Source organism: Paenibacillus thalictri (assembly GCF_004307995.1).
Taxonomy (GTDB): Bacteria; Bacillota; Bacilli; order Paenibacillales; family NBRC-103111; genus Paenibacillus_AF; species Paenibacillus_AF thalictri.
Map to the genome: position 1 here is coordinate 288,357 of NZ_SIRE01000007.1, position 84,788 is coordinate 373,144.

50 protein-coding genes and 1 pseudogene (1 of these 51 only partly in view) are annotated in these 84,788 nt (G+C 52.9%); 46 read left to right on the forward strand and 5 right to left on the reverse strand.

The features are described 5' to 3' along the window. Together EYB31_RS11615 and EYB31_RS11620 are read left to right on the forward strand one after the other, a co-directional pair. Positions 1-169: the 3' portion of a helix-turn-helix domain-containing protein gene (locus EYB31_RS11615; protein WP_131013486.1), read on the forward strand. Its footprint begins 2,150 nt before the window's first position; only the last 169 of its 2,319 coding nucleotides appear in the window; the start codon falls outside the window, past its left edge; its stop codon occupies positions 167-169. Between the two features lie 45 nt (positions 170-214). Continuing rightward, entirely contained in the window at positions 215-2,329 is a 2,115-nt protein-coding gene (locus EYB31_RS11620; RefSeq protein WP_131013487.1) for a hypothetical protein, read from the forward strand. 593 nt (positions 2,330-2,922) lie between these two features. On the opposite strand, the gene EYB31_RS11625 is transcribed toward EYB31_RS11620, so the two are convergent. Next, the gene (locus EYB31_RS11625; protein ID WP_131013488.1) at positions 2,923-3,804 is read right to left on the reverse strand and encodes a cation diffusion facilitator family transporter; all 882 of its coding nucleotides are present in this window, start codon (positions 3,802-3,804) and stop codon (positions 2,923-2,925) included. A gap of 373 nt (positions 3,805-4,177) precedes the next feature. On the opposite strand from EYB31_RS11625, the gene EYB31_RS11630 reads away from it, so the two are divergent. From EYB31_RS11630 to EYB31_RS11650, 5 genes are all read left to right on the forward strand, one after another. Then, a complete protein-coding gene (locus tag EYB31_RS11630; RefSeq protein ID WP_131013489.1) occupies positions 4,178-4,525 on the forward strand; it encodes a VOC family protein in 348 nt (115 codons plus the stop codon). A 228-nt stretch (positions 4,526-4,753) separates the two neighbouring features. Beyond that, positions 4,754-5,437, forward strand: coding sequence for a S1 family peptidase (locus tag EYB31_RS11635; protein ID WP_131013490.1), 684 nt, complete (start codon positions 4,754-4,756; stop codon positions 5,435-5,437). 44 nt (positions 5,438-5,481) lie between these two features. Then, positions 5,482-10,860: a hypothetical protein gene (locus EYB31_RS11640; protein WP_131013491.1), complete on the forward strand. Its 5,379-nt coding sequence runs from the start codon at positions 5,482-5,484 to the stop codon at positions 10,858-10,860. Positions 10,861-10,941: 81 nt separating this feature from the next. Continuing rightward, on the forward strand, positions 10,942-18,507 hold the full coding sequence (locus EYB31_RS11645; RefSeq protein WP_165452357.1) for an S-layer homology domain-containing protein: 7,566 nt from the start codon (positions 10,942-10,944) through the stop codon (positions 18,505-18,507). Positions 18,508-18,597: 90 nt separating this feature from the next. Next, positions 18,598-28,470, forward strand: a complete 9,873-nt coding sequence (locus tag EYB31_RS11650; RefSeq protein ID WP_131013493.1) for an S-layer homology domain-containing protein — start codon at positions 18,598-18,600, stop codon at positions 28,468-28,470. A 79-nt stretch (positions 28,471-28,549) separates the two neighbouring features. On the opposite strand, the gene EYB31_RS11655 is transcribed toward EYB31_RS11650, so the two are convergent. Next, the gene (locus EYB31_RS11655) at positions 28,550-31,672 is read right to left on the reverse strand and encodes a cadherin-like beta sandwich domain-containing protein (RefSeq protein ID WP_131013494.1); all 3,123 of its coding nucleotides are present in this window, start codon (positions 31,670-31,672) and stop codon (positions 28,550-28,552) included. A 30-nt stretch (positions 31,673-31,702) separates the two neighbouring features. Further along, positions 31,703-31,984, reverse strand: a complete 282-nt coding sequence (locus tag EYB31_RS11660) for a DUF2277 domain-containing protein (protein ID WP_131013495.1) — start codon at positions 31,982-31,984, stop codon at positions 31,703-31,705. A 141-nt stretch (positions 31,985-32,125) separates the two neighbouring features. Here EYB31_RS11660 and EYB31_RS41505 point away from each other — a divergent pair, with 141 nt between their 5' ends. The 23 genes from EYB31_RS41505 to EYB31_RS11770 all read left to right on the forward strand — a co-directional run bounded on the left by EYB31_RS41505 (position 32,126) and on the right by EYB31_RS11770 (position 63,697). Continuing rightward, positions 32,126-32,365, forward strand: a complete 240-nt coding sequence (locus EYB31_RS41505) for a glycosyltransferase family protein (protein WP_131013496.1) — start codon at positions 32,126-32,128, stop codon at positions 32,363-32,365. A 156-nt stretch (positions 32,366-32,521) separates the two neighbouring features. Further along, entirely contained in the window at positions 32,522-33,877 is a 1,356-nt protein-coding gene (locus tag EYB31_RS11670) for an FAD-binding oxidoreductase (RefSeq protein ID WP_165452359.1), read from the forward strand. Between the two features lie 2 nt (positions 33,878-33,879). Then, positions 33,880-35,262, forward strand: a complete 1,383-nt coding sequence (locus tag EYB31_RS11675) for a (Fe-S)-binding protein (RefSeq protein WP_131013498.1) — start codon at positions 33,880-33,882, stop codon at positions 35,260-35,262. Continuing rightward, the gene (locus EYB31_RS11680; RefSeq protein ID WP_131013499.1) at positions 35,259-36,707 is read left to right on the forward strand and encodes an FAD-linked oxidase C-terminal domain-containing protein; all 1,449 of its coding nucleotides are present in this window, start codon (positions 35,259-35,261) and stop codon (positions 36,705-36,707) included. The genes EYB31_RS11675 and EYB31_RS11680 overlap by 4 nt, the downstream gene beginning before the upstream one ends. A gap of 934 nt (positions 36,708-37,641) precedes the next feature. Then, positions 37,642-37,779, forward strand: a complete 138-nt coding sequence (locus EYB31_RS40190; RefSeq protein WP_165452360.1) for a hypothetical protein — start codon at positions 37,642-37,644, stop codon at positions 37,777-37,779. A gap of 690 nt (positions 37,780-38,469) precedes the next feature. After that, the gene (locus EYB31_RS11685) at positions 38,470-40,290 is read left to right on the forward strand and encodes a sensor histidine kinase (RefSeq protein WP_240762328.1); all 1,821 of its coding nucleotides are present in this window, start codon (positions 38,470-38,472) and stop codon (positions 40,288-40,290) included. After that, positions 40,268-41,053, forward strand: coding sequence for a response regulator transcription factor (locus tag EYB31_RS11690; protein ID WP_131013500.1), 786 nt, complete (start codon positions 40,268-40,270; stop codon positions 41,051-41,053). Before EYB31_RS11685 ends, EYB31_RS11690 begins: the two co-directional genes overlap by 23 nt. Before the next feature lie 449 nt (positions 41,054-41,502). Then, positions 41,503-43,509, forward strand: a complete 2,007-nt coding sequence (locus tag EYB31_RS11695; protein WP_240762330.1) for an ABC transporter substrate-binding protein — start codon at positions 41,503-41,505, stop codon at positions 43,507-43,509. A gap of 106 nt (positions 43,510-43,615) precedes the next feature. Continuing rightward, on the forward strand, positions 43,616-44,614 hold the full coding sequence (locus EYB31_RS11700; RefSeq protein ID WP_131013501.1) for an ABC transporter permease: 999 nt from the start codon (positions 43,616-43,618) through the stop codon (positions 44,612-44,614). 36 nt (positions 44,615-44,650) lie between these two features. Beyond that, positions 44,651-45,763 (forward strand): ABC transporter permease, encoded by a 1,113-nt coding sequence (locus tag EYB31_RS11705; protein ID WP_131013502.1) that lies wholly within the window; start codon positions 44,651-44,653, stop codon positions 45,761-45,763. 47 nt (positions 45,764-45,810) lie between these two features. Then, positions 45,811-46,839: an ABC transporter ATP-binding protein gene (locus EYB31_RS11710; protein ID WP_131013503.1), complete on the forward strand. Its 1,029-nt coding sequence runs from the start codon at positions 45,811-45,813 to the stop codon at positions 46,837-46,839. A gap of 17 nt (positions 46,840-46,856) precedes the next feature. Beyond that, positions 46,857-47,873 carry an ABC transporter ATP-binding protein gene (locus EYB31_RS11715; RefSeq protein WP_131013504.1) on the forward strand — a complete coding sequence of 339 codons (1,017 nt, stop codon included), beginning with the start codon at positions 46,857-46,859 and terminating at the stop codon, positions 47,871-47,873. Then, positions 47,866-48,420, forward strand: coding sequence for an HAD family hydrolase (locus EYB31_RS11720; protein WP_131013505.1), 555 nt, complete (start codon positions 47,866-47,868; stop codon positions 48,418-48,420). The genes EYB31_RS11715 and EYB31_RS11720 overlap by 8 nt, the downstream gene beginning before the upstream one ends. A 74-nt stretch (positions 48,421-48,494) precedes the next feature. Then, a complete protein-coding gene (locus EYB31_RS11725; RefSeq protein ID WP_131013506.1) occupies positions 48,495-49,532 on the forward strand; it encodes a LacI family DNA-binding transcriptional regulator in 1,038 nt (345 codons plus the stop codon). 198 nt (positions 49,533-49,730) lie between these two features. Next, positions 49,731-50,789 (forward strand): Gfo/Idh/MocA family protein, encoded by a 1,059-nt coding sequence (locus EYB31_RS11730; RefSeq protein WP_131013507.1) that lies wholly within the window; start codon positions 49,731-49,733, stop codon positions 50,787-50,789. Between the two features lie 83 nt (positions 50,790-50,872). Next, on the forward strand, positions 50,873-51,592 hold the full coding sequence (locus tag EYB31_RS11735) for a ThuA domain-containing protein (protein WP_131013508.1): 720 nt from the start codon (positions 50,873-50,875) through the stop codon (positions 51,590-51,592). A 1,469-nt stretch (positions 51,593-53,061) separates the two neighbouring features. Then, entirely contained in the window at positions 53,062-54,126 is a 1,065-nt protein-coding gene (locus EYB31_RS11740) for an ABC transporter substrate-binding protein (RefSeq protein WP_131013547.1), read from the forward strand. Between the two features lie 32 nt (positions 54,127-54,158). Continuing rightward, complete coding sequence (locus EYB31_RS11745) at positions 54,159-54,992, forward strand: creatininase family protein (protein ID WP_131013509.1); 834 nt, start codon at positions 54,159-54,161, stop codon at positions 54,990-54,992. A gap of 405 nt (positions 54,993-55,397) precedes the next feature. Further along, on the forward strand, positions 55,398-56,327 hold the full coding sequence (locus EYB31_RS11750) for an ABC transporter permease (RefSeq protein ID WP_240762332.1): 930 nt from the start codon (positions 55,398-55,400) through the stop codon (positions 56,325-56,327). A 15-nt stretch (positions 56,328-56,342) separates the two neighbouring features. Then, positions 56,343-57,215: a carbohydrate ABC transporter permease gene (locus EYB31_RS11755; protein WP_131013510.1), complete on the forward strand. Its 873-nt coding sequence runs from the start codon at positions 56,343-56,345 to the stop codon at positions 57,213-57,215. A gap of 36 nt (positions 57,216-57,251) precedes the next feature. Further along, a complete protein-coding gene (locus tag EYB31_RS11760; RefSeq protein ID WP_131013511.1) occupies positions 57,252-58,817 on the forward strand; it encodes an extracellular solute-binding protein in 1,566 nt (521 codons plus the stop codon). 51 nt (positions 58,818-58,868) lie between these two features. Further along, complete coding sequence (locus EYB31_RS11765; RefSeq protein WP_165452361.1) at positions 58,869-59,990, forward strand: exo-alpha-sialidase; 1,122 nt, start codon at positions 58,869-58,871, stop codon at positions 59,988-59,990. Positions 59,991-61,318: 1,328 nt separating this feature from the next. After that, a complete protein-coding gene (locus tag EYB31_RS11770) occupies positions 61,319-63,697 on the forward strand; it encodes a helix-turn-helix domain-containing protein (RefSeq protein ID WP_165452362.1) in 2,379 nt (792 codons plus the stop codon). A 55-nt stretch (positions 63,698-63,752) separates the two neighbouring features. On the opposite strand, the gene EYB31_RS11775 is transcribed toward EYB31_RS11770, so the two are convergent. Together EYB31_RS11775 and EYB31_RS11780 are read right to left on the reverse strand one after the other, a co-directional pair. After that, positions 63,753-64,475 carry a FadR/GntR family transcriptional regulator gene (locus EYB31_RS11775; protein ID WP_131013514.1) on the reverse strand — a complete coding sequence of 241 codons (723 nt, stop codon included), beginning with the start codon at positions 64,473-64,475 and terminating at the stop codon, positions 63,753-63,755. Between the two features lie 70 nt (positions 64,476-64,545). Beyond that, the gene (locus EYB31_RS11780) at positions 64,546-65,328 is read right to left on the reverse strand and encodes an HpcH/HpaI aldolase family protein (protein ID WP_131013515.1); all 783 of its coding nucleotides are present in this window, start codon (positions 65,326-65,328) and stop codon (positions 64,546-64,548) included. Between the two features lie 308 nt (positions 65,329-65,636). Between EYB31_RS11780 and EYB31_RS11785 the strand changes: the two genes are divergently transcribed. From EYB31_RS11785 to EYB31_RS11855, 16 genes and pseudogenes are all read left to right on the forward strand, one after another. Then, a complete protein-coding gene (locus tag EYB31_RS11785; RefSeq protein ID WP_240762334.1) occupies positions 65,637-67,361 on the forward strand; it encodes a cache domain-containing sensor histidine kinase in 1,725 nt (574 codons plus the stop codon). A 27-nt stretch (positions 67,362-67,388) separates the two neighbouring features. Then, the gene (locus tag EYB31_RS11790; RefSeq protein ID WP_131013517.1) at positions 67,389-68,141 is read left to right on the forward strand and encodes a response regulator transcription factor; all 753 of its coding nucleotides are present in this window, start codon (positions 67,389-67,391) and stop codon (positions 68,139-68,141) included. Between the two features lie 138 nt (positions 68,142-68,279). Continuing rightward, complete coding sequence (locus EYB31_RS11795; RefSeq protein ID WP_240762336.1) at positions 68,280-69,404, forward strand: zinc-binding dehydrogenase; 1,125 nt, start codon at positions 68,280-68,282, stop codon at positions 69,402-69,404. Positions 69,405-69,446: 42 nt separating this feature from the next. Beyond that, on the forward strand, positions 69,447-70,769 hold the full coding sequence (locus tag EYB31_RS11800; RefSeq protein WP_131013518.1) for an ABC transporter substrate-binding protein: 1,323 nt from the start codon (positions 69,447-69,449) through the stop codon (positions 70,767-70,769). Between the two features lie 23 nt (positions 70,770-70,792). Beyond that, complete coding sequence (locus tag EYB31_RS11805) at positions 70,793-71,668, forward strand: carbohydrate ABC transporter permease (RefSeq protein WP_131013519.1); 876 nt, start codon at positions 70,793-70,795, stop codon at positions 71,666-71,668. 13 nt (positions 71,669-71,681) lie between these two features. Beyond that, positions 71,682-72,527, forward strand: coding sequence for a carbohydrate ABC transporter permease (locus EYB31_RS11810; protein ID WP_131013520.1), 846 nt, complete (start codon positions 71,682-71,684; stop codon positions 72,525-72,527). Positions 72,528-72,558: 31 nt separating this feature from the next. Further along, positions 72,559-74,811, forward strand: a complete 2,253-nt coding sequence (locus EYB31_RS11815; RefSeq protein ID WP_131013521.1) for an FAD-dependent oxidoreductase — start codon at positions 72,559-72,561, stop codon at positions 74,809-74,811. Between the two features lie 111 nt (positions 74,812-74,922). Continuing rightward, positions 74,923-76,649: pseudogene (locus EYB31_RS11820) on the forward strand (ribulokinase). Positions 76,650-76,729: 80 nt separating this feature from the next. Beyond that, positions 76,730-78,055: an ABC transporter substrate-binding protein gene (locus EYB31_RS11825; protein ID WP_131013522.1), complete on the forward strand. Its 1,326-nt coding sequence runs from the start codon at positions 76,730-76,732 to the stop codon at positions 78,053-78,055. A 72-nt stretch (positions 78,056-78,127) separates the two neighbouring features. Next, on the forward strand, positions 78,128-78,826 hold the full coding sequence (locus tag EYB31_RS11830; protein WP_131013523.1) for a hypothetical protein: 699 nt from the start codon (positions 78,128-78,130) through the stop codon (positions 78,824-78,826). Continuing rightward, complete coding sequence (locus EYB31_RS11835; protein WP_131013524.1) at positions 78,827-79,771, forward strand: carbohydrate ABC transporter permease; 945 nt, start codon at positions 78,827-78,829, stop codon at positions 79,769-79,771. Further along, the gene (locus EYB31_RS11840) at positions 79,761-80,618 is read left to right on the forward strand and encodes a carbohydrate ABC transporter permease (protein WP_131013525.1); all 858 of its coding nucleotides are present in this window, start codon (positions 79,761-79,763) and stop codon (positions 80,616-80,618) included. Before EYB31_RS11835 ends, EYB31_RS11840 begins: the two co-directional genes overlap by 11 nt. 27 nt (positions 80,619-80,645) lie before the next feature. Further along, on the forward strand, positions 80,646-81,995 hold the full coding sequence (locus tag EYB31_RS11845) for an FAD-dependent oxidoreductase (RefSeq protein WP_240762338.1): 1,350 nt from the start codon (positions 80,646-80,648) through the stop codon (positions 81,993-81,995). A gap of 156 nt (positions 81,996-82,151) precedes the next feature. After that, positions 82,152-82,301, forward strand: coding sequence for a hypothetical protein (locus EYB31_RS40195; protein WP_165452363.1), 150 nt, complete (start codon positions 82,152-82,154; stop codon positions 82,299-82,301). A 159-nt stretch (positions 82,302-82,460) separates the two neighbouring features. Beyond that, positions 82,461-84,017: a stage V sporulation protein B gene (gene spoVB, locus EYB31_RS11850; RefSeq protein WP_131013526.1), complete on the forward strand. Its 1,557-nt coding sequence runs from the start codon at positions 82,461-82,463 to the stop codon at positions 84,015-84,017. 88 nt (positions 84,018-84,105) lie between these two features. Next, on the forward strand, positions 84,106-84,540 hold the full coding sequence (locus tag EYB31_RS11855; RefSeq protein ID WP_131013527.1) for a GNAT family N-acetyltransferase: 435 nt from the start codon (positions 84,106-84,108) through the stop codon (positions 84,538-84,540). Positions 84,541-84,788: the final 248 nt, after the last annotated feature.

The following is an 84,788-nucleotide window of genomic DNA, read 5'->3' on the forward strand; positions in this document are numbered from 1 at the left end:
ATATGTGATGGAATACAAGGTCGATATGGCCAAGCGGCTGCTGCAGGATACGGACCGCAGTGTGATGGAAATCGCCGAAATTGTCGGTTACTCCGAGCGCAACTTAAACCGGACGTTTCAACGGCATGTAAGCATGACGCCCAAGCAATACCGGGTATCGCTGAGGTAATCGTTTACAAGCGGATAACAACTTAATCATATGGGAGGACCGAAAATGAAGCTGATATACGACCATAAAGATGCCATGATCCGGTTTGGCGTGGAGCAGATCAAAAAAAGTTTGGCACAAAACGGCGTGTTTTTCGTTGAGCAGTTTTCTTCATTTACGGCGGGCGGGCTGCTTCCGGCTCGCGGGATCGTTGCAACAAGGCGGGTTCCACGCAGAGGAGAAGCTCCGGCTTACGCCAAAGAAGCTTTCCGCATATACCGCACGGGGGAGCGTATCCATATTGAGGGTTCGGATTCCCGCGGCGTCATGTACGGCTGCATGGAATGGGCCGAACGCCTGGCGCGGGGAGAAGGGCTGCAGGACGGTGAGGACATCAGCCGCCAGCCTGCGCTGGGCATGCGCGGCATCAAGTACAATTTGCCGTACGCCCCGTTTGATTCGGGCGATCCGTTTGTGCTGAACGAAGAGACGTGCCTGAACATCGGTTTTTGGAAGGCGTACATCGATATGCTGGCCTTAAACCGCTACAACTGCTTGAGTCTCTGGTCGGAGCATCCGTACCATCTGATGGTTGTATCGCCGAAATACCGGGCAGCCAACCCTTACAGCGACGTGCAAATCGACCGCAATATCCGGTTTTTCCGCGAGTTGTTCCGTTATGCAGCAAACAGAGGCATCGACGTCTACTTATTTACGTGGAACATCCGGATCACCCCCGAAGTGGCCAAAGGGCTGGGGCTGCCGGAAGCCGTAGGGGATTTTGGCAATATGTACGACGACCTCATTCATCGGGGCGGCATCACGTTGAACCGTTTCCGCGGACAATCGGACATCATTCGCGACTACATTCGCGAAATGGTGCTGCAGCTGCTGCTTACATATCCTGAGCTGAAGGGGCTGGGCACATCGGCCAGCGAATGGATGGACGGCACCGGTTATGAACGGGAGCAGTGGATCGTGGAAACGTATGTGGAAGCGATCAAGCAATCCGGACGCGACATGCCGTTTATTCACCGTACCAATATGCAAAATGCCGGCAAAGAAATTAAAGACATGGTGCAAAACAAGTTTGATCCGCAAAAGTTTTATATCAGCTGGAAATATTCGAATGCCCATTGTTATTCGCATCCGCTGCCGCAGTTCGAGAAGCTGTGGAACGCCTGGGAGGGCATCGACCTGGAGACAACCCAGGTGCTGTATACCGTGCGCAACGACGATGTGTTCACCCACCGCTGGGGAGATCCCGATTATGTGCGGGCTTATGTAAAAGGCATGCGCAAGTCTTACGTGAAAGGTTTCTATTGGGGTGCGGACGGCTACTTGTGGGGCCGGGATTTTCAGCATGCCGATCATGGGCACAAAACGTGGAAGTACGATTTTGAACGCCATCTGTTCCAGTTCCAGCTGTGGGGCCGGCTTTCCTACGATCCGGCAACGGGCGACGACGTGTGGACGCATCTGCTGCGGGAGCATTACGGGCCGGACCACGCACCGATGTTTCTGGAAGGCTTACGTCAGGCCTCCAAAATCATTCCGGCCGTCAACCGCCTGTTCTGGATCGACTACGATTTTCAGTGGCACGCCGAAAGCTGCTTGTCGCAGGTCAGCGGCTTCAAGACGATACTGGATTTTGTGAACGGCGAGTCCATGCCAGGCGTCGGCGTGATGAGTGTCGCTGATTTTGCCAAAGCGGAACGCGAGGGAGCGGCTGATGCCGCATCGTTAGCGGGCGAGGCGTCGGAGGCAGCGGCTTCGTCATACGAGACGCCGCTGGACATCATCCGCATCTTGCGGGATGCTTCGGCGCAGACGGAGCTCGCCTGCGAAACGTTGACCAAGAGCCTAGGCGAGCTGTGCGGCGGGCATGCGGATTGTACGCTTCACGATTTGCAAGGTTACGTGGAAATGGGGCGGTATTACGAGTGCAAGTTCGCCGCCGCTCTGGAATTGAACCGCTACCGGCTGAGCGGAGATGAGTCGCGTAAAGCGGCTGCCGTGACGCTGCTGGAAAAGGCTTATACGCATTGGGAACGGCTTGGACATATATGGAGCAAACATAACAAACCGTATTTCATGGCGCGGGTCAAGATGACGTTTGGTTATCCGTATTATCTTGACGATGTGCGCAAAGATATCGAATTGGCGCGGACGTTCGAATAATCTTTTTGCCAAGCGGTGAAGGCGTTAAAACGGCGGGAGGAGCATCTGTAACGGACATCTTCGTCACTATAGTTGGCCTTATGCATGCGAACGTCATGCTCCAACGCTAACGGACAGGCGCGCCGTTATGTGGCCCAAAAATCGAGGTTATCATTTTTAACGGACAGGCGCGACTTTATTTGCCCAAAAAAGCCGGGGAAACCACGATGGTAGGTCAAATAAGAGCGCTGGTGTCCGTCCCTATTGAGCAAACCACAGATTTGGTTTATGTAGCTGTGCTGATGTCCGTTAAAAAGGGGGCTCCTCCAACGTTGGAGGTTACACAATGGTTGGATGATGCTCAACGTTTGGATGATGCACAATGAATCGACAGTCTCTCTCAGTCCGTGATCCTTCCGGATGGTTTTATGTCCAGAACGGGTCGCCGCGCATAAAAGAAGCTTGATCGTTCCTGTGACGATACTTTGGTTCATTGACTTCTTATTCTCACAACATTGCATGCTTATCCCCAGCCTACGCACGATAAGTAACTCCACGCACATAAAAAGGACCTGGCAGTTCAATCGAACTCCCAGGTTTTTTCTTTTTTTGCACTACCGATTCGCAGCCATATACGGTTCGATGTGAATGTGCACATGGGAAATGCGGTGCGACTTAAAGATTTGCTTTTCGATTTGCTCCGTAATTTCATGGCTCTCCGCCACATTAAGCTGATGATCGACCCCGATCGTCACATCGACCAGCTTGTTGTTGCCGTGGATCCGCGCTTTGATATCGACGATTTTTTTAACCCCAGGCACGTTTCGGATCGTCTGTTTAATAGTTTGCAGCTCCGAATCGTCAAAACCGTCTGTCAGCGCATGTGTCGCATCGCGAAAAATATCCCAGGCCGTCTTGCATATAATGATGCCAACAACGATGGCGGTTAACGGGTCAAGCCAAGGCAGTCCGAATTGTGCGCCGAGGATCCCGATAAACGCGCCGATACTGACAAAGGCGTCGGACCGGTTATCCTGCGCGGCAGCCATCATGGCGTGGCTGTTGATTTTTTTCGCCAAACGCACATTATACAAATAAACGAGATAGATCATGCCCGCACAGAACAGCGCTGTCCAAGCGGCAATCATATCGGGAGATTCGATCGTTGGGACGGCAAACTTCGAAACCGATTGATACAATACCTGCAAGCCGACCAAAAACATAATAAAAGACGCGATAAGCGCGGCTACGGTTTCCGCCCGGTAATGGCCGTAGCGGTGATCTTTATCCGGCGGTTTGCGGGATATTTTTAAACCTATCAAAACCGCAAGCGATGCGATAATATCCGTCGAGTTGTTTAACCCGTCCGCCGACAGCGCCTCCGAATTAAAGAAGTAACCTACAGCCAATTTTGTTATCGCTAGAATAATATAGGCGGCTATGCTCAGCCATGCGCCTTTCTCGCCTTGTCTGATCTCATCATATGCGCTTTCCATCTGAAGCCTCCGTTGATTTAGAATTACAAATGATATGATAACTGACAACATCCGTGTGGGTCTAGAGAAACAGTTTTGTTATAATACCCAAAAATAAGCGCGGTCAAACAGTGTTGTACTTGCCCAAAATATATGTAAGCGCTGCCGAAGTTGGTTTGGCAGGGAGGCGCTGACCGTTGCCGGGTTGAAATCTGTCGTGAATTCACTTCACGAGTATTGCTTCACGGGAAATATCTGCATAAGAGAAGCCGGCGCGACGCCTTGAGTCCACTGAAAAGGCGAATGCCGGCGCTTTTGAAATTTAGAGATGAGAAAGAGGAAATATGGAGCATCCGGAGAATAATTGTGGTAAAAATGCTCTGGAGGTCATGTTATGCAGCCTGTGTTTAATCGGATCGGCGGGGTTTTTATTCCGGTCAGCAGTATCGAAGCTGCACGGGATTGGTATTGCGATCTATTGGGTTTACCGTCAGCCGGGGAGATCTTTTTCGGCCATATTTACGTGCTCCCGATGGAAGGGCCGGATATCGTGCTGGATAGCAAAATTTACAGCCCGGACAATGTGTATAAGGTGCCAGCGCTTCAACTGCGGACGGATAATATCCAAGAAGCTTACGAATACATGCAGAGCAAGCAGGTCGAATTCATAACCGGGATTGAAAATAACCATTGGTTTAATTTCAAGGATCCTGACGGCAATGTGTTGATGATATGTAAATAATTGTCCGTCCCAAAAAGTTAAATATTGTATTTTTTTACGAGAGCAGCCTGCTTAACGCAGCTGCTTTTTTTGTTTTGTTACACAATGAGCAATTAAATCCTTATTTTAACTTTTCTTCTTCCTGATTCCATGTTCCAGGTCTTGTGAGATTTTTGAGAGAACGCCTTTTTATAATAGGTTAGGTATCATCATCAGACCTGCGACGAAAGTCACAAAGGAGATGTCGAAATGAGACGAACAATTTGGACGATGATGCTGGTTGTCTTGGCATTGTTCCTGTTTCTCGGCGAATCCGCTGCTCAAGATGACCGTCGGGACAAATATGACGGGGAAAGCTTATATGCCGCAGTAGAGCAAGCGGTATTCTATGTCAGAGCATTTCGCTCCGACGGTACGCTGAAAGATGTGGGCAGCGGTTTTGTGATTCGGCCCGACGGTACGGCATTGACCGCTTATCATGTAGTGGAGGAAGCGGACAAAGTCGAATGTGTGCTGAGCGACGCTTCCGTTGTATCTTGCCACACGATAACGGAGAATAGCACGGCGGATACAGCGGTACTTAAGCTGTCCCCCTCAATAGACGCTTCGGGAACCGAGAGCCCATTCCCGTTCATACGACTGCGGACAAACGCGCTGAAACATGGAGAGAACATTTTCGCCGTCGGTTATCCCATGAAGGACACTCCAATCATTACGGAAGGCATTGTAAACGCACCTCGCGCTCCGATCAACGGAAGGGATCGTATATTGGTGTCTTCACAGCTCGTGAGCGGCATGTCCGGCGGACCTTTGTTGGATTCGTTTGGGTATGCTGCCGGGATCCTGTCGGGTTCTCTTCGCGCGATGAACGGCATTCATCTGGCTGTAGACTCGCAAGCGGTGCAGCAGGTGCTAGAACAAGACGGACATTAGCCTATTGCTAGATTTTTTGCAGCAGACAGGGAGGAGATTACAGAATGAAATTGGGTAAAGGTTTGGGGAAAATAGCGGGGCTGATGGCTGCCGTTCTCCTGCTGGCTCCGATACTATCGGCGATTTCTCCGCAGGAAGCAAAGGCGGCTGGCGAATACGAGGACAGATATGTTTACGTAGGGGCCAAAATCATGAACAACAGCTCTACCGGCGTCTCATGGGGCGGTGAATCGGACTATGCGTCCAATCTGGGAAGCTACAACATGTGGTCCGTATTTTACAATCAAGCCAAGGAGCCGTCGAAATATCCAGGCATATGGGGGAAATCCGAGGACGGTGATTGGGAGCCTGGTGAATACGATGATGACTATGCCAACGGCGCCGGAGTTTATACCGTTGACGGGCATTTTTGGGCGGTTATCGACGTTAAGCAGATCCCGGCTCTTAAAGCTTTGGCCGACGGTAAAAGCGCCAAATACAGGGTAAAGGCCCGCTTGAATTCAACAACAAGCAACGGGGCCTATATTTGGGCCTATGCCAGCAAAAATTATGACTATACGGGATTTGAACTAGATGAGAAATACAGCGCCAATTACCAGAATGCCACCTCCAAATTCGAGGGATATTCCAGATCTACCGATCCGGATAGAACCGTGGATTCCGGTTGGTTGTCTTTTAACGCCGATGATTACATCGTAATTCAGACGGAAACAAATGACGGCGGAACTCAAGTCGAGGATATCGTATTGAGCTTTGGCGACTTTGTCGCTCCGGTGCTTTCGGATTATACGTTTACGTCCGACGGCACGGAGAGAGTCAATAATGCCGGACAGCAAGAGTTGTTTTTGAAAAATAACGAGTCTCTGCAGCTGCAATATAACTTCAGCAAACCTGTAAGAGCAACCAACCTCGCAGCTCAAGTGTTCGACAAGCACTTTCTGTACACGGTGCCGGACGGCCAAGGTTTGCCTACAGATAACCAGACCCAGGGCATGAGTATGCCTGACGGCTTTTATGACAATTCCATCAGTTACAATCGGAGCGATGCCGACACGTTCAAATATATCAAGCAGTTTCCTTACGCATATAAGGCTTCGGTTTATCACCATACCGGCAATAATCCGATCGGCAACGGCGGAGAACTGGAGACCAAATTCCAGAATGCGTTGCACAGCATGAAGGACAGGCTGGCGGCAGCCGATTTTCATGACGCGGCGGGGAATCCGCTTACGGATATGTCGAGCTTCTTGAAAGCGAACCCGAGCAGTCAAGGCTTTTTAAGCAACCGGACGGTTAATCCGTTTGATTATAATCACGGAGGCTATAGGATCATCGTGGACGCTGTGCCTCCCCAATATAATTTGACAGGCAACGGCATCACGCCGGAAATTCCTTCGGGACTTGTATTAAATGAAGGGAAAGAGATCGAATTTACCGTTCAGCTTACCGAAGATACGGTAGTGAAAGACGGGCTTTCGACGGAGGGGCTGTATCTTTTATTCAATAACGGAATGAAGGCCAAATACGCCGCTCAGGAAAATACGGGACCAAACACGAAGCTATGGAAATTTAAAATGACAATTCCCGTCGGGTTGAATGTGGAAACCCCGCTGTTAAAAGCGATTGCCCTGACCCACGAGGCAAAAGGGACGGATACGGGAGTTATCCAGGATTACGCCGGCAATCTGCTTATGGATGAAGCCAACAAGGACAGAGCTCCTTCCCAGGATCCCTCCCAAGCGGTGCCTTATACCAAGATCGACTGGGCTAATCTGTCCATTGATAATACGCCGCCCGAGATCGGCTTCCGTTATTCTCCGGCCGGAGTGAGTGGCACCGTATACGGAAAATCCGGAAAAATCACAATCGATGCCACAGACCCGGATATTAAAGTGCCTGCCCTTGATCCGGATCGAAGCGTCGATAAACGGCCGAGCAAAGGCATCTACCGTCCAGGCAACATGACTGGGGTACAACCCGGGCAATCGCCGGAGGTGGGGCTGGTGTATTATACGTGGAGCCAGAGCCCTGCCGATCCGTTCGCAGGGAAGGAAGAGGACCGCTTTGCGGCAATCAAGCGTTATTCCTTGACGGCCAAGCAGCCAGGTGAAGATTTGTACCCCGGCAACACGGTAACGTTGAAGGTAGTCAACAATAAAACCAATACGATCGAGCCGCCGGCAGCCGCCTTAACGGAAGAGAACAGCGGAGCCTGGTATCTTCACACCTGGACGGCGGACATGACCTGGGATTCGGCAAGAGAGCTTATGCAATACGGTAAAATGAAGGCTTTTAAGGCGGCAAACGCTGCGAACTTTAATGGCTGGATTGCCGAATACAAGATGAACAATCCGGGGGCTTCCGATGCGGACGCCGAAAAATATGCCCAAGACAAGGCAATGGTGCAGGTAGGAAATTATTCGGAATGGCCGCTTGACGACTTCAAGCAAGACGATTCCAACTGGACGTATGAAAAAGGGACGTTACTGTTGGACAACAAAAAGCCGAAAATCGACTTTGGAGCGCTCAGCGGGAATAACACGCCGGAGGTCAAGGTGCAGGTAACCGTTACCGATGAGCACAGCGGCGTAGGAACCAAGCAATTCCAATGGGTTAAGCAGGGAGCGGAGCCGCAAGAGATAGACTGGTCGGATGTTCCGGCGAGCGGCGAAATCACGACCTTCAACCATGTGCCGGAGGACGGGGCCTATCAATTGGCCGTGAAGGCGGTGGATAAGGCGGGCAATCAGATCATTGAAAAGATGAGCGCCTCTGTAACCGTAGATTCCTCGGTGAGAGTCAACGCCGCCTTCGATCCGGAAATGAACGGCAGCTATACGAAAAGTCCGGAGGTCCGCTTCGCGATGAACGGAATTAACGTAGAAAACGTCAGATACGCCGTGACGGGATCTTCGGCCCCTCCTGCCGATTATCCGTCCGTCGCACAGTCTGTTTACGGTACGGTGAGCGGCTCCGTTTACGGCACTGTGAGCAATTCCGTCTATGGGGGCGGGAACGGCTTGGTGTATGTGATTCCCGCAGATCCCCAAATCAATGGGACTTATGGGGTTTATGTGAAGGTCAAGGAAGCGGGTACAGAAAGATACTACACGTATTCCAAGCAATATTTGGCGGACAACGAGGCTCCGCAAATCACATTTAGCAAAAATGGCGTCTCTTATCCCTCCGAGCAGCAGCGTGTTGTCGTGACCGTAACCGATCGGCTAAGCGGCGTGGCATTAAAGAAATACCAATGGTTAAGAGCTGACGCCGAGGCGCCTGCTAAGGAATCCGGCGGATGGGTGGAGCTTCCGGGAGATGGGGCGGTGACGATTGATTCTACGCGTTTGTCTCCGGGTGAAACAGCCGACTTTATGCTTTACGTGCTCGGCGAGGATGCCGCAGGCAACAGCGCCGTAGCTCATACGGGAGCGTTCAAGGTGTCTCGAAAACCGGCAGCGGAGGTTCCTGCTGCCGCGAATTCGGACTTGCTCTATATATACGAGGAGGTCGGTAACGGGTATACGGCGGTCGTGAGGCTGAACCTGGAAAATCCTATGAAGGAAGGCTACAAATACGCCATTTCTACGGACGGAGGAGTTTCCTGGAGCAGGTGGCTTCCCTACACCAATTTTATCGAAGTAGGGGGACTTAAGGATCGCAATTCCGGACATTTCCTGCTTAAGGCCAAATTCAGAAGCCCGGGAGGCGCGGAAAGCGCGGCTGTAAGCTTGAATGCGAGCTCCGTTTCCATCGACGAACCGGTATATGCAATTGCAACACACAGCACGTTACGTCCTGTGAAGCCGGAAAACTTTGTTCTGGAGTTGAAGGTTCCGGCTGGCATTCGGGCCGTGCCATCGGCGGGACGCAATCCGTCTGAGCCTACCCGGAAGGGCAACAAATTCAGCATCGCCCAGAACGGTGTTTATTCCTTTGACCTGACTGATCTGTCGGACAGCTCAAGAACGGATACGCTTTTGGTTGTAGTTGACAATTTAGACTCCGTGCTTCCTGTAGGAAGCATTGAATATTCTATGACAGCGAGTACCAACAGCCATGTCATTGCACGGCTGGAAACTTCCAAGCATGTAAAGGTGTTAAACAATGAAGGAAGATTCGTTTACACCTTTAACGAGAACGGAAACTTTACATTTATGTTTGAGGATGAGGCAGGCAACGCGGGATCCGTCACGGCAGCGGTTTACAACATAGATAAAACTCCGCCGGAAGCGAGAGTCGTACGTTCATATGCCTACGGGGAAAACGGAGGCAACACGTTCAAAACGATTCAAGACGGAAGCGGCCAAGTTCTGTTGTCCCAGGGGGTTGTGCTGAATGTGGAGAAACCGAATGCCGAGGCGAAAAATTTCCAAATTGTAAGGGGCACAAACGGCACGGTTCTTTACCAGAACGGAGAAGGGAAATTTACGATAGTCGACGATGCGGGCAATTCGTCAGTCGTCAGCGACGAAATTTCCACCATCGTTCCTTATTTGCCCGACCCTGCCAGCATTAAATATGAGTTTGTCGATGATGACGGAAATGTGCTGCAAAACGATCGCATCGTAGTTATCGACGGCGTTAAAGTTGCCAAAGGCAAGATGAAGATCACCTTATCCGGTCGCGTGCAAGCTCCTAACCAGGTGTTCTTGGGAACCGCTCCGGCAAAGGACGGTTACGGGGATTACACCAACCTGCTTAGCGATGCAAACGGAAACTACAGCTATTCCAAAATTTACGCGGCGAATGGTGAGACTGCCCTGGCGATCAGCGATGTTCTGGGCAACGTCAACAAGCTGCCTATCGTTGTGCAAGGACTTGACAACAAGCCTCCTGTCATTACTTTGAACAAGCCGATTGCTTTTGTCGAGCGGAACAAACCCAATTTCAACGCTTTAACCGACCTTGGAGGTTTCACTGTGACCGATGACCGGTCCAAGCCGGGCAACATTGCTGTAGAGGCCAGCTATTTGGATTCATCAAAGATCGGCGGACAAACCGTGACTTATACGGCCAGGGACGAAGCAGGCAACATATCCACGGCCGAGCAGAAAGTATACGTGCTGCCTGGCGACGGCCTCATGATTCTGGGCAATGATCTTCTGATTTCCGCAAGCCAATCGGAGAAAGTGCTGTTTGACACGAATGTCGTGAACTTCAAAATATCCAGATACAATCTGATGGACGTAGCGGGAGAAACCTTGGTGAACGAACGTGGAACCTACGATGTGTTCTACCAAAGCGGGCTTTACCGCGAAGGTCAGATGAAATATGTCGCACAGGGTCTATCCCTGGAGGAGCTTCTAAAGAAATCCTTCACCGTCGAGTTTCCTAAGACGGGCTGGTATACCCTCATTGTCAGAACGCAGGAAAGAGAGCGGGAGTATACCACATTCTTTATAGGAAACATGGGCCGATAAATCCTAAGACAGGCTAAGGAGGAAGTAACAACAATTATGAAAAGCTTGAGAAAAAGGCTCTTTGCATGTATGGTTTACACCTTGCTTATATCACTGCTTATGAGCGTGGTTCCTGTGGCTGCGCTGGCCGAGGAAATTCAGAAGATCGGGGTCACGACGATTTCCAACGACTTCATCAAAGTCACCGTTGACAATCAATCGGGACGCTTCGGGATCCGTACGGTCGGAGGGCAGCCTGTAAGGAAAAAAGACAAGGGCGTCAATATGCTATTCGGCGGAGATGATCCGCAGACGTCCTTCACCACCTTTCGGATTGACGGAACGGATTATATTTTCGGGAATCCATATAAATTTGCTGTCGATTTCTTTTCCGAGGTGACTCAGCCCCAGATTGTAACCAACACCGACGGAACCAAGCAGATTGAAACGGTGTGGACGATCAAGGGAATCCAAATCAAGCAGATTCTGATGCTGTACACAAATTCGTCGGACAAACAAAATGCCGGCAACGTCAATGTAAGATACGAGGTTGCGAACAGCACGGGAGCCGAAGTTCAGATCGGCAGCAGAATGCTGCTGGATACGATGGTTGGGGGAAATGACGGCCCGGCTTTCCAGATTGGCACCTCCTATAAATCGCCTCTTACTGTGGAGAGAAAGCTGGTTCATAATCCCGAAGATGACCCGGCCATATCGGAGAGGGAGCGGCCGCTGTACAAGCTCCCCCCTTACTGGGTGATGAGGGATAACCTGGATTTGACCAATCCATTGGCTACCAATGTGATTGCATACGGGTTCAACAATTTCTCCGAGAAAAATGTCAACATTGTAGACGAGATGATCGTCGGACATTGGAACGGCCTTGCCAATACGAAATGGGATTACACAGTCAATCCGAATCTGGATTTTACCCGGGATACCAATGACTACGGAACTGCCGATGCTGCAGTGGCTCTCTATTGGAATCCGAAAAAAATCGCCTCGGGCGGCGTCAAGAGCTTTGAAACCGTGTATGGCCTGGGGGAAATTATCCAGCCGGACAAGGTGTTCTCCATCCGCTATATGGACCCTGTGGACCAGCTTGCTACCCTTGATGACGCAAGCGCCTATCAGGATGAGGGCATCTTTAACATCACAGCCGAGGTGGAAAATCTCCAGGCATTTCAGATGGAGCATTCCTACATCGATCTGGAGCTCACGCTTGACGGCGGTCTTGATTTTGTACAGCTGGATGAACGTGGAAATATCGTCAGAGACGCTAAAGGAAACGCCATGACGACTCCTTATAGGTCCTCCGCTTTGACCCTTCGGAAAGAAGCCACGCCGGAGGAAGCAAGCCAAGGGATCCAGCCCAAATACAAACCCGGCGATACCGTCTCCGTATCCTTCAAGGTGAAAGCGAAGGGCAGGGCCTGGCCAACGGTGAAGCAGTACCTGCTTACGGCCAAAAGTCCCGAGACAAGCCAAAAGGTGGAAACGATTCAGGATGAAGGAATCAAGGCGGAATACACGTCCTCCAAAGGAGGGTTCGTCTTCTTGCCCCCGGTAGGAACGGCAACGCCTACTTACGTGTACGCCATGTCCCCGGAGGAGGCGTACAGCAAGGATGACAAATATATCACGCTCAATATGTCCAATATCGAGGCGTATAACACGGGAAACCAAAACGTAGCTCCCAACTTTGACCTGTTCTTCAGAGAAGTGCTGACGGGAAAACGATACAAGGTTCCGGTCAAGGATTCGGTCATCATCCAACCTACGGACGAAGGTCTTACGGGTGATATGCGGATTACGTACCGTACCGGCGATTTGGTGGATGACTATGGCAAGGTGCTCTCCGCGGGCCTGGGACCGGAGCTTCCGCTTGGCGAGTATCGGGTGGAAATTGATTTTAAGGGCGGAGCGGACGAGGAAATGTCCGCCATGTACAGCGTCAAAACGCCGAAATCGTTCCGGGTTACAGATAACGATAAAGCGAGAATCCGCGAGGCGAAAATTTTGACGGTCACCAAAACGACCGTCGATCTGAGAGTGAACGCTTTGGGCGATGTGGTGAATCCGAGCGCCAAGCTGACCGAAGTAAACCGGGCATACCCCGGCTACAACGTGGCCAATATCGGCCAGCTAACTGCGGATGCAACGAAATTTGCCGCTTTTAAAACCGCGCTGGTAGGAGCCAGTAAGGCGATAGACCCTACTTACGACGAGGCGGGGCTGGTCGATTTTCAAAATGTGGCCGCTTATCGGGTCGAAACCTTCCAAAGCGAAGACGAATTAAAGCGCAGCAAAAGCGGCGGCGACGAGATGCTGGTCGAAATTCGCGGCATGATCAAGCAGATCGGCAGCGGGGACAAAGCGGAATACGTGGTCGATACGAAAACGGAACCGGCCATTATCAACAAAACGGTAGCTTATAAGGGCAAGGACATCGTGTTTGTCAAAGGAAAACTTGAGGCGCTTGGCATGAGCAGCGATCTCCCGTTCCTAAGCACATTGTTTGTCAAAGGGGACGGCGACCTCACCATCTACAACAGCGGTTTCCTCTTCTACCGCGGAGAGTGGACGCTGGACTTCTACAACAGCTTCAAAAAGACGTTCAGACTGAGCCAGGAGGAGCAGGACGCAAAGGACGAGCGGGCCCGGCAGAAGCTGGCCGAAGAGAAAGCCAAGAAAGCCAAGGATAACCCTGAAGACAGCACCTTGAACGGTGCGCTGGAGTGGGCGAAAGGCGCGGCGAGAGAGAGAATGAATCCGCTGCGGCAAATCGCGATTGATAAGGTTTATTTTAATAAATACAGCATGTATGCAACACCTGGGTTTTCAATTAGCGGCCTTTCTTTGGCCTTGAGCGAATTTTTGCTTCGCGAGGATGGGGTTTCCTTTGCCGGCAAGCTGAACCTGAAGGTGTTGGAGCCTGAGGTAAAAGATGTGCTCTTTAACCAGAAGGGTTTTGTAGGCGTGGATGCTGCCTTGAAATTCAATTTGGAGAAGGATATGGGCCTGCTGGCGTCTCAGAATAAGAAAACAGGGGAAAAAGACGCTAAAGGCAAAGATATCGTCGTCAAAGGCGAAGGAACGACAGGGGACGTGTCGGGAGAGTTTAATGTCACCCACTATGTTCAGAAGATGCCGGGCATATCCAACAAGTATGGCATGAAATTTCAGGCGGAGCTCAAAAACATCGCCACGATCAGCGCGGAACTCGGGTTCAAGCAGGTGGCCGACGGCAGAGTGCTGCCCGACGTCATTGCGTTTGGCGCCGAAGATATGGATCCGGGCGTTCTGATCACCGGAGCAACGTATTTAACGGGCGTAAGAGGTTCCGTTCGTGAACTGGCAGATACGATTGCCGGAGGCAGCGGCGGAGTGCCTCTGACCATTGGAGCCGGAGTGGATATTAAATTCGGACTGCCTCCTGCGACATTCTACGGCTCCATCGATCTGCTGCTGAGGATGTCGGGAATCAAGCTTGAAGGAAAGCTTGACTACTCTCCGAGCCCTTCGTCCAAAAGAGTCGAGATGCTGACGATGGCGCTGATCGAGGCGCAATGGATGACCCCGTGGTTTGTGCGGGCCGAGGCCGAGCTGGATGTATTCGGCTGGGATGTCATTATCGGCAACGCCAGAATCTTCGTCGGTCAGAATCTGGAGAAGAACCGGGTCGATTTTGACGGTTTTGTCGGGGCGAAGGTGCAAATCCCGTCGAGTGTTCCTATCGTTGGCGGTATTAAATTAGGCAGCGTGTTCATGGGACTTAACAACGATAAAATATGGGGCGGCATCGGCATCGGCATTGGCTTCATCGTGATCGAAGTGGGCGTCACCTATTACTGGAGCGGCGACCTGGAGTTCGGCACCTCGGGAGAAGGTTTGCCGGAAGGTCTTGCTTACCTTAAGTTACAGGATCCGGAAGACAGACCGAAGCTGGTTGTGATCGGGGAAGGCATTCAGCCCGTGGCTACGTCCAAGGTGTGGGATGAAAATCAACTGCATGAGATCCAATATCGCAGCGCGGGAGATGGCGTCAGCATCCTGGATAATGGTTCGATGGATGTCGGCATCGGCGGGATTACCGTTTCGAACGGCGGCAAAAATCATAATCTCCCGATGAGTAGCGTGACCGGAAACGGCTTGCTGGAGGTGGAGTATTTCGGCCAACAAACTCCTGAGCTGATATTGGTGGACAATACGCGCGGAACCCAATATCCGGTTGTTTTCTATGAAGCCGGCGCTGCGTCCGCATCGACCGGGACTGTCGCGGAGAAAGGACATTTGCCGGCGTACACCCAGTTTATTCAAGGCTCTCCGTCAGAAGGCACAACGGACCGGAGAAAAGCGTATGTCGCGATTCCCAAAGAGGTGATCAAGGGAGGAAGCTGGACGCTGTATGCCAATCAGACTGTGGAGACCAAACTGCTGAACGTGCCTCTTCCTTCTACTTTGGAAGAAATCAAGCTGACTCCGGATACCTCCGATACCAAGTTGTTTAAAGCATCATGGAAGGTTGGCAGCGTCAAAAACGGAGATACCGTGAGCCTCTATCTGTCCAAGGATGCGGTTACCGGAGAGATGGCTGCGGCAAAAGACAGCAACGGCCAAACGGTGCAAGTGCCGGCTGTCGGAGACCCGGGAATGCTGATCGCCAAAGATGTGCCGGTCGATTTAACGGGTACCGGAAGCAAGGTCATTGATGTCAGCCAGGTACCCCTGCTGGGCGGTATGGAAGATATACGCGGATTGATCGGCCAGGGAGATTATTATTTGCGAGCGGAGCTGCACTCGGTAGCGGGCTTCTCGACCAAAAGCTCCGCTGAGAAGTTCCGCATCGTCGACCCGCTGGCCCCTGAGGCGGTTAGTCAGGTGAAGATCGTTCCCGTCGGCAATGGATATTTTGATCTATCCTTCAAGCCCGGCAAGGAAAAACCGGAACAAAAAGGATACCCGCAGAGCTATAATATCGATGCGCTTCAAGAATCAGCCGGAGGAAAGCTTTCAGCCTATCCTCCATTCGGCGGCATCACGCTTGAAGGGGAAGAACTACAAAAGTATTGGAATGAAACCTCCGGTCAATACGAGCATATCCGTGTTGGCGGATGGAATGCGGTTTCCAGCTCCAACCAGGTGGATCATGATTCCCTCTCGGGAAGTTCCGTAGGGGCACAGGTGAAGCATACGGGTTTTGAAACCGGAAATGAATATGTGATCGGCGTCACGGCGGCTGTCAAGCCTCCGAAAAGCGTGGATCAGCACGAGAATTGGCATAGGTCTGACAGGGCGGACTCCGTTAAAACGCTGCTGCCTGTACCGAGTAAGCCGAAGCTTTCGTCTCCTACGGGCAAGATGGGAGCCGAAGGGAAATCAATTACGGTGCTCACCGCAAATACAACCCAGCGCATCGAGCTTGTCTCCGATCAGCAGGATGTAGAGGTGGAAGCCGTTTACTCGGAGCAAAGCATAGCGTCCTTGGAGCTTTCGGGCCAAGGAAGCGGCAGCTCGGGCGTATTGAATCTGAGCGGTTTTCCTACAGACGGCACCTACGGCATCGAGCTGAGAGCCAAAAACAAACATACGGGCGACTTCTCCGTCACGATGCTGTATTTAACGGTGGATACGACCGCACCTGTCATCTATATTTCTTCTCCCGGCACAGGGGACAGAACTTCGAACGGAAGTATTGCCGTATCGGGGACGACCAGCAATGATGCCGAGCTTACCGTTAATGGCACCCGCATCGCGGTGCAGCCGGACGGTACATTCGCGGGAACCGTGCCTGTAGCGAGCAAGGAGCCCGGGGTCAAGCTGAATTTTGTCGCTGTGGATGGAGCGGGGAATCGAAACGAGGCGGTTGTCGATGTGACCAATGACGGTTTCAAGGCGCCGACTGCCCTCGTGTTAAGGAAACCAGCGAACATGGCGCTGGGAGAAAGCAAAAAGGTGGAAGCTTTCCTGAGATACCCAAGCGGGAAGGACGCGGCGGGCAAGGTGAGTTACCGGGAGGTGCCCGTCCCTCGCGAGGATATGGATAAGCTGGTCTTCTCAAGTTACATGGGAGAGGCGGTTCAGGTCGGGGAGGACGGAACGCTGAAGGCGGTGAAGTCGGGCTCCAGCATCGTTAGCGCCAGCTACAACGTATCTGAAGATACGGCGATAAGCTCGCTGACGGTCGTGAAGGTGCCTGACTTGCTGGAAGCCTTGTCGGTAGTGTCGAGTCCGATCGGCAATACAACCGGCCAAACCAAACTCAGCGTGTCGAACGCCGGTAGTATGGACGGAGCGGAGCTGGTGTACAAGGTTGGCGCGGCTGTGCCTAAACTGTACGAAGACTTGTCCCGCTGGACGCTTCTGCCTTCCAATATGATCGTGCCTGCTGCCGATGGCGACTATTTGGTTGTTGCGAAGAGAAGCTCCGAAGACAAGCGGGCCTTGGGGGCAAGCCCAAGAATCGCGGCCCAGGTCTGGAAGCAAGGCAGCGGCGGAGGAAACGGCGGCGGTGGAGGAGGCGGTTATGGCGGCGGAGGCATCTCAACGGTGTCTACGATCGTCAACGGCAAGTCGGCCCTCGGACAATTGCAGAACGGCGTGCTGACGCTGACCGTTGCGGGCAAAGATCTGAACGCCGGAGAAATCCGTATTGCGGCAAGCGATGCATCGGCTCAATCGTATATTTTTAATCTGGATCAAAATGTTAGAGCCGACCAGGCGATTTATATTGACACACACTTGGCTTCCGTGCAGATGAGCGCCAACTCGTTCCGGCAAGGGACGGACGGTTCCCAGGTGAAGATATCCAGAAGCAGCAATTCCGAGATGCAGAATTTTAAGGCCCTTGCTGACGGAATGAACGCCTGGCTATTAGGACAAGGAGTCGCTTTCGAGCTTCCTGTGAAGGATGATCGCTACGCGGTTGTCAGAATACCGGTTCCGGATGACATAGCGGCCGGAGAACTGACGGCAGTTATTCTGAAGGATCGCGACGGCAGCTGGACAACGATCCCGTGGCGGCTGGATATGTCCGGCGGCAAAGCTTATGTGGAAGCCAATCTGACGGGCAACGGCAGCATCGCTTTTATCGGCAGCCAAGCATCATTCCATGATGTCGGCGATGACTTCTGGGGCAAAAACACCATTCATGAGGCGGCGTCGAAGCTGTTGATGGTCGGCCGGGACGAAGGCGTTTTTGCTCCGGACAGCGAGGTGACAAGAGCGGAGTTCACTACGGTGCTGCTGCGTGCGGCGGGCCTCATGAACAAAACCGCATCCTCACAGTTCAGCGATGTAAGCGCCGGCGACTGGTTCGCAAGGAGCGCCGCTATCGCTTCGGATAGAGGCATCGTCAGCGGTTATGAGGATCATACCTTCAGGCCGGATCAAGAGCTGTCCAGGCTTCAAGCTATGGTCATGGCGGGTAGAATGCTGGATTATGCGGGAGCGGCAAGCCCTATCGGCGATGAAGAGGTCAAAGACATTTTAAGCTCGTTTGCCGATAATCCGGCATTGCCGGAATGGGCCGCAAGATACGTGGCCGTCAGCGTGAAGAATGGAGTCATTATGGGAACGGATGCGGGACTCGACGCGGCGGGCGTGCTGACAAGAGCACAGTCTGCGGCAATTGCGATCCGGCTGGGGAATCTTCTGGCGCCCAAATAATATACGGACAGCTATTCCATGGCCCGGCCTGAAGCCTGAACGGTTTTTGGGCCGGGCATGGAAATGTATGGATATTGGGGAGGACAATTCATGAATAAAGCTTTTTCGAGAAAAAGCTTTAGATTAGGCATTTTATTACTGCTGCCGCTGCTGCTACTAGGGGGGACGCTGCTGGTACAAGCGGACAGCGGCAGCTGGACGGATGGAAATCATGCTGAAGTAGACTGGTATGTGAATTATTCCAATTACACGACGTTTACGATCGACAGTCCCGCCAAGCTTGCGGGAATCGCCAAGCTGGTGAATAACGGAACGACGGATTTTCAGGGGAAAATTTTGGTCGTCGATGCGGACGGTTTGGCAGGCAAGGATATGAATATGTCGGCATATACCTGGGTTCCGATCGGCACGAAGGACCGCCCGTTCAAAGGCAGTCTGATCGCTAAGATCGGCGGACCTGTTACGATCTCCGGGATCAACGTAAACGGCAGCTACAGTTATGCGGGTTTCATCGGCAATATGGACAATGCCACGGTGGGAGGTTTTGTATTGTCCGGAACCATCACGGCCAATTCCGCGGGAGAGATGTATGCCGGGGGCCTTGCCGGACGCGTGAAGAGCAGCGGCGGCGGGAGCGGGAGCTATATCTACGATGTATCCACAAATGTCAGTTTGGATGTCACGGTGACCGGCAGTACTTATGCGGGTTATGCCGGGGGCATCGCCGGATCGGCAAGCGGGAGAATCTACAATGTGTCGAACGGCGCTCCCGTTACCGTGACCGGCGTTACCTACCAGGCAGCCGCCGGGGGGATCGCGGGTGCAGCCGAAGGTACGCTTACGCTGAATACGGTCGCTAATAAACAGACGGCGGCCGTTTCCGTCAAGAACTCCGGGGCCGCAGCGGCCGGCGGGATCGTTGGCCAGGCCAATGCCGGTCTGTTGATGGCGGAAGGCAACTCGCTTATCACGAACAGCGGCAGCGTCAAATCGGACGGAACAACCGCTTACAGCGGAGGAATTATCGGACGCTTGGCAGCCGCAGCGGATACGGTTACCTTCTCTGAACAGACGGCCAATTCGGGTCAAGTGCTGGTGGATGCTAGCAATTCCACAGAAGCTTACGCCGGCTCGCTGGCGGGTTTGTACGAAAAGGATCTGTCCATCGGGTTTAATTATGCCGGTTCGGGCTTAATCAGCAACCAGGCGAAGGACCGGGTGTATACGGGAGGGCTGGTCGGCCGGGTAAAAGGAAACCTGACCCTAAGCGGCAGCTTCGACAATAGCGCAGATGTGGAAGCCGCGGCTTCCGGTACAGGGGGGACCTACACAGGCGCCGTTGCAGGATATGTGGACGGCAATATGACCGCTGCGCCCGGCAGCAAGATCAAAAACCAGGGCAAAGTAACGGTGTCCGGCAGTGCGTCCACCGTATATACGGGAGGATTTTTCGGAGCTGCCGGCGGGCAAGTATCGTTCGGCAGCACGCTGCCGGGAGCTTATGTCACCAGTGGAGCCATTGCGGTAGACGGAAAGTCGGATCTTTATACCGGCGGGATTATTGCCGGCCAAGCTTACACGAAGACGGCCGGCAACATTTCGAATACAGGCGATATTACGGTAAAGGGAGACAAGGCTTTATACACCGGCGGTTACATCGGCAAATTGTCGGCAGCCGGGGCCGATCTCTCGGGCGAAACGTACGCTAAGACGATTCGCGTCACTGGAAATGCGACGCAAAATACGGATTATGCCTCAGGCATTTTTACCGGCGGCCTTGTCGGGCTTGTAGAGCAAGCCGCAGTTATGGACGGCAACGCCTTTACAGGCACGCTGAACGTAACGGGCGGAGAATTCACCTATACCGGCGGCATCGCCGGTTACCTGGGAGCCGCCGGCACGATCTCCGGGGCCAAGGCGGGAAATACCGCGGCAATTCAAGCAACCGTTGATTCCGCAGGGAGTGTGGGAGGCATCGCCGGTTACGCAGCCGGCAGCGTCTTGTCTTCTGCTCCGGAGTTTATCGCCATTCGCGCCCAAGGCCAGAATGGACTTGCGGGGAGAGTGGGTGCCATTGCCGGCGAGACAGCTCCAACGGCGACGATCGGAAGCGGATCATCGCCAATCCTTGTCAAGCACGTGAGCTTGACCTCCGCCTCGGGCAATACCCGTCTGGGAGGAGCGATCGGCGAAAACCGTTCGGGCGCTGTGTATATCTTGATGCCTCTGACGGATCCCGGCGAGTTGACGCTGCAATCCAGCGGGGATGACAGCTTTGTCGGCGGTGTGTTCGGCATAAACAGCGCCTCGCTTGCCGCCGCAAATTTGTCCGATATCCGCAATATCAAAATCGTCACAAGCGGGGCGCGCGCGCAAGCGGGCGGAATATCCGGTCAGAACGCAGGAACGCTTAACGGCTTGGCCATTCTGAATCCGGACATATCCGCCGAAGGGCCGGGCAGTATTGCCGGCCTGCTGGCAGGCCGCAGCACCGGGAGCATCGTTCAGCCCAAAGTGTTCAGCGAAGACGGCGGCAATCCGAAGCTCGCTCTGAGCGGGCCGCAATCCGTAGGAGGCGGTATCGCAGGTGTGCTGGAGAATGCGGCCTTATCCGGCAACGGCGTGGACGCGACCATTGCCGATGCGCTGATCACAGCCACGGGCGATGGCAATATCGCGGGAAGCATTGCCGGTAAAAGCATCCTCTCCGATCTCGATTCTGTCGTAAGCGACAGCCCTGTCATCACAATCGGCGGCGCCGGCTCGTCTGCGGGCGGTATCGCCGGAGAGTCGACAGGGGCCGGGCATCATATTCGCAGCGGTATCGTTTTGAAGCCCATGATTACCGCGAGCGGCGCAAACTCCAGGGTGGGAGGCGTCGCCGGATATGCGGAAACCGAACTTTCGGGCCCTACCGTAGCCGCTTATGACGGGGAGTACGCCATTCTCAAGATCAGCGGAGGGAATTCCCTGGCCGGCGGCATAACAGGCAAGGCGGCAGGCGCCTCCATCAGCGGAAACGGCAGCAGCCCTAATATCGAAAACATGCTGATCCAACTCCTTCAAGCTGCGGACGGATCAACGGCCGGAGGGGTTTCAGGATGGAACGAAACAACTCCGATCCGCAATGTGTACGCTGTCAACATGAAGATTACGGACAACGCCCCTCACTCCACGGCGGGTGGCCTTACCGGTTACAACAAAGGATCGGTCACTGCCGTCATTGCCGATAACTACATGTCGGATATCTCCATAACGGCAAACAGCTCGTCCATGAGCTCCATCTTGGGCGGCCTTATCGGCCTAAACGACACCAGAGACGGAGGCGTTGACAACGGCGACCCGAAGACGGCTGTGAGCTCCATTCAAAACAACAGGAGCCTGGGCAGCTTGACGGTGAATTCGTCTCAGTCCAAAGTGGGAGGTCTTGTTGGAGAAAACCGTTCTGTGGTGGCAAATACGATCATTTCCGACGGCTTCCGGATCGTCTCCCAAGGCAATCAAAATACGGTTGGCGGCCTTGTCGGACTTAATGCTAAAACCGTCTACTATTCGTTTGCGAATGCGGGCTTCAGCGCAGGAGGCATACAGACGGTTGCGGGCGGCCTAGTGGGAGAGAACAGCGGTCTTGTCGCTTCCTCTTATATCGATAAGGATATATCGGCCGACATCGGCGGAACCGATGCGGGTTACGGTTATTTGGGCGGATTGATCGGCAAAAACAGCGGCACGGTTGAGCGTTCGTACACCTCCTCCGCTGTCGCTTCGAGCGGCTCCTATACGAACACAGGCGGGCTGATCGGCTGGCAGGACGGCGGCAGCGTGGACAGCAGCTATGCGGCGAAGCAAGTGCTGGCTCAAGGCGCCCAATCTTTTGCCGGGGGTTTCTTTGGGAGATTTACCGGCGGAACCGTGAAGGACAGTTATTCGGCGGGGCAAATCACCGGTGAGAACGGCGCTTATGCTGGAGCTTTCGCAGGCAGATATGATACGGCAAACAAGGAGCTGCTGGAAAACAGCTATTACGTGAAGGATGAAACCCAGGGGATTAATAGCGGATTGCTCGATTTTGGAGCGGGCACTTATTACGAGCTTAAGCTCTATGGGCGCTTATCCCCGATTTTGTCCGGCAGTCTGGCGGATAGAGAGGCCTTTAAGGCTTTATCCCGCTGGGATTTCAGCAGCGAGCATAAAATCTGGACGTACGGCTCGGTTCATGCCGATTATTACCCGTATCCCGAGCTGGTGCTGGAAGCCGGCAGCGGCGGAGGTTCGACTCTGCCCGAGGTCAATGCCAACATAAGCTGGTATACGAAAAATAAGGAATCGCTGCGTTTTTATATCGGCACGGAAGCGGAGCTGGCGGGCTTGGCCGCCGTCGTTAACGGCAGCGTGACGGGGCTTGCGCGGTTTGATTTTGCCGGAAGGGTGGTGGAGATCACCGCTCCGATCCGCATTCAGTCTGCGCAGTGGGCGCCGATCGGCAGCAGCGAGCAGAATGCTTTTCAGGGCCGCTTTGAAGGCAAGAATTATTTGATCAGCGGGCTCAGAGCGGACAAACCCGATTTCTCCGGATTGTTCGGGGTTGCGGGAAGCAGCTCTGTCATCAACAATGTCAAGCTGGAGCCGGTTTCGGTGACCGGAAGCGGCCGCGTTGGGGCGCTGGCCGCGTGGAACAAAGGCGAGATTACGGGGGTGAGCGTATCCTTGCTGTCCGGTGGTTATGTAGCCGGAGGGACGTATACGGGCGGCGTGGTTGGAGAAAATCAAGGAACAATCAAGCAAGCCGCAGTATCCGTGGACGCTACAGGAGAGATCCGTTCCCAGGCGAGCGGCAGCAGCGTAGGAGGAGTGCTTGGATATGGCTCGGCGGGCAGTCTTTCCGATACGACCATCACGCTGAACGGCGGAAGCATTAAGGGATCGGGTTCCGGGAGCAACACGGGGGGCGCCGCGGGCAAAGCCGGAGCGAATCATACATTTAGCGCCATCCGGCTCGCCGCTCATAATGAAGGCATCACCAATCCCGTGAATATTGCGGGCAACGGCAATGCAGGCGGCATCATCGGCAGCAAAACCGGGAAGGAAACAGCGGAGTGGGACATCGCTGATGTCACAGTCGAACAAGCGGTTATTTCCGCTGCAAGCGGCGGCAATGCCGGAGGTATTGCCGGCAGCCTGGATAAAGCCGCTTTGCTGAACGGGACGTTCAAAGGTAAACTCACGCTGAGCGCCGATGGCGGCAATGTGGGCGGCATCGTTGGCAAAAGCCTTGATTCGGTTATTTACAAGGCGGCGTCGGCCCCCGATATCACCTTATCCGCATCAACGGGAACAAACTATGCGGGAGGCATTGCAGGGATCGTTGAAAATACGGCGGAGCAGGCATTTGATTTTGGCAAGCCGCTTCCTGTGTATAGGGGAATTACGCTGTCTAAGACCGAAGGCGGAACCATCCGTATTCTGGGGACGGGCAATCTGGCCGACGTTTCGGCCGGAGGGATTGCAGGTTTGAACAAGGCCTCCTCCCTTTATTTTACAAGCTCATCTGCAGGCATTGAGGCTTCAGGTGTGAAGACGGCCAATCTGGGGGGCGTTGCCGGCTGGAACCAAGGGGACATCTTAAACGGATCCGGAACCTCGGCCATTACAGCCTCATCCTCCAGCATTTATAACACGGGAGGTGTCGCAGGGCTTTCGTCGGGCGGCAGGATTTTCTACTCGCAGGCCATGTCCGGCAGTACGCTTAATATAAGCGGTGTGGTCGCTAATCAGGGCGTTACCCCCGTTGCGCGCGCAGGCGGTTTTGCCGGCAGGCTGGCGGATACGATCGTCCGGAATTCGGCTTCCGAAACGACCGTGAAGGTTGCCAGCGATAATCCATATGCGACGCTCTATACAGGCGGTTTTGCCGGACTTCTGGAATCCGGAGGTAACGGCAACGGAACGGTTGAGCGATCTTATGCAAAAGGCGCGGTTACCGTTTCCGGGAAGGCAGGCTCATATGCCGGCGGTTTTGCCGGGGATATCGATCAATATACGATACAGGAGGCGTATGCCTCCGGCGCGGTTTCCAATACCGCTATTGACGCCAGAAGCGGCGGTTTTGCCGGCACGATCGATCAGAGCGCGGCGATCTCCAAAGCTTATGTTGTCACAAACAGCGTGGAAGCCATCGGCGCGCACGGAGCGACGCGGTCGTACGCGGGAGGTTTTGCCGGGTATAACAACGGCAGCTTGACGGAGACATATGCTACCGCAGCTCACACGGCTTCTCTGGCGAGCGGCTCCAATTCCTACGCCGGCTCTTTTATCGGTTACAACTTCCGGGACGGCAAAGTGAACGGCTCTTATTATGAAGGGGATGCGGGGATCGGATATGGAACGGCGGTGCAGGGGCTGACCCGGACCGATCTCTCTGTGCAGGATAGTTTTGCCGAATGGGATTTTGCCACGGACCATGCTTTCTGGGCTTATCTAGAGGGCGGCAACGGCGGTAAGCCTGTGTTAAAAAGCATTTCGAGCTGGACGTTTGCACCGGACGTCTCCTTTATGATGGAGGGGGCGTCAGTCAACGGTCTTACCATATCCAGTGAGCGGCAGCTCGGAGCCGCAGTGATGCTGCTTAATGATACCGATCTTAGCTTCTATCGTCTGTACAATAAAAACGCGGTCCAGAAGCCGGCGTTGGCCAAACTGACGTTGGGCCGGGATATGAACCTTTCCGGGGCATTATGGATTCCTTTCGAAGCGTTCACGGGAGAATGGGACGGTGCAGGAAAAACGATCGCAGGCCTCAATTATTACGGGAAAGCCCTGGATAACTATGGCTTCGTGAGGACTAATCAGGGAACAATCCGCAATACGGTGTTCAACGATGCCCGTATCGCGGCCGGATCAAACGTCGGCATTGTCGCCGGAACCAACGGGGAGAACGGCGTGATCTCCAACGTCACCGTAAGCGGAAAAGTGAGCGGAAGCGGGGACTACGTCGGCGGCGCGGCAGGCAAAAGCATCGGCGCCTTGAGCGGCATCTCGACTGGTACGCTTGAGGTCAGCGGCCGGAATGTAGTCGCAGGGGTTGCCGGATCGGCAAAACAACTGACGAATATCCGCGCCGGCGACATCTCCGTTACAGCTGTGCGTCATGCAGGGGGCATAGCGGGCGAGGCGTCGGGCATTTCGAATGTGACGGCCGGCAGCGTGACGGTCAGGGGAGAAAGCGCGCTTGGCGGGATCGCGGGGGCCGTGACGGGAGCCGTTAGCGGCATCAAGGCGGCAAGCGTAGCCGTGGAAGCGACAAGCGGAACAGCGGCCGGCGTCGTGCCGGAAACCGGCTACTTGATCAAGGATGTAGAGCTGAGCGCCGTAAACATTAAAGGTTCCGCCTACATCGGAGGCATAGCCGGCAAGACGACAGCGGCAATCAGCCAAGCTTCCGTTCAAGGGGAGCTGTGGATCCGGGATGGCGCGGCCGGAGGTATTGCCGGTAGAAATGAAGGCAGCATGGATCGTGCCCGCTTCAAGGGAACGATTTCCGGAGGAGGAGCTGCCGCAGGGGGATTGGCCGGTGAAAATATGGCTCGCATCGAATCCTCATATGCTGCTGGCAGCATCGGCATCAAGAAGGATGCCGCCCTGGTGAAGATCGGCGGGATCGCCGGAACAAGCGGCCCTGCTGCTGTTATTGAAAGCAGTTTTTCGGCGGCGGAACTTCGCGCGGAAGCGGACGTTGTGAGTGCCGGAGGAATAGCAGGGGAAAACGAAGGAAACTTGCATGGCGTCCTGAACGCCGGAAATATTCAAGCTCTGGGACAAAGCTATGCCAGGGCAGGCGGAATAACCGGATATGCCCTTGCGGGCAGCATGAATAATGTTCTGAGCTACGGGCAGGTCGAAGGAACGATTAACGGACTGCTGATCTACAAGAAGACCTTCTACGGAGGCATAGCGGGACAGGTCGCAGATCAGGTATCCATAACAAATGCGTTTGGCGACAGGCAGATGCTGATGGAAAATATCGTATACAATGATAGCGCCGGTCAATTCGTCCGGTCCGTGCCGGGGAAAGCTGAGAATGTAAAGACCGGCGCGCTTGTCAAAGCGGCGCTGTACGAAGGTTTGGACCCGTCGATCTGGCAAGCTTCGGCCGGTTTTTATCCTCGGTTAACCCAATTTGACGGCGTAGATGTAGCCAAGTTGGCGGCCGCGGCAATTGTGCTGAACGATCAGGATACGGCCTACCATGTAAAATCCGGCTACACATTAACCAGCGATCCTGCTATTGAGTGGAAGACTGTGAACAAAGCGGGTGAGCTTCAGCTAAAGGCTTCTTTGCGCCAAGAGAGCAGAACCATAACCGTGAACAAGATGGCTTCGCTGTATGCCGATACGGCGTTGAAGCCTACTGGCTTGTCTACCGGCACTTTTAAAGATACCGTCAGCATCACGTTGACCACAAACGAGCCTAATGGAATTATTTATTACACTTTGAACGGCAATCTCCCCTCAGAGGAGTCACAGCGGTATAGCGGACCGATCGCTTTGACGCAGACGACAACCGTACAGGCGGTCGTGGCGGCGGAAGGCAAAAATAACAGCGAGGCCGTTCGAGCCGTGTATACGAAGGAGAGCCCTGTCGGCGGAGGTTCCGGCGGCTCCGGTGGAGGAGGAGGAGGGGGAGCCTGGTCGGCCGGCTCCACATCGAATATCCTTGTGAATGGCAAGGCCGCGTCGATTGGTTCGGAAAATACCGAATCCACGGGCGGCAAAGTCAATACGGTCATGACCGTACAGGAGGATGCGCTGAAGAAACTTCTGCTGCAGGAGAAAGGAAATCAGCCGGAAATCGCCGTTGTCTTCGATAAAAAATCGGACATATGGACGGTGGAGCTGACCGGGGTTTTGATCCGGGAAATCGCCGACCGGAAAGCCGTTCTCCGAATCGAAAACGGCGCCGCTTCTTATCGCATTCCCGCGGAGCAGCTTTCTCAAGAGGCTTATATTCCCAAAATAGGAAGTCCGACAGTAACGGGGGATGTGCGGGTACGGATTGAGATCGCCAGCCTAGAGGAAGCCGAAGCAAGGCAGCTTGAGCAAGCGGCCACCAGCGGGGGATACTCTTTTGTCGCCGCGCCGACGGCATTTCATGCGACGTACATTTTAGGAAATTACGTCGGGAAGCTCGGCCCTTTTAACGCCTTTGTCGAGCGGACCCTTCCACTACCGGAGTATGGGGCAGGAGCCGGGAAACTGGCGGCCGTGATGATTGCACCGGATGGAAGCATCAGCCCTGTTCCCGCTCAAACCGTCCGCAGCGGCGGGAAAAGCGCTGTGGTGATCCGCAGCATGGCCAGCAACGGAGTGTTTGCGGTCGTGTCTTCCGGGACTGCGTTTAACGACGTGGGGCAGCATTGGGCGCAGGAAGCGATTCGCGATCTGGGTTCCCGTTTCATAATCAGCGGCACAGGGGAAAGTCAATTCGAACCTGATCGCAGCATGACGCGGGCGGAATTCGCAGCGATTGCGGTTAAAGCGCTGGGCTTGCCGGACCGGGAGGGATCAACCGAAAGCCGGTTCCCGGATGTGAAAGCCGAGGACTGGTATGCCCCGTATATCCAGAACGCGTACCGGTACGGGCTAATTTCAGGGCTTGCGGACGGCAGCTTTGGTCCGCAGGACACGATTAACCGGGAGCAAGCGATGACGATTATCGCGAGGGTGATGAACCTGACCGGCATACAACTCGGAGTCGTGGACGGCGAAGCGGAGCAACTGCTGGCGGGCTTTACCGATGCCGACCGGATATCCGGTTACGCCAAAGCAGGCATTGCCGCAAGCGTCAAAGCCGGACTGGTGTCCGGGAAAAGCGAAGGAGCGATTGCGCCTGCGGATCCGATGACCCGGGCCGAGGTAGCGACTATCCTGCGAAAACTGCTCCAGAAATCGGGACTTATCGATTAGCAATTAAAGAAAGACCTCCAATTCCTTATGGTAATTGGAGGTCTTTCGTACATATTTCGGGCTTGGAACATAATCAGAATTAATTCAAGCCGGCCGAAGGTGCGGTTACGGGACTCATCTGGCGCAATATAACCGCCACATCCTCCCGGTCGAATACGCCGTCTCCGTTAAGATCAATGCGGCCGTAGGTGGAATTCAAATAAGCGACAATTTCATTAATATGAATCCCGTTATGGTCCGTGTCCAGCTCGGCAAGTCTTTGCTGGAGCTGCTGCAGCGGAGTTCCGAAGACAAACGACAAATTCATGGCATCGTTTCCGCCAATCGCAGTGGATACCGCATCTGCACGAAGCTGGAACTGAAGCTGGTCTCCCGGAAGAAGCAGGCCGCTCATATTTAATCGTACTTCAGGAGAACCCGGAGTGTAGACGATTTGTGTGACGGTGAGCGCGCTGCCGCGGGTTATGTTATAGATGGAATAATACGTAACATCCGTAACGGAAGACAGCAACGGCTCGGAGAACATCAATTTGGCCTGCATGCCCTCTATGGCAAGGTATTGCAGCGCCGGTGTGCCGGCTTGGCTGACTGCAATAGTATACAACCGGGGTGAACCGTTTTGGGCTGTGACCAGCACCTCAACCGTATTGATGATGCCGGGAAGCAGCGACAGTGCCGGGCTGTTCGCTCCGTTTGCCACATAATAATAGAACCCGCCGTTGATCCTTACCGTTATGAAAGCTTCCGTGTTGTTTGCTGCAAGCGTCGGCCTGACGGAAATTTCGTAGGTCGCTCTGCTTACGGTCAGCGAATACTGCTGCGTCAGCGGGGAAAAAACGAGTGTTCCCGAAGAGACCGCTAAATCCGCTAAGGTGTTCTCGCTGCTGAGCTGCCGGTCGACCACAATCGTGTATGTATAACTGCGCGTATTGTCTTCGGCGACAACTTCAATTTGGATCAAATTGAAGCCGGGTGCAAGCTGCACGTTGGCGTGACCGCCGGAAAGCGGCATGTAACCTCCGCCGTTTGTTTGCACGCGAATTGAAGTTGCGTTCGAATCGGACAATACCGGCGTTACGGACAACGTGTAGGTTGTATTGCTGACACTGGCCATCGTATACGACAACCTGCCGCTTGCAAATGTCTCGTTGAGGTTTCCCGGCGACACGGTCAGCGAGCTTAATGAAGCGTCGCCGTTTAAGCGTCTCACAGCGATGGTGTATGTCCTGCTGACAGACGAGTCCTCGGCCAGCACTTTGACATGAATCATGTTGTCCCCTACGGGAAGCTGTATACTGGCGGGATAACCGCTGGTGACCGGGAAACTGCTGCCGGGCTGCCAATCGTTGTTTGGTCCCTTGTGGTAGCCCTGAACGGATACAAATGCTTTTGTCGGGTCCGATAACGTGGGTGTTATCGTCAACCATTCGGTATCATAACCGACAGCCGGCATCGTATACGACAATGTGCCGCTCGCAAACGTTTCATTGAAACTGCCCGGGGATACGGCAAGTGAGGTTAACGCGTCATCGTTGCTTAGACGTTTTACGGAAATGACATAATACCCGCTGATGGAAGGGTCAGCAGCCGTCACCTTGACATAAATGTTGTTATCGCCAACAGGAAGCTGCGCGCTGATCGGCGAACCGCTGGTGCCGGAGACGCTTGCGCCAGGCTGCCAATTATTGTTTCCCCAATCGTGGAAAACCTGGAGGGAAACAGTGGCTCCCGTCGGATCTGATAACACAGGAGTTACCTCCAGTGAATCGGTGTTGTAACCTACAGCCGCCATCGTGTAGTACAACGTGCTGCTGGCGAACGTTTCGTTAAGGTTGCCCGGGGAAACCGCAAGCGAGGTTAACGCAATGTCGTTGTTCAAGCGCGTCACGGTGATCGTATAGTTCTTAATGATCGACGTATCTTCCGCCAGCACATTCACATGGATCGTATTGCTGCCAAGAGGCAGCTGCACACTAATCGGGTGGCCGCTGGTGACAGGCGTTATGCTGCCGTAGTTAACCTGCACGGTGACAAACGCGCCTGTCGGGTCCGATAACACCGGAGTGATCGACAGCGAATCGGTATTGTAGCCGACAGCCGCCATCGTATAAGTCAACGTGCCGCTTGCAAAAGTTTCATTGAGGCTGCCCGGGGAAACCGCGAGCGAAGCTAAAGCAGCATCGCCCTTCAGACGTTTTACTGTAATCGTATACGTTTGGGTAGCGCTTTCGTTCTGTGCGGTCACCTGGACGTCAATCGTGTTGCTGCCGATTTGCAGCGGGAGCGAAGAGCTTGCCGTTCCGTTCCCGGTAGATTCGTAGCTTCCGCCATTAACGCGAACTTTTACCGTTGCGGCAGCGTCCTCCGTCGTCGGAGTGACGGTGAGCGAATCGACGGCGTATCCGACATCGGATAACGAGTAGCTTGTCTGATTTTTGATAAAAACCGGACTTAACGGCCCGCCGGATAAGGTCAGATCGCTTAAGTTGGCGTTTGTGCTTGCCGCAGCTCGCGTCACGGTAACCGTATACGTTCGGCTTGACGATTGGTCGTTGGATTTGACAAATATCGAAATGGTATTGGCTCCGACATTTAGAGGAACCGGGCCAAACGGCGAGCCGCTGACGGCATTGTTGTTGTTGATCTTGAGTTCGTTGGCCGCTCCATCGGAAAATGTGGCCGTTAGCTGCACTGAAGCAGTCGCATACGGCACACTGGCGGTGTAAGATGTCGTCGACGACTGGAATGCCGGGCTCAACGTCATATTCCCGGACCGCAGGTCAAGCAAATCGGCATCGCTAATATTAGGATAATAGACGTGAATCGTATACGTCTTGACCGTTATGCCGTCCGTGGCCGTCACTCTGAATTGAAATGTATTGTCCCCCCGGTTGGTCGCCAGATGACCGGTGGAAGTATAGTCCGCGATAGCGGTCCAATTGGAACTATTCATTTTGTATTCGAGAATGGCGCCGGTATTGGAAAGCGTCCCTGCCGTGTAAAATTGCGGATCGCTGCTTTTCATTCGCATCCAGTATTCCGTAATGTCCGGGCTGAAAGCGGGGCTCAACGCACCTAGGTCTTGAGAAATGCTGATTAGATTGGCGTCGGAGTCGGCGGCTACGACGTGCGCATTCCATGGATACATCATGAAGCAGATAAAAGCAAATAAACAAGCTGCGGTAAATTTGGCCAGTCTCACGATTTTCCTCCCCTAATGATCAATACCCGGTCAGCGGGTATCCGCACCGCCGAATCGCTTGACGGATTTGGCTTTAGCGCGTTGTATCTCAATCTCCCTATTGCGCGGCTCCGCATTGGTCATCAAGCCGTCCATCAATTTTCGCGCGGCTTCCGCCACTTCCGCAACGGCAAGCTGAAACGCTTCTTCGTTGGCCTTAGACGGCTTGACGAAACCTGAAATTTTCCTTACGAACTGAAGGGAAGCCGCCTGAATCTCGTCGTCGGTAGCCGGCGGGTCAAAATTAAACAACGGTTTGATGCTGCGGCACATGAAAACTCCTCCTTTTATCCGATTAAATAAGCTGCTGGCCTTGTACATAATAGAATATCACATCCATTCGCCGTATGGGAGGCAAAGTTCCACCGGGAAACCGCTCTGCAGCATAGAAAAAACACCGCCGCCTCAAGGTTCATGTACACGTGCTCTATTGCTTCATGCGGCGCGTTACAGGTGGTGAAGGAGCGCCCTAATTTGCGGAAATATGCGAATCCGGGGGAAGACGTGGTTACATTTGCTGCGGTTTCCGAGTTGTGCGACAAACTTCATTACTATCTGGCTCATATTGAACAAAGAGAGTTATTGCGGCAAAAGCGCTTTGGGGCAGCTTGTACACGTAGGCGTAATTTTTCGCATATTAGCGCCTTATTTTAACGGTCCGGACATTTCTGTACAAAAATTTAGCGTAAAAACGAAAACTGTCTGTATGCTTTACATATCATTTTATGTAAGATGGACATAGAAAGCGTTTGCGCACCTTGGTTTTAACTTCTGCTTCCGTAAACAACACGTATGGGAGGAATGGAACCTATGGACAGCACGGAGACCGTAAGTCTGACTCAGGAAGCGATAGCCCGGCTTCGGGAGATCGCTCCGCATGTAATCGAAGCAACATCCGCCGCATCCCCCTCCCCTTATATGATCGGGGCATCGCTAACGGCAACCCCCGAAGACGAGGGACAAGTATCGCAAATTTTGAAATGGGCCGGCTCTTCCGGCTGCTTGACCGTGCCCCGGGGCGGAGGCACCAAAGACGCCTTGGGAAACGTAACGAAGCCAGCCGATCTAATTTTATCAATGAAAAAAATGTCCGGCATCCTTCAGCATTCAGCCGGGGATTTAATGGTGACCGCTCTGCCGGGCACAACGCTGGATGAACTCCAGCACGCGCTGCGCAGCGAAGGACAGTTTTTGCCATTGGATCCGGGCCACGGCCGGAATTCTACGCTTGGAGGCATCGTGGCGTCGGCAGCGTCCGGCCCCAAACGTGCGCTGTATGGTACGGTCAGAGACCATCTGATTGCTACACGTGTGGTGATGACAGACGGGACGGTCATCCGCACCGGGGCCAAAGTGGTCAAAAATGTCGCCGGCTACGATATGAACAAGCTGTTTGCCGGTTCGATGGGCACACTTGGCGTGCTTACCGAGCTAACGTTCAAAATTCGCCCGCTGCCGCCCGATTGCGGCATGCTCGTATTGCAGTCCGATCATGCTGCGCATTGGAGGCAGCTGCAGGAAGCGCTGCTTGATTCGCCGCTTGAGCCTTGTGCGGCCGAGCTAGTCAGTCCCTCGCTGGCGGCGGAAATGTTCGGATCGCCCGTTCCGGCGTTTATGATTTTATTTGAGGATGTCGCTCCATCCGTTCAATACCAGCTTGGGGTTGTTCGTTCGCTGGCCGCCGAAATCGGGTTCAAAGCTGTGAATGAATTCCGCAGACGCGAGCAAACGGAACCCATGATCGACCGGTTGCGCAATATCGTGCCGGATGCGGCAAGCGTGCCCGCAGACAGGCTGGCCGTCTCCGTTAAACTGATGACGGCGCCAATAGATGTGCCTGCAGTTTGGGAGCAGGTGAGCAGTTCAGCCGAGTCGCTGGGACTCAAGCCCGAGTTCAGTGGCGGCGTTGTGACAGGAGTCAGTTACGTCACCGTGCGTTCGGAATGGGAGCGCCTGGACGAGGTAACCGGCTGGCTCCATAAGTTGAGGGCGGAGATGGAGCGCTTGCAAGGAGCGGCCGTCATCATGCTGGCGCCCCAGCGGGTAAGGTCCGCCGCTTCTGTATGGGGGGCGGCCGGAGGCAGCTTGAAGCTGATGGAAGGCATCAAACGGCAAATGGATCCGGCCGGCATTTTAAACTGCGGCCGTTTTGCGGGAGGTATCTGACCATGTCGAACCCGGTAAATATGCGGCAGGCGGCGGCTTGCGCCGACGTTTCGCTGTTGAAGTCCAACTATAAATTCGAAGATGCTCCGGACGAAGCGAAGTTTTCTCAATGCGTGCACTGTGGCATGTGCCTCGAAGCGTGCCCCACCTACCAGCAGATGGGACTAGAGCCGCATTCTCCGCGCGGCAGGGTGTATTTAATCAAGTCCGTGGCTGAAGGTAAAATGGCTTTAAACGATTTTTTTGCCGATCCCGTGAATACGTGCCTGGATTGCCGGGCTTGTGAAACAGCCTGCCCTTCCGGCGTGCAGGTAGGCGCGCTGATTGAGGAGGCGCGCGGACAGCTGTTTAAAGCAGACCCGCCTTCGGGCGTGCCGGGTTTGGTGCAGGATATTTTTTTGCACAAGCTGTTCCCGTATCCGAAGAGACTTCAGCGTATGCATACGCTGCTTAAGGTTTATCAAAAATCGGGCCTGCAGTCGCTTGTCAGAAAAACAAAGCTGCTGAAGGTGCTTCCGGTTCATCTGCAGGAAATGGAAAGGGCTTTGCCGGCCGTCACGGCTTCGCCGGTGCTGCACCGTCTGCCCGAAGTGCTGCCGGCGTTCGGCGTGCGCCGCGCTCGTGTCGCGGTGCTGACGGGCTGCGTGATGGATGTAATGTTCAGCGATATTAACGAAGCTACGGTCAACGTGCTGCGTCAGAACGGCTGTGAAGTATGGCTGCCGCAGGGGCAGAGCTGCTGCGGCGCTTTGCATGTGCACGCGGGAGACCGGGATACGGCGAAGTCGCTGGCCCGCCGCAATATCGACGCTTTTTTGTCGGAGCAGATCGATGCCGTCATTATCAATGCGGCAGGCTGCGGCTCGACGCTGAAGGAATATGAGGAATTGCTGAAATATGATGAGGCGTACCATGGGAAAGCGGGGGAATTTGTCAATAAGGTGAAGGATGTCTCTGAATTTCTCGATAAGCTGGGTTTGATTCCGCCGCTTGGGGCAGTGGATTTGACGGTCACCTACCATGATGCATGTCATCTCGCTCATGCCCAAAAGGTGCGCACCGCTCCGCGGAAGCTGCTTGAGGCAATCCCGGGTTTGCGGCTTGTGCCGCTGCCGGATGCCGACCGCTGCTGCGGGAGCGCGGGCATCTACAACCTCACTCATCCCGATATGGCCGGGCAGCTGCTGGAGCGTAAAATGAACGATATTCCCGCAGGCTGCGATGCGGTGGCGATGGGCAATCCGGGCTGCATGATGCAGTTTCAGGTCGGCGTCGTACGGCAGAACCGTTCGGAAAGCATCGTGCATACCATACAGCTGCTGGACTGGTCGTACCGGGGGCTGAATCCGCTGGCGGCGGCGTCGGAGGGAGGGAACAAGGCATGAACGAGCAGGAACGTGCGGCGTTGATTTCGGCGATGACGGAGCTGCTTGGTGCAAGAGCGGTTTTGCACCGGTATGAAGATCTGCTTGCCTACGAATGCGACGGGTACACCATTCACAAGGGAATCCCCGGTGCGGTGCTGTTCCCGGCCAATACGGAGCAGGTGGCTGCCGCGGTCGGCTATATGCATCGTCACCGCATTCCGTTTATTCCACGGGGAGCGGGCACCGGTCTGAGCGGCGGGGCGACGGCGCTAAACGGAGAAGTTGTCATCAGCCTGGTGCGTATGAACAAGCTGCTGCATGTCGATTATTTGAACCGCAAGGCGGTCGTTCAGCCGGGATATATTAACCTGAAGTTGTCCAACTCGATTTCGAGCAAAGGTTATTATTACGCGCCGGATCCTTCGAGCCAGGCGGCCTGCACGATCGGCGGCAACGTCGGGGAAAATGCCGGAGGCGCGCATTGTCTAAAATACGGCGTGACGACCAACCACGTGCTTGGGTTGGAAATGGTGCTGCCAACCGGCGAGACGGTGCGCATCGGCGGCGTGCCGGACGCGCCCGGCTACGATCTGCTTGGCATTTTAACCGGCTCGGAAGGCACGATGGGCATCGTTACGGAAATTACGGTCCGGATCTTAAAGAAACCGCAAGCGGTCAAGACGGTGCTGGCGCTTTACGACGATGTGAACGACGCCAGTCTGGCCGTGTCCGATATTATCGCGGCGGGCATTGTGCCCGCGGCGCTGGAAATGATGGACCGCACCGCGATCGAGGGTGTTGAATCGGGCAATTACCCGGTCGGTTATCCGCGCGATTTGGGGGCCGTATTGATCGTTGAGGTGGACGGCATCGAAGCGGGACTGCAGCACCAGATCGATCAGGTGCTGGAAGTATGCCGCAAGCACAATGTCAGAGAGGTGCGTCAGTCGGTCAGTGCGGACGAGCGGGCGCGTTGGTGGGCCAACCGCAAAACCGCGTTTGGCGCGATGGGCACGATCTCGCCCGACTATCTTGTGCAAGACGGCGTCATTCCGCGCAGCACGCTGCCTGAGGTGCTGAACAAGGTGAGCGAAATCAGCCGCAAATACGGGCTGCGCATCGCTAACGTGTTTCACGCCGGAGACGGCAACTTGCATCCGCTGATCCTTTTTGATTCCCGTGTGCCCGGCCAGAAGGAGGACGCCGTGAAAGCCGGCTCCGAGGTGCTTAAGGCATGCGCCGACGCAGGCGGCTCGATTACTGGGGAGCATGGCGTCGGTATCGAGAAAAAAGAGGATATGCGGTTTATTTTGAACGATGAGGAAATCTCGCTGCAGCTGCGGCTGCGCGATGTGTTTAACGCCGACAATTTGTGCAACCCGGACAAAGTGTTTCCCCAGCCCGCCCGCTGCGTCGAGGTCAAGCGGTTTGTGGCCGCGTCTAAGGAGCCGGCGGCGGAATAAATGGGGGAGCGCCAGCAAGCCGCAAGCAGCGAGTCAAATGGCCGGGGCAGGCACAGGCCATTTGACGGCCGATTCGCGGGAGTCGGGAACAGCCGCTGCAATGCAGTTGCGAGGCGAGCGGGCGGTGACTGTCGGCATGTGCCAGGCATGTGCCCCATGCGCCCCATGCACCCTATGCACCCATGCGCTCCATGCGCCCTATGCGCCGGGTTAGCGATAAATGGCGGGTATGCGGATCGGGTATTGGCCGTATTAGCGCAATAGTATCGGGATTATGGCGTAAAGCTGAGTAAACCGGAACCATAACATGCTTGAACGCAGCAAATGAAGCGATTTCGATGCAACTTGATAAAAGTTGATCTTTGGCTGGCTGTATCTGACGGGTGTCCTCGTCTCTATGCTAGCCTGCGACTAGAATTATGCATGCGAACATCGCACTCCAAGGCTTACGGACAGGAGCGCCTCTATTTGGCAAAAAAATCGAGGTTATCATTTTTAACGGACAGGAGCGCTGTTATTTGCCCAAAAAATTCGGGGAAACCGCGATGGAAGGCGGAATAAGAGCGCTGGTGTCCGTTGCGTTTAGCAAACCTCAGATTTGCTTTACATAGCTGCGCCCATGTCCGTAAGAGGAGGGGGGCGGATTGGGTTCCGAATCGAAGAATGTGTCAGGAAAGAGTTTTTAGCGGAAAGCTGACCGAAAGGATGAGGTGGATTGGAACCCCGCCCCATCTCCATTCAACGCACTACAGCAACTCTGTGCACCAACAAAGCACCGTCCTGCGATTGTTAACCGGACGGTGTTTCTTTTTTTCGGCGGCTTTTCAATCGATTCAAGGCAATATGCGTTCATGGTAAACTGGTAGCAAATACCGTTTGACGGCAGCCCGCATGGAGCTTGTCAACATGAGGCGGGAGGTTTATCAACGTTCGGGTGGACGGCCTGCTGGGCGGCGTGTCGCAGACAAATCAGAGCGGAGAAGAGATCCAGCGCAGCGGCTACCGCGTGTTGTTTCAGATGGGCATGGGGTTGATGGCCCAGCTTGGCGCGGCGCTCGGGAAATTCCGCTAAACGGCTGTTGTTCATCCGTGAAAATGAACTGCGTGTACAATTGGCGAAGAGATCCGTAAGGGAATGCGCCAGCCCCACGGACAAAAACTTCCGTCATAGCGAAGCGCATTTTCCGTCATACCTGAAAATCGGGCCATTCATGAGGCAGGAAAGAAGGTTTTGTATGTCCGAAGCAACTTTATTTCCTTCCGGCGGAAAAGATTTTCTTTTTCCATTTCTGATTTGGTTCAAGTAAATAAAGACCTAGCGTTAATTTGCACTACCCCCCATTTTCTAACTTTGGGGTCACGCAAATTCACCGCTAGGTTTTTCATATTGAGCGAACGGCCGTCCCCTGTTACATTATAAGTACTGCAAGCAATCGGCGCGGAGCTGAGCGTAGTCCTACGCGCCGGGGTTCGACCGCTGCCATGCGGCAATAATAGCAACGATGGGGAGCTGGCCGTTGCCTGCGCGCCGGGGTTCGACCGCTGCTATGCGGCAATAATAGCAACGATGGGGAGCTGGCCGTTGCCTGCGCACCGGGGTTCGACCGCTCGTCATGTGGCAATAATGGCAACAATGGCGCGATGAGCGTTTCCCGGCGTGCCGGGTTCGAACGCCGCTTTGCGTCACTGGGACACTTGTGCGTGGGCGCGAGCGTAGAAGCTTAAGCCGTACACAGCCGTACACATAACGGGGGTATCGCGTTTGTTCATATCCAGACTGAGTCTGCGCAACAAAATCATGATCATCTTTTTGTTGCTGATCGCGTTTCCGCTTACGATACAAGGCATGATTACTTATTACGATTTCTCCTCTTCGCTGGAGCGCCGGACGGCGGATTACACGGTGCAGATTGCCGACCAGGTCAACCGCAACTTGGACCGGACGCTGATGGAGCTGCAGCGGCTTTCGCTGATGCCGCTGTACGACCAGCAGGTGCTGGCGATTCTCAGGCAGTATTCCCGGCCCGAGCTGCGGCAGCAGCGACCGACGCTGGAGGAGATGGAGAAGATGTCGCTGTTTATTTCCGGTGCGGCCTACAATCGGCCGGAGGTCAAGGGCATTCAGTTTATTACCGGCAGCGGCTACATTTTTTCCAACGTCGACCCGAACCTGATCAGTTTTTATATCGACCCGCAGAAGGAAAGCTGGTATCCGCGAGTCAAAGAAGCGGACGGGGCCTTTGTGGTTATTCCGACGCACGCGCCATCGTATTATTTTACCGCCCGGCAAAGCTATTTTTCCGTGGCCAGGCTGATCCGCGAACCCAATACGAACAACGTGTTGGGCATCATGAAAATCGACCTGAAGCTTGATGTTTTTATACAAATATTGGCAAATTTGAAATTTGAGGATCAAGGCAGCTTTATGGTGGTGAACGGCAGCAACGAGCTGTTTTTCGAGGAGAACAAAAACAGCTTTGCCGACAGCGGAGAACTGGTCCGCAGCGGACGTTTTCCGAATGAAACGCGGTCCGACACCATCGATATCAAAGGCAAAAAGGTGCTCGCCGTTGTCGATTATTCAGCTTATTCGGGGCTTAAGGTGATCAGTCTGATCCCAATTGAAACGCTGCTGAAAGAGACGATCCGGCTGCGCAACTTCACAATGGGGCTAGCCGCTGTATGCCTCATTACCGGAGGGCTGCTGGCGATTTATTTTTCCTACCGGATCACCCGTCCGCTGCTGAAGCTGAAGCAGAAGATGTTTCGCGTGGAGCAGGGCCATTTCAACGAAAGCGTGCCTGTCTTGTCTTATGATGAAATCGGGCAGCTCGGCAAAGGCTTTAACCGCATGGTGGAAGAAATCAACCGCCTAGTTAACGAGGTGTATGTGATCGGGCTGCGCGAGAAGGAAGCGGAGTTGGCTGCGCTGCAGAGCCAGATCAATCCGCATTTTATATACAACACGCTGGAGTCGATCAACATGATGGCCGTGCGCGGCAGAAATGCCGAAGCGTCGGAGATGGTAACCGCGCTGGGCAAGCTGCTGCGGTATACGGTGGACAAGTATGACCGGTACGTGCTGCTGGAAGAGGAACTAAACGCCACAGCTTCCTACGTCAAAATACTTCAGGTCCGCTACGGCGAAAGGCTGGAAGTGATTTTTGACATTGAGGAGGGGCTGCAGCGGGCTATGGTGCCCAAGCTGGTTTTTCAACCACTGGTGGAAAACGCGATATACCATGGGATCGGAGACCGCGAAGCGGGCGGTACCGTCTGGATTTCTGCGGTCCGATTCGAGGACGATCTGCTGCTTTCGGTCAGAGACAACGGGCGGGGGCTGTCTGAGCAGGAATTGGAACGGATCCGGCAGTCGCTCGCCGCTCCGGCTTATCCGTCTTCGGAACGCGGGGACCGGCCCAGACACGGTTTGGCGCTCCGCAATATTAGCCAGCGAATTGTTCTGATGTATGGCCCGACCTACGAGCTGCACATTGATGGCAGTTTGGGAGAAGGGACCGCCGTCACTTTGACGATTCCGGTTTCAATGGAGGAAAATCATGTACAAGCTGTTGATTGTTGAAGACGAAGAAGTTATCCGGGAGGGGCTCAAACATCTGATCGGCCAAATTTCGCGTGATTTTGTCATAGCCGGCGAGGCGTCCCATGGACAGGAGGCGCTGCGGTATTTGGAGAAGGAGCTGCCGGATGCGGTTATTACCGATATCCGTATGCGCGAAATGGACGGTCTGGCGTTAACCGGCAAAATCCGCGAGCGATATCCGAATATGCCGATTGTCATCATAAGCGGCTACAGTGAATTTGAATATGCGCGGCAGGCTTTGAAATTCGGGGTAACCGATTATTTGCTGAAGCCGATCGACCGTCTCGCGCTCGTAGCGGCATTGGACGAAGTGAAATCGCAGCTGGCAGGGCAGCGCGGCGCGCGAGTGAAACAACCGGATCCGACCGCTGAAGCCGAGCGCCGGGAGGAAGGCCAAGCGGAAATCAGAAGCCTGATCCGCAAGGTCAAGGAATATGTCGCAGCACGCCCGGACGGGGACTTGCGTCTGCAGGTGCTGGCGGAACACGTCCATCTGCACCCGTCTTATTTAAGCCAGCTGTTCAAAGCGGAGACAGGTTATAATTTCTCCGACTTCGTGACGGAGGTGAGGCTGGAAAGAGCCAAACACCTGCTGCGGACGACTGGCCTGAAAGTGTATGACATCGCCCGCTTATCCGGTTACCAAAGCCCGAAGCATTTCATGCTGGTGTTCAAACAGCAGACAGGGCTTACTCCAGGCATGTATAGAGAGCAGTACGGAGTGGAGAACGGGGCAGACTAGTCCATTTAGGTTCAGGTAAATTTTGAGAAAAATGGTATTGCATTATGGATGCAACCCATGTACTATATAAATAAAACGCTTACAATTCCATAAAAAGCTTATTAAACCGATTTAATAGACCTGTGAATTTGTTGTTCTGGTTTATTAAACCGATTTAATGCTCTTTTATGAATTGGGTGTTACCAAACAAACAACAGGTGCTTCCGCTTCCAGTGACATGATTGAAGGTGGTTTTAAAAGCGCTTTTTTTGTTGCACACAATTAAACCGGTTTAATAAACAAAGGGGGTGTCCTTCGGAGCTTGCATGCAATAGCCGAAATCATCGTACATACGGGGTATAGGGTTAACAACTGTCATGCGTCGACGCGCATCGCGTTGAGCGTAACACGAGGTACCGAAAGTTGAAATTTGCCAGCGTATTCAAGGTTAAACTAGGGAGGGATTATGCTTGAGAAAAAGCAAATTGCTTATGGTTTTAATGCTTATTTGTTCGATTGGCCTTGCCGCATGCGAGGAAAGCGAAGCGACAAAAGCTGCCCAGAAGGCGGCGAAATCGACGCCCGCTCCGGCGGCCGCTTCCACCCCGGCTCCCGCCGGGGCAGCCGCCAGCACGCCTGCTGCTGCACCAGCCCAAACGGATGGCTACAAGGAAGCTCCGATGCTCAGCAAGCTGGTCGCAGCCGGCACGTTAAAGGCGGTGGCCGACCGATTGCCGGCTAAGGACGATATTATGGTCGAGCCTGTCTTGGAGGAGGTCGGGCAATACGGCGGGGACTGGAAGCTGCCGTGGAAAGGTCCGGACGACCGTTGGGTTGTCGGCCAACCGACCGAGGAACCGCTTTTCCGGTTCAGCAAGGACGGCAGCAAGGTCGAGCCAAACGTGGCTAAGGGCTACGATGTGAACAAGGATTCGACCGAATTTACGATTTATTTGCGCAAGGGCATGAAATGGTCGGATGGACAGCCGTTTACGGCCGACGACGTGCTTTTTTATTGGGAGCACATGTTGACCAAAGAAACGTTTGGCAAAAAGATATACGACGCTTATTATTCGGTCGACCCTGTGTCCGGGGAAAAAGCGCTGGCTAAAGTGACCAAGGTGGACGATTACACGTTTAAGGTCACGCATAAATATCCGAGCGTGCAGTTTTTGGAGCGCGTGGCGATCGACAACAAATGGTTTTTCGCTCCGGCACACTTCCAGAAAACGATTCTTCCCGAGTTTGTCGGCGAAGACAAAGCGCTGGAAATCGCCAAGAAGTGGGGTTTCGCCGATGTTAAATCGTTCCTGGTCGCCACCGGTTATTATTATTGGGTGAACCCGCAAATCCCGACACTCCGGGCATGGGTAGCCAAAAACGATCCGAATAGCGACCAGTTTATTATGGAGCGCAACCCGTATTACTGGAAAGTCGACAAGCAAGGCAACCAACTGCCTTACATCGACCGCATCGTGGCCAGCAAAGTTCAGGACCCGGCGCAAAGGGTGCTTGGCGCGCTCGCCGGCAACTTCAATCTGCTGGATTTTGGCTTCAAGGACTTTACGATTCTGAAGGAAAACGAGAAAAAAGCCGATTTCCGGGTGCTGCAGTGGTCCGAGCCGAACTGGTCAAGCGCGGGCATCCAACTGAACCAGACGACGGAAGATCCGAAAATGCGCAAGTTGTTCCAAGACGCGAAGTTCAGGGAAGCATTGTCCGTCGCCGTCGACCGCAAGGAAATATCGGAGATCATGACCAACGGCCTCGGCGCGGCACAACAAGCTTCCGTACCGGAAGGACTTGTCGGTTACCAGAAGAGTTGGGGAGAGCAGTGGAGCGCCTATAACCCGAACCGCGCAAACCAACTGCTTGACGAGCTTGGACTGACCACACGCGACAAAAACAACTTCCGACTGAACGCGGACGGTTCCGACGTGACGTTGACGGTTATTGAGCCGGGCACGGATAATATGCCTTTCCTTGAGCTTTTTAAGAAATATGTAGAAAAAATCGGACTTAAAGTGGACATTAAAATCGTCGATAAGGGCACCCATCACGACATGACTTATGCCAACAAAGTGCCGATTACAACGGAAAATATTTCGCTTGTCAACGTGGCTTACCGCCCGGATACGCTGGTTCCGCTGCGGGTGCTGACGCCATGGAGCATCGGTTACGGCCAATATTCGCAGTCCGGCGGCAAGGAAGGCGTCAAACCGGAGGGCGACGTTGCCCAGATTTTCGAATATTGGAACAAGCTCAAAGCGGCTTCCACCAAAGAGGAGATCAACAAATGGGGCGAAGAGATTATCAAGCTCCATCAAAAAAATCAATGGGTCATCGGTTACGCAGGTCCGACTCCCAAGCTGATCGTCGCTTCGAATAAATTCCACAACGTGCCGAAGGATTTAATTTTCTGCGACGAATTCCGCAGCATCGGCCACGGTCATCCGGCGCAATTTTTCATCAAGTAACAAGTCCGGGGCGCGGGACAGGGGACGGGAATAGACATGTGAAGCGAAGCCCCGTTCCCTTCCGCTTCGCTTGGGCTTGAGAATAAGCCGAGAGGATGAGTCAGACATGCTTCAGTACATTATTAGAAGAGTGGTTCTCGTAATTCCCGTCGTGATCGTCATTTCGGCGATTGTGTTCTACATCATCCAGCTTCCTCCGGGAGATTACGTTTCGAGTTATGCGGCCAAAATGTCCGTCGCCGGTGATGTGATGTCGCAGGAGGATATGGCGGCGATGAGAGCCAGCTTGTATCTCGATCAGCCGTGGTACGTTCAATATGTGGTTTGGATGAAAAATATCGTGATGCATTTCGATTTCGGCTACTCGTTTAATTTCAACAGACCCGTGCTTGATGTCATCGGACAATATATGCCGTTGACATTGATCGTTTCGCTGGTCACGATGGCGTTTACGTATTTTGTCGCCATTCCGGTCGGCATTTATTGCGCGGTCAAGCAATATTCGGTGGGCGACTACATTTTTTCGGCGCTGGGATTTCTCGGCATGGCGACACCGCACTTTCTGCTGGCGATTATTCTGATGTATTTATCCTACGTGTATTTCGGCGATCCGCTGCTCGGGTTGTTCTCAGGCGAATATGCCGATGCGGCGTGGTCGATGGACAAATTCATCGATTTGCTGAAGCATATGGCGATCCCGGTTGTCGTGATCGGGCTGGCGAATACGGCGGAGCTGATCCGCGTCATGAGGGGGCAAATGCTGGACGAATTAAACAAACCTAACGTCGTGACAGCAAGAAGCAAAGGTTTGTCGGAGGCGAAAATTTTGTTCAAATACCCAACGCGGGCCGCCATGAACCCGATTATCAGCACGATCGGCTGGTCGTTGACTTCGATTTTTACCGGTTCGACGGTAACGGCGATTGTGTTGAACTTGCCGATTCAAGGCCCAGTCATGTATAACGCCTTGTTGGGGCAGGATATGTATTTGGCCGGCACATGGCTGCTGTTTATGGCGGTGCTGACCGTGCTGGGGACGCTCATTTCCGATATATTGCTCGCTTGGCTCGATCCGAAAATCCGTACGGAATTCAGAGGTATGTAGCTTATGAAAACGATATCGGTGCCGGTTGGCAGTAGAATGAAACACAGAAAACCCAAGAAAAACGCGGATACGCAGTACAGCTCCCAATGGCGGCTGATGTATGTGAGGCTGAAAAAACATAAGCTGGCCCGCATCAGTTTGTTTATTCTTGCTTTCCTGTACCTGCTCGCTCTGTTTGCCCAATTTATCGCGCCTTACGATTTGCAAAGTTATGACAGCAAATACGTCAACTCGCCTCCGATGAAGCTGAAATGGATCGACAAGGAAGGCAAGTTCCATCTGATGCCGTTTGTCAACGGGCTCAAATCGGGCCGCGATCCGGTCACGCTGCGCAAAATGTTTATGCCCGACGAGGATGCCGTATACCCGCTTCGATTGTTTGTGCAAGGGGAAAGTTACTCCTTCCTGGGGTTGTTCACGACCAAAACGCATTTATTCGGCGTCGACGAGCCGGGCCGGGTGTTTATGTTCGGCACGGACGGCATGGGCCGGGATTTGTTCTCGCGTATCTTGCTGGGCAGCCAAATCTCGCTCAGCATTCCGCTGATTGGCGTGTCAATCAGCTTTGTGCTTGGACTTTTTATCGGCGGGGTATCGGGGTATTTCGGCGGCTGGATCGATTCGCTCATCCAGCGGGCAATCGAAATTATCCGCTCGTTCCCGACGATTCCTCTATGGATGGCGCTGTCGGCGGCGATTCCGCCACGCATCCCGGTCGTCACGATGTATATCTATATCGTCATCATTTTTGCCTTTATCGGCTGGACGGAGCTGGCCCGCGTAGCGAGAGGCAAGTTCATATCGCTGAAAAACGAAGAATACGTGCTGGCAGCCCAAATCGCCGGCGTCGGTCCGGCAAAAATTATCGTCAGGCATCTGATCCCGGGTTTCATCAGTTACCTGGTCGTTTCGACGACGCTGGCGATACCCGGCATGATTCTCGGCGAGACGGCGATGAGTTTCCTTGGGCTCGGCATCCGCGCTCCCGCAACCAGCTGGGGTGTGCTGCTGCAGGAAGCCCAGCAAATCGACAACGTCGCTTTGTATCCGTGGAAGTTAATACCGCTGCTGTTTGTCATTGTGACGGTGCTGACCTTTAACTTTCTGGGAGACGGCTTGCGCGACGCCGCCGATCCTTATAAGAAATAGAAACCGTATAAGAAATAAACCTAATGAGAAACCAAGGAGGAATGGCGATGGCAGCCCATGCTTCTCCGGCACAATCGGAACAGCCGCTTTTGTCCATCCGGGATTTGAAAATCCGCATATCGATGGATACCGGGGAACTAAGCGCCGTGGACGGCGTCAATCTCGATATCCGCAAAGGCACTACGCTGGGGCTTGTCGGCGAATCCGGCTGCGGCAAAAGCTTGACCAGCAGAGCGATTATCGGCATTAATCCGAAGGAGTGCGAAACGTCGGGACAAATCGTATACCGTTCCTCCTCCGGCAAAGAGACAAACCCGATCGACCTGCTGTCGCTGTCTCCGAAAAGCAAGCAAATCCGCTCTATTCGCGGCCGCCAGATCGCGATGATTTTTCAGGAGCCGATGACGGCGTTCTCGCCGATGTATACGATCGGCAATCAAATCATGGAAGCGATTAGGATCCACCGCACCAAAAACAAACAGGAGGCCAAGCGCATTGCGCTGGAGATGTTAAGCAAGGTGGGCATCTCTGACCAGGAGAAGCGGTTTAACCAATATCCGCACGAGTTTTCCGGCGGTATGAGGCAGCGGGCGATGATTTCGATGGCCTTGTCCTGCAATCCGGAGCTGCTCATTGCCGATGAGCCGACTACGGCGCTGGATGTGACGATTCAAGCCCAGGTGCTGGAGCTGATGAGGGGGCTGCAGAAGGAATTTGGCATGGCTATCTTGCTTGTGACGCACGATTTGGGCATCATCGCGGAGATGTGCGACGAAGTCGCCGTCATGTATTTGGGCAAAATCGTCGAGCAGGCGCCGGTGGCGGACATTTTCGCCAATCCCAAGCATCCATATACAAAAGGCCTGCTCAGGTCGATGCCAAGAATGGGCACAGGCAAGCAAACCCGGCTGGAATCGATTGAAGGCACGGTTCCGATTCCGACGAATATGCCGCCGATGTGCGGGTTTTACGAGCGCTGCCCCGACCGAATCGAAGGATTGTGCAACCAGCGCTCCGTGCCGGAAACGCAGATTGCCGATCATCACAAGGTGAGATGTTTCCTGTATCAGGAGTAAGATAAGGAGTGTGCCCGATGTCCAAACCAATACTGCAGGTAAGCCGTCTGAGCAAAAACTTTCGCGTGAAATCGGATAAAAAGCTGTTCGGCAAGCCGACGGAAATCAGGGTGCTCAGCGATATTTCGTTCGAACTGTACGAAGGCGAAACGCTCAGCATCGTCGGCGAGTCGGGCTGCGGCAAGACAACCTTGGGGCGGTGCCTCGTGAGGGTCATGGACGCTTCTTCCGGTGAGGTGGTGTACCATGCCGATGGCGGGGAGCAGGTGGATTATTTAAAGCTGCGGGGCAAGCAGTACAAAAAGTACAGGCCCGATATTCAGATGATCTTCCAGGACCCTTATTCGTCATTAAGCCCGCGGATGAGCGTCTACGATATCATCTCCGAACCACTGCTGGCCAGCTTTAAGTTGTCCCGGGCCGAGGTGGACGAGAAGGTCACGGAAATCGCGCAAAAAACCGGGCTGAACGTCAGTTATCTGCGGCGTTATCCGCACGCCTTCTCCGGCGGTCAACGGCAGCGCATCGCGATTGCCAGATCGCTGATTTCCAATCCGAGGCTGATCGTGTGTGACGAAGCCGTGTCGGCGCTCGACGTGTCGATCAAAGCGCAAATTATTAATTTGCTCAAGGATTTGCAGGAGCAGTTGAAAATTACGTACATTTTCATCTCTCACGATTTGTCGATTGTGCAGAACATCTCCGACCGGGTCGCCGTCATGCATCTGGGCAAAATCGTCGAGCTGGCGCCGGTGGAGTCGCTGTTTGCGCAGCCCAAGCATCCTTATACCGAAGCGCTGCTGTCGGCCGTACCCGAACCTGATCCGATGCGCAAAAAAGAGCGCATCATTCTTGAAGGCGAGGTCCCGAACCCGGCGCATCCGCCGAGCGGCTGTCATTTTCATCCGCGGTGTGCTTACCGCACGGACGCATGTATGAAGCAGGAACCGGAGCTGCAAGCGATGGGAGACGGTCATTACGCCGCTTGCCATTATGCAAGCGAATTACAATTGCGGGGTGTTGCATATGAATGAACCGAAAAAGTTAATTATCTTTTTGGATAGCGGCGATACGATTATCGACGAAGGTACGGAAATCCGCGACGAACACGATGTTGTTGTACAGGCAAATGTCATTCCAGGCGCCGACGTGATGGTGCGGACGCTGGCCGAACGGGGTTTTACGCTTGCGCTTGTGGCCGACGGGCTGGCGCAGTCGTTTAAGAACATTTTGACCCAAAACGGGGTGTACGATTATTTTACGACGATGATTTATTCGGAGCCGATTAAAGCCCACAAGCCAAGCCCGCGGATGTTTAAGGCGGCGATCGGGGCGCTGGATCTCAGCGAAAGGGATATTCCGCGAATCATCATGGTCGGCAACAATTTGAGCCGGGATATTAAAGGGGCCAATGTGATGGGTATTACAAGCGTGTTCCTGGACTGGACGCCGAGGTATCCGAAAACGCCCGCCGACGACAGCGAAATACCGGACTACACGATCAGCGAACCGCTGGAATTGATCGAATTGGCCGAGCGGCTGAACCGCGAGCTGGAGCGGGCCGAAGAAGAAGTAAGTTAGGTTACATAAATTGAATAGATCGAAGGATCAGGCGGCCGAATGGTACGTTCAATTTATATAGCGAGCATGAAGGGATGTTTCAAGAAATGGCCAAAATTGACGATGTGGCAAGATTAGCCAATGTCTCGAAAGGAACCGTATCCAACGTATTCAGCCAGAAAAGACCGACCAGCAAAGAAGTAACCGAGCGTGTGCTGAGCGTCTCCAAAGAGCTGAATTATACGCCCAACCATATTGCGCGAAGCCTGGTCACGAAAAAAACGCAGGCCATCGGCCTGACAATCCCTCACGGCAATTTCTTTTTTAGCGCTTTCCATCATCAATTCATCAACGGAGTTATTCTGGAGGCGTCCCGGTACGGATTCCGGGTGCTGCTGGACATGATTCCACAGCAGGAAGTCAAGACGCCGTTTTTGTCCAATTACCCGATTGACGGGGCGGTTGTGATGAGTCCCGCCGTGGAGGATGAGCGCATCCGGCTGCTCGACGCGAAGAATATCCCGTTTGTCGCCATCGGCAAGGTGATGAACGGCGGTATCGGCAGCTCCCTTAGCGTGGATAGCGACAATCGGAAAATCATCGGCGATATATGCCGTTATTTAATTAAGCTGGGCCACCGGAGCATCATGTTTCTGAACGCCGGCGAACAGATGACCGTATCCAAGGAACGGAAAAATGGTTTCGTGCAGACGCTTGCCAGCCAGCGGATCGAGGTGGAGGAGTATATGATCCATCATAAGCCGGCGATCGACGCCAGCGATTATTTGAACTACGGTTACAAAGAAACGGTCAATGTACTCAAGCGGCTGGACAAAAAGGTGACGGCAATTATCGCCGACGACGACCGGACCGCCTTCAGCGCGATGAATGCGCTTAAAGATCTGGGGCTGAACGTGCCGCACGATATTTCGGTTTTTGTCATCTGCGGCGATCTTTCCATCATGCACCAGTCGTCGCCGTCGCTCACTAGTATGGATCTGCAGCCATCGGAGCTGGGCATGCAGTCGGTGAAGCTGCTGATGCACCGGCTTGGGGTGTTGAAGGGAAGTTACCCTGAGCAGGTCATTGTGGAGAGCCGGATTGTGGAGCGAAACTCGTGTGTGCCGATATAAGTTTGTTTTGGGCATCTATTGGGCGCAAATCCGGGCAATTCCGGACTGTTTCGAAGCGATAGAAGGGGAGCCAAGGTACCAGAGGGCCTAGGGGGGGCTGCATATCGGTCGCCATTCCTCACGCAGCATAAGCAAAGCTGTCCCGGCATTCCTTTTACAAAGTCATTTTTACTAAAGCAAATTTCTAGGAGGAAACCAATGAGTAAAATATGGAAAGCAGGAATTATCGGGCTTGGCGGCATCGGCGAGCACCACATGGGGAATTGGCTGAAAATCCCGAATACGCAAATTGCCGCCATCTGCGACGTAAACAAGCAGGCGGTCGAGAAAACGGGCGAGCGGCTGCAGCTGCCGCCCGGCAAGCGATATACCGATTACGAGCAGCTGATCGCCGACAGCGATGTCGATGTTGTCATTTCCGGGACGTCCAACAACATTCACTTTGACGTACTCAAAAGTGCCATCGAGCATAACAAGCCGATTTTTTCGGAGAAGCCGTTTACCCGCACGATGGAGGAAGCGGAGAAGCTGATTGGCCTGTATCACCAAAAGCCGGTGCCTTGCGTGATCGGTTTCTCCTACCGCTACCGGCCCTGCTTTCAATATGTGAAACGGCTTGTGGAGCAAGGAACGCTGGGGAGGATCCGGCACATCGCCGCCCATTATTTGCAGGAGGAAAATGCGCCGATGTTCGAAAAAGGCTACAGCTGGCGCTTCAGCAAAGAGCTGGCCGGCACCGGGGTGCTGGCGGATATCGGCTCGCATATGATTGATGCTGCGCGTTTTTTTGTCGGCGAATTTATGACTGTGAATGGCATGATGACAACGTTTGTCGAGGAGCGGCTGGATCCCCGCACAAACGAGCGGGTGAAGATCGACGTGGACGATTTTGCAGGGTTTCAGGGCGTGCTGGAGGGTGGCGTTATGGGAACGTTTTATACCCATAAAAATGCGATTGGCACCGGCAACCAGTTTAACGTTACGTTATTCGGGGATTTAGGTACGGCGCGGATTGCGGTGGAGAAGCCGTTTGAAGTATCGCTGACGATGCGGGACGGCGAACGCGGGCAGCTTGTAGAGAAGACGGTGCATCTGGACGGGGCGGACGTGAAGCCGCTGCTTCAGGATTTTATCGAGTATGTGGAGAATGGCAGCGGTTCGGCTTTTCTTCCTACCCTGACGGACGGCTATAAAAACCAGCAGGTGCTGCAAATGATTATCGACTCGGCGCAAGATGGCGTTACCCGTTCAAGATAATGAAGCAGGTTAATCACATAAGGAGCTTCTCTCACTTGCATGCGATTGTCCTGGATAACGGAGAAAAAAAGGAGTGTAAAGCGATGATCAACGTAACGATTTGGAATGAATTTATTCAGGAGCAAAGAAAACCGGAGGTCGCCAAGGTATATCCCGACGGGATTCACGGCGCCATTGCGGCAGGAATCCGGCAGGACGATTTTGCGATCAGAACGGCTACCTTTCATGAGCCTGAGCACGGCTTGACGGAAGAGGTGCTGGCGGCGACGGATGTGCTGATTTATTGGGGGCATGTCGACCATGCCGGATTCCAGGATCAAGTGATCGAGCGGATTTGCAAAAGGGTACACGAAGGAATGGGGCTGATCGTGCTGCATTCCGGCCATCATTCCAAAATGTTCCGCAAGCTGATGGGCACTTCATGCGACCTGCTATGGCGCGAAGCGGACGAGAAGGAGCGGCTGTGGGTCATTGATCCGTCCCACCCGATTGTCGAAGGCATCGGCCCGTACATCGATTTGCCGGAGGAGGAAATGTACGGGGAGCATTTCGATATTCCCGTACCCGATGAGCTTATCTTCGTCAGCTGGTTTGCCGGCGGAGAGGTGTTTCGCAGCGGCTGCACGTACCGCAGGGGACAGGGGAAAATTTTTTATTTCCGCCCCGGACACGAGTCTTATCCGACTTATCACAACAAGGAGATCCATCGCGTGATCGCCAATGCCGTCAAATGGACGGCGCCGGTGCAGCGGCAGCGGACGTTTTACGGGCATCATGAAGCGCTGGAGCCGATCGGGAAATAAATTGCTGCAATAAGCGGCTTATAACATGAAAAAGGGACCTGGCAGAGATGAAGTGACTCGATTGTTAGACACATCTAACAATAGGGGACGGTTCATTCCAGCCAGGTTTTTCTTTTGTTCGAAATCAAATAGTCGGAATAAACCGCGCTTGCTTTACGGAAAAGAATTTCCGTCCTAGCGAAGCGCAGTTTCCGTTATAACTGAAATAGGGCGATCCGCAGGGCTGGAAAGAAAGTTTTGTATGTCCGAAGCAAATAAGTTTCCTTCCGACGGAGTAAAGTTTCTTTTCTATAGTCATACCGCGGATTCACTACACCTGCAAAGAAACGACACTGCTCCGGCAAAGGAAATAGTTTCTTTGCGCGATGGAGCGGGAGTTTTCCAGGGGGGATGGGCGGCATTAGCCCAATGTTGTCAGGATATGAAGTCGGTTGACTAAGTATCGTCACGGGAATGATCAAGCTTTTTTATGCATCGTGACCCGTTTCGGGAAGAGAACCCCTCAGGGTGGATAATGGACTGAGTGAGACTGTCGGTTCATTGTGCAACCCAATCCATTATGCTCCCCCAAACGTTGGGGAAGCTCCCAATCGTTGTGCATCGCCCAACGTTGGTGAAGCCCCTCTCTCTTACGGACATGGGCGCAGCTATATAAACCAAATCTGAGGTTGGCTGCATGTAACGGACACAGTCGCTCTTATTTGGCCTACCATCGCGGTTTCCCCGGCTTTTTTGGGCAAATAAAGGCGCCGGTGTCCGTTAAAAATGATAACCTCGAATTTTTTGCCACATAGAGTCGCTTGTGTCCGTTAGCGTTGGAGCGTGCCGTTCGCATGCATAAAGCCAACCAGAGCGACAAGGATGTCCGTTACAGACAGACAGCTAGCGAACAACCAACTTTCATCCACTTTGATCAAGTTGAATCGAAATCGCGTCATTTGCTGGGCTCAAGCATGTTGTGGTTCATGCATGTTATGGTTCGGCTTATTCCATAAACCCGATACGATCGCGCTAATGCAGCCAATACGAGATCTGATTACCTGCCATATATCATTCCAACGTTCGCGATCCCAAGCGTGCTTTGCGGCGGACGGTCGAACCCCGCTATCCTGACAACATGAGCATTAGCCGGTCTTTATGATATTGTGTTATGTGTATGTTATTTAAATTAACAAAATGTAATAAAAAGTATAGCGGATTAATTCACCCCTAAAATTGAGTGTACTTTTCGATTCGTATGGAATAATTCGATAAATAGACTTATACGAAAATAAAGTAGGTGTATGAAGTTCTATTTATACAAAAATATTCGAAATTATCTTCGAATTATTAAATTTGCTATTGTAAAATCAGTCTGGATTATGTTATTTTTAAATTACATTTATGTTATATAATATAACATAAAGGAAAAGAGAAAAATATCGGATAAAGCGAGGGAGTTTATGATGGGGAAAGGGAAAAAGATTTCGATGCTGTTGTTTGCATTATCATTGTCGTTGGTGGCCGGCTGCGGTTCCGGCGGTGCCACAACCGAGCCGGCGGCGGCAAAGGAGACGCCTAAACCCGCTGCGGCGGCGAATGCGCCTGCCCCAGCGGCGGCTAACACGCCTGCTCCTGCCCCGGCATCGGCACCAGTAAAAGCGATGACTCCGGTAAAGCTGATTGAAGGCTGGTACGCCAAAGGCGAAGATGGCGGATACTTTGCGGCGCTGCAGCAAAACTATTACAAAGACAGCGGAGTGGAGATGACGATTCAGCCGGGCGGTCCGCAGGTTTCGGCGGTGCAATTGGTCGCATCCGGCAAAGCGGATTTCGGCATCTCGTATGCGGACGATATTTTGAAAGCAAGAGAGCAGGGCATTCCGATCGTCGGGCTGCTGACCGCATTTCAATATACGCCGCAAGTGCTGATGTTTCATCCGGGCGAAGCGATCAAAAGCTTCGAGGATTTAAAGGGACGGTCGGTTTATTTGACCCCCGGCGTATTGTATTGGGAATTCATTAAGAAGAAATACAAGCTGGATACGGTGAAGGAGTTTAATTATACCGGTCAGCTCGTCAATTTCATTAACGATAAAAAGTCGCTGAACCAAGGTTACGTTACCAATGAGCCGTACGCTTTAAAACAGCAAAATATCGACGTGTCTTTCCTAAAGGTCGCCGATTCCGGATATGCCAACTATGCCGACGTATTGTTCGCCACCGAGGATTACATTGCCAAACATCCCGACGTCGTTGAAGCGGTAGTTAAAGCAAGCCAGAAGGGATGGGGTTACTATCTCGACAATTATAAGACGGTCAATCCGTTTATTCAGCCGTACAACCCCGATATGAAGGTGGAAGCGATGGATTACGAAGGGGAACATGAGCGGGAATATATTTTGACGGAAGAAACAAAAGCCAAAGGTATCGGTTACATGACACAGGAACGCTGGAAAACGATTCAGGAGCAGATGCTTGATCTGGGGGCGCTGAAGAAAGAGCAGGATGTCAGCAAGGCGTTTACGACAAAGTTTCTACAAATCAAACCGTAGATGATGACTTAAGCCAAAGGAGGAGTATGGTTATGTTTCAAAGATATGAAGGTATCGCCTGGGAACAGCGGTTTTTGCCGCGCTTGTCTTATAAGCAGATTGAAGAGCTGCCGAAGGAAAATGCCCTTGTCGTTCTCCCGGTTGGAGCCGTGGAGCAGCATGGATCGCATCTGCCGGTCATGACCGATTCGCTGATCGGAGAAGCGCTGCTGACGCAAGCGCTGGAACGGCTGGAACGAAGCGCCCAGGTGTGGGTAATTCCTCCGGTTTCATATGGCAAAAGCAACGAGCATATCGGGTTTGCGGGAACAATCGCTTTATCTTCGCTTACATTGCAGCATGTCATTATGGATATCGCCCAAAGCTTGCATCTCAGCGGTTTTCGCAGGCTGCTGCTGTTTAATTCGCATGGCGGCAATCAGGATCTGCTGAATCTGGTGGCGCGCGAAATTCGAATCGCTACCGGGATGACCGTCTTTTATATGATGCCGCACAGCTTGGACAGTTTGTCGGATCTGCTTACGGAAGAAGAGGTCGCCTACGGCATTCACGGGGGCGATTCGGAAACTTCAATTGTCAAAGCGGTGAAGCCGCATTGGGTGCGCGACGAATTGGCGGTCCGGGACATCCCGAGCACGGCGGCTTATGAATTTCTCACCTTGGAGGGAGGCATCCGCTTCGCCTGGAAAATGTCCGACATCTCCGCTTCCGGTGTAGCGGGAGACGCTACGCTGGCTACTGCGGAGAAGGGGCAGATCATTATCGACCGGCTCTGCGGCATTTTGTCCAGGGCGCTGGTGGAACTGTGCTCCTTCACTATCTCCGATATGCAACGGCCTGCCCCGCAGCCGCCGGTGAAGCTTTAAGCAAACGGCCGGAGCGCGCACCGCTCGCACCCCTCGGCACGGTCTTTCGCTGCATGACAGCGGTCGGTCGATCACATGAAGATACCGGAGATAGGACCGGCGGCTGAGCAGCTGGAATTTTTTCAGCGGTACGATCCGTAGAATACTACCCATACACAACTATAAAAGACGTTGATGCGCATCCCGCATCGATGTCTTTTTTCTATATGGGGAGTGATGTGCGAAAATTGAGCCAGGTAGAAATTTGAGCGGTATGCGGGAAGTGGGAAATTTGAGCCGTTTTGTGCCGGATTGATCGTTGTACGGCTGACCGGGCCGGGCTATAGTGTAGATGGGCGAGTGAGCTGATCATCCGCGAAGGCAAATGTAAGGGCTTCCGGGAGAATCGAAAGGGGGGAGAAGCCGGTGCGGGCAAACGCAACTCACACGAAAGTATCGATGATAAGGAGGTCGATTTATCAAAGCAGACATTTCTATTTGATGTTTCTGCTGCCGTTTCTGTACTATTTTATGTTCCACTATGTTCCGATGTATGGGGTCATTATCGCTTTTAAAGATTACAACGTATTTCAAGGCATCATGAACAGCCCTTGGGTAGGCACAAGGTATTTTGAGAAGTTTCTGACAGACCCGTATTTTTATAAAATATTCAAAAATACGTTGTTGATCGGCATCTACCATATCTTGTTTTCGTTCCCGGCTCCGATTGTATTGGCTTTATTGTTTAACGAGCTGACGCATCTGGGATTTAAACGGCTGGTGCAAACCTTCAGCTATTTGCCGCATTTTCTGTCCACTGTCGTGGTGGCGGGTATGATCGTCAATTTTTTCGCTTATAACGGGATCGTCAACAATGTGCTCGGAAAACTCGGCATAACGCCCGTCCATTTTCTCATGCTGCCCGAATGGTTCCGGTCCATCTATATCAGCTCGGAAATATGGCAAAGCGTCGGTTGGGGGGCCATTATTTATCTTGCCGCTCTAACTTCGGTTGATCCGCAGCTTTACGAAGCGGCCAAAATCGATGGGGCAAACCGCTGGAAGCAGATGCTGCATATTACGCTGCCCGGCATCGCGCCGACCATTATTATTTTATTCATCTTTAACTGCGGCTCGGTGATGTCCGTTTCGTTCGAGAAAATACTGCTGCTGTACAACGGTTCCAATGCGGCTGCATCGGATGTCATTCCGCTTTACGTATACCGGCGCGGCCTGGTGGCCAGCGATTTCAGCTACGCGACGGCGGTAGGCTTGTGCAATTCCTTGATTGCGCTGTTCTTCCTTGTTTCGGCCAATAAACTCAGCAAAAAAGTAAGCGAAACGAGCCTGTGGTAATGGAGGTGACAATCTATGATACGCAAATCATTTGGCTCGCGGTTATTCGATGGGTTGAATTACGTTTTTATGGCGCTGCTGGTTTTTCTGACATTGTATCCGCTTTATTATTTGCTTGTCGTATCGCTGAGCGACGGCGTTGCCGCGAGCAAAGGTATCGTTTATTTCTGGCCGTCCGGCACCAATATAGAAGCGTATAAACTGTTGCTCGGCGATAAGTCGATCATCCGGGCGTACGGAAATACGCTGCTGTATACAAGCGTTGGTACAGCGGTTAACATGATGATGACGATATTATGCGCGTACCCTCTGTCCAAGAAGGAATTTTACGGCAGATCGGGGTTTACGGTGATGATAGTCATTACGATGTTTTTCAGCGGCGGGCTTATTCCCAGCTACTTGCTGATCAATCAACTGGGGCTGCTTAATTCGATGTGGGCGGTTATTTTGCCCGGGGTGGTCAGCGCTTGGAATATGTTTATCATGCGCACTTCGTTCCAGGGGATTCCGGGCGAAATATTTGAGTCGGCCAAAATCGACGGGGCTAACGAGTGGCTGACGCTGCTGCGGATCGTACTGCCGGTATCCGTTCCGATGATGGCGACAATCGCGATGTTTTATGCGGTAGGACATTGGAACAGCTATTTTCCGGCATTGATTTATTTAAACGAAAAAGCCAAGTTTCCACTGCAAATACTGCTGAGAAGCCTTGTCGTCGAAGGCGATATGGCTGCCCAAGCGCAGGAATTGTCCGGCGCCGGAGCGATAACGACACTTAACATCAAATACGCGATCATTATTATTGCGATATTGCCCATTCTGCTTGTCTATCCGTTTATCCAGAAATATTTTGTCAAAGGCATTATGATCGGCTCTTTAAAAGGTTAGTCCGCACCGTGTTTCATTATATGGAGGTGACTGTTAATGAGGAAAAAAACAATCGTTTCCGCTTCTTTATCCGTATGTTTAACTTCGGGGATGCTGATTGGCTGCTCGGCGGGCCAGGACGGCAAGGAAGCTATGCCGCCTGAAGTGAAGAAAGACGGGACACAGCAGGTGAAGAAAGAGTTGACGCTGAATATATTGCGGTGGGAGCACCCGTCGCAAGCGGTCAAGCAGGATACGCCGGTGATTCGCGAAATTTTCAAAAGAACGGGTGTAAAGGTGAAGGTGGAATCCGTACCGCAGAGCGGGTACACGGACAAGAAACGGGCCTTAATCGCTACAAACAATATACCTGACGTGATTTTGGTCAATCAGGCCGATTTGAATGAGTTTGGCAGTACGGGTATTTTTCTTCCGATCTCCGATTATTTGGATAAGATGCCGAATTTTCAGAAAGCGATTCAGGAGAACCCGGAAATTAAAAAGCTGTATGTGAACGGTAAATTGTACGGGTTCCCGACTACAGCCCAGAACAACTGGCAGTACGGCAAAGCGCTGATGATGCGGACGGATATTTTGAAAAAGCTGAATTTGGCCGCACCAACCACGTTTGATGAATTGTATAACGTGCTCAGGGAAATGAAAAAAGCATATCCGGACTCCTATCCGTTCTCCAGTCGCGGCCTTTCATTCCTGGATGCCTTTGCGTTTGGCATGGGCGGCGGGTACGGCATTTATTTCGATCCGGACGTTGATGGCGGCAAGTATGTATACGGTACGAATAAACCGGCATTTAAAAAGGTGCTGACGTATTTAAACAAGCTGTACGAAGAAAAGCTGTACGATCCCGACTTCGCCGTATTAAATACGCAGACCTGGGGAGAGAAAAACAACACGAGCAAGTCGTTTTTTATGTACGACAACAACAGCTTTGCGCTTAATTATAACGCGGCTTTGCAGCAGAGCGGAAATAAAGACGCGCAATTTGATTATATCCCTTATTTGAAAAACGACAGCGGCAAATCCAGAGGATTCCTGTACCCGCGCGGCTGGCTGAACGATATTTACGCGATCAGCTCGAAGGTGAAGGATCCCGAAGCGATCATCAAGTTTTACGATTGGTTGTACAGCCCAGAAGGCGTGGAAGTATCAAACTTCGGCATTTTGGGAGAGACGTACTCCAACGTAAACGGCGATTTGAAAATGAAAGACGATGTGATCGAAAAATATAAAACGGCCGCCGATCTAGTGCGCACGATGCAGTCGGATGTTGGAGCAGGGTACTTGGCGTTGTCCCCGAAGGTGGATGAACGGCCGCTGATCCAGATGCTTGATCCGCTTACGGTCTCGTGGATTGATAAAATCAAAAAAGATCCGGGTGCTTATGTGTGGCCGGCGCTGACACCGAGTCTCAACAAAGATGAAAGCAACCAGCTGAAGGAAATTACCTCGCAAATTTCGCCGATCGAACAAGATGTCGTGAAATTTATTATGGGTGCAAAGCCGCTGAGCGAGTTTGACGCATTCGCCAGCCAGCTGGAGAAAGCCGGAGCCCCCAAACTGGAGAAAATATACAACGACGCGCTGAGCCGGGTAGCTAAGTAAGTTGGCTGAGAAGCGCCGGAAATGAGGATTTTAAAAAGGAGCGAAAAGATAATGGGATCTTCAATTACAAACAATTACCCTCAGGGGCAGATCACTCATCTGGAAGTTGAACAAGCGACGATTTTCCAACCGGGAAGCGATCAGGATTGGACGTATTCGCATCATCAGCACGTAGTTTTTTATCGCGGCAAATTATATGCGATCTGGTCAAACGGCCGTGTGAACGAAGACGATACCGGACAGCGGGTGATGATGTCGACTTCCGCCGATTTTCATCATTGGTCGGCGCCGTTACCGCTGCTTGATTCGCAGGACGGCGAATACGGCGAATGGGTATATACGGCTGCGGGCTTTCATGTGCACGGGGAGAAACTGATCGCCTATATCGGGCAATACGAATATAAGCCGGAGCATCTTTCCGATGGCGTGCGGAACTCAAAGACGGACGCCGGTCATATCCGCACCGGCTTGCTGGCCATGGCGACAGAAGACGGCGAGCACTGGAGCGAACCGGTCGATCTGGGCCTACGGATTGTGCCCAATCACGGGCCTCAGCGCACTTCGTCAGGCAGGCTGATCATTAGCGGAAATATCAGCTACCCGTACACCGAGGATCCGGAAGGGCTTTCCGGTTGGAGAGCAACCGGCATTTACGCAGCCGAATTGGAGAGCGAGATGGTCGACGATTCGGAATACATCCATGTGCTGCCTCCAAAGATGGGATGGCCGACCATGCTGTGCGAAGGATCGTTTTATCAGACGGACGACGGTAGACTGAATATGCTGCTGCGCAGCAAGGAGCGGAGGTTGTGGCTGACGACCAGCGACGACGACGGCGCAAGCTGGAGTGCCCCGGAACCGACATTATTTCCCGACAGCAATACGAAGTTTCACTTTGGCCGCTTACCGGACGGACGGTTTTATTATGTCGGCAGCCCGGTTCCGGACGGGCGGCGGAATCCGCTTGTGTTGTCGGTTTCGTCCGACGGGATCTCGTTTGACCGCCATACCGTCTTGTGCGACGCGCCTTGCGAGCGAAAGTTCGAGGGGATGCACAAGGGAGGAGACTATGGCTATCCGCATTCCATGATACATGACGGGTGGCTGTATGTGATATTTTCCGTAACCAAAGAACAAGTTCATATTGTTCGCGTGCCAATCGCTGCGGTATAATCAGCAGAAGTAATCACGCCGCAGTAATCACGCCGCAGTAAAGCGAGGCTCACAAAGCCAAGCGTCAGCGATGGCAAGTGCGACAGGCGTGGGCTCGAGGCACACAGGCGCTCCCCGCGTCATCGCGCCGAAGTAAAGCGCGGAGCACAAAGCCAAGCGCTAGCGAAGGCATTGCGACAGGCGCGGGCCCAATGTTGTCAGGATAAGAAGTCGATGGACTGAAGTTGTCGATGGATTCTATGGGCTACAGTCGTTACGGGAATGATCAAGCTTCTTTTATGCGTCGTGGCCCGTTCTGGACATAGAACCCATTGTAATGGATAGCGGATTGGAATGAGACTGTAGATTGGTTATGCAACCCTAGCTTGGAGGAAGTCTCCGCTCTAACACTCTAACGGACATGGGCGCTGCAATGTAAACCAAATCTGAGGTTTGTTACATGTAACGGACACCGGCGCACTTATTCGGCCTACTATCGCGGTTTCCTTGACTTTTTTGAGCAAATAAAGTCTCCTGCGTCCGTTAGAAATGATAATCCCGATTTTTTCGCCAAATAAAGGCGCTCCTGTCCGTAAGCGTTGGGGCATGATGTTCGTATACATAAGGCCAGCCATAGCGACGAGGATGTCGGATACAGACAGCCGGCAACGATCGACTTTAATTCAAGGTCGAACGAATCGAAATTGCTCCAATTGCTGCATTCAAGCATGTTATGGTTCCGGTTTACTCCATGAACCCGAATAGGATTAAACTAATGCAGCCAATACGAGCGAGATCCGAGTAGCAGCCATTATCGCTAAACTGACAACATTGGGCGCGGACAAGAGGCACACAGTCGCTCCATGCGTCATCACGCCGCAGTAAAGCGCGGAGCACAGCCGAGCGCTAGCGAAGGCAAGGTGCGACAGGCGCGGGCCCGAGGCACACAGTCGCTCCCCGCGTCATCGCGCCGCAGTAAAGCGCGGAGCACAAAGCCAAGCGTTAGCGAAGGCAAGGTGCGGCAGGCGCGGGTCCGAGGCACACAGTCGCTCCCCGCGTCATCACGCCGCAGTAAAGCGCGGAGCACGATGCCAAGCGCTAGCGAAGGCAAGGTGCGACAGGCGCGAGCCTGAGGCACACAGTCGCTCCCCGCGTCATCACGCTGCAGTAAAGCGCGGAGCACGATGCCAAGCGCTAGCGAAGGCAAGGTGCGACAGGCGCGAGCGCGAGGCACACCGTCGCTCCGAAGCTAGGCGGGTCCAGGGCGCAGCGCCTGGAGTCCCCCTCCAAGGGGGATTGAGGGGGTGGGGGCTGCCCCCCGCTAAAGCAAAACAATGGAGGGTGGGGGAATGAAAGTCAGGAAAAGAAACGGCCTTTTTCCGCTCAAAGTAAACCCTTTGTTTGTGAAAATATGGTGTTATTTTTTATCGCTGCTCATTCCTACGCTTATCATCGGATTGGTCTATTATGTGGACTTCATCGATAAATTGCATCGCGATTTTGAAGAAAAGCTGGGGCTGCACTTGCAGTCCGTCGCTGCCACGGTCGACATCAATCTGGGGACGATTCAGGCAGCCAGCCAGAGCTTATTGGACAATCAGACGGTCAAACGGCTGCTGAAGCCCAATAGCCAGTTGATGATCCAGGAACGTGCCGAGCTGGGGCTGCTGATTGAAACGCTGCAAAGCACCAACGCGGTTATGGGCAGTTTAATCGATATGGTATTCACATATATCGACGGAGAGAAGGTTTATTCGCCATCCGGGGCGGAAAATTTCAACGACTTTTTCGCCAAAAGCTACCGCTACAAGCTGTACGGAGCGGAGGCGTGGAGGAACAAGCTGCAATCCGGCGCAATGATCACGCTGCTCCCGCTGTCGGGAGTGGACTCGTACGCCATTCCGCGGACGCCGGTTGTTCCGTTTGTAACGACGGGACTGATCAAGGGCAGCAAAGCGGTCGTTGTGGCTAACGTGTCCGTGTCGATGGTTCAGCGCGCTTTGCTGGCCAACAATATATTTCCGGCTACCCAGTTTGTTGTTGCCGATGCCAACGGTAGTGTGATCTTTCAAAGCCCCGGCTTGGATATACATACGCTGGAGAGCTTGATGCGGCGGCAAGATGCGATAGCCCCTGCGGGAGAACTCCAAATCGACGGCGATTCCTATCTGGCTTCTTATACGCAATCGGGAGTGTACGGCTGGAAATATTACGGTTTTACGCCTTTAACCGAGTTTAACCGGCAGGCCTCCAGTCTGCTGGATGTGATCATTCTGATTTGCTCGATGCTGATGGTTGTCGGATTTGCGCTGTCGTTTATTTTTACATTCCGCATCTACAATCCGATCAAAAAAATCCGCGACGTGCTCATAGCGGCTGAAGGCGAATCTGATTTGCCGAATCCGGGCAATCCGCGAAACGAACTGACGGCGATTGGGGATCGCGTTCATCAATTAAAACAGCTCAGCGAAATGTACAAAAGCAAGCTGGCGATCGCCTCCCAAGGACAGCTGGAGCATTCGCTGCTGCACCTGCTGCAAGGCGGACGTATTGCGCACGAAGCGGACATCAACCGGATGTTATCGTCCCAATTCGGGTTCCGTTCGGCGGATTATCTGTGCTGCACGATTTACTTTGAGTTTAAAGACAAGTTTTACATGGACATTCAGGATGTGGACCGGATCGTCATTTTAAGCAAGCTGAGCAAATTGGTTTCCGGTTTGCTTCAGGAATATGTGCCCAATTACGCTTTCGAATACAGCCGGCATCTCTATGTGTGCTTATTAAACGTTCAGGACGAGGAGCAGCTGCATCTATTGAACCAAGCGTTAAACAACTTGATGAAAACCTTTCAGTACGACGCTTTATTCTGTATTATCCACGTCGGCGTAGGCCGCTCCTACAACGGGCTTGGCGCGCTGCACAAGTCTTACAACGAAGCGATGACGGCGCTGCAAAACCGCGACCCTAAGCTCGATTTCCAGGTGATTTATGCGCAAACGCTGGAAATCAAACACCGGTTTTATTATGCTTTTGCGGATGAGAACAAAATATTAAACCACCTGAGAAGAGGGGACTCGGAAGCGGCGGAGGAGTCGATCCGCGATGTGCTGCGGCAGAACGAGCTGCGGAATGTGTCGCATCACAATATGCACCTGCTGCAAGGTGAGCTGTATCATACCGTGCTGCGTTATGCCACGGAACGGCAAAAGGATTACAATGAGCTGGTTACGGAGGAGGAGCACTTGCTGCTGTGCGGCATCACTCAGCCGATGGCCAATGCGGCGGAATTAAAGCAAGAGCTGATCCTGCGTTTGTGCCGGCAATTATCCGAGCATTCGGTCGACCCGGACAGCAGAGTGGGAAGTATGATCGGTTCGATCATTCGTTATATTGAACAAAATTACGGCAAGGATATGTACTTGGAGACGATATCTCAGGAAATCAACGTATCGCCCAAATATGTCTCGCGTATTTTCAAGGAAAAAACCGGCATGAACTTGACGGATTATATCAGCATGTACCGGATTGAAAAAGCCAAAGAACTGCTGGCACAAACAACGGACAGCGTCAACGATGTCTCCATGCAGGTTGGCATCTACAGCCGGGCGACATTTCAGCGGCTGTTCAAAAAATATGAGGGCGTTTCGCCCAATGAGTTCAGGAAGTCGCTTCCAGACAAGCAACCGGAGCTTACCGATGACATAAAGACCCTTCAAAACCGCTAAACCGGCGGTCATGAAGGGTCTTTTTTTCGGCGGCAACGTCAAGCGGCAGGCAGTTTCACTCGGACGAACGCTGCGCGGATTCGTTTGCAACTTCGTAGTTCCGCATCGACGCTACGAGATGGCCGCGTATCGTGTCCTCGGCTTGCTCGGGGTCGCGGGTGCGCAAGGCCTCGATAATTTTGCGGTGATAACTGATGCCGTCTTCGTTGGTGCCGGGGAGCTCCAGAGCTTGCGTCAGCATCGTTTCGAGCAGGCTGGTCATGGAGGTCACGAAGATGCCAAGCAGCGGATTGCCGCTTAACTCAGCCAGCTTCGTATGAAATCGGATGTCCAGCTCGACCCGCTTCTTGATATCGTGCATATGCTGCTCCATCTCATCGTTGATCCGTGAAAGCTCGTTTAGCTCCTCTTCGGTTGCTCTTTCCGCTGCGAGCCGGGAGGCCATAATTTCGAGCGTTACGCGGATTTCGTACATGCTGTATGTGGGGATGTTGTTCATTTGGACCATACGGTTAATGGTGTTGGTCAGTTCCTGCGGCGGGGGATTGGAGATAAATGAACCTTCCCCGTTGCGCTGTACGACAAGTCCCCTGGCCTTAAGCAGCATCAGCGCTTCGCGGATGACCGGGCGGCTTACCCCAAAGCTTGCGGCAAGCGACTGTTCCGACGGCAGCTTTTGCTCGAGCTGCGACGAATCGCTGAGAATCATAGTCTCCAATTTTTCCGCGATAACCTCATATAAATTCGTATGTTTGACGTTAAAATCGATAGACTGCATCGTTGTCCTCCAGACTGCGTCTTGTGACTTTTAACCCCAGTATAAAGAGATGGGGAGGGGATTTCCAGAGTTAATATGCAGATCTTTGCTGCACCTCGCGCAGCGTGTTGATGACATGGCGGGCTCCGCTGACGATATGGTCGTTGTCCGCGCCTGAAGAAATGATGTCCATTCCTTTGCTGTGCCAGTATTTCAATACATTGCTGTCCGTGGAGCCGGTCGAAACGCCAACCGGTTTACCGGCCGCTTTCAGGATGCCGACGGCTTCGTCGATCAGGGCTGTTGTTCTTGCGCCATAAACATTGCCTAACTCGCCGATCGAACCCGACAAATCGTTGGGGCCGAAGATGTAACCGTCGATATATGGATTCTGCACAATCTCGGGCAAATTTTTTACCGCCGCTTCGCTTTCGATTTGGATGAACCGGCATAATTCCTTACTTGTGTTATTTACGTATTCACCCGCATCGTCCAGGCCGTAACGGATCGCTCTGCGCGGACCGAAGCCGCGAACGCCAAGCGGCGGATACAGGCACAACTTCATGACATAATCGGCTTCTTCAGCGCTGTTGACCAGCGGGAAAATAATGCCGTCCGGGCCCATCTCCAGCACCTTTTTGGTAAAGGTCGGGTCGTTGCACGGAACTCTAACGATAGCCGGGACATCGGCCGATTTGGCGCCCATCAATAAGGAATGCAGGGTATGATAATCGATGGACGAGTGCTCTGTGTCGATCCAAATAAAATCAAACCCGAGATGGCCGATCATCTCGCTGATGCAAGGATCACTCATGGTGATATGCGTACCTGCCAGTTTTACTCCCGATTTCAGCTTTTCCTTTAACGTGTTCATAATAGAGTCCTCCTCCGCGTATGTACATGCTGCAGAAACTCTAAGCTGTAATACAGCCATACTAGTCCTCGTGGAGATTATTGTCAATAACTATTTTCGTAGCGATATAACAAATCTATGCGGGGGGAGCGATTTTGTACGCTTAACACCTACAAATCTATGCAGTTTGCCGTTGTCTGTCGTTTCATAAATATCGTTATGATATAATTTTTTCCGTTAACAGCAAGAATTTTGACGAAGGGACCGGGTGCTGCATGAAACGATTTATAGAATCGATTGTGCCTCAAAAATTGAAATATCGTCTGTTCATGGCATTTGTGTTATTAATACTGCTGCCGTTTTCCGTATTAAACATGTACAACTATCAGAAAATCGAAACGCTGATTCAGGTCAAAATCAGCGAAGAAAGCCATTCGCAGCTGGAGAGCTTATACCATACGCTGCAGGATCAGATGAGCACGGCTTTTAAAACGCTGATTTTCCTGGAACAGGATTCATCCATTCAATCGATCTTGGAGACTCCGCAGATGAACCGCCAGCTGGACAATATCGAGCTGGTGGAAAAGAAGTTCAAAGGCTTGAACAACAGTTTTTTTCTATATAATCCGCCAGTCTACTTCACCGTGCTGGATCTGCATGGCAGCGTATACACATCCTACAAGCCGAAGGATGCGCTGGATTACGACCAGCTTCGGGCCCATTCGCGTTTTCAGGAAGCGCTTGAAGAGGGGGCCAAATATCGCTGGGTGTCCCAGGACGACAATTATTTGTTCCGGGATAACTCATCCAGCCCTTCCTTATTGTCCATGTATGCGGTGATGAGGGATCAGAATAAAAAGCCTTACGGCTTGGCGAGAGCCAGTATCGATTACTCGTATTGGTTTCAATCGATGCTTTCCTCCGCTTCCGCTAACAAAGAATATTTCATTATTACCGGAGAAGGAGAGCAGGCGGCACAATCCGTCCCTCATACCAGCCTTACGCCAAATGCGCTGCAGCAGATCAAATCCAAACCGTCCGCCAACGGATATTTCATCGACTCGTCGTCCGACGCCTTAATCAATTACACCTATATCGATTCGTTGGATTGGTATATGGTGGACCGGGTTCCGCTGCATATTTTGTACAAGCAGATCCATGAGCTCAAACAAAACTATTTTGTCACCTTCGGTTTGTTTACGGCAGCGTTTATGATTATCGCTTTTATGATTGCGTTTACATTTACAAGACCGCTGTCGCATATGCAGAAAAAGATGAGGGATGCGGTCAGGAAAGATTTGAAGGTCAGGCTGCCGGAAAAACGGTACAAAGGAGAAATACTGGAGCTGACGCGGTCGTTTAATACGATACTTGACGATATGGACGATTTGGTTCAACGGCTGAAAGCGGAGGAACGGCAGAAGGATGCCGTCCACTTTCAGATGCTGCTCGCGCAAATGAATCCTCATTTCCTGCTTAACACGTTGAATACGCTGAAATGGATCGCGCTCCGCAACGAGCAGACGGAAATCGCCGAAATCACGATGTCGCTAGGCAAGCTGCTGGAAGCCAGCTTGAACTCGGATGTCGATTTGATTTATTTGAAAGACGAGATGGAGCTAATTCGCGCCTTTGTTTACATCCAACAGCGAAGGTATAATAACCGGTTTGAAATTCATTACGATTACGACCGCTGCAACGAGTATGTCTTGGTGCCGAAGCTCAGCTTGCAGCCGCTTGTCGAAAACGCCATTTTGCACGGAATCGCTCACCGTTCAGAGGGCGGCACGATACGACTTCGCATTGCTTGCACGCAGCAGGGAAATCTGATCGTTGAGGTGGAGGATAACGGAGTCGGAATCGTTCAAGCCGCCCGCCAGCAAACGACCCGCAAGCGTCCGGGGATCGGACTCGACAATGTCAGGCAGCGATTAAAGCTGCTTTTTAAAGATCACGGAGCGCTGGAGATCATCTCGCTGACGGAAGGGACATTGGTCCGCATGACGATGCCGTATCTTTTATCGGAGCCATATCAAAACAGATTGGAATTGTAAACGATCGCAAAGAAGGGGAGTTTAAGAATGTGGAAAGTGCTGCTTGTGGAAGACGAGGTGTTTGTCAGGGAATCGGTGAAGGAGCTTATCCGCTGGGAGGAGATGGGGTTTACGCTGGCTGCGGAAGCCGGAGACGGGGCGGAGGCGCTTGAATATATCAAACGGGAGCCGCCGGATCTCGTCATAGCCGACATCATTATGCCCAAGATGGATGGGGTAGAACTGCTCAAACAGGTGAGGGAAGCGGGAATTACTTGCAAATTTGTCATGCTGACCTGCATGGGCGATTTCGAATATGTGCGCCAGGCGATGGTTTACGGCGCTTCCAATTATATATTAAAGCTCTCCATGAGCGTAAACGACCTCAGGCAAACGCTGCACCAAATCAACGGCGAGCTGACGCTTGCAGCCAAAATGCAGGGCCCTGGGGAGGAAGAGAAGCAACGGCTGAAGGGCATATCGCATCCTGAGGTGAACAAAATAGTGACGTATATCAAAGAAAACTACGACAAGGACATTTCCGTTAAATTGTTGTCCCAGTATGTCATGATGGGCGAAAACTATGTTAGCGCATTATTTAAGAAAAAGACGGGACAGACGCTGATTCATTACCTCCATGAAGTAAGGGTGAAGCAGGCGATTCATTATTTGCTGCAAACCGATATGCAAATCCAAGAAATCGGCTTAAAGGTCGGATTTGTCAACGACAATTACTTTATCAAAATTTTCAAAAGGCTGACCGGTTCGACGCCAAGCCAATATAGGCAGCGTCAAAAATAGAACAAAAACACGCAAAAATGAACGGGTTTAAGTGTGGGATTTGCGCTGTTTTGTTTCATTAATTCATCAGATTTGTTCATTACGTCACCTCCCTCAGGCTTGCTAGACTATAGCTGCGGCACAAGCTTGCTCGACTAGATGATGGAGGTGTCAGTTAATTTGCAGCACATGGAAGTGGAAACGCACGTTCAATCCCGCGCTTACCGTTTATTGCATCCGGGAGATGTGCGCGAGGTGATCCTGGAACACGAATTGCTTAACGGTCATGTGGTGGTGGAGCCGACGATAGGGAGCATTTGCCACGCGGATTTGCGTTATTTTACCGGGCAAAGGAGGCCTGAAGCGCTGGCGTCGAAGCTGCCGATGGCGCTTATCCATGAAGGGATCGGCCGAATCGTAAAAAGCGAGGCAGCCGGATTGGAGGAGGGCCGCCGCGTCGTCATCGTTCCCAGCATACCCGGGTATTTATCCCGCGGCATAGGACCTGCGGATTGCTGTCCGATATGCCGGAGCGGCCAAGGCGACAGTTACTGCCTGCACGGCAAGTTTCTGGGCAGCGGCATGGATGGCATCGCGCAAAGCCGGCTGCCGCTGCCTGCGGATTGCGCGCTTCCCGTTCCCGGCGAAGTGCCCGATGAAATCGCCGTACTTGCGGAGCTATGTTCGGTCTCTTACCAGGCGATCAGCCGCGCCGCAGAGCGGATCCAGGGTACAGAGGCGCGCGTAGCGGTGTTTGGCGACGGGCCTGTCGGTTATCTTACGGCCGCCATGCTGCACCACTGCTTTGGTGTGGAGCGGCAGCGCCTTCAAGTATTCGGAGCGATTCCGGATAAGCTGGCGCAGTTCGATTTTGCACAGACGGCTTTGGTGCAGCAATGCGACTTCGCCTCCTTTACACCGTTCGACGTGGTGATGGAGTGTACCGGCGGCCGCTTCTCCGAAAGCGCGGTCAATCAGGCGATCGACATCGCAGCGCCGAAGGGGATGCTCATTCTGATGGGCGTAACGGAAGAACGGGTCCCGATGAACACAAGAGACGTGCTGGAAAAAGGGCTTACGGTTGCGGGCAGCAGCAGGAGCTCGGCGGCCGATTTCCGGCAGGTATTAAAGGTGATGAGCGATCCTGCCTGCCAGCATACGCTGAGAAAGCTGCTTCCGGAGCAGGCGGTTCCAATCACTTGCGCCGCGGATTTCACAGCCGTTATGGAACTGGCCGCCGCTCATCGCGATTGGAAGAAGGTGTTGCTGGATTTTCGCTGGTAAAGCAATAGAATAAGTTGATTCAACAAGGGAGGAAGCTTATTGATGAAGGGGAAAAAACTGGTCCCGTATTCGCTTTGCCTGCTGTTAACCGCAAGCGGCTTGTCCGCCTGCGCAACAGGCACGGGGAGCGATACGGCACAAACTCAAGCTAAGAGCGGCGGAGACGCCAAACCGATCAAGCTGACATTTTGGAGCGGGGTTCCGGCGGAAGCGGGCCCGCAGCAAGCGGTCGACAACTGGAACAAGCAAAATCCGAACATCCAAGTGGAATATGTCAGATATGTGAATGACGACGCCGGCAACATCAAGCTCGATACGGCGCTGCTGACCGGGCAAGGCGTGGATTTGTACGCCACCCACAACTTTCCCCGCTTTGAAACGAGGGTAAAAGCCAATGTCGCCTTGGATCTCGGCCAATTCAAAGATTACAACATCGACGACATGATGGGCCCGGAGGCGGCGGACTGGAAGGTCGACGGCAAGTTTTATGCCATGCCGACGAAAAAAGATTTGCATTTTGTGTGGCTGAATAAAGACGCTTTGGACAAAGCGGGCCTTCCGGTCCCGTACAACTGGACATGGGACGATATGAGGGCGTATGCCAAAAAGCTGGCGGAGCAGAAGCAGTGGGGCATGCTGCAGGATTTGGTCACCTGGGATTTTGTGCTGGACTCTCCGATCGCTGTGGAAGGCGCAGTCAAGTCTGACGGGACTTCCAATATGGATAACCCGCTGACCCGCAAAATATTGGAAAATATGCATGCCATGATGTACGACGATAAGAGCATTCCATTATATGCCGAGCAGCTTTCCAAAAAAATGCCGGTGGAAACAGAGTTCCTGAAGGGCAATTCCGGGATGTATTACGCAGGGGAATGGATTTTCCGCTTTGCCAACAATTTGAAGGACAATCCGCGCGATTTCAAGATCGCCATTGCGCCGATCCCCAAGGTCACCAAGGATCAGCAAAATTACCGCGTATTCGGCGGATTGGGGGATGCGATTTCGATCAACCCGCAGTCCAAAAATATCGAAGCGGCATGGAAGTTTTTGAAATGGTACGCCGATGGAGGGATGCTGCCGCTTGCTCAGGGAGGCCGGATTCCATCGTCCAAAGCGGTGAACGCCGACGAATCGTTCAAAGAGCTGCTTAAGGGAGTCGAAGACAAATACGACGTCGATTCCGTGAAAAAGGTGCTGTTCAGCAAAGACTTCAAAACGTTCCAAAGCAAGCTGCCGCAGCAGATGATCGATGCCCGCAAGGAGCAATACCAGCTGTATTTTACAAACAACCAGACTTTGGATCAAATGTTCAGCAATCTGGTCAAACGCCACAACGAATTCCTTAAGCAAAACAAGAAGTAACGGAGCACCGGAGGACTTGAGCTATGAGCTGGGTTAAGAAGCAGCAGCTAACGGGTTATTTATTTGTAGCCCCTAATATTATCGGCATTTTCATATTTTTCTTCATTCCCGCTTTGTTTTCGCTTTTCATTTCGTTTACGAACTGGAAGTTTACCCAGAAGACAGCCGATTTTGTCGGACTCGGCAATTTCGCCCGTTTGTTTCATGACGATGTTTTTTATACCGCGCTGAAAAATACAGTGATTTTTCTGCTGTCCGTGCCAGTTTCTGTTGGCCTCGCGTTTTTGGTGGCGCTGGCGCTGAACAATCAGGTGTTTATGAAAAATGGCCTTCGTGCGATGTATTTTCTTCCTTATATCACCAACGGTGTTGCGGTTGCGTTTGTGTGGATGCTGTTGTTTGACGCCAAAAGCGGCCCGATTAACCAATTTTTGCGTTCGATCGGCATAACCGACCCGCCCGGATGGTTTTCGACGACCACGTCGCCGATGTACGCTTTCGACTTGATATGGATTTGGCTGATGCTTGGCTACAACATGATCATCTACATGGCGGCGCTTCAGGAAATTCCCAAGGAACTGGTGGAAGCCGCCAAAATGGACGGGGCCAAACGCTGGCAGTCGGTCATTCACGTAACGTTCCCGCTGGTCAGCCCGACGACTTTTTTCCTGCTGATTACCGGATTTGTCGTCACGATCAAGTCGTTTGGCCTGGTGGAGTCGGTCACTCATGGAGGGCCTGGCACAAGCACTCATATTTTGTCTCTGTTCGTCTACAAAACGGCGTTCCGCTACTATGAGATGGGGTACGCTTCGACGATTTCCATGGTGCTGCTGGCGTTTATCTTGTTGATTTCCCTGCTTCAATGGTACGGGCAGAAAAAATGGGTTCACTACTAGGAGAGGGGATAGGATGGAACAGACCCGCGGCAACCGGCTTGCATTACTGCTTAAATTATTGATGACGATCTTGTTTCTGATAATAGGCTTGCTTATGATAGCCCCGTTTCTGTGGATGGTCAGCACGTCGTTCAGCGCATCCCAGGATGTATTTCGTTACCCGATTCAATGGATTCCGTCACCTGTCGTGTTCGAGCATCACCAGCAGATCTGGACGGGCAAAGCGAGCTTTTTGCCCTTCTATATGAACTCGCTTAAAGTGTCGGTGATCAGTTCATTCGGAGCCGTGTTCTTGGCGGCGCTTGCCGCTTATGCTTTCGCCAAAATCGAGTTTCCCGGCAGAGGGCCGATGTTCCTGTTCGCATTGTCGATGATGATGATTCCGCCGCAAATATTGTTTGTGCCGCAGTTCATCATGTTTCATTGGATGGGAATTTACAACACGCATTGGGCGCTTATTTTACCGGGCATATTTACCATATTCGGAGTGTTTATGCTCCGGCAGTTTTTCATGTCGGTGCCAAATGAGATTTCCGATGCGGCGATGATTGACGGAGCGGGGCATTTCCGGATTTTTTTCCGGATGATGCTGCCTCTGGCCAAACCGGCGATCGCTACCTTTACGGTGCTCGATTTTTCATGGCATTGGAACGATTATGAACACGCATTGGTGTTTCTGATCGACAAGAACTTATTTACGATACCGCTGGGATTGCAAAATTTTGTGGACGCCGATCACATCGACTATACGGCGATGATGGCCGCATGTTCGGCCGGAATTATTCCGATGGTCGTCCTGTTTCTGATCGGCCAGAAATTTATTATCCAGGGCATTTCAAGTTCCGCGGTAAAAGGCTAAGCATTCCTATTCACAATCAAGGAGAGAAAAAATGAGACATGAAACGGTACGTTCGGACATTACGGTGATCGGAGGAGGGCTCGCCGGCGTTTCAGCGGCGATTTCCGCCGCGAGACTCGGAAAAAAAGTATCGCTGGTGCAAAACCGCTCGGTTCTGGGTGGCAATTCTAGCAGTGAAATCCGCGTATGGGTGCTGGGGGCGACCGGGCTGGGCGTCAACCGTTATGCCCGGGAATCGGGGATTATCGGCGAGATGCTGCTGGAGAATCAATATTTGAACCCGGACGGCAATCCGTATCATTGGGATCTGGTCGTGCTGGAGGCGGTGCTGAAGGAGCCGAATATTCAGTTGTTTCTCAATACCAACGTATATGAAGTCGAGGCGACCGGGGATGAAACGAACCGGACGATTCATGCGGTGACCGGATTCATGCTGGGATCGGAGCGGAAAATCCGCTTTGAAAGCCCGATGTTCCTCGACTGCTCGGGGGACGGCTTGGTCGGCTTTTTGGCGGGGGCGCAGTACCGGATCGGCCGCGAGCCGCAAAGCGAATTTAACGAAAAATGGGCTCCCGAGGAAGCCGACAATATTACGCTGGGAAGTTCGATGTTTTTCTACACCAAAGATGCCGGCCACCCGGTAAAATATATTCCGCCGAGCTTTGCGAAGGACATCACGAAGACGGCGATTCCGATGAAACGCGTGTTTAAAAGCGGTGACTCCGGCTGTCATTATTGGTGGATCGAATGGGGCGGCGAAGCGGATATCGATACGCTGTACGACAACGAGCGAATTCGGAATGAGTTGTGGTCGGTGATTTACGGCATTTGGGATTATATCAAAAACTCCGGCAAATTCGACGCCGACAACATGACGCTGGAATGGGTCGGGAGCGTGCCGGGGAAACGCGAATACCGACGTTTTGTCGGGGATTATATATTGACACAGAATGATTTGGAAAACCAAACGCAGTTTGAAGACAACATCGCCTTCGGCGGCTGGTCGATCGATCTTCACCCGCCGGAAGGCATGTATGCCAGCGAATATGTATCGAAGCTGTTCTGCGTGGACGGCACGTTCCAAATTCCGTTCCGCAGTTTATATTCGGCCAATGTCGGCAACCTGCTGTTCGCCGGACGCAACATTAGCGCAACTCATGTCGCGTTCGGAGCAACGCGGGTCATGGCTACCTGCTCGGTGATGGGTGAAACTGCCGGAGCGGGGGCGGCGCTTTGCTTGGACAAAGGCGTTACACCGCGCGAATTGTATCGCCATCATATGAAAGAGCTGCAGCAAACGCTGCTGTGGAACGATGCGGCCATCATCGGCCTGAAATACGAAGATCAAGCCGATTTGGCATCCAAGGCGGCGGTGACGGCATCAAGCCACTTGTCCAAATTGGAGCTGGACTCTCCGGCGGATCGCTTTGCGCTTGCGAACGATGTGGCGTTTCTTGTTCCGGTCGAACCTAAGCTGGGCAGCGTAGAGATCCTGCTTGATGCGGCAGAGGATACGCAGGTGGACGTCGAAGTATGGACTACGGGCAAAGCCGAGAACTACATTCCGCACACCTTGCAGGTGAAAGATTCCGTTACCATAACCAAGGGCGAACAGATGTGGGTGAATTTCGACCTGCCGTGGTCGCCGGAGAAAGCGCAAAACGCCTTTGTGATCGTGCGGGAAAATCCGCATGTAACGCTTTATCAATCGCAGGAGCCGCGTACGGGCACGCTTGCTTTTATCAAAGAAGACAAAGCGAATATTTCGAGTTTGCTGACCGCGCTGAACAACGACCAGCTTGTCGTCAAATGGAGCATGAAGCGGCTGGTGCGCAAGCCGTTTTGCTTCCGGCTGGTCGACGAAACGGCCGCTTTCAAGCCGGCTCATGTGGCGGATGGCTACCTGCGGCCGTACGGCGGCCCGAATATGTGGGTGTCCGCTCCAATGCATGAAGGCCGTGAGGAATGGATTGAGCTGGCGTGGACGGCGCCGGAAAAGGTCTCGGAAATTCAGCTGATTTTCAACGATGATGTCAATGAAGATCTGGTCAATCTTCATTATAAACGCACGCCGTTTGACGTCATGCCGGAGCTGGTGAAAAACTACCGGATCGAAGCGTACGTAGACGACGCATGGAAAACGATTGCGCGGGAAGATGACAACCGCAGAAGAAAAAGAGTTCATCGTCTTTCGGACGGTCTGGAAACCGCAAAGCTGAGACTCGTGATTGAAAGCACAAACGGATCGCGGTTTGCCGAAGTGGTGGCAATCAGAGTAGTGTAAGTATGCTGATATAAGCAGCAATAACGGCCTGCAAACGGCGTTTCCGATGATGGAACGGGTGTTTGCGGGCTTATTTTTTATCAACTCACAACTGCGGGGAGGAATAAGAGAATGAACGGCAAAGATAAAAGAAACTATGTGCTGGGCATTGATTTCGGGACCGAATCGGGGAGAGTGCTGATTGCGGATATCGATAATGGAGAAGAATTGGCGGTGCACGTCACCCGTTATCCGCATGGGGTGATCGACAGCAGGCTGCCGCATGGCGGTAAACGTTTGGAGCCGGGGCAAGTACTGCAATATCCTGACGATTATATGGAGGTGCTGAGAGTTTCCGTCCCCGAAGCGCTGCGCGTATCGGGGATCGATCCCGGCCAAATCGTTGGCATCGGTATTGATTTTACGTCCTGTACGGTTTTGCCGGTCGACGAAAATGGCGTTCCTTTATGCGAGGCGGAGCAGTTCCGGGATGAACCGCATGCTTATGCAAAGCTGTGGAAGGACCAATCGGCGCAGCAGGAGGCGGACATGATTAACGCGGCGGCGCCGCGGCTGGGAGCGGATTTTTTGCGCAGGTATGGCGACAAATCTTCTTCCGGCTGGACGGTGGCAAAAGGCTGGCAGCTGCTCCATGAAGCTCCGTATATTTACGAGCGGATGGACCGGCTTGTGGAAGCGGCGGATTGGACGGTTTTCCGGCTTACGGGGGAATGGGTGCGCAGCAGCTGCTGCGCCGGATACAAAGCTTTTTGGCATGCCGTGGAGGGCTATCCGTCTTCCGCTTTTTTCAGGGCGCTTGACCCGAGGCTCGAACGGTTCGCGGAGACGAAGCTGCGGGGTACCGTCGCCGCTCCCGGCGCCATGGCAGGTTGGCTGACCGAGGAAGCGGCCGCCATGACCGGACTGCGCCCGGGAACTCCGGTAGCCGCCGGCATCATCGACGCGCACTCCGGTGCGCTGGGATCGGGCGCTGTGCATTCCGGTCAAATGGTCATATCGATGGGCACCTCGTTATGCCATATCCTGCTCAGTGACCGGGAAATTCCAGTGGATGGCATCTGCGGTGTAGTAAAAGACGGCGTTGTACCGGGCTTATATGCGTACGAAACCGGCCAGCCGGCCGTCGGCGATCTGTTCGGCTGGTATGTAGAGCAGGGAGTACCGGCATACGTAGAAGCAGCGGCTGCAGCGGAGGGTGCGGGCATCCATGCCTGGCTGGAAACGAAAGCTGCCGGGTTAAAGCCGGGAGAACACGGGCTGCTGGCGCTTGACTGGTGGAACGGCAACCGTTCCGTATTGGCGGATGCTGCATTAAGCGGACTTATTGCCGGAATGACATTAATGACAAGACCGGAGCATATTTACCGGTGTTTGCTGGAAGCGACAGCATTCGGAACCCGCAAAATTATCGAAAACTATGAGGCCGGGGATTACAGGTTGCACAGCTAATTGTCTGCGGAGGATTGCCCCGGCGCAACCGTTTGCTGATGCAGATCTATGCCGATGTGACCGGCCGCGAAATACAAATTGCGGGTTCGTCGCAAACTTCGGCGCTTGGTGCAGCAATGTTGGGCGCAGCGGCGACCGCGGCCGGACAAGGAAGTTGCGGTGGCGTGAAAGAAGCGGTCGTACGTATGGCGCAGCCAGTTACGGAAGTGTACAAGCCGATTCCGGAGCATACTATGGTATATGACGAGTTGTACCGTGAATATTGTCGCTTGCATGATTGGTTCGGCTGCGAGGCCGCCGGCACGATGCAGGAATTAAAGCGGATTGCACGCAAGTCTGATATGATAAGAAAATCTCATAATGATATAAAAAAATCGTACCAAACCTGAAGACCACGTGATTTATTACAGAGAACGCTTACACCTATAATGAGGTTGTAAGCCATTACAGAAATTTGGGAGGGTGTCCGATGAGAAAAAGATGGCCTTTAGCCGCGTTATCGTGTTTGGTTGCGGTGGCGGCAGGGTGTTCGAGCGGCAGTGGCGGAGGTACGGCGCAGCCTGCAGCATCCGGCGGAGGAAACGCTGCAGGAGCGGCAAGCGACAAGCCGGTGGAACTGAAGTTTATGTTTTGGGGCAACCAGGCGCATACGGATTTATTCAAGGGGTTATTCGATAAGTACAAAAAAACACACCCAAATATTACCGTGACAATAGAATCGGTGCCGTTCCCGGACTTTCAGCAAAAGGTGTCGGTGCTCGCGGCAGGGCGCGAACTTCCGGATATCGCTTGGGTATCGGAGCGGATGGTGCCGCAGTTCATGGCCAACAACATCATGATGGACGTGTCCGACGTGAAAGACGACGCGGCATTTAAGCTTGACGATTTTATTCCGTCCACGCTGGATTTGTTCCGCAAGGACGGCAAGCTGTACGGACTTCCGTTCTCTACGCCGCCAAGCGTAATGTTCTACAATAAAGATCTGTTTGACAAAGCGGGCTTAAAATCGCCTAACGATCTGGCCAAAGACGGCAAGTGGACATGGGAAGAGTTCGAGAAATCGGCGAAAGCGCTGTCCAGCGGCTCCGGAGCGAGCAAAATCTATGGCGCGAATTTCTTCCGCGACTGGAAAACGTGGATCCTGCTGTCGTCGTATTCCTGGTCCAACGGCAGCGGTCCGTTTGATAACGAGATGACGAAATTTACATGGAACGATAAATACGGCGTGGAAACGTTTAATATGCTGCAGCGCATGATGTTTGTCGATCAGTCGCACCCGAAAGCGGGCGAGCAGGTCAGCTTCGAATCCGGCAAAATCGGTATGTTCTTCGACGTATACAGCTACGTTTCCAATGCGCGGAAAATCAAAGACTTCAAATGGAGCATCGCCCCGATGCCTTCCGGGTCCAAAGGTTCCGTACCGATGATGGGGCAAGCTGGCTACACCATCTTTAAAGAAACAAAACATCCGAAGGAAGCCAAGGAGCTGCTGAAGTTTTTAGCGAGCCAAGAAGGCATTCAAGCAACCCAGACCTTCTTTGTTCCGCCGCGTAAATCGGTGCTGAATTCTGACGAGTTCCTCAAGCAGCCGGACAATCCGCCTGCGGACAACATCAAACAAGCGGTGATCGACGAGATGCCGAAAGCGCGGGTTCAACCGGGCCATGTGCAGTGGACTAAGATCGATAACGAAGTGTTAGCGGGCTTCGATCAATTGTTCGGACAAACGGCGAAACCGGAGCAAATCGTGAAGTCGCTGGAAGATAAAGTGAATCCAATTATGAAAAGCAAATAAGACTGACGCGCTAGCGGTTCGTGCGAACGGGCCGCTTTTGTGTAAGCGCGTCCCTGGCAGGAGGAGAATAAATTGAATCGATTACGCACGGCTTTACAAAATAAACGTTTGTCGCTGTTTGTCAGCTTGTACGCAAACGATGCGAAATTGGCCCGCGCCGCGCTGGAGGAAGGAGCGGACGGTCTAAAGGTGCACATGAATGTCGGGCACCGGGCAAGCGGCAACCACTTCGGCCCGCTGGCTGAATATGAGATGACGTTTCGTGAAATCCGCTCGTTATACGACGGTCCGCTGGGCATTGTACCCGGAGGGGCTACGGAAGATATCCGTCAAGAAGAAATCGACAGGTTGCCCGGTATCGGCATCGATTTTTATTCCATTTATGCGTTTCATCTGCCTTCGTTTTTATTGCGTTCCGAACAGCTCGCCCGAACGTTTGCCGTCAATGACAGCTTCGATCTGCAGCTTGTGCGGGGAGCGGCGCCGTTTGGCATGGATGCGCTGGAAGCGTCGATTGTTCCGGGTAACGAATACGGCAGCCAGCTGACATTTGCCGACCTGCTGAAATACCGCTATCTTGTGGAAACGTCCGGTTTGCCGGTGATTGTGCCGTCCCAGCGGAAGATCGTACCCGAGGACATTCCGGCGTTATACGATTCCGGAGTCCAAGCGGTGCTGGTTGGCGCGATAGTAACGGGAAAAACGGAGGACGGAATTCGTAAGGCCGTTTCGGAGCTCCGCAATGCCGTCGATCGTCTGGGGGGAAATTAAATGGAAGCGACTGTCCGTGAGGCGGGGCGGCGGCAGGCAGCAAGCGGCAATAAAATGAGGCGTTCCGGTCCGCTTTCCCGCGAAGCCAACATTTTCGGCTGGCTGTTCGTCAGCCCGATGGTGCTTGGGTTTCTTGTTTTAATGATCGGTCCGTTGTTTTTTGCGTTTTATATGAGTTTGACCGACTGGCCGCTGCTTGGCGACGCCAATTTTATCGGTTTCGACAATTACGGCGGCATCGTATCCGATGCGCAGTTTTGGAAGGCGCTTGGGAATACGTTTTATTTTGCCGCCGGTCTGGTTCCGTTGAATATTATTATTGCCCTGTCGCTTGCGCTGATGTTGGCCCAGAATAAACGGTTTATGGGGCTGTTCCGCACCGCCATCTTTGTGCCGGTCATCACTTCGCTGATCGTCTGGGCGATTGTCTGGAAGTATATGTTTGCAACCGATTCGGGTTTTATTAACCAAATTTTGCAGCTGTTTGGCATCACCGGCCCGGCTTGGCTGTACAATCCCGATCTGGCGATGCCGGCCGTTATCGTGACCAGCGTATTGAAGAATGTCGGGCTGAACATGGTGTTGTTTATCGCGGCGCTGCAGCAGGTTCCTTCCCATCTGTACGAAGCGGCGAGAATTGACGGCGCGGGCCGGACGAGAATGTTTTTTAACGTTACGCTGCCGATGATTACACCTACCGTCTTTATGACCGTGATGATGACGATTATCGGCTCGCTGAAGGTGTTTGGCCAAATTTACGTGATGACGCAGGGGGGACCGGGCAGCAGCACGAAGGTGCTGGTGTATTACATCTGGGAGAAGGCGTTTAAGCTGTACGAATTCGGTTATGCTTCGTCGCTCGCTTTTGTGTTGTTTTTTCTCACGCTGGTGTTCACCTTGATTCAATGGCAGCTTAGAAAAAGGTGGGTGTTCCATGAAAACTGAGTCCATGTCGGCCCGTTGGTCGCACCAGTTATACAATGTGTTGCATTATGCCGTGCTTACCGCGGTTTCCATTTTTATGCTGATTCCGTTTCTGTGGATGTTGTCCACATCTTTGAAAGAACCGGCCAAGGTGTTTGTGTTTCCGCCGGAACTGATCCCGTCGCCGGTCCGCTTCGAAAATTATTTGGAAGTGCTGCGGACGACGCCGTTTCATCTGTTTTATTTCAACAGTTTCTATATCGCCGTGCTGGTTACGGTGGGAACGGTGTTGTTCTCGTCGTTGGCCGGCTACTCGTTCGGGAAAATTCCGTTTAAAGGCCGGGATATCGTATTCCTGCTGCTGCTCAGCACGATGATGATTCCGAACGAAGTGACGGCGATTCCGATGTTTCTGTTCATGCGCGAACTGGGGCTCATTAATACGCATGTGCCGCTCATTATTTTGCCGATTTTTGCGGCGGGCGGGGTATTCGGCGTGTTTGTGATGAGACAGTTTTTTCTCGGCGTGCCCAAGGAGCTGGAAGAAGCGGCGATGATCGACGGCTGCTCGCGCTTTCGCATTTACTGGAATATTATGCTGCCATTGGCCAAACCGGCCATCGCCACGCTGACGATATTTACGTTTTTGACCAGCTGGAACGACTTTTTCGATCCGCTTATATTCCTCAGCGCGCGCAAGCTGATGACGCTGCCGCTTGCGTTGTCCTTGTTTACGGACGAAGCCGGTACGGCGTGGCATCTGCTGATGAGCGCCTCCGTGATGGCGACGCTGCCGCTGCTGCTCGTATTTTTCTTTGCGCAGAAGCAGTTTATTGAAGGAGTTTCCATGACTGGGTTGAAAGAGTAATGATGACAATAACAGGAGGCGTTTGAATTGACTCGTTCCATCAAAAGTTTGCAAGCCGACGTGGTCGTAGCAGGAGGCGGTCCGGCCGGTATTAACGCGGCTATAGCCGCGGGCAGAATGGGCGCTTCTACCATCTTAATCGAACGTCACGGCTTTCTCGGGGGCATGTCGACGGCGGCTTCCGTTTATCCGTGGATGACGTTTCACACGGAGCAAGGAGATCAAGTGATTAAAGGCATCGCCCAAGAAATTGTGGAAAGACTGGCCGAACGCGGCGGATCGCCGGGCCACTTGCGCGATACGGTAGGATTTGTGCATACGGTGACGCCGTATCATCCGGAGATTTATAAAGTGCTGGCCGTCGATATGCTGAAGGAAGCGGGAGTTAAGCTGCTTGTCCACAGTTTTGTCGATGAAGTGAAGACGTCCGGGAACCGGATCGAAAGTATCCAACTTACGAGCAAATCCGGACGTATTGACGTCAGCGGCAGCATGTTTGTTGACGCGACGGGAGATGCGGATATCGCTTATTTGTCCGGTGCGCCTACGCTCAAAGGGCGGGACAGCGACAGCAAGATGCAGCCGATGACGATGAAATTCCGCATGCGCGGCGTCAATGTGCCGGGGATCAAGCAGTATATGCTGGACAATCCGGGCAACTTCTACAGAAAGACGCCAATCGCCGAGCTGCCGAATCTCCCGCTCAGCGGGGTGCAGGGTTTTTATTCGCAGTGGAAAGCAAGCGGCGTGCCGATCAACCGCGACCAGGTGCTGTTTTTCATCGGCCCTGAAGAAGACGAAGTGCTTGTCAATTGCACTAGGGTGCAGGGACTCGACGGCACGGATGTGGAGGACTTGACGTTGGCCGAGGAGCTTGGCCGCAAACAGGTGCTGATGATGGCGGAGTTTCTGAAACGCGATGTACCGGGTTTTGAGAAGGCGTCGATTTCTTCGGTTGGCACGCAAATCGGCATCCGCGAAACACGCCGCATCGAAGGGTTATACAGCTTGACGATCGACGATGTGGTGCAGGGCCGCAGATACGATGACGCGATTGCTCGCAGCGGTTATCCCGTAGATATTCACGATCCGTCCGGCAAAGGTGTCGTTGATGCCGATGTAGGCGGCGACGGAGCTTACGATATTCCGTACCGCTGTCTTGTACCAAAGCACATCGAGAATTTGCTGGCTGCCGGAAGATGCATCTCCACCACCCACAAAGCGCTTGCTACGACACGTCTCACGCCAAGCTGCATGGCAACCGGACAAGCGGCGGGAACGGCGGCGGCTCTCGCTTGCGCGGCGAACATTGCGGCCAAAGATGTGGACGTGAACGAGCTGAGAGACCGATTGCAGAAAGACCATATGGTCATTTAGCGCTGAGCGACACAGTTTGCTCATTTTTGATGCATTCCTACAATTTTTTTAGTGTACCCTTACTATGTACGGCTCGTGCGATTTAGGTTATAATTTGTTCTTGATGCATGATGACGAACAGACAACGAGACTACACATTCAGAAGAGGGACTAATAATGAAGGATTGCAGCAGCAAAAAAATTATACCTCAGCAGAAGTGCGATTGGATACAACAAGAGATTGAATCCGTTATGAATGAAATTGCCGTTGCACTGGAAGAAGCCAGACAGGAAGCGTTGGAACATAACGTACGTTTCACCGCCTGAGCAACTGCGCACCCCCATATACAATCAGAGCCGGACCCTATCCTCAAGACAGAGGATGGGGTCTTTAAATTTCTCCATTTAAGGAATTGCCAGCCTGCTTGTATACATATATTTAGATAGGTTGGCGATTTTCATTACACGTACATTGGAGATATGGCCATGACTGAAAAGCAATCTTTTGCAAGAGGCGCTTTCATTTTAAGTGTGTCGGCGTTTATAACAAGGATGATCGGTTTTGCGAACAGCATTATTTTGGCCCGCTTGCTTGGCGCGGAAGGGATTGGCCTCTTGATGATGGCACATCCGCTTGTTCCGATTGTCATCACGCTGACGAGCCTGGGGCTGCCCGTAGCGATTTCGAAGCTGGTTGCGGAGGCTGAAGCGAGGGGAGAGCGGCAGAAGGTGAAGCGGATTCTGATCGTTTCGCTGGCCGTCACCGTTGCAGTCAGTATTGTGCTGACGGTGCTAAGCTTTCTTGGCGCCGATTGGATTGCTTCATGGCTGCTCACCGACCGCAGAGCATATTACGCGATGTTGGCCATTACCCCGATTGCGCCGCTGGTCGCTGTTTCCTCCGTGCTCAGAGGTTACTTCAGAGGCCGGCAAAATATGAAGCCGCTGGCCGTCTCCGACGTCATCGAGCAGATCGTACGGATTGCGCTGATTGCTGCGCTGGTGCAAATGCTGCTTCCGCTTGGCGTGGAGTACGCTGCGGCGGGTGCAATGATCAGCACCGTGATCGGAGAAGGCGCCGGGCTTTTGTACTTGATGTTTATGTTTGAGCTGCATAAGAAACGCAGAGGATTGCACTTGAATTTGTCTCCGCGGTTGAAACAGGAAAAACAAACGCTTGTTGAGCTGCTGCAGATCGGACTGCCGACGACCGGACAAGGATTTATTTCTTCGATATACAGGGCGTTTCAGCCTGTCATCGTGATGAAAAGTTTAGCGCTCGCCGGTATAGGCACGGTTATTGCCACAAAGCAGTTCGGGATGCTGGCCGGTTATGCGTTTCCGCTGCTTGTGTTTCCGAGTTTTGTTATGCATTCGTTGTCCACTGCGCTGCTTCCTGCGGTCAGCGAAGCAAGGTCAAAAAGAAACGGCATGGAGATTCAGCAGCGGGTTGATCAGGCGATGCGTATTGCCCTGCTTATCGGCGCCCCCTGTACGGTGATCTTATTTATATGGGCTGTGCCGCTCACAACGGTCGTTTACCGGTCTCCGGAGGCAGGTCATTTTCTGAAAATGCTCGCACCGATCTTCTTTCTGCAATACTTCGAACCGCCGCTTCATGCGGTGCTGCTCGGGCTGGGCCGGGTTAGTGCGGCGATGTGGAATTTTATGATTTCCACTGCGTTTAAAGCGGCTGCGGTGTTCATTTTGGGCTCTAGGTTGGGCATGGATGGGGTCGTATGGGGAATTAATTTCGGCGTGTTTCTGATTACTGCACTGAATCTGCTGTCCGTATCCAAAAGTATCGGATTCAGCGCCGATGTCCGGCATGCGGTCAAGGTGGCGATCGGCTTATGCGTGATGGCGCTGGTTGGGCAAAGCGTATACGTATATTTGCTGAAAGCGGAGCTGGCCCCCTTGTGGATTGTTGTCGGGACGATCGGGGCGGCTATCGTAGTTTATATCATGTCACTTCTCGCGACGCAGGCGATCCAGCGGAAGGATGTGCAGCACATTCCGCTGCTTAAGAAATTGGTGTCCTAGGACATTTGACTCCAGTATAAAGCTTGTAATAGACTTAGACTTATACGATAAGAACTATGAATGAAGCGGAAAATGGAGTGTATGCGCCATGTTAGTGGATGTCAAAAACCGGCTGGACGAAGAAGCAATTCAAGACCTGATCTCATACAGTATATTTCCCGATCCCGACCGTTTGGAGCAAACAGTTGCCACTTATCGGGAGGACGCGGCGCTTAAGCTTTACGGCTGCGAGTCCGAGGGAGAAATTATCGGCATCATCGGCTGGAATACCGACGACAACAATGTGATAACCATTCGTCACATCGCCGTAAGGCCGGACTGCAGAGGAGCCGGATTCGGAAGGGGTCTCATTCTGGAAGCGCTGGAGCTGGCTACTCCCGCTGCGATTATCGCCGAAACGGATGAAGAGGCGGTTGATTTTTACCGCAGCATCGGCTTTCAGGTGGAGAGTGTGGGAGAGAAATACCCCGGTGTGGAAAGGTTTAAATGCGTTTATATGACCGATGAGGACAGCGAATCTTAATAGAAGCAAAAAAACTGGCGACGTTTCACGTTCTGCCAGTTTTTTTATGGGTTTGATGGGTGGTTGGGTGAAGTTTGGTATGGCTGGATATTCTTCAACCCACGTATCCAATTGGAGCGCACCCCCTCTGTCAAAATAGTTGTCGTACCCACTGTATGAATGTATAGTGAGGAAAACGAGAACGAGGTGGACACCCATGAATCCTGTAAGCAGGGAATTAAAGGCGAGCATTGTACAGCGGATGATGC

What these genes read in the sequence shown, in the direction of transcription:
- EYB31_RS11620 (WP_131013487.1), top strand. Translation starts at nt 215, where the DNA reads ATGAAGCTGATATACGACCATAAAGATGCCATGATCCGGTTTGGCGTG.
- EYB31_RS11625 (WP_131013488.1), bottom strand. Translation starts at nt 3,804, where the DNA reads ATGGAAAGCGCATATGATGAGATCAGACAAGGCGAGAAAGGCGCATGG.
- EYB31_RS11630 (WP_131013489.1), top strand. Translation starts at nt 4,178, where the DNA reads ATGCAGCCTGTGTTTAATCGGATCGGCGGGGTTTTTATTCCGGTCAGC.
- EYB31_RS11635 (WP_131013490.1), top strand. Translation starts at nt 4,754, where the DNA reads ATGAGACGAACAATTTGGACGATGATGCTGGTTGTCTTGGCATTGTTC.
- EYB31_RS11640 (WP_131013491.1), top strand. Translation starts at nt 5,482, where the DNA reads ATGAAATTGGGTAAAGGTTTGGGGAAAATAGCGGGGCTGATGGCTGCC.
- EYB31_RS11650 (WP_131013493.1), top strand. Translation starts at nt 18,598, where the DNA reads ATGAATAAAGCTTTTTCGAGAAAAAGCTTTAGATTAGGCATTTTATTA.
- EYB31_RS11660 (WP_131013495.1), bottom strand. Translation starts at nt 31,984, where the DNA reads ATGTGCCGCAGCATCAAACCGTTGTTTAATTTTGACCCGCCGGCTACC.
- EYB31_RS41505 (WP_131013496.1), top strand. Translation starts at nt 32,126, where the DNA reads ATGTACACGTGCTCTATTGCTTCATGCGGCGCGTTACAGGTGGTGAAG.
- EYB31_RS11670 (WP_165452359.1), top strand. Translation starts at nt 32,522, where the DNA reads ATGGACAGCACGGAGACCGTAAGTCTGACTCAGGAAGCGATAGCCCGG.
- EYB31_RS11675 (WP_131013498.1), top strand. Translation starts at nt 33,880, where the DNA reads ATGTCGAACCCGGTAAATATGCGGCAGGCGGCGGCTTGCGCCGACGTT.
- EYB31_RS11680 (WP_131013499.1), top strand. Translation starts at nt 35,259, where the DNA reads ATGAACGAGCAGGAACGTGCGGCGTTGATTTCGGCGATGACGGAGCTG.
- EYB31_RS11690 (WP_131013500.1), top strand. Translation starts at nt 40,268, where the DNA reads ATGTACAAGCTGTTGATTGTTGAAGACGAAGAAGTTATCCGGGAGGGG.
- EYB31_RS11700 (WP_131013501.1), top strand. Translation starts at nt 43,616, where the DNA reads ATGCTTCAGTACATTATTAGAAGAGTGGTTCTCGTAATTCCCGTCGTG.
- EYB31_RS11705 (WP_131013502.1), top strand. Translation starts at nt 44,651, where the DNA reads ATGAAACACAGAAAACCCAAGAAAAACGCGGATACGCAGTACAGCTCC.
- EYB31_RS11710 (WP_131013503.1), top strand. Translation starts at nt 45,811, where the DNA reads ATGGCAGCCCATGCTTCTCCGGCACAATCGGAACAGCCGCTTTTGTCC.
- EYB31_RS11715 (WP_131013504.1), top strand. Translation starts at nt 46,857, where the DNA reads ATGTCCAAACCAATACTGCAGGTAAGCCGTCTGAGCAAAAACTTTCGC.
- EYB31_RS11720 (WP_131013505.1), top strand. Translation starts at nt 47,866, where the DNA reads ATGAATGAACCGAAAAAGTTAATTATCTTTTTGGATAGCGGCGATACG.
- EYB31_RS11725 (WP_131013506.1), top strand. Translation starts at nt 48,495, where the DNA reads ATGTTTCAAGAAATGGCCAAAATTGACGATGTGGCAAGATTAGCCAAT.
- EYB31_RS11730 (WP_131013507.1), top strand. Translation starts at nt 49,731, where the DNA reads ATGAGTAAAATATGGAAAGCAGGAATTATCGGGCTTGGCGGCATCGGC.
- EYB31_RS11735 (WP_131013508.1), top strand. Translation starts at nt 50,873, where the DNA reads ATGATCAACGTAACGATTTGGAATGAATTTATTCAGGAGCAAAGAAAA.
- EYB31_RS11740 (WP_131013547.1), top strand. Translation starts at nt 53,062, where the DNA reads ATGCTGTTGTTTGCATTATCATTGTCGTTGGTGGCCGGCTGCGGTTCC.
- EYB31_RS11745 (WP_131013509.1), top strand. Translation starts at nt 54,159, where the DNA reads ATGTTTCAAAGATATGAAGGTATCGCCTGGGAACAGCGGTTTTTGCCG.
- EYB31_RS11755 (WP_131013510.1), top strand. Translation starts at nt 56,343, where the DNA reads ATGATACGCAAATCATTTGGCTCGCGGTTATTCGATGGGTTGAATTAC.
- EYB31_RS11760 (WP_131013511.1), top strand. Translation starts at nt 57,252, where the DNA reads ATGAGGAAAAAAACAATCGTTTCCGCTTCTTTATCCGTATGTTTAACT.
- EYB31_RS11765 (WP_165452361.1), top strand. Translation starts at nt 58,869, where the DNA reads ATGGGATCTTCAATTACAAACAATTACCCTCAGGGGCAGATCACTCAT.
- EYB31_RS11770 (WP_165452362.1), top strand. Translation starts at nt 61,319, where the DNA reads ATGAAAGTCAGGAAAAGAAACGGCCTTTTTCCGCTCAAAGTAAACCCT.
- EYB31_RS11775 (WP_131013514.1), bottom strand. Translation starts at nt 64,475, where the DNA reads ATGCAGTCTATCGATTTTAACGTCAAACATACGAATTTATATGAGGTT.
- EYB31_RS11780 (WP_131013515.1), bottom strand. Translation starts at nt 65,328, where the DNA reads ATGAACACGTTAAAGGAAAAGCTGAAATCGGGAGTAAAACTGGCAGGT.
- EYB31_RS11785 (WP_240762334.1), top strand. Translation starts at nt 65,637, where the DNA reads ATGGCATTTGTGTTATTAATACTGCTGCCGTTTTCCGTATTAAACATG.
- EYB31_RS11790 (WP_131013517.1), top strand. Translation starts at nt 67,389, where the DNA reads ATGTGGAAAGTGCTGCTTGTGGAAGACGAGGTGTTTGTCAGGGAATCG.
- EYB31_RS11795 (WP_240762336.1), top strand. Translation starts at nt 68,280, where the DNA reads ATGATGGAGGTGTCAGTTAATTTGCAGCACATGGAAGTGGAAACGCAC.
- EYB31_RS11800 (WP_131013518.1), top strand. Translation starts at nt 69,447, where the DNA reads ATGAAGGGGAAAAAACTGGTCCCGTATTCGCTTTGCCTGCTGTTAACC.
- EYB31_RS11805 (WP_131013519.1), top strand. Translation starts at nt 70,793, where the DNA reads ATGAGCTGGGTTAAGAAGCAGCAGCTAACGGGTTATTTATTTGTAGCC.
- EYB31_RS11810 (WP_131013520.1), top strand. Translation starts at nt 71,682, where the DNA reads ATGGAACAGACCCGCGGCAACCGGCTTGCATTACTGCTTAAATTATTG.
- EYB31_RS11815 (WP_131013521.1), top strand. Translation starts at nt 72,559, where the DNA reads ATGAGACATGAAACGGTACGTTCGGACATTACGGTGATCGGAGGAGGG.
- EYB31_RS11825 (WP_131013522.1), top strand. Translation starts at nt 76,730, where the DNA reads ATGAGAAAAAGATGGCCTTTAGCCGCGTTATCGTGTTTGGTTGCGGTG.
- EYB31_RS11835 (WP_131013524.1), top strand. Translation starts at nt 78,827, where the DNA reads ATGGAAGCGACTGTCCGTGAGGCGGGGCGGCGGCAGGCAGCAAGCGGC.
- EYB31_RS11840 (WP_131013525.1), top strand. Translation starts at nt 79,761, where the DNA reads ATGAAAACTGAGTCCATGTCGGCCCGTTGGTCGCACCAGTTATACAAT.
- EYB31_RS40195 (WP_165452363.1), top strand. Translation starts at nt 82,152, where the DNA reads ATGAAGGATTGCAGCAGCAAAAAAATTATACCTCAGCAGAAGTGCGAT.
- spoVB (WP_131013526.1), top strand. Translation starts at nt 82,461, where the DNA reads ATGACTGAAAAGCAATCTTTTGCAAGAGGCGCTTTCATTTTAAGTGTG.
- EYB31_RS11855 (WP_131013527.1), top strand. Translation starts at nt 84,106, where the DNA reads ATGTTAGTGGATGTCAAAAACCGGCTGGACGAAGAAGCAATTCAAGAC.